The 113106-nt window shown below is 68.1% G+C and carries 107 protein-coding genes and 1 tRNA gene (2 of these 108 cut by a window edge); 42 read left to right on the top strand and 66 right to left on the bottom strand.

From position 1 onward, the window contains the following. The 3 genes from acnA to ACWFRF_RS08445 form a co-directional block, all read left to right on the top strand. On the top strand, window positions 1-1961 hold the 3' portion of the coding sequence (gene acnA, locus ACWFRF_RS08455; RefSeq protein WP_452449320.1) for an aconitate hydratase AcnA. The gene continues 853 nt to the left of window position 1, outside the view; only the last 1961 of its 2814 coding nucleotides appear in the window; its start codon lies beyond the left edge, outside the window; its stop codon occupies window positions 1959-1961. 131 nt (window positions 1962-2092) lie between these two features. Continuing rightward, window positions 2093-2662 (top strand): TetR/AcrR family transcriptional regulator, encoded by a 570-nt coding sequence (locus ACWFRF_RS08450; protein ID WP_358072240.1) that lies wholly within the window; start codon window positions 2093-2095, stop codon window positions 2660-2662. Between the two features lie 17 nt (window positions 2663-2679). Further along, window positions 2680-2755, top strand: a tRNA-OTHER gene (locus ACWFRF_RS08445). Between the two features lie 69 nt (window positions 2756-2824). Here ACWFRF_RS08445 and ACWFRF_RS08440 read toward each other — a convergent pair. Then, the gene (locus ACWFRF_RS08440; RefSeq protein WP_452449319.1) at window positions 2825-3325 is read right to left on the bottom strand and encodes a MarR family winged helix-turn-helix transcriptional regulator; all 501 of its coding nucleotides are present in this window, start codon (window positions 3323-3325) and stop codon (window positions 2825-2827) included. A 65-nt stretch (window positions 3326-3390) separates the two neighbouring features. Here ACWFRF_RS08440 and ACWFRF_RS08435 point away from each other — a divergent pair, with 65 nt between their 5' ends. Continuing rightward, window positions 3391-3885, top strand: a complete 495-nt coding sequence (locus ACWFRF_RS08435; protein WP_378995291.1) for a cupin domain-containing protein — start codon at window positions 3391-3393, stop codon at window positions 3883-3885. Between the two features lie 75 nt (window positions 3886-3960). On the opposite strand, the gene ACWFRF_RS08430 is transcribed toward ACWFRF_RS08435, so the two are convergent. Genes ACWFRF_RS08430 through dpgA form a run of 6 tightly spaced genes read right to left on the bottom strand, consistent with a single transcriptional unit; the run spans window position 3961 to window position 12911 of the window. After that, complete coding sequence (locus tag ACWFRF_RS08430; protein WP_452449318.1) at window positions 3961-7797, bottom strand: type I polyketide synthase; 3837 nt, start codon at window positions 7795-7797, stop codon at window positions 3961-3963. Window positions 7798-7844: 47 nt separating this feature from the next. Then, a complete protein-coding gene (locus ACWFRF_RS08425) occupies window positions 7845-8891 on the bottom strand; it encodes a ketoacyl-ACP synthase III family protein (protein ID WP_387443038.1) in 1047 nt (348 codons plus the stop codon). A gap of 32 nt (window positions 8892-8923) precedes the next feature. Next, complete coding sequence (dpgD, locus tag ACWFRF_RS08420; protein WP_452449317.1) at window positions 8924-9736, bottom strand: enoyl-CoA-hydratase DpgD; 813 nt, start codon at window positions 9734-9736, stop codon at window positions 8924-8926. Then, entirely contained in the window at window positions 9733-11049 is a 1317-nt protein-coding gene (gene dpgC, locus ACWFRF_RS08415) for a (3,5-dihydroxyphenyl)acetyl-CoA 1,2-dioxygenase DpgC (RefSeq protein WP_452449316.1), read from the bottom strand. The genes dpgD and dpgC overlap by 4 nt, the downstream gene beginning before the upstream one ends. Then, window positions 11046-11717 (bottom strand): enoyl-CoA-hydratase DpgB, encoded by a 672-nt coding sequence (gene dpgB, locus ACWFRF_RS08410; protein WP_452449502.1) that lies wholly within the window; start codon window positions 11715-11717, stop codon window positions 11046-11048. The genes dpgC and dpgB overlap by 4 nt, the downstream gene beginning before the upstream one ends. A gap of 48 nt (window positions 11718-11765) precedes the next feature. Then, entirely contained in the window at window positions 11766-12911 is a 1146-nt protein-coding gene (gene dpgA / locus ACWFRF_RS08405) for a 3,5-dihydroxyphenylacetyl-CoA synthase DpgA (protein ID WP_452449315.1), read from the bottom strand. 451 nt (window positions 12912-13362) lie between these two features. Here dpgA and ACWFRF_RS08400 point away from each other — a divergent pair, with 451 nt between their 5' ends. From ACWFRF_RS08400 to ACWFRF_RS08390, 3 genes are read left to right on the top strand one after another with little or no spacing between them, the layout of a single operon-like run. Continuing rightward, window positions 13363-14424, top strand: coding sequence for a hypothetical protein (locus ACWFRF_RS08400; RefSeq protein WP_452449314.1), 1062 nt, complete (start codon window positions 13363-13365; stop codon window positions 14422-14424). Beyond that, window positions 14421-15590, top strand: coding sequence for a sensor histidine kinase (locus tag ACWFRF_RS08395; RefSeq protein ID WP_378995306.1), 1170 nt, complete (start codon window positions 14421-14423; stop codon window positions 15588-15590). The genes ACWFRF_RS08400 and ACWFRF_RS08395 overlap by 4 nt, the downstream gene beginning before the upstream one ends. Continuing rightward, a complete protein-coding gene (locus tag ACWFRF_RS08390; protein ID WP_378995351.1) occupies window positions 15590-16195 on the top strand; it encodes a response regulator in 606 nt (201 codons plus the stop codon). The genes ACWFRF_RS08395 and ACWFRF_RS08390 overlap by 1 nt, the downstream gene beginning before the upstream one ends. Before the next feature lie 83 nt (window positions 16196-16278). Here the strand turns inward: ACWFRF_RS08390 and ACWFRF_RS08385 are convergent, their stop codons facing one another. Then, the gene (locus ACWFRF_RS08385; protein WP_379314671.1) at window positions 16279-17100 is read right to left on the bottom strand and encodes an alpha/beta hydrolase; all 822 of its coding nucleotides are present in this window, start codon (window positions 17098-17100) and stop codon (window positions 16279-16281) included. Between the two features lie 144 nt (window positions 17101-17244). After that, the gene (locus ACWFRF_RS08380) at window positions 17245-19257 is read right to left on the bottom strand and encodes a thiamine pyrophosphate-binding protein (protein WP_452449313.1); all 2013 of its coding nucleotides are present in this window, start codon (window positions 19255-19257) and stop codon (window positions 17245-17247) included. Window positions 19258-19592: 335 nt separating this feature from the next. Here ACWFRF_RS08380 and ACWFRF_RS08375 point away from each other — a divergent pair, with 335 nt between their 5' ends. From ACWFRF_RS08375 to ACWFRF_RS08365, 3 genes are all read left to right on the top strand, one after another. Further along, window positions 19593-20012 carry an acyl-CoA thioesterase gene (locus ACWFRF_RS08375; RefSeq protein ID WP_452449312.1) on the top strand — a complete coding sequence of 140 codons (420 nt, stop codon included), beginning with the start codon at window positions 19593-19595 and terminating at the stop codon, window positions 20010-20012. A gap of 289 nt (window positions 20013-20301) precedes the next feature. Continuing rightward, window positions 20302-20721 (top strand): hypothetical protein, encoded by a 420-nt coding sequence (locus ACWFRF_RS08370; RefSeq protein ID WP_378995314.1) that lies wholly within the window; start codon window positions 20302-20304, stop codon window positions 20719-20721. A 15-nt stretch (window positions 20722-20736) separates the two neighbouring features. Then, a complete protein-coding gene (locus ACWFRF_RS08365) occupies window positions 20737-21696 on the top strand; it encodes a hypothetical protein (protein WP_452449311.1) in 960 nt (319 codons plus the stop codon). 24 nt (window positions 21697-21720) lie between these two features. On the opposite strand, the gene ACWFRF_RS08360 is transcribed toward ACWFRF_RS08365, so the two are convergent. Together ACWFRF_RS08360 and ACWFRF_RS08355 are read right to left on the bottom strand one after the other, a co-directional pair. Further along, entirely contained in the window at window positions 21721-21993 is a 273-nt protein-coding gene (locus ACWFRF_RS08360) for a helix-turn-helix domain-containing protein (protein WP_378995318.1), read from the bottom strand. Window positions 21994-22119: 126 nt separating this feature from the next. Beyond that, on the bottom strand, window positions 22120-23751 hold the full coding sequence (locus ACWFRF_RS08355) for an ABC-F family ATP-binding cassette domain-containing protein (protein ID WP_266290317.1): 1632 nt from the start codon (window positions 23749-23751) through the stop codon (window positions 22120-22122). 123 nt (window positions 23752-23874) lie between these two features. Between ACWFRF_RS08355 and ACWFRF_RS08350 the strand changes: the two genes are divergently transcribed. Beyond that, on the top strand, window positions 23875-24639 hold the full coding sequence (locus tag ACWFRF_RS08350; protein ID WP_449965852.1) for an SDR family oxidoreductase: 765 nt from the start codon (window positions 23875-23877) through the stop codon (window positions 24637-24639). Window positions 24640-24705: 66 nt separating this feature from the next. Here ACWFRF_RS08350 and ACWFRF_RS08345 read toward each other — a convergent pair whose 3' ends face one another. Both ACWFRF_RS08345 and ACWFRF_RS08340 read right to left on the bottom strand, forming a co-directional pair. Beyond that, window positions 24706-27093 (bottom strand): MMPL family transporter, encoded by a 2388-nt coding sequence (locus ACWFRF_RS08345; protein ID WP_452449310.1) that lies wholly within the window; start codon window positions 27091-27093, stop codon window positions 24706-24708. Window positions 27094-27300: 207 nt separating this feature from the next. Next, window positions 27301-28368, bottom strand: coding sequence for a lycopene cyclase family protein (locus ACWFRF_RS08340; RefSeq protein WP_452449309.1), 1068 nt, complete (start codon window positions 28366-28368; stop codon window positions 27301-27303). Window positions 28369-28477: 109 nt separating this feature from the next. On the opposite strand from ACWFRF_RS08340, the gene ku reads away from it, so the two are divergent. Further along, window positions 28478-29380, top strand: a complete 903-nt coding sequence (ku, locus tag ACWFRF_RS08335) for a non-homologous end joining protein Ku (protein WP_449965861.1) — start codon at window positions 28478-28480, stop codon at window positions 29378-29380. Between the two features lie 15 nt (window positions 29381-29395). Beyond that, window positions 29396-29932: a GNAT family N-acetyltransferase gene (locus tag ACWFRF_RS08330; protein WP_378627132.1), complete on the top strand. Its 537-nt coding sequence runs from the start codon at window positions 29396-29398 to the stop codon at window positions 29930-29932. Window positions 29933-30213: 281 nt separating this feature from the next. Here ACWFRF_RS08330 and ACWFRF_RS08325 read toward each other — a convergent pair whose 3' ends face one another. Continuing rightward, window positions 30214-31080: a MetQ/NlpA family ABC transporter substrate-binding protein gene (locus ACWFRF_RS08325; RefSeq protein ID WP_452449308.1), complete on the bottom strand. Its 867-nt coding sequence runs from the start codon at window positions 31078-31080 to the stop codon at window positions 30214-30216. 131 nt (window positions 31081-31211) lie between these two features. On the opposite strand from ACWFRF_RS08325, the gene ACWFRF_RS08320 reads away from it, so the two are divergent. From ACWFRF_RS08320 to ACWFRF_RS08310, 3 genes are read left to right on the top strand one after another with little or no spacing between them, the layout of a single operon-like run. Beyond that, complete coding sequence (locus ACWFRF_RS08320) at window positions 31212-32084, top strand: MetQ/NlpA family ABC transporter substrate-binding protein (protein WP_379315017.1); 873 nt, start codon at window positions 31212-31214, stop codon at window positions 32082-32084. Next, window positions 32081-33094, top strand: coding sequence for a methionine ABC transporter ATP-binding protein (locus ACWFRF_RS08315; protein WP_452449307.1), 1014 nt, complete (start codon window positions 32081-32083; stop codon window positions 33092-33094). The genes ACWFRF_RS08320 and ACWFRF_RS08315 overlap by 4 nt, the downstream gene beginning before the upstream one ends. After that, complete coding sequence (locus ACWFRF_RS08310) at window positions 33094-33756, top strand: methionine ABC transporter permease (RefSeq protein ID WP_452449306.1); 663 nt, start codon at window positions 33094-33096, stop codon at window positions 33754-33756. Before ACWFRF_RS08315 ends, ACWFRF_RS08310 begins: the two co-directional genes overlap by 1 nt. Before the next feature lie 54 nt (window positions 33757-33810). Here ACWFRF_RS08310 and ACWFRF_RS08305 read toward each other — a convergent pair whose 3' ends face one another. The 3 genes from ACWFRF_RS08305 to ACWFRF_RS08295 all read right to left on the bottom strand — a co-directional run bounded on the left by ACWFRF_RS08305 (window position 33811) and on the right by ACWFRF_RS08295 (window position 36544). Then, complete coding sequence (locus ACWFRF_RS08305; protein WP_452449305.1) at window positions 33811-34311, bottom strand: DUF4189 domain-containing protein; 501 nt, start codon at window positions 34309-34311, stop codon at window positions 33811-33813. Window positions 34312-34553: 242 nt separating this feature from the next. Next, on the bottom strand, window positions 34554-35108 hold the full coding sequence (locus ACWFRF_RS08300) for an NADAR family protein (RefSeq protein WP_452449304.1): 555 nt from the start codon (window positions 35106-35108) through the stop codon (window positions 34554-34556). 161 nt (window positions 35109-35269) lie between these two features. Then, complete coding sequence (locus tag ACWFRF_RS08295) at window positions 35270-36544, bottom strand: PucR family transcriptional regulator (RefSeq protein ID WP_452449303.1); 1275 nt, start codon at window positions 36542-36544, stop codon at window positions 35270-35272. Window positions 36545-36703: 159 nt separating this feature from the next. Here ACWFRF_RS08295 and ACWFRF_RS08290 point away from each other — a divergent pair, with 159 nt between their 5' ends. After that, on the top strand, window positions 36704-37327 hold the full coding sequence (locus tag ACWFRF_RS08290) for a TetR/AcrR family transcriptional regulator (protein ID WP_378989114.1): 624 nt from the start codon (window positions 36704-36706) through the stop codon (window positions 37325-37327). A 61-nt stretch (window positions 37328-37388) separates the two neighbouring features. Here the strand turns inward: ACWFRF_RS08290 and ACWFRF_RS08285 are convergent, their stop codons facing one another. The 9 genes from ACWFRF_RS08285 to ACWFRF_RS08245 all read right to left on the bottom strand — a co-directional run bounded on the left by ACWFRF_RS08285 (window position 37389) and on the right by ACWFRF_RS08245 (window position 44974). Further along, complete coding sequence (locus ACWFRF_RS08285; protein ID WP_452449302.1) at window positions 37389-37817, bottom strand: DUF4189 domain-containing protein; 429 nt, start codon at window positions 37815-37817, stop codon at window positions 37389-37391. 204 nt (window positions 37818-38021) lie between these two features. Continuing rightward, window positions 38022-38453 carry a DUF4189 domain-containing protein gene (locus ACWFRF_RS08280; protein ID WP_378989112.1) on the bottom strand — a complete coding sequence of 144 codons (432 nt, stop codon included), beginning with the start codon at window positions 38451-38453 and terminating at the stop codon, window positions 38022-38024. Between the two features lie 170 nt (window positions 38454-38623). Beyond that, window positions 38624-39031 carry a metal-sulfur cluster assembly factor gene (locus ACWFRF_RS08275; RefSeq protein ID WP_378989111.1) on the bottom strand — a complete coding sequence of 136 codons (408 nt, stop codon included), beginning with the start codon at window positions 39029-39031 and terminating at the stop codon, window positions 38624-38626. After that, entirely contained in the window at window positions 39028-39510 is a 483-nt protein-coding gene (sufU, locus tag ACWFRF_RS08270; protein WP_452449301.1) for a Fe-S cluster assembly sulfur transfer protein SufU, read from the bottom strand. The genes ACWFRF_RS08275 and sufU overlap by 4 nt, the downstream gene beginning before the upstream one ends. Before the next feature lie 3 nt (window positions 39511-39513). Next, window positions 39514-40767, bottom strand: a complete 1254-nt coding sequence (locus ACWFRF_RS08265) for a cysteine desulfurase (RefSeq protein WP_452449300.1) — start codon at window positions 40765-40767, stop codon at window positions 39514-39516. 1 nt (window position 40768) lies between these two features. Continuing rightward, the gene (sufC, locus tag ACWFRF_RS08260; protein ID WP_379316869.1) at window positions 40769-41536 is read right to left on the bottom strand and encodes a Fe-S cluster assembly ATPase SufC; all 768 of its coding nucleotides are present in this window, start codon (window positions 41534-41536) and stop codon (window positions 40769-40771) included. Window positions 41537-41568: 32 nt separating this feature from the next. Then, window positions 41569-42747 (bottom strand): Fe-S cluster assembly protein SufD, encoded by a 1179-nt coding sequence (gene sufD, locus ACWFRF_RS08255; protein ID WP_452449299.1) that lies wholly within the window; start codon window positions 42745-42747, stop codon window positions 41569-41571. Next, window positions 42747-44183, bottom strand: a complete 1437-nt coding sequence (gene sufB, locus ACWFRF_RS08250) for a Fe-S cluster assembly protein SufB (protein WP_452449298.1) — start codon at window positions 44181-44183, stop codon at window positions 42747-42749. Before sufB ends, sufD begins: the two co-directional genes overlap by 1 nt. Further along, window positions 44180-44974: a helix-turn-helix transcriptional regulator gene (locus tag ACWFRF_RS08245; RefSeq protein WP_452449297.1), complete on the bottom strand. Its 795-nt coding sequence runs from the start codon at window positions 44972-44974 to the stop codon at window positions 44180-44182. The genes sufB and ACWFRF_RS08245 overlap by 4 nt, the downstream gene beginning before the upstream one ends. A gap of 316 nt (window positions 44975-45290) precedes the next feature. Here ACWFRF_RS08245 and ACWFRF_RS08240 point away from each other — a divergent pair, with 316 nt between their 5' ends. The 5 genes from ACWFRF_RS08240 to ACWFRF_RS08220 all read left to right on the top strand — a co-directional run bounded on the left by ACWFRF_RS08240 (window position 45291) and on the right by ACWFRF_RS08220 (window position 50873). Beyond that, on the top strand, window positions 45291-46250 hold the full coding sequence (locus ACWFRF_RS08240) for a rhomboid family intramembrane serine protease (protein ID WP_452449296.1): 960 nt from the start codon (window positions 45291-45293) through the stop codon (window positions 46248-46250). Between the two features lie 79 nt (window positions 46251-46329). Continuing rightward, entirely contained in the window at window positions 46330-48048 is a 1719-nt protein-coding gene (gene mptB / locus ACWFRF_RS08235) for a polyprenol phosphomannose-dependent alpha 1,6 mannosyltransferase MptB (RefSeq protein ID WP_452449295.1), read from the top strand. A 73-nt stretch (window positions 48049-48121) separates the two neighbouring features. Beyond that, window positions 48122-49054 (top strand): ABC transporter ATP-binding protein, encoded by a 933-nt coding sequence (locus ACWFRF_RS08230; protein WP_378989105.1) that lies wholly within the window; start codon window positions 48122-48124, stop codon window positions 49052-49054. Then, entirely contained in the window at window positions 49051-49833 is a 783-nt protein-coding gene (locus ACWFRF_RS08225) for an ABC transporter permease (protein ID WP_452449294.1), read from the top strand. The genes ACWFRF_RS08230 and ACWFRF_RS08225 overlap by 4 nt, the downstream gene beginning before the upstream one ends. A 68-nt stretch (window positions 49834-49901) precedes the next feature. Continuing rightward, window positions 49902-50873, top strand: a complete 972-nt coding sequence (locus ACWFRF_RS08220; protein ID WP_378989103.1) for a COX15/CtaA family protein — start codon at window positions 49902-49904, stop codon at window positions 50871-50873. 95 nt (window positions 50874-50968) lie between these two features. On the opposite strand, the gene ACWFRF_RS08215 is transcribed toward ACWFRF_RS08220, so the two are convergent. Beyond that, a complete protein-coding gene (locus ACWFRF_RS08215) occupies window positions 50969-51334 on the bottom strand; it encodes a hypothetical protein (RefSeq protein ID WP_378989102.1) in 366 nt (121 codons plus the stop codon). Window positions 51335-51410: 76 nt separating this feature from the next. On the opposite strand from ACWFRF_RS08215, the gene ACWFRF_RS08210 reads away from it, so the two are divergent. Beyond that, window positions 51411-52376: a quinone oxidoreductase family protein gene (locus ACWFRF_RS08210; RefSeq protein ID WP_452449293.1), complete on the top strand. Its 966-nt coding sequence runs from the start codon at window positions 51411-51413 to the stop codon at window positions 52374-52376. 14 nt (window positions 52377-52390) lie between these two features. On the opposite strand, the gene ACWFRF_RS08205 is transcribed toward ACWFRF_RS08210, so the two are convergent. Further along, window positions 52391-53278, bottom strand: a complete 888-nt coding sequence (locus ACWFRF_RS08205) for an oxidoreductase (protein ID WP_452449292.1) — start codon at window positions 53276-53278, stop codon at window positions 52391-52393. Between the two features lie 89 nt (window positions 53279-53367). On the opposite strand from ACWFRF_RS08205, the gene ACWFRF_RS08200 reads away from it, so the two are divergent. Beyond that, window positions 53368-53958: a TetR/AcrR family transcriptional regulator gene (locus ACWFRF_RS08200; RefSeq protein ID WP_452449291.1), complete on the top strand. Its 591-nt coding sequence runs from the start codon at window positions 53368-53370 to the stop codon at window positions 53956-53958. On the opposite strand, the gene ACWFRF_RS08195 is transcribed toward ACWFRF_RS08200, so the two are convergent. Next, on the bottom strand, window positions 53955-54557 hold the full coding sequence (locus tag ACWFRF_RS08195) for a TetR/AcrR family transcriptional regulator (RefSeq protein ID WP_378656032.1): 603 nt from the start codon (window positions 54555-54557) through the stop codon (window positions 53955-53957). The two genes, ACWFRF_RS08200 and ACWFRF_RS08195, sit on opposite strands and share 4 nt — an antisense overlap. 95 nt (window positions 54558-54652) lie before the next feature. Here ACWFRF_RS08195 and ACWFRF_RS08190 point away from each other — a divergent pair, with 95 nt between their 5' ends. Continuing rightward, window positions 54653-56167, top strand: coding sequence for an FAD-dependent monooxygenase (locus ACWFRF_RS08190; RefSeq protein WP_452449290.1), 1515 nt, complete (start codon window positions 54653-54655; stop codon window positions 56165-56167). A gap of 104 nt (window positions 56168-56271) precedes the next feature. On the opposite strand, the gene ACWFRF_RS08185 is transcribed toward ACWFRF_RS08190, so the two are convergent. Beyond that, window positions 56272-57207, bottom strand: a complete 936-nt coding sequence (locus tag ACWFRF_RS08185; RefSeq protein ID WP_379313955.1) for a heme o synthase — start codon at window positions 57205-57207, stop codon at window positions 56272-56274. Window positions 57208-57709: 502 nt separating this feature from the next. On the opposite strand from ACWFRF_RS08185, the gene tkt reads away from it, so the two are divergent. From tkt to pgl, 5 genes are read left to right on the top strand one after another with little or no spacing between them, the layout of a single operon-like run. After that, window positions 57710-59851, top strand: coding sequence for a transketolase (tkt, locus tag ACWFRF_RS08180; RefSeq protein ID WP_452449289.1), 2142 nt, complete (start codon window positions 57710-57712; stop codon window positions 59849-59851). A 4-nt stretch (window positions 59852-59855) separates the two neighbouring features. Next, on the top strand, window positions 59856-60989 hold the full coding sequence (tal, locus tag ACWFRF_RS08175) for a transaldolase (RefSeq protein ID WP_378627090.1): 1134 nt from the start codon (window positions 59856-59858) through the stop codon (window positions 60987-60989). 4 nt (window positions 60990-60993) lie between these two features. After that, on the top strand, window positions 60994-62565 hold the full coding sequence (zwf, locus tag ACWFRF_RS08170; protein ID WP_378989096.1) for a glucose-6-phosphate dehydrogenase: 1572 nt from the start codon (window positions 60994-60996) through the stop codon (window positions 62563-62565). Beyond that, window positions 62562-63470 carry a glucose-6-phosphate dehydrogenase assembly protein OpcA gene (gene opcA, locus ACWFRF_RS08165; RefSeq protein WP_452449500.1) on the top strand — a complete coding sequence of 303 codons (909 nt, stop codon included), beginning with the start codon at window positions 62562-62564 and terminating at the stop codon, window positions 63468-63470. Before zwf ends, opcA begins: the two co-directional genes overlap by 4 nt. Then, window positions 63463-64248, top strand: a complete 786-nt coding sequence (gene pgl / locus ACWFRF_RS08160; protein WP_387442966.1) for a 6-phosphogluconolactonase — start codon at window positions 63463-63465, stop codon at window positions 64246-64248. Before opcA ends, pgl begins: the two co-directional genes overlap by 8 nt. 67 nt (window positions 64249-64315) lie before the next feature. Here the strand turns inward: pgl and ACWFRF_RS08155 are convergent, their stop codons facing one another. The 4 genes from ACWFRF_RS08155 to ACWFRF_RS08140 all read right to left on the bottom strand — a co-directional run bounded on the left by ACWFRF_RS08155 (window position 64316) and on the right by ACWFRF_RS08140 (window position 69644). Then, a complete protein-coding gene (locus tag ACWFRF_RS08155; RefSeq protein WP_452449288.1) occupies window positions 64316-66025 on the bottom strand; it encodes an ABC transporter ATP-binding protein in 1710 nt (569 codons plus the stop codon). Continuing rightward, window positions 66022-67794: an ABC transporter ATP-binding protein gene (locus tag ACWFRF_RS08150; RefSeq protein ID WP_452449287.1), complete on the bottom strand. Its 1773-nt coding sequence runs from the start codon at window positions 67792-67794 to the stop codon at window positions 66022-66024. Before ACWFRF_RS08150 ends, ACWFRF_RS08155 begins: the two co-directional genes overlap by 4 nt. After that, window positions 67791-68756, bottom strand: a complete 966-nt coding sequence (locus ACWFRF_RS08145; RefSeq protein WP_452449286.1) for an alpha/beta hydrolase fold domain-containing protein — start codon at window positions 68754-68756, stop codon at window positions 67791-67793. The genes ACWFRF_RS08150 and ACWFRF_RS08145 overlap by 4 nt, the downstream gene beginning before the upstream one ends. Before the next feature lie 171 nt (window positions 68757-68927). After that, entirely contained in the window at window positions 68928-69644 is a 717-nt protein-coding gene (locus ACWFRF_RS08140; RefSeq protein WP_452449285.1) for a hypothetical protein, read from the bottom strand. A 248-nt stretch (window positions 69645-69892) separates the two neighbouring features. On the opposite strand from ACWFRF_RS08140, the gene ACWFRF_RS08135 reads away from it, so the two are divergent. Next, window positions 69893-72007, top strand: coding sequence for a thiamine pyrophosphate-dependent enzyme (locus tag ACWFRF_RS08135; protein ID WP_452449498.1), 2115 nt, complete (start codon window positions 69893-69895; stop codon window positions 72005-72007). A 4-nt stretch (window positions 72008-72011) separates the two neighbouring features. On the opposite strand, the gene secG is transcribed toward ACWFRF_RS08135, so the two are convergent. Next, complete coding sequence (gene secG / locus ACWFRF_RS08130) at window positions 72012-72245, bottom strand: preprotein translocase subunit SecG (protein ID WP_101468684.1); 234 nt, start codon at window positions 72243-72245, stop codon at window positions 72012-72014. Window positions 72246-72279: 34 nt separating this feature from the next. Beyond that, window positions 72280-73875 (bottom strand): MFS transporter, encoded by a 1596-nt coding sequence (locus tag ACWFRF_RS08125; protein ID WP_452449284.1) that lies wholly within the window; start codon window positions 73873-73875, stop codon window positions 72280-72282. 237 nt (window positions 73876-74112) lie between these two features. Here ACWFRF_RS08125 and ACWFRF_RS08120 point away from each other — a divergent pair, with 237 nt between their 5' ends. Both ACWFRF_RS08120 and ACWFRF_RS08115 read left to right on the top strand, forming a co-directional pair. Next, window positions 74113-74643, top strand: coding sequence for an MmpS family transport accessory protein (locus tag ACWFRF_RS08120; RefSeq protein WP_378627072.1), 531 nt, complete (start codon window positions 74113-74115; stop codon window positions 74641-74643). 71 nt (window positions 74644-74714) lie between these two features. Continuing rightward, window positions 74715-75500, top strand: coding sequence for an META domain-containing protein (locus ACWFRF_RS08115; RefSeq protein ID WP_452449283.1), 786 nt, complete (start codon window positions 74715-74717; stop codon window positions 75498-75500). A gap of 78 nt (window positions 75501-75578) precedes the next feature. Here ACWFRF_RS08115 and tpiA read toward each other — a convergent pair whose 3' ends face one another. From tpiA to uvrC, 7 genes are all read right to left on the bottom strand, one after another. Beyond that, window positions 75579-76367: a triose-phosphate isomerase gene (gene tpiA, locus ACWFRF_RS08110; protein WP_387442950.1), complete on the bottom strand. Its 789-nt coding sequence runs from the start codon at window positions 76365-76367 to the stop codon at window positions 75579-75581. A 3-nt stretch (window positions 76368-76370) separates the two neighbouring features. Further along, window positions 76371-77585 carry a phosphoglycerate kinase gene (locus tag ACWFRF_RS08105; RefSeq protein ID WP_452449282.1) on the bottom strand — a complete coding sequence of 405 codons (1215 nt, stop codon included), beginning with the start codon at window positions 77583-77585 and terminating at the stop codon, window positions 76371-76373. A 5-nt stretch (window positions 77586-77590) separates the two neighbouring features. Next, window positions 77591-78607, bottom strand: coding sequence for a type I glyceraldehyde-3-phosphate dehydrogenase (gene gap, locus ACWFRF_RS08100; RefSeq protein ID WP_056810475.1), 1017 nt, complete (start codon window positions 78605-78607; stop codon window positions 77591-77593). A gap of 216 nt (window positions 78608-78823) precedes the next feature. Further along, window positions 78824-79807 (bottom strand): DNA-binding protein WhiA, encoded by a 984-nt coding sequence (gene whiA, locus ACWFRF_RS08095; protein WP_101467118.1) that lies wholly within the window; start codon window positions 79805-79807, stop codon window positions 78824-78826. Continuing rightward, the gene (locus ACWFRF_RS08090; RefSeq protein ID WP_378989086.1) at window positions 79798-80862 is read right to left on the bottom strand and encodes a gluconeogenesis factor YvcK family protein; all 1065 of its coding nucleotides are present in this window, start codon (window positions 80860-80862) and stop codon (window positions 79798-79800) included. The genes whiA and ACWFRF_RS08090 overlap by 10 nt, the downstream gene beginning before the upstream one ends. Beyond that, the gene (gene rapZ, locus ACWFRF_RS08085; RefSeq protein ID WP_358062678.1) at window positions 80859-81815 is read right to left on the bottom strand and encodes an RNase adapter RapZ; all 957 of its coding nucleotides are present in this window, start codon (window positions 81813-81815) and stop codon (window positions 80859-80861) included. Before rapZ ends, ACWFRF_RS08090 begins: the two co-directional genes overlap by 4 nt. Window positions 81816-81936: 121 nt before the next feature. Further along, a complete protein-coding gene (gene uvrC, locus ACWFRF_RS08080; protein ID WP_378627060.1) occupies window positions 81937-83922 on the bottom strand; it encodes an excinuclease ABC subunit UvrC in 1986 nt (661 codons plus the stop codon). 151 nt (window positions 83923-84073) lie between these two features. Between uvrC and ACWFRF_RS08075 the strand changes: the two genes are divergently transcribed. Beyond that, window positions 84074-84487, top strand: coding sequence for a hypothetical protein (locus ACWFRF_RS08075; protein ID WP_452449281.1), 414 nt, complete (start codon window positions 84074-84076; stop codon window positions 84485-84487). A gap of 84 nt (window positions 84488-84571) precedes the next feature. On the opposite strand, the gene ACWFRF_RS08070 is transcribed toward ACWFRF_RS08075, so the two are convergent. After that, window positions 84572-85264: an HAD family hydrolase gene (locus ACWFRF_RS08070; protein ID WP_379314852.1), complete on the bottom strand. Its 693-nt coding sequence runs from the start codon at window positions 85262-85264 to the stop codon at window positions 84572-84574. Window positions 85265-85430: 166 nt separating this feature from the next. Between ACWFRF_RS08070 and ggt the strand changes: the two genes are divergently transcribed. Next, window positions 85431-87383 carry a gamma-glutamyltransferase gene (gene ggt, locus ACWFRF_RS08065; protein WP_452449280.1) on the top strand — a complete coding sequence of 651 codons (1953 nt, stop codon included), beginning with the start codon at window positions 85431-85433 and terminating at the stop codon, window positions 87381-87383. Window positions 87384-87473: 90 nt separating this feature from the next. Here the strand turns inward: ggt and ACWFRF_RS08060 are convergent, their stop codons facing one another. From ACWFRF_RS08060 to ACWFRF_RS08045, 4 genes are all read right to left on the bottom strand, one after another. After that, window positions 87474-87965 (bottom strand): PH domain-containing protein, encoded by a 492-nt coding sequence (locus ACWFRF_RS08060; RefSeq protein ID WP_452449279.1) that lies wholly within the window; start codon window positions 87963-87965, stop codon window positions 87474-87476. Further along, window positions 87962-88438: a 6,7-dimethyl-8-ribityllumazine synthase gene (ribH, locus tag ACWFRF_RS08055; protein ID WP_378627052.1), complete on the bottom strand. Its 477-nt coding sequence runs from the start codon at window positions 88436-88438 to the stop codon at window positions 87962-87964. Before ribH ends, ACWFRF_RS08060 begins: the two co-directional genes overlap by 4 nt. A gap of 25 nt (window positions 88439-88463) precedes the next feature. Next, window positions 88464-89708, bottom strand: a complete 1245-nt coding sequence (locus ACWFRF_RS08050) for a bifunctional 3,4-dihydroxy-2-butanone-4-phosphate synthase/GTP cyclohydrolase II (protein WP_378627050.1) — start codon at window positions 89706-89708, stop codon at window positions 88464-88466. Window positions 89709-89916: 208 nt separating this feature from the next. Then, complete coding sequence (locus ACWFRF_RS08045; protein WP_452449278.1) at window positions 89917-90540, bottom strand: riboflavin synthase; 624 nt, start codon at window positions 90538-90540, stop codon at window positions 89917-89919. Between the two features lie 549 nt (window positions 90541-91089). Here ACWFRF_RS08045 and ACWFRF_RS08040 point away from each other — a divergent pair. After that, window positions 91090-91560 carry a hypothetical protein gene (locus tag ACWFRF_RS08040; RefSeq protein ID WP_378655995.1) on the top strand — a complete coding sequence of 157 codons (471 nt, stop codon included), beginning with the start codon at window positions 91090-91092 and terminating at the stop codon, window positions 91558-91560. Here the strand turns inward: ACWFRF_RS08040 and rpe are convergent, their stop codons facing one another. Then, window positions 91561-92217, bottom strand: coding sequence for a ribulose-phosphate 3-epimerase (rpe, locus tag ACWFRF_RS08035; protein ID WP_378628313.1), 657 nt, complete (start codon window positions 92215-92217; stop codon window positions 91561-91563). It lies immediately after the preceding gene. Window positions 92218-92370: 153 nt separating this feature from the next. Here rpe and ACWFRF_RS08030 point away from each other — a divergent pair, with 153 nt between their 5' ends. Together ACWFRF_RS08030 and ACWFRF_RS08025 are read left to right on the top strand one after the other, a co-directional pair. Continuing rightward, the gene (locus tag ACWFRF_RS08030) at window positions 92371-92739 is read left to right on the top strand and encodes an anti-sigma factor (protein WP_379318243.1); all 369 of its coding nucleotides are present in this window, start codon (window positions 92371-92373) and stop codon (window positions 92737-92739) included. Further along, entirely contained in the window at window positions 92739-93647 is a 909-nt protein-coding gene (locus ACWFRF_RS08025) for an RNA polymerase sigma factor SigF (RefSeq protein WP_378989079.1), read from the top strand. Before ACWFRF_RS08030 ends, ACWFRF_RS08025 begins: the two co-directional genes overlap by 1 nt. Window positions 93648-93675: 28 nt before the next feature. On the opposite strand, the gene ACWFRF_RS08020 is transcribed toward ACWFRF_RS08025, so the two are convergent. From ACWFRF_RS08020 to ACWFRF_RS07995, 6 genes are all read right to left on the bottom strand, one after another. Further along, complete coding sequence (locus ACWFRF_RS08020; protein WP_378989078.1) at window positions 93676-94020, bottom strand: MmcQ/YjbR family DNA-binding protein; 345 nt, start codon at window positions 94018-94020, stop codon at window positions 93676-93678. Window positions 94021-94112: 92 nt separating this feature from the next. Then, window positions 94113-95471, bottom strand: coding sequence for an RsmB/NOP family class I SAM-dependent RNA methyltransferase (locus ACWFRF_RS08015; RefSeq protein WP_387444445.1), 1359 nt, complete (start codon window positions 95469-95471; stop codon window positions 94113-94115). A gap of 722 nt (window positions 95472-96193) precedes the next feature. Further along, window positions 96194-97117, bottom strand: coding sequence for a methionyl-tRNA formyltransferase (gene fmt / locus ACWFRF_RS08010; RefSeq protein WP_378662499.1), 924 nt, complete (start codon window positions 97115-97117; stop codon window positions 96194-96196). Continuing rightward, window positions 97117-97656: a peptide deformylase gene (def, locus tag ACWFRF_RS08005; protein WP_378989077.1), complete on the bottom strand. Its 540-nt coding sequence runs from the start codon at window positions 97654-97656 to the stop codon at window positions 97117-97119. The genes fmt and def overlap by 1 nt, the downstream gene beginning before the upstream one ends. Before the next feature lie 76 nt (window positions 97657-97732). Further along, window positions 97733-98752, bottom strand: a complete 1020-nt coding sequence (locus ACWFRF_RS08000) for an esterase/lipase family protein (RefSeq protein WP_452449277.1) — start codon at window positions 98750-98752, stop codon at window positions 97733-97735. A 62-nt stretch (window positions 98753-98814) separates the two neighbouring features. Then, complete coding sequence (locus ACWFRF_RS07995) at window positions 98815-99492, bottom strand: PadR family transcriptional regulator (protein ID WP_452449276.1); 678 nt, start codon at window positions 99490-99492, stop codon at window positions 98815-98817. 86 nt (window positions 99493-99578) lie between these two features. Between ACWFRF_RS07995 and ACWFRF_RS07990 the strand changes: the two genes are divergently transcribed. Continuing rightward, entirely contained in the window at window positions 99579-101153 is a 1575-nt protein-coding gene (locus ACWFRF_RS07990) for an HD domain-containing phosphohydrolase (RefSeq protein WP_452449275.1), read from the top strand. A gap of 42 nt (window positions 101154-101195) precedes the next feature. Continuing rightward, window positions 101196-101588, top strand: coding sequence for a nuclear transport factor 2 family protein (locus tag ACWFRF_RS07985; protein ID WP_452449274.1), 393 nt, complete (start codon window positions 101196-101198; stop codon window positions 101586-101588). Between the two features lie 54 nt (window positions 101589-101642). Here the strand turns inward: ACWFRF_RS07985 and ACWFRF_RS07980 are convergent, their stop codons facing one another. Then, window positions 101643-102236: a TetR/AcrR family transcriptional regulator gene (locus ACWFRF_RS07980; RefSeq protein WP_378989072.1), complete on the bottom strand. Its 594-nt coding sequence runs from the start codon at window positions 102234-102236 to the stop codon at window positions 101643-101645. Window positions 102237-102317: 81 nt separating this feature from the next. Between ACWFRF_RS07980 and ACWFRF_RS07975 the strand changes: the two genes are divergently transcribed. Further along, window positions 102318-103163 (top strand): SDR family oxidoreductase, encoded by an 846-nt coding sequence (locus ACWFRF_RS07975; protein ID WP_452449273.1) that lies wholly within the window; start codon window positions 102318-102320, stop codon window positions 103161-103163. A 20-nt stretch (window positions 103164-103183) separates the two neighbouring features. Here the strand turns inward: ACWFRF_RS07975 and ACWFRF_RS07970 are convergent, their stop codons facing one another. The 7 genes from ACWFRF_RS07970 to ACWFRF_RS07940 form a co-directional block, all read right to left on the bottom strand. Continuing rightward, a complete protein-coding gene (locus tag ACWFRF_RS07970) occupies window positions 103184-105505 on the bottom strand; it encodes a primosomal protein N' (RefSeq protein ID WP_452449272.1) in 2322 nt (773 codons plus the stop codon). Between the two features lie 14 nt (window positions 105506-105519). Next, complete coding sequence (gene metK / locus ACWFRF_RS07965; protein WP_101467096.1) at window positions 105520-106731, bottom strand: methionine adenosyltransferase; 1212 nt, start codon at window positions 106729-106731, stop codon at window positions 105520-105522. Between the two features lie 215 nt (window positions 106732-106946). Further along, window positions 106947-108164: a bifunctional phosphopantothenoylcysteine decarboxylase/phosphopantothenate--cysteine ligase CoaBC gene (coaBC, locus tag ACWFRF_RS07960; RefSeq protein WP_378627030.1), complete on the bottom strand. Its 1218-nt coding sequence runs from the start codon at window positions 108162-108164 to the stop codon at window positions 106947-106949. A 28-nt stretch (window positions 108165-108192) separates the two neighbouring features. After that, on the bottom strand, window positions 108193-108471 hold the full coding sequence (gene rpoZ / locus ACWFRF_RS07955) for a DNA-directed RNA polymerase subunit omega (protein WP_056810542.1): 279 nt from the start codon (window positions 108469-108471) through the stop codon (window positions 108193-108195). Between the two features lie 27 nt (window positions 108472-108498). Continuing rightward, complete coding sequence (gmk, locus tag ACWFRF_RS07950; RefSeq protein WP_378989069.1) at window positions 108499-109083, bottom strand: guanylate kinase; 585 nt, start codon at window positions 109081-109083, stop codon at window positions 108499-108501. A gap of 6 nt (window positions 109084-109089) precedes the next feature. Further along, window positions 109090-109410, bottom strand: a complete 321-nt coding sequence (mihF, locus tag ACWFRF_RS07945) for an integration host factor, actinobacterial type (RefSeq protein ID WP_056815410.1) — start codon at window positions 109408-109410, stop codon at window positions 109090-109092. A 348-nt stretch (window positions 109411-109758) separates the two neighbouring features. Beyond that, complete coding sequence (locus tag ACWFRF_RS07940) at window positions 109759-110349, bottom strand: TetR/AcrR family transcriptional regulator (RefSeq protein WP_452449271.1); 591 nt, start codon at window positions 110347-110349, stop codon at window positions 109759-109761. A 30-nt stretch (window positions 110350-110379) separates the two neighbouring features. On the opposite strand from ACWFRF_RS07940, the gene ACWFRF_RS07935 reads away from it, so the two are divergent. Then, window positions 110380-110724 carry a DUF6463 family protein gene (locus tag ACWFRF_RS07935; protein ID WP_452449270.1) on the top strand — a complete coding sequence of 115 codons (345 nt, stop codon included), beginning with the start codon at window positions 110380-110382 and terminating at the stop codon, window positions 110722-110724. A 4-nt stretch (window positions 110725-110728) separates the two neighbouring features. On the opposite strand, the gene ACWFRF_RS07930 is transcribed toward ACWFRF_RS07935, so the two are convergent. From ACWFRF_RS07930 to ACWFRF_RS07920, 3 genes are all read right to left on the bottom strand, one after another. Then, on the bottom strand, window positions 110729-111385 hold the full coding sequence (locus tag ACWFRF_RS07930) for a response regulator transcription factor (protein ID WP_378989066.1): 657 nt from the start codon (window positions 111383-111385) through the stop codon (window positions 110729-110731). Further along, entirely contained in the window at window positions 111376-112500 is a 1125-nt protein-coding gene (locus ACWFRF_RS07925) for a sensor histidine kinase (protein WP_452449269.1), read from the bottom strand. The genes ACWFRF_RS07930 and ACWFRF_RS07925 overlap by 10 nt, the downstream gene beginning before the upstream one ends. Before the next feature lie 106 nt (window positions 112501-112606). Continuing rightward, window positions 112607-113106 carry the 3' portion of a DedA family protein gene (locus ACWFRF_RS07920; RefSeq protein ID WP_452449268.1) on the bottom strand. The gene runs 151 nt beyond the window's last position, so 500 of the gene's 651 nt are visible here — the last part of the coding sequence; the start codon falls outside the window, past its right edge — the gene reads right to left on this strand; the stop codon is at window positions 112607-112609.

The following is a 113106-nucleotide window of genomic DNA, read 5'->3' as shown; positions in this document are numbered from 1 at the left end:
ACGGCAAGGGCGTCTCCGAGGTCCCCCTCGCGAACCGCGCCACCCTGGGCAACATGAGCCCCGAGTTCGGTTCCACCGCCGCGATCTTCCCGATCGACGAAGAGACCATCAACTACCTGCGCCTGACCGGCCGCAGCGACGAGCAGCTCGCGCTCGTCGAGGCGTACGCCAAGGAACAGGGCATGTGGCACGACGCCGAGCGCGAGCCGGTGTACTCGGAGTACCTCGAGCTCGATCTCGGCAGCGTCGTGCCGTCGATCGCGGGCCCGAAGCGTCCCCAGGACCGCATCCTGCTCAGCGACTCCAAGAGCGCGTTCCGCTCCGACATCGTCAACTACGTCGGCGAAGGAGAGCTCACCGCGCTGGACGAGGGCGTCGACGAGTCCTTCCCGGCCTCGGACTCGACCGCTGTGTCCGCCGCCGCCGCCGACGACACCTACACCCCCGCGCACTCGGCGGCCAACGGTGCCAAGGGTCGTCCGTCCAAGCCGATCGAGGTCGTCGGCGAGGACGGCAACAAGTTCGTCCTCGATCACGGCGCGGTGGTCGTCGCGGGTATCACCTCCTGCACCAACACCTCCAACCCGTCGGTCATGCTCGGCGCCGCCCTGCTCGCCCGCAACGCGGTGGAAAAGGGTCTCGCGACCAAGCCGTGGGTGAAGACCAACATGGCGCCGGGTTCGCAGGTCGTCACCGACTACTACGAGAAGGCCGGTCTGTGGCCCTACCTGGAGAAGCTGGGCTTCTTCGTCGGTGGCTACGGCTGCACCACCTGCATCGGTAACACCGGTCCGCTGCCCGAGGCGATCTCGGCCGCGATCAACGACAACGACCTCTCGGTCACCGCGGTGCTCTCGGGTAACCGCAACTTCGAGGGTCGCATCTCCCCCGACGTGAAGATGAACTACCTGGCCTCCCCGCCACTGGTCATCGCGTACGCGCTCGCGGGCACGATGGACTTCGACTTCGAGACCGACGCGCTGGGTCAGGACACCGACGGCAACGATGTCTTCCTGAAGGACATCTGGCCGTCCGCCCAGGAGATCGACGACACCATCAAGACGTCGATCAGCCAGGACATGTTCCGCAACTCCTACGCCACCATCTTCGATGGTGACAAGCGCTGGCAGGGTCTGGCGACCCCGGAGGGCGATACCTTCGCGTGGGACGAGAAGTCGACCTACGTGCGCAAGGCGCCGTACTTCGACGGCATGTCGATGGACCCGTCCCCCGTCACCGACATCTCCGGCGCTCGCGTGCTGGCGCTGCTGGGCGACTCGGTCACCACCGACCACATCTCCCCGGCGGGCCCGATCAAGCCCGGCACTCCGGCCGCGCAGTACCTCGACGCCAACGGTGTGGCCCGCAAGGACTACAACTCGCTGGGCTCGCGTCGCGGTAACCACGAGGTCATGATCCGTGGCACCTTCGCCAACATCCGGCTGCGCAACCAGCTGCTCGACGACGTCTCGGGTGGTTACACCCGCGACTTCACCCAGGACGGTGGCCCGCAGGCGTTCATCTACGACGCCTCGCAGAACTACCAGGCCGCGGGCATCCCGCTGGTCGTGCTCGGCGGCAAGGAATACGGTTCGGGCTCCTCGCGTGACTGGGCCGCCAAGGGCACCAGCCTGCTGGGCGTGAAGGCCGTCATCACCGAGTCGTTCGAGCGCATCCACCGCTCCAACCTGATCGGCATGGGCGTTGTGCCGCTGCAGTTCCCGGCCGGGCAGTCCGCCGCGTCGCTGGGCCTGACCGGCACCGAGACCTTCGACATCGCGGGCATCACCGCCCTCAACGAGGGTGTCACCCCCAAGACCGTCAAGGTCACCGCCACCGCGGAAGACGGCAAGGTCACCGAGTTCGACGCGGTCGTGCGCATCGACACCCCTGGTGAGGCCGACTACTACCGCAACGGCGGCATCCTGCAGTACGTGCTGCGCAACATGATCCGCGGCTAACTGCTCGATCCGGTGGCGTGACATCGTGAGATGTTGCGCCACAAGGGCATTCGTGTGCCCGTGAATAATGCGACAGCCCCCGTCTCGGTTCGCCGGGGCGGGGGTCCGTGTATCCGCTAGTTGGAGGAATCATGCCCAAGGTCAGCGACGACCACCTCGCCGCGCGCCGCAGCCAGATCCTCGACGGTGCACGACGCTGCTTCGCCGAATACGGCTATGACGGCGCCACCGTGCGCCGCCTGGAGGAGGCCATCGGCCTGTCCCGCGGTGCGATCTTCCACCATTTCCGTGACAAGGACGCTCTCTTCTTCGCCCTGGCCAAGGACGACGCCGAACGCATGGCCGAAGTCGCCGCCAACCAGGGCATCGTCCAGGTGATGCGCGATATGCTCGCCCGCCCGGAGGAATTCAACTGGCTGGGCACCCGCCTCGAGATCGCGCGCCGAGTCCGCACCGACCCCGAATTCCGCGCGGGCTGGACCCAGCGTTCGGCCGAACTGACCGCCGCGACGCTGGCCCGCCTGGAGCGCCGCAAGGCCGCCGGAGCCCTGCGCGACGACGTCCCCACCGACGTCCTGCTCGGCTACCTCGACCTGGTTCTCGACGGCCTCATCGCCCGCATCGCTTCGGGCCACACCAACGAAAACCTTTCCGCCGTACTGGATCTCGTCGAAGCCTCGGTGCGGCGCAAGGAATCCTGAGTTAGGCTCGGCGTGGCCATGGAGTAGTTCAGCAGGTAGAACGCCGACTCCACAGGACGGATGTCGCGGGTTCGATTCCCGCCTCCATGGCCACCGAACTTTCCCCGATTGCGCACGGCGGGATCATCACGGGGCGCCCTTTCCCCGGCTGGGATCAGCGGGTCAGCTCGCCCAGCCATCGAGCAGGGTTCGCGAGATCCGGTCCAGGGCGCCACGATCCGCGGGTGTCAACACCGACAGCATCGCCGTCTCGTTTTCGGTGTGCGCCACGACCACCGTGTCGACCAGTACCCGGCCCTGCTCGGTGAGCGCCACCCGCACGGCGCGACGATCCTCGCGGTCGGCGATCCGGACGACCAGGCCCGCGGCTTCGAGCCGGTCGATGCGGCCGGTCATCCCCGCGCGCGACAGCATCAGAGTGTCGGCGAGCACCGACGGGTTGAGCTCGAAGGGCGAGCCCGAACGACGCAGTGCCGCCAGCACATCGAACTCACCGCGCTGCAAACCGTGTGCGGCGAAGACGTTTTCGATCCGAGCCATGGCGATGTTCATCAGCCTGCCGAGCCTGCCGAAGACCGCCATCGCCTCGAGGTCCAGTTCGGGCCGCTCCCGCTGCCACTGCGCCGTGATCGCATCCACCACGTCCGGTTCGCGTTCATCCATGCACACGATTCTATTCGCTGGGATATAGTTCGGTAGCGAATTATCAACCGACGAACGGAATGGTCATGACGAACACCCGCGACATCGCCCTCTGCCTGCCCGAGGATGCCGAGACACTGGGCACCGAGAACGTGCGGATGCGCCTGCTCACCGACGCGAACGCCAGCGACGGCGCGGTGAGCACCCTCGAGGTCACCATGGCGCGGGGTGCCGACGGCGCCGCTCCGCACTTCCACACCCGTTCCGACGAGCTGTTCTATGTCGCCGACGGCGAACTCCAGGTCATGGCGGGCGATCGCATCCTCACCGTCGGCGCGGGCGGCTCGCTGGTCGTCCCACGGCAGATGCCGCACGCCTTCGGCGCCACCCCGGACAGCGGCGCGCGCATCCTCATCGCCCTGATGCCCGGCGTCGAACGCTTCGAGTACTTCCGCCTGCTCGATCGGCTCATCCACGGCACGGCGACCCATGAGGAATTCGTCGCCGCCCAGGAGGAATTCGATAACCACTTCGTCGACGCGCCCGCGTGGTGGGACGAGCGCAACGCCCACCGAGTTTGAGCCGTGGCGCAGAACGCGGCCCCTGCCGCCGTACCGGGCCTGATCGAGGCCTCGGCACGGCGGCAGGACACTGATCTACGCCGTCAGCATCTCCGTCAGATGATCGGCGATCGCGACAACGGTCGGCTGCTGCCAGAAAACGGTGGCCTGCAACTTGTGGCCGAACCGCTTCTCGAGCTTCTTGCGAATGGTCACCGTCATCACCGAATCGAGTCCCTGTTCCAGCAGCGGACGGCGCGGATTCAGATCCGCCGGATCAGGCAAGCGCATCTCGGCGGCGATCGTGCCCGACACCTCCGCCGCGATCAGCTCCCGCACCTGCTCGGTGGTCAGGTTCTCCAGCGACAGCACCGGACCGGACAGCGCCGAGCCTGCCGCTGAATCGTCCTCGGCCGGACGGTCGATGACCGGATACTCCATTCCGGTGACCCGGGCGATCACCGTGCCGTCCGTCGACGCGACCAGCCCGTCCACGACATCGGTGCGCTTCGGATCCAGGGCCACCTCGATGATCACCTCGTCGGCCGGCTCACCGGCACAGCGCACGTCATCGATCTGGACCACCATCCGCAGGACCGGTTCGCCGCCGAACGCGGCGGGCGCGATCGACATCACCGCATCGAGTACCGGAGCCCAGGTGGCGCTGCCGCCTGCCGCGACGCGCACTCGCGCGCGCACCACGTCGGCGCCGAAGAGCAATTCCTCGACACGCCACTCGAACCCGGTTTCGGGCACCCCGACCGCGGCCAGTCGCTGGTGGACCACACCCGGTTCGACCGGGAACATCCGGCGCGCCGCCGGGTCGTCCAGGGCCGTGGGCAGCGGCACCCCGGCTGCGACCGGCACCGCGGATGCCTCGGCGTGGATCAGCCAGGCGGCTTCCTGCTCGGGGTCCTCACCCGGTGTCCGCGAAGCGATCCGCAGCAGCCCACGATCCGGATCGTGCACGACCTGCACCTCACGCTCACCGTCGGTCAGCAGGGGATGGCGCATCGCCACCCCGGCGAGCTCGATCGCGGCGTCACCGAGCGCACCGGCCTGCCGGAAGGTCTCGACCAGCACGGCGGCGGGCACGATCTCGGCGCCGTTGAGCGCGTGGCTACCCGGATAGGGGCGGTTCTCGTCCACCAGCACCGTGTTCCAGATCCGCAGATCGCTGCCCGCGACGGTGCTCGGGGTGCCGAGCAACGTGTGCGAGGCCGCGGCGTGCCCCTGGCCGGGGACCCGACCGGCCACCGAGGGGGCGTGCCACAGCCGACGTCCCTGCCACGCGTAGCCGGGCAGATCCGCCTGCGCCGCGGGCGGCTGCAGGCGGTCCAGGTCGACGAGCAGTCCCCGGCAGTGCACGGTGCCGAGCGCGGCCAGGAAGGCCTGCTGCTCCGGCACGTCGCGACGCAGGGTCGTGCCGACGAACGCGTCGTCGATTCCGCTCTCGCCGAGCGTTTCCCGAATCGAGTGGGCGACGACCGGGTGCGGCGAGATCTCGAGGAAGTCGCGGAATCCGTCGGCCAGCGCGGCTTCGACGGCGCCCGCCAGCCGCACGGGATTTCGCAGGTTCGCGACCCAGTACTCGGCGTCGGCCGCCGGTTCGGCACGCGCGTCGAGCAGCGCGGTCGAGTACATCCGCACCGAATGCGGGCGATAGTCCAGGTCGGCGCCCGCCGCCGCGAGCTCGGCGAGCAGCGGGTCCATGTGCGGACTGTGGAACGCCACATCGGAGGCGACGCGGCGCACCCCGATCCCGTCGTCGGGCCACTGCGCGAGCACCTCCTCGATCGCGCTCGGGTCACCGGAGAGCACACTCGATACTGTCGACGACGCGATCGCGGCGACCAGATCTGTTCTGCCGCCCAGTTTTTCGTCGGCATCCCGCAACGGCATCGTCACCATCGCCATCGCGCCGTTGCCCGCGACCCGGCGCAGCAGGATCGAGCGCCGGCAGATCAGCCGGGCGCCGTCGGCGAGCGGCAGCGCCCCGCTGGCCACGGCGGCGGCGATCTCACCGACGGAGTGGCCGATGATGGCGTCCGGGGTCACCCCGTACGCTCGCCACATCGCGGCCAGACCCGTCTGCATCACGAAGATCATGGTCTGGATCCGGTCGACGCCGTCGATCTCGTCATCGATCAGTACCTGTCGCGGCGAGAAGCCGATCTCGGCCAGGAAGATCGGCTCCACCTCGTCGACCACCGCCGCGAACTCGGGCACAGCGAGCAGCTCGCGTCCCATTCCGCGCCACTGTGAACCGTGTCCGGAGAAGACCCACACCAGGCCCTTACCGAATTCGGCGGCCACGGTTCCCGTCACGACGCCGGGGTCCGGCCGTGCGGCGGCCAGTTCCCGCAGTCGTGCGATCAACTCGTGCTCGTCGCGGGCCACCACGGCCGCGTTGTGGTTCAGGCGCGACCGGTGATGGGACAGGGTGCGGCCGACGGCGTCGAGCGGCACCGCGCCCGCCCGGTCGCTGACCCACTCCGCGAGCCGATCCGCGTACGCGCGCAGGGCGGTATCGGAGGCCGCCGAGAGCGGAAACAGCCGGAGCCCGTCGAGCTCGGTCCGCGGCGGCGCGACCGGTGGCACGGGCGCGGCGGGCGCTTCCTCCAGCACCAGGTGCGCGACGGTGCCGCCGTAGCCGAAGCCCGAGACGCCCGCGCGCCGCGGACTGCTGCCCTCGGACCACGCGGTGTGCTCGGTGGCGAGCCGAATACCCGAAGTGTCCCAGGGGATCTCCGGATTGAGCTCGGTCGACAGCGGCGTGCGCGGGATCTCCGCGTGCCGCAACGCCAGCACCGTCTTGATCACACTGGCCACGCCCGCGGCCCCCTCGAGGTGGCCGATGTTCGATTTCACCGACCCGATCAGGCAGGGGTCGCCGACCGGACGCACCGATCCGTACACCGAGGCGAGCGCCTCGGCCTCCATCGGGTCGCCCAATCTGGTGCCGGTGCCGTGCGCCTCGACGAAATCGACTGTGGCCGGGTCGATTCCGGCGTTGCGGCAGGCCCGCGCCATGACGTGAGCCTGCGCTTCGCCCGACGGCGCCATGATCCCGTTGGTCCGGCCGTCCTGATTCACCGAACTGCCCCGGATGAGCGCGAGCACCTCGTCGCCCGCGCGCTGCGCGCTGTCCAGGCGGCGCAGCACCACGACGCCGCAGCCCTCGCCACGGCCGTAACCGTCGGCCGAGGCGTCGAAGGCCTTGCTGCGGCCGTCGGGGGCGAGCGCGCCCGCCGCGTCGAGGGTGATCGTCTGGCCGGGGGTGACGATCAGGTTCACCCCGCCCACGATCGCCAGATCGCAATCACCGTTGCGCAGGCTCTGGGCGGCCAGGTGCAGCGCCACCAGCGAGGCCGAGCATGCCGTGTCCACCGCGATGCTCGGTCCGCGCAGATCGAACGAGTGCGACAACCGGTTGGCGACAGCGCAGGTCGCCGCGCCGATGCCGGTCCACGCCTCGATGCTGGCCAGGTCCTCCAGCATCAGCGCACCGTAGTCACCCGTGCAGACGCCGACGAACACACCGGTCTCGCTGCCCGCGAGTTCTCGCGGCGCGATCCCGGCCTGTTCGAGCGCATCCCAGGTGACCTCGAGCAGCAACCGCTGCTGCGGGTCCATCAGCGAGGCCTCACGTGGAGAGATGCCGAAGAATTCCGCGTCGAAGCGCTCGATCTCGTCGAGGAAGCTGCCACGGGCCACGGTGTTCTGGATGGCGGTCGCGAATTGTGGTGTGCGGTGCCGATATCGCGACCAGCGCTCCGGCGGTATCTCGCCGTAGGTGTCGCGCCCGGCCGAGAGCAGTTGCCAGAAGTCGGCGGGGGAATCGACGCCGCCGGGGAAGCGACAGCCGATGCCGATCACCGCCACCGGATCGACCGGGGTGTGGGAGGCGTTGCCGGAGACAGGGTGGGACATAGCGTTCTCGTTCCTGGATGCGACGGACGTGGGATCGGGATGGACGGTCACGCGATCCACCCCGGATCACGCAGAACCTTGATGACCGCGGCCGACAGCAGCACGCCGGGCGCCGAGCCGAACAGCAGCATGTACTGACCGGGCCCGAGTTGACCCGTGGTGATCAGATGCTCGAACGACAGGATCTGGTCGCTGGCCGAGCAGTGGCCGATATCGCGCCCGAATTCCCAGGTCGACATCTCCATGGGCAAACCGAGCGGCACCATGCACCGCTGTTCGGTGGCCTCGCGCGAACAGTTCAGGAACGCGACGCGGGCGATGTCGCCGAGCTCGATGCCCGCGTCGGCCAGCGCCTGGCCGACCACCACCGGGATCTGCTCGCGCACCCGCGCCAGGGCCGCGCCCAAGGGCGAATCGGGCGCTGCCGCCACCTTGGCGGTGATCTCCTGCAGCCGGGCGAAGAAGTCGGGCGACTTCCCGAGCGAGACACCGGGCGGGAACATCGGTTCACTGGCCCGGTGGATCTCCTCGGCTTCGGGAATCGAGGTGTGGCACACCGACATCAGCTGGGCGAAGCCGTCGGTCTTGCTCAGCACCACCGCGGAGGCGGCGTCACCGGCGACGAACAGCGCCGACATCTGCCACCGGTCCATCAGCGGGGTGCCGAAATTGTCGGCCGCCACCAACAGCGCGGTACGCCGGTCGGGATCGGCGCGCAGGTAGTCGAATGCCATCGACAGGCCGGCGAACATGCCGTTGCAACCCTGTCGGATCTCCAACGCCGGGATCGGCCCGACGAGATGACGTTGCAGGTAGGGGTGCGGCAGCCAGCCCTCCGGGCCTTGCAGCCAGGTGCTGGCGTACAGCAGGAGATCGAATTCGTCGGCGGCCAGACCGGACCGTTTCACCGCGACTTCCGCGGCGCGCAACGCCATCTCCGGGGCGGGGATCGGACCGGCCACCGCCGCACCGCCGAGCTCGTGGATCTCCGCGGTCTCGGCGGAGTACAAGCCCTGTGCGACAGCCTGTTCGGTGGTGACGGTCGAGGGGAGGAACGAGCCGAGGGCGGCTATGTAGGTATCGGGTGTTCGCATGAAGATCCTCAAGCAATCGAGTCGGTCTGGTCCTACCGTCCGGTCCAGTGCGGTAGACGTTTCTCGGCGAAGGCCAGCGGGCCCTCGGTCGCGTCGGCCGAGTCGGCGCGGACGCGCTCCCACGGGTAGTCGGCCTCGAAGGCGGCGGGCAGTGGCAGATTCGCCGACAGCGCGGCGGATTCCTTGATCGCGCGAATCGACAGGGGCGCGCAGGCGAGCACGTCGGCGGCCCAGCGGTCGACGCACGCGTCCAGTTCGGACTCGTCGACCACCTCGTTGACCACCCCGAGCTCGTAGGCCCGGGTGGCCGACATCGGGCGGCCGGTCAGCAGATGCCCCATCGCGACGCGGTAGGGCACCTGCCGGGGCAGCCGGAAGACCCCGCCCGCGCCCGGGATCAGCCCCAGTTTCACCTCGGGGAGCCCGAATCGGGCGTCGGTCGACGCGATCACGATGTCGCAGGCGAGCGCGAGTTCGAAGCCACCGCCGAGCGCGTACCCGGACACCTTCGCGATGATCGGTTTCGCGAAGGAGAAGCGTTCGGTCAGCCGCGGATACCCCGGCTTTCCCGCGCTGCCGAACGAGGACCGGGTCGGGGCGCCGTCGCCGATCCGCTCGGCCAGTTCCGTCAGGTCCTGCCCGACCGAGAACGCCCGCCGCCCCGCCCCGCTCAGCACGACGGCCCAGATGTCGTCGTCGGCTTCGATGTCGTCCCAGATCTCGGCCAGCTCGGCGTGCATGGCGCGATTCATCGCGTTGAGGACCCGCGGCCGGTTGAGTTCCACGGTCGCGAGATGGCCGTGCTTGCGGTACTCGACGGTGCTCGACGGCGCCACGGTGGTCATCGCGGCGCCTTGCGGTCGAACCGCTCGGTCTTGGCCATGACGTCCGGGGAGTACAGCCGCAACGCCTGGTGCAGCGCGAATTCCGCCAGATAGCGGCGGAACACGTCCTGTGGTTCCTCGGCGACGACCAGCATGTGCTTGTTGGCGACCACGGCGGGCGAGGCGAGTCTGGCTGCGGCCTTGCCGATTTCGAGGTCCATGTCGGCCGGTTCGGCGACGGTGTCGATCAGCGACCGCGCCTCCGGTTCGGTCGCCCAGATCTTGCGGCCCCACAGGATCACCTCCCGCGAGAGCCGGAAGTTCGCCGATCGTCCCAGGCGCAGGTTCGCGACGCCCGGGATGATGCCCTCCTGCGCGGCGGGCAGGCTGACGTAGCTGTCGGTCGCCGCGATGACCCGATCGAAGACCATGAGCAGCTGTGCTCCGCCCCCGATCGCGAACGAATCGACGGCCGCGACCCAGGGTTTGGTGACCGGGACGGCGGGCCAGCGCGCCGCGTCCTCGGTGTGTCCGCGCAGGATCTTCGCGATGTAGCCGGTCTCGCGTCCGAGCAGGAAGTCGAGGAAGGAGATCTTGCCCTGGTGCAGGTGGGCGAGATTGATGCCCGCGCTGAAGACTCGGCGACCGCGATAGCGCGGATGGTCCATCACGCCGCCGCGGACCACGCCGACCCGGGTCTCGGGGTCGAGCAGTACCAGGTCGACCGCGGTTTCCATATCGGCGACGTGCTGGTTGTCCTCGGCGTTGAGGCACTCGGTGTTGGTGATCGTGATCGTCGAGGTGCTGCCGCTGCGCTCGAGGCGCGCGGCAGGCAGTGTGATCGAGCCGGTGGCGCGGAAGTCGGCGAGCAGGTCGAGGGCGGCCTCGGTGGGCGCGCGCATCGCGTCGAGCAGGTGATTGCCGAGGACCGGGTCCGCGAACACGGCCTGGAAGAAGATGCCCTGATCGATCTCCCAGCCCTCTTTCGCCGGCTGCGCCACCGCGGCGTCGGCGTGCACCTGCGCGGTGGTCGGGAGCAGGCCGGGATACAGCACAGTCACGGCCGCGGCGAGCGCGCTCAGCCGAAGACCTCGCCGCAGGTCATCGGTGGCCGTTCCGTAGACGACAGCGAGGTGCCGTCGCAGGAACTGCCGACGCAGGCGGCGCAGCACGTGGTGCGCGGCCGCGGCCGCGGCGGCCGCCGTCTCGTCCCGGTCGGGAACCGGTCCGAGCGACTCCAGCAAGGCCGCGTGTTCGGTTGCCGCAGCGCGCAATTCGGCCATGTCGTAGTCGAGCTGACCCACGATCGTGCGCGGGGTGATGACGGTGGTCACGATGCCGCCCGTTCACGTCGCAGAGCGCGGTCCGAGGCGGCCAGATGCGCGCCGAGCGCGTCTTCGAACCGGGTGCTCGGCGCGTCGAGCAGCAACCTGCGCCGGATCGCGATCTCGATTCCCGAGACCGCGCCGAACAGCGCGGCGCCCGCGGCGATCGAGTCGGCATCGGCGCCGGGTTCGATCACGGCGTCCACCAGGCCACAGTCTCTGGCCCGCTCGGCCGACAGCGCCCTGCCGAGTACCGCCAATTCCCGGGCCGGACCACCGCCGGCCTGACCGGCCAGCCGGTAGACCGCCATCGCGGGCCACACCCCGCCGTCACTCGCCGCCAGCTCGAAGACCGTGCCCGCCGCCATGATCCGGTAGTCGGCCACGAGCAGGAGCTCCGCGGCGGGCCCGTACGCGTCGCCGTCGACGAGGGCGATGACCGGCGCGGGGACCTGCTCGAGGCGGCGCAGCGCGCCTTCCCATTTGTTCACGTCGCCGACGCTGACCGGGCCCGGCCAGGCGAATCGCGCACCCGGTGCCGCACCGCCGATGCGCAGGACCACCGCGCACTCTCCCCCGGCCGCGGACGCGTCCTCGGCCCGCACCACTGCCGCGAGCACGCTCGCGGTCAGTTCCGGTGCGAGCGCACCGTCGGCTGCCACTTCGGTGGTGATCATCTCAGTCACGAATTGCCTTTCCACAGGATGGTTTTCGCCCTTCGGCGCTCAGAACCGCAGCAGCGCGGTCTCGATCTGCGATCCCGGACCCATCGTCATGAGGACGCAGTAGTCGCCGGGCGCCACGCGCCCCTCGGCCAGCAGCCGCTCATAGGAGAACAGAAACGATCCGCTCGACAGATTCCCGAAATCGCGCATGACGCTCACGGTGTGGCGCAGGTCGTGTGTGGTCAGACCCAGGTTGATCTTCACCGCGTCGATCACCTTCTTGCCGCCGGAGTGCACGATCCACTGGGCGATGTCCTTGCGCCGGAGCCCGGCGTCGCCGAGTAGTTCGTCGACGACCCGCTCGACGTGGGCGCCGACCTCGTAGGGAACCTCTTTGTCGAGATAGAAGCTGAACTTGCCGGCATCGTCGTCCCAGTCGTAGCGCATCGCGTCCACCGCCCGCGTGATCATGTAGCTGGCGCGCCCGATCAGTTGTGGCGCACCGGATCGCGTGTCCGTGCCGGCGCCTACGTAGGATTCGCCGGTGCTGATCGCGAGGGCGGCGGCGCCGTCGCCGAACAGGCTGTTCACCACGGCGGTCCGCATCGTTCCGTCGAAAACATAAGCCGCCGAACATGCTTCGGAGCAGGCGAGGACCGCCAGCCTGCCCGGGTTGGCGACCGACCAGGAGGCCACCGCGGTCAGGCCGTTGAGCCCCGCGTTGCACCCCATCCCGACGACGTCGAGGCGCCCGGTGCTCGGCGCGAGACCGAGCTCGTTTATCAGCAGGGCGCTGAAACCCGGGGTGAGAAATCCGGTTGTCGTCACCGCCACCAGGTAATCCACGTCCCGCGGCTGTCTGCCGATCTCGGCCAGGCATCGCCGAATCGCCGCCGCACCGGTGTCCACGCCGTGCCGTCGATGCTTGCGCAGCAGGTCACCTTGCGACTCGGACCGGAACTGTCCCGCGTCGTCGACCGGCGGCAGGGTGAGATAGCGGTGCTCGATCCCGCCGTTGAGGAAGACACCGCGGATCTTCGGGTCGTCGATGGCCAGCAGATCGACCAGCTCGCGCTGGCTGTACCGCGTGGGCGGATTCGCCGACGCCACCCCGAGCAGGCGCGGTGTCGTCGATGTGGTGCCGGATTCGGTGTCGCGATCGGCGCCGTGCACGCGTCGCGCGAACAGATGCTCGATGGTTGTCATGATCGAGGTCCAATCTTGTGCGATAGACACCGCAAAGCCGCGAATGACGGCCTATCGCAGTTGCAGTCGAGCGAGAAACAACAGTGCTTGAAGCACGCATCGACGGTGATGTGCGCGTGGTGTGGCGGCGATCGCCCGAACCTGCCCCCGCAAGGTTCCGGTCCCGGTATCTATGCCCCCGCGACCCGATGTTCAGCCCAAACCTACTGTCGCCCAATGGATTTCACCAGGCCCCAATTTCTTGGGGGATGAATTCGTTACCAGGTGACCGCCGCCCCGATGCATGGCCGATTCCCACAATCCCGCACGGTCTCGAACCACGGCTAGAGATAGATGTGGACATTCGTCGATGACGAATGTCATCGGTGAACGTCTACATTGGTTTCTGGCGGGCGGTCGCGGCTCGCGGAACAGTCATGGGGTGGTAGCGGTGATACTGGAACGTGCGCCCTTGTCGAACGCGACCCGGCCCGATCGGACCGGCGCCGCCCTCGGCGTGCTGCGTGGGCTGTCGGCGCGGATTCCCCGCGACGCCGTGGACATCGCCGCGGCGGGCACTGTGGTGGCCGCGCTCGCGCTCGGCACCCTGACGCTGATCGCGACCGTCACCACCGACACCGGGCATCGACCCGACCTCGCCGCGACCGCCGCTCTGCTCGCGGTGAGCCTGTCGCTCTACCTCCGCCACCTCGCCTTCGCTGTCCGCGACGCCGTCCCACCGGCCGCGCCCATCACCTCGGCATTGCTGGCCGTGCTGGTCGTCGGGGCGGCGCCGGTCCTCGGTGTCGCATGGCTGAACACCGTGCACATCGTGGCGGTGGTCGTCGCGCTGACGCTGCGACCCGTGCTCGCCCTGCCGATCGCGGTGGTGCTGATCGCCGCCGTCGCGCCGTCGGCGGCACTGCTCGGCGCGACCGAGCAGGAGGCGATCTGGTTGTTGGTCACGACCGCGATGCGGGTGGTCGCGGTCTACACGCTGGTCTGGATGGTCGTCGCGTTGCGCCGGCTACGCAGTGCCGGTGCGGCGCTCGCCGAACAGGCCGTCGCCCGCGAACGACTGCGAATCGACCGCACGGTCACTCGAACCGTCCATACCGCACTGGTGGCGATCACCGAGTCCGCCGATCGCGCGGCGAGTTCCGCCGCGCGGAGCGACCATGTGTCGGCGCACGCCGAACTCGGCGAGCTCGTCGCCACCTCGCGCAGCGGCCTCGCCCAGGCGCGGCAACTGATCCGCAGTGTCCAGCAGACCGACTTTCGCCGTGAGCTCGCTTCCACTACAACACTTCTCGCCGCAGCGGGCGTGGTTGCCCGCATCGACCTGCCCGCCGAAGGACCACCGGCACAGTACGAGGAACCACTGCGCGCCGAACTGCGCCACCTCCTGGCGCGGCTCCTGCGCGACGGGCCGACCGAACCGGTGCTGATCACTGTTCGCCAGGTGGGGGCTCGCTGGCAGCTCGACTGCGCTATCGAGCCCAGAACTGCCACCACGGCAGGAGAACTCGGATGACCGAGGTGTCACGCCCGCTCCTCGGACCCTGGCTGGCGACCGCGCAGACCGCGCGGTTCCTCCTGGTCGGGACCACCTGCGCTACCGGTGCGCTGGCGCCCGCACGGGCGACCTTCGCCGGAACCGAGCAGGCAGGCCCGGCCTCGCTGTGGTGGATACTGGCGGTCGCCGTGGTCGCCGTGCACCTGTACCACGCCTTCGGCACGGTCGGCGCGGACCGCGAGCCCGGTAGCGCCGACGACCCTCGCCCGCGCGGCTGGCCCATGACCTTCACGCTGCTGAGTGGTCTCGTGTACCTACCGATGGTCTGGTCACCGACGGCGTGGGGCATCAGCCAGGTGTTCTTCGTCGCCTCGGCCGCACTGCTAGTACGCGGCCTGCCGCGCGTACTCCTCTGCGCGGCCCCGATCGCCGTCACCGCGGTCGGCACGCTGTTCGCCGCCGACCGCATCGCGTCGCGTCACCCGGTGGCGGCCGCCATCGAGGTGGTGGTCGTGTTCACTGCCATCGCCGGGTGCCTCGTCGGCGTGGCCCTGCTGGTCCGCGCCGTAGCCCAACTCGAACGCACCCGCACCGATCTCGCCGAGCAGGCCGCGGGCCGAGAACGCCTTCGAGTCTCGCGCGACCTGCACGATCTCCTCGGGCAGAGCCTGTCGGCCGTCTCGCTCAAGGGCGACCTGGCCGCGGCCTTGCTGCCCAGCGATCCGGGCGCGGCACGATCGGAAATCGACGGCATCGCCGCACTCGCCCGCGAGACCCTGCAGGCGATGCGACGGGTCACCCTCGGCGAGCACACCATCTCCCTGCGCACGGAAGCCGCCGGGGCCACCGCCCTGCTCTCGGCCGCCGGGATCGACACCCACCATCACATCGATCTTCCGCCGCTGGCGCCCGAGGTCGACGACGCGTTCGCGTGGGCCACTCGCGAAGGCATCACCAATGTGCTGCGGCACAGCACCGCCCGCACGTGCTGGATCGAAGCCGGTCGGCGGGACGGCACGCTGTTCTTGGAGATCGTCAACGACGGGGCGCACCGCAAGCCGGGTTCCGGGAACGGCCTGTCCGGACTGGCGGAGCGGACGGCGGCGTTGTCGGGTACCGTGTCGGCGCGACACAGCAAGGACGGCCTGTTTCACTTGCGCGTCGAGATCCCAGGGGGGACATGATGATTCGCGTGCTCGTCGCCGAGGACATGCACATGATCCGGGGCGCGCTGGTGGCGCTGCTGTCCCGTGAGGAAGACATGGACGTGGTATCGGAACTGGACCGTGGCGACCATGTCATCGACGAGATCCTGCGCACGCGCCCGGATGTCGCGTTGCTCGACATCGACATGCCGGGCCTGGACGGACTCAGCGTCGCCAAGCTCATTCACGAACAGGTACCCGAAACCCAGGTGCTGATCCTGACCGGACTCAGTCAGCCGGGCTACCTGCTGCGCGCCCTGCACGCGCAGGTGCGCGGTTTCGTCGTCAAGGACGCACCGGCGCAGACGCTGGCCGACAGTATCCGCAAGGTCGTCGCCGGCGAGCGGGTGATCGACACCGACCTGGTCGCCGCGGCCCTCGAGACCGGTACCAGTCCGCTCACCACCCGTGAGGCCGATGTGATCCGGGCGGCCGAGACCGGGATCAGCACCGACGAGATCGCCACCACGCTGTTCCTGTCACCGGCGACGGTGCGCAACTACTTGTCGAACGCGATCACCAAGATCGGTGGGCGCAACCGCATCGACGCGATCCGCATCGCCCGCAATGCCGGCTGGCTGTGAGCTCGACCGGTCGCGACAGCACCTGGCCGGGACGCCGGAAAACCCGACGGCACAGTGCCGTCGGGTTTCGGCGCTTCGCTGGTTCAGCGGGCGGCCGCGGTGATGGTCGCGACCACCTCGTCCGGATGTGACACCGGCGACGCGTGCGAGGACTTCACTTCACTGACCTGAGCTTTCGCGCGATCGGCCTGGAAGCGCTGCGCCGCAGGCGGCAGGATCTGATCCTCGGTCGAGATCAGGTACCACGACGGAGTCGACGCCCACGACGGGTCCCCGCTCGGCTCGGCCTGCGCGGCCGCGGAGGTAGGCCGCTGACGCGCGGCGAGCTGCGCCGCGACATCGGCGCTGACGTCCTGAGCGAAGACCTCGCCGAACTGTTCGGGTTTCAGCGTGACCTCGGCCCCGGTGTCGGTGGGCTTGATCTGCAACGCCGGACCGATCTTGCTGCCCGGGTATTTCGCGGGATCCGAGAGTGCTTGTACCGGTTCGCCTTTCGCCGGAGCGAAGCCCGCGATGAACACCGCGGACTTGACCTCCGGACGGTGCATATTGCTGATCACGGCACCGCCGTAGGAATGCCCGACCAGCACGACCGGCCCGGTGACATTCGCGATCGCCGAGGTGACGGCGGCCGCGTCCGAACTCGGTCCACGCAACGGATTCTCCGGCTGGACCACCTGGTAGCCCTGCGCCCGTAGTTTGCCCGCGACCGTGTCCCAGCTGGAACTGTCGGAGAACGAGCCGTGCACCAGCACGATGGTCGGCTTCGCCACGGCGGCAGCGGCGGTCGTAGTGGGCGCCGGCGCGTCGGCCGATTCGGTGTCGCTGCCGCACGCGGCAGTCGCGAACACCGCGGTCGCGGCCAGCAGTGTCATGACATTTCGGAGCCGGACAAGCTTGTGCATAGCGTTCCATTCTCGTAGGCGTCGGTCTCTCGACTGAGAATCGCAGCCCGCTCCGATGGCAGGTAGATACCGATGTGGACGGCGACCGATGGCAAATGTCACGGTCGCCGTCCACTCGGCAGCACAATCAGCTGACCCCGGGGATCACGGAGGGCCGATATCGCGCAGCTTCTCTACGTATTCCGCGTCGGCACTCGACCTTTCGGCCAGCAGGACATCCACCGCGGGCGGCAGCGCCGGGGGCAGGGCAGGGGTGGTGCGAATATCGAGGACATAGGGCTTGCCGTCCGCGACGGCCCGGAATCCGCGTTCGATCGCGCGCTGCAGCTTGCGGCCGTCGTCGACCACCTTTCCGTCGATGCCGAAGGTCTTGGCGATGTCGACGAAATCCTGCTCGGGTTCGCCCAGGCTCAGGTAGGTCGCCGGATTGGTCGGCCGCCAGCCGTAGACGCGTTCGATCAGCCCGAGCCCGATCACCAGCGACGAATACTGCGCGTCGTTGACGACGATGTACAGCACCGGCAGATCGAATTTGGCGCTGGTCCACCAGGAATTGGTGTGGAACAGCGCCGAACCGTCGCCGATGACATTGACGATGTAGCGCTCCTCCCGCACGGCGAGGGAGAATCCGATCGACGCGGGCAACGAGAATCCCAGCGAACCACCCGAGGTGCAGAAGTAGGCGTCCGGCGAATCGTACTGAACCACCTTCTGCAAGCTGCTGGCGATCGAGAACGCTTCGTTGAGTACGGTGATCGGCCGATCGAGCGTCTTCTGCACTTCCGCCAGCGCGAACGCCACCTGCTGACCGGGAATCGGCACAGGGGCGTCGACGACAGCGGTCTTCGATTCTTCCGAAACCACCGAGTCGACGGTCTCGAGTTCGGCAACCGCCGCCGAATCGAGCAACTGGAATTGGTCGGCGTCGGCCGAGAACGCGGCGTCGCGTTGCGCGCCGAGCCGCAGAATGTTCGCATTGCGCGCTTGCGCCGACGCGAGGTCGAAGTGCGGGCTCGCGGCGATACCGGAAATGATCGGTGGCAGCGTCTTCTTGATGTCACCGAGGACACCGACCTCGGTGAAGTAGTTCTTGCCGATCTGCCACGAATCATTGTGCAGCGCCACCTGAACCAGGTCCGCGGGCAGGATCGGGCCCTTGTCCCACCGGAAGATCGAGATCTGGGCGTGGGAGTTCACCCCGATCAGGAAGATGGTGTCGTAGCCCCGCAACTGCATGTGGATGCCGTCTTGGATGGGTGCCAGTTCACCCTGCCAGTGCGGCAGGTCGTTCGGATAGTTCATCCGGCTCGCCTGGAACTCCGAGTACACGGCCGCGCCGAGCAGGTTCGCGAGACCTTCGATCTCCGGCCACGCGCCGGCCTCGCCGACGCCGTCGCCGACCAGCAGCACCGGATTGTTCGCGTTGGCGAGAGTCTCGACGGCCGCAGCGATCCCGGCCTCGTCGCCGGTCACCGCGTGCGCGATCCGAGTGGAGCGGGCCGGTTCCTGCAAGGTCGGCTGCTCGATCAGGAAATCCCACGGCACCGAGACGAACACGGGCCGGAACGGCGGCGTGAACAATTCTTTGAACGCACGCTGCATGACGAGCGGAATCTCGTCCGCGCTGCGGATCTCGTGTGCCCACTTCGTGTACTGGCCCGCGGTTCGGACCAGATCCGACCCCAGCAGCGGCTCCTGGATCAGCAGATCGCTGTGCTGCTGGCCGCACAGGACGAGGACCGGAATATTCGAGGTGTACGCGTCGAAAAGGTTTCCGACGATATTGGCGGCGCCAGGGGTGATGTGGACCAGTGCGACGCCGGGCCTGCCCGACGCGCGGGCATAACCCATCGCGGCGCCCATCGCGATGTTCTCGTGCAGGGTCGGGATGTACTCGACACCGTTCTCCGGAATGGTGGTGGCGTCGATCAGCGGGATTTCCTGGGTGCCGGGAACACCGAAGATGTACTCGATGCCGGCGTCGCGAATGTAGTCGAAGATGACATCGCGCCCTAGTTTGGGTGAACTCATTGCAGTCCTGTCATACGGTCGAGATCGGGAGATGTTCTCGGTGCCGGTCGCAGCCTGGCGATGCCCATTTCGCCCTGTTCTGGCAGCAAAAAAGCCCTGACCGAAAGGCCGGGCTGATGGGGTCATCGAGAGTGCGCTGCGAGGGGCCGAGAAGCGGGGGTCACCGGCGTAAGCGCCGTAGAAAGCCCAACCTGGCCGGAACTTCGTTGTCTCACAACCATTTTGAGCACGCGAATGCCCGCTGGCTCAATGATGACCCAGCGCGCGGGCGCCGTCAATGGCAAGCGCGAATCCGATCGAACAACCTGGTAGAGCCCGCGCGCGTCGTGAAATTTCCGGTCGGCGCGGCGACGATCGCGATGGGCGTAAGGCCACGGCAGCCATACCGGACCGCTCGGAATGTGTCCGAGATTGCACACACACCGGGAACAAGCACGCGCGAGCCGCCGGTTATACACCGTATGACGTTCTCCGTACCGGTCCTCGTCCGCGGCTACGAGCTCGACACCCAGGGCCATCTCAATCACGCCGTCTATCACCAGTACGGCGAGCACGCCCGGTGGGAGCTGCTGCGCGCGGCGGGCATCCCGCAGGACAAGTTCATCGCCAGCGGCGTCGGTGCGGTGGTGCTCGAGTCGACCATCAAGTACAAGCGCGAACTGCGCGGTGGCGACGAGGTCACCGTGACTTGCGCGTTCGACTGGAAGGAAGGCGAGAAGGTCTTCCGCTTCCACCACCAGATCATCAAGCTCGACGGAACCGTCGCCGCGGAGATCACCGTCGTGGCGGGCGCGATGGACCTGACAGCCCGCCGGCTCGTCGCGAACCCGGCCGAACATTTCCGCGAGCTCGCCGAGAATCCCGAACTGCTCGGCCTCTAGCGACCACACACGGCGCGGCAGGCACCCTCCAGCACGGACCCGGGGGACGCCTGCCGCGCCGTTGCCATCTGCGTTTGCTGCCGGATTGCCGGTGAGAACACGCTTGCAACATCCGAGTTGTCCGAAATTCTTTCCCGGCAAGGCGATCACGCGCCGCTCGGCGGTTTGCCCGGCACTCCGCAAATCTCGCGAACCGGCTCGGCGGACCACCTGTTCACGTTATGATCCGAAGCACCTTTTGGGGTTCTGGCAAATCGCGAGCAGACGAGAAAGATCGGAGTGAGTGCCCATGACCGACGCCATCCACCTCCCCGCTACCGCGTCGTCCCGAGATCGGGGCCCCGCCTTGCGCGGATTGCTGGTGGCCGAGTCCGAGCGCGACATCTCGGTGCGCGTCGACGGTGGAACCTGGACATTCGACCGCAACGACGTCGTGCGACTCACCGAAGACCGCGTGGGCGCGGGTGAACGTCAGGTACGGGTCGATATCCGTCCCGGCGCCACCGCCGACTTCACCCGACGGATGCGCGTCGATCTGGTCGACCGGCCGATCACCCTCGCACCGGAACCGTCGGAGGCACTGGGCGACGAGCAGCTGGCCCGCGCCACCCGCAGCTGGGCGACGAAATTGCGCATCGCCGAACGAGGTGGTGTCACCGGGGCGACCTTCACCTTCCGCGACGGCATCAACTGCGACAGCCTCGACTGAAACGGCGCGCAAGTGATGGAAGGCGCTACCGACGCCGTGCTCATCGTCTCCGAAGCCGACGACCTGCACGCCGATGCGCTGGCGTCGACCCTGCGAGAACACCACGGGCTCGATCCGATCCGGCTCGACCTGCGCGACTTCCCCACTGAGACAGGGAGTTTCCGGCTCGACAAAGCGGGCACCAACCGCGCGATGTCCCATGTCCACGGGCTCGACGACGTCCGTGCGGTGTGGTGGCGCAGGCCGCACCCGTGCCGGGTGCCCACCGGCGTTCGCGCGGCCGACGACGCGTTCCGCCAGGCCGAGTGTGACGGATTCCTGCAGGGCATGCTGTGGTCGATCCCGGCGTACTGGGTCAACGATCCGGCCGCCGAGCGCACCGCGAGCCGCAAGATCGTCCAGCTCGAAACCGCGCAGCGGGCGGGTTTCACGATCCCGGAAACGCTGGTCACCAACGACCCGGACGAGGCGCGCAGTTTCGTCGAATCCCGGTGCGGGCCAGTGGTGTACAAGCGCACCGGCACGGGCCGTGGCGAATTCTCGGAGACCAGGATCATCACCAGGCCCGAGCTGAACAAGCTCGAGTCGATCCGGTCGACGCCGACCACGTTCCAGGATTACGTGGAGGCCAGCTGCGATCTTCGGGTCGTCTGGGTCGACGGCGTCGAGTGGAGTGTGCGCATCGACTCCCAGGCGGGAGTCGGACGCATCGATTCCCGGCTCGACACCTCGGTCGCGTTCGCACCGGATCGGCTACCGGCGTCGGTCAGCAAGTCCCTCGCGACCCTGATGGGCGCGCTCGGACTCAGCTTCGGCGTGGTCGATCTGCGCCTCGGCAACGACGGCGAGTACTACTTCCTCGAGGTCAACCCGCAGGGACAGTTCGCCTACCTCGAGATCAAGACCGGGCTGCCACTGTTCGCCAGCCTGGCCAATCTGCTGGTCCGTGGCGACGGAGCCGTCGCAGGCTGGTAGCGACACCGTCGCGTGGCGCGCGATTCAGTCGGCCGGATTCTTGCGCCGATTGGCGCCGCCGCGCCCACGCAGTTCTACATGTGACTCGACCAGCACATTGTGGATGAAGCCGTACGAGCGGCCGGTGGACCTGGCCAGGGTGCGAATGGACGCGCCCGCCTCGTACTGCTTCTTCAGCTGGGTCTGCAGCCGGTCGCGGGACTTGCCCGTCACCCGGGTGCCCTTACCCAGGGCTGACTTGCCGATCGTCGATTTACCCTTGGCCGACCTAGCGGCCTGTCTGGCACTGTCGCTCATGGCTTCCTCCGAGTCGCCGAGCACTTCTTCCAGGCTAGACACTCCGCACTCGGTGATCAACGAAAACAGTGATCAAACTCACGCGATCCCGGCGAGTTCCGCCACGACACAGCCTTTCACCACGGATCAGGCGAGGTCGATCAGCTCCGCGTACTCCGCGGACCAGTGGTCCTCGGTGCCGTCGGGCAGCAGGATGACCCGCTCCGGGTTGAGCGCCTCGGCCGCGCCCGGGTCGTGCGTCACCAGCACCACAGCACCCGCGTAGGTGCGCAGCGCCTCGAGGACCTGCTCGCGCGAGACCGGGTCGAGGTTGTTGGTCGGCTCGTCGAGCAGCAGCACGTTCGCCGCCGAGGACACCAGCCCGGCCAGGGCCAGACGCGTCTTCTCACCGCCGGACAGCGTGCCCGCCGGCTGGTCGAGCTGCGGACCGGTGAACATGAACGCACCGAGCAGGCTGCGCAGCTCCTGCTCCCCCGCGTCCGGAGAGGCGTGGCGGATGTTCTCCCACACCGAGGCCTGGTCGTCGAGGGTGTCGTGCTCCTGGGCGAAGTAGCCGACCTTGAGCCCACGGCCCTGCTCGACGCCGCCCGCGGTCGGCGTCTCGACACCGGCGAGCAGTTTCAGCATGGTCGTCTTACCGGCGCCGTTGAGCCCGAGCACCACCACGCGGCTGCCCTTGTCGACGGCGAAGTTCACGCCGGTGAAGATTTCCAGGGAACCGTAGAGCTTGGTCAGGTCCTTCACCATCAGCGGCGTCTTGCTGCAGGCCGCGGGCTCGGGGAACCTGATACGGGCGACCTTGTCGCTCACGCGCACGTCGTCGAGCTCGTTGATCAAGCGTTCGGCGCGACGCACCATCTGGTGTGCCGCAGCGGCTTTGGTGGCCTTCGCGCCGAGCTTGGCAGCCTGCTGACGCAGCGCGCCCGCCTTCTTCTCGGCGTTGGCGCGCTCGCGGACGCGGCGCTGCTCGTCGGTGGCACGGGCGTCGAGGTACTTCTTCCAGCCCATGTTGTAGACGTCGGGCTCACCGCGCACGGCGTCGAGGAACCACACCTTGTTGACCACGTCGCCGAGCAGTTCCACGTCGTGGCTGATCACGATCAGGCCGCCGTCGTGGTTCTGCAGGAACCCGCGCAGCCAGGTGATGGAGTCGGCGTCGAGGTGGTTGGTCGGTTCGTCGAGCAGCAGGATGCGGTCGGAGCGCCCACCCGAGCCGTCGGAGGCGGAGAACAGGATGCGGGCCAGCTCGATGCGGCGGCGCTGACCACCGGAGAGGGTGCGCAGCTGCTGATCGAGGACGCGATCGGGCAGGCCGAGGCTGTTGCAGATGCGGGCCGCCTCGCTCTCGGCGACGTAGCCGCCGAGCGAGGAGAACTGGTCCTCGAGGCGCCCGTACCGGCGAATCGCCTTGTCGCGAGCGGCATCGTCGGCCACCTCGGCCATCTCGACCTGGGCCTTCTCCATGTCGCGCAGCAGCACGTCGAGCCCGCGCGCCGAGAGCACCCGGTCTTTGGCGATCACATCGAGATCGCCTTCCTTCGGGTCCTGCGGCAGATAGCCGATGTCGGTGGAGCGCGTGATCTTTCCGGCGTACGGCTCGCCCTCGCCCGCGAGGATGCGCAGGGTGGTGGTCTTACCCGCACCGTTGCGACCGACCAGTCCGATCCGGTCGCCGGACTGCACCCGCAGCGCCGGCCCAGGAGCCGAGAGCAGGGTACGGACTCCGGCCCGGACCTCCAGGTCGGTCGCCGTGATCACAGAGTTCTCCTCAGAGTAAGACAAACGGGAAGGGCATATCGGCAAGAACCACTTATTTTACCGTCGACGCTTCCGGAAGCCGAACCCGGCGCTGCCCGATGTGAGCGTGGTTACTCTCGTGCCATGACTACCGATCTCCTTGGCCGGACCGCTCTCGTCACCGGAGCCAGTCGCGGCATCGGCCTCGCGACTGCGGCCGAACTGATGCGCCGGGGCGCGAACGTGCTGATCACCGCGCGTAAACCCGAACCACTGGAGGCCGCGGCCACCGAGCTGCGCGCGCTGGGCCACAAGGGTCAGGTGAGCTATCTCGCCGGCAACGCGGGCGATGCCGACGCACGCGCGGAAGCTGTGGCCAGAGCCGTCACCGAGTACGGCTCGCTCGACATCCTGATCAACAACACCGGCATCAACCCCGTCTACGGTCCGCTGATGGACGCCGATCTGGGTGGCGTCAGCAAGATCTTCGATGTGAACGTGGTGGCGTCGCTGGGCTATGTGCAGCAGGCCTACCGCGCGTGGATGGCCGAGCACGGTGGTGCGGTGGTGAACGTGGCCAGCGTGGCGGGCATCCGGTCGTCGGGGGTGATCTCGGCCTACGGCGCGTCGAAGGCGGCGCTGATCCGGCTCACCGAGGAGCTGGCCTGGCAGCTGGGCCCGAAGATCCGCGTCAACGCGGTGGCGCCGGGCGTGGTCAAGACCAAGTTCGCCGATGCGCTGTACTCCGACGACGAGGAGCGTGCCGCGAGCGTGTATCCGCTGAAGCGACTCGGCGAGCCCGAGGACGTGGCCCGGCTGATCGCATTCCTGGTGTCCGACGAGGCAGCGTGGATCACCGGTGATTGTGTGCGGGTCGACGGCGGGTTCCTGTCCACCGGCGGCATCTGAACCCACCACCTCTGAAACTCGCAGGGGCGGGCGGCGGTTCGGCGTGCCCGCCCCTGCGACGTCTCGTCAGTCCGAGGTCTCGCGACTGCCCGTCGAGACCGGAATGCTCTCCTGCGCCCGCGCGTTCTCCCGCGTACCGTCCTCGGCCCGCGCCGGGTCGGCACGCTCGGCCTCAGCTCGGGCCGCCTGCGCCCGCGCCGCCTCCGCCCGCGCGAGTGGATCCACGACGACGACCTCCTCCGACCTGGCGGCGAGCGGATCACGCACCACCACTTCACGTTTCGACCGAGCCGAGCCGCCCTCGTCCAGGCCCCACCGATCGTGGAGTCGACGCAGGAATTCCGGTGCGTACCAGTTCGCGTCGCCGAGCACCTTCATCGCGGCGGGCAGCAGGAACCCGCGCACGAGGGTGGCGTCGACGATCACGGCCAGCGGCAGGCCGATGCCGAAGGACTTCATGAAGGTGATGTCGGAGGCGAGGAAGCCGAGGAACACCAGGGAGATGAGAATCGCCGCGGCGGTGACGATTCGACCGACCCGTTCCAGGCCGAGCGCGACCGCGGTCTCGTTCTTGCCGGTCCGGTCGTATTCCTCCCGGATCCGCGACAGCAGGAACACCTGGTAGTCCATCGCGAGCCCGAAGGCGGCGGCGAACAGCATCACCGGGACGGTTGCCGACAGGTCTCCGGTGACGGTGAAACCGAGCACCCCGGACAGATGGCCGTCCTGGAAGATCCACACCAGCGCACCGAAGGTCGCCGTCAAACTCAGCGCGCTGAGGATCACCGCCAGCACCGGCAGCACCACGCTGCCGGTGAGTGCGAACAGCACGATCAGCATCATGATCACCACGAAGCCGAGCGCCCACGGCAGTGCGTTCTCGATCGCGGCGACCGAGTCGGTATTGGCGGCGGCCACGCCACCGACCAGCAACTCGCTCGGTGTCCGCACCGCGCGCACCTGCTCGACCAGGTGCGCCAGGGCGTCGCTGTCACCGGTGGTCGGCACGATCGACAGGTAGACCGCCTTCTCGACCCGGAAGCGCGCGTTGGCCGCGGTGGGTTCGAGGAGCAACCCGCCCTGGGTGTAGCTGCCGGTGGCGGTGTCGACGCGGCGGACGTTGTCCAGGTCGGACATGTCACGCGCGATGGTGTCGAGTCCCGCCGCGCTGTAAGCGCTGTCGGGCAGCACGGCGACGAGGGTGTGCTGGTCGCTCTCGCCGAAGTCGCGCGCCACGATCTCGGTGACCTGACGGGAGTTCATCGATTCCGGCAGTGTTCGTTCGTCCGGGAATCCGAGTTTCACGCCGAGGAACGGCGCACCGAGCAGGAGCAGCAGCGCGGTGACGGCAAGTCCGATCGAGATCGGCTTGCGCATCACGGCCGTGGCCAGCTTGTGCCAGGCGCCTTCACCCGGCGCGGGACGCGGCGCGCGCAGGAACCACCAGCCGAGCTGCCCCTTGTCGATGCGGGTGCCGATCAGCAGCAACGCGGCGGGCAGCGCGGTGAGCGACACCAGCGCGGCCAGTGCCGCGACGACGATGCCCGCGTAGCCCATCGACCGGATCGCCAGCAGCGGGAAGAACAGCAACCCGGCCAGCGCCACCGCGACGGTGAGCGCGGAGAACGCGACGGTGCGGCCCGCGGTGCGCAGGGTGGTGGCCACCGCGCCCGCCGGCGTGCGGCCCTCGGCCAGTTCGTCGCGGTAGCGGCTGACGATCAGCAGGCTGTAGTCGATGGCCAGACCGAGGCCGAGCAGCGTCGCCACATTGGTCGCGGTGACGGCCAGCGGTGTGAACAGGGTGAGCAACCACAGCGCGCCCATGGTGGTGAGCACGGTGCCGATCGCGACGAGCAGCGGCAGGCTCGCGGCGACCAGGCCGCCGAAGACGAACAGCAGCGCGATCAGGGTGAGCGGGAACGCGATGGCCTCGCCCTTGGCGATATCGGTCTTGCTCTGCTGCACCGTCTCGTGCATGAGCATGGCGAATCCGCCTGCCCTGACCTGCAACGATCCTTGTTTGCCCGTCAACTCTTCGGAGATGGCGGTGACGCGTTGGTCGATCTCGCGTTCGCTGCCGAGCACACTGGCGACGATCAGACCCTGCTTGCCGTCGACACTGCGCAGCGCGGGCTGGTGGGAGGTCCAGTACGACATCACCTCGGTGACACCGGCCCGTTCCTGCAGGTTGGCGACCAATGCCGTTGCCGCCGCGGTGGATTCGGGGTCCTCGACCGAGGACTCGGTTTCCACCAGCAGCAGCAGGTTCGGCGGCGCCTGCCCGAACTCGGTGCCCAACACCTCCAGCGCGCGACTGGATTCGCTCCCGGAGTCGGTGTATCCGCCGCCCTCCACCCGCTCGAACAGCGTCGCGCCCAGTGCACCGAGCACCACTGCGAGCACCGCGAAAACGCCGAGCACCCAGCGACTGCGTCGCCTGGTGAATTCGAACACCGGATTGTCCCCTAACTCGTCACACCATCGCGCGAGGCGCATATCGACGTGCGGGGGCTCGGAGTAGTTCCGGCCGTCCCGCCTCGTCGGCCCGATCCTGTTGGCGGGTCGGCGCGTTCGCGTGGCGATCGTAGCAACTTCGTGGCGGCACCGCCGGGCCTCTGGCACACCCTTGTTCGTCCGGTCGGCGCCGGGTCTCGGCGTCGGCTACCGACGAGCCGCGCCGACGACCGAGGTCACGACAGTGCGGCGCAGATTCGGCGGAAGATCGGCGAACAGCGCGCGCATCGCGGCGAGAGTGCCACCGAGGTCATCGAGGCCGGACAGATAGCAACGTTGCAGGTGCGCGGGCAAACCGAAGAACGTCTCGAAGAAGACCGGGACCTCGCGCGGCGGCAGAGCCAGCACCGCGCGCAATCCCGCGCGGCGCAAGGCCGCCACGGCCCGCGCGCTGGGCGTCCACACCGCGCCACCCGCGACAACGGTGTCGGCGGCGGCGAGAGCGGCGGCGACGCTGTATCCGGTCGCGGGGTGGGTCAACCCACCGGCCGCACCGAATCTGCCGCGCCCCGGCATGCCGCCCTGTACCGGAAATCGCACCCGTTCAACGGGTTCGGCCCCGGTGAGCGCGATCCCCCGCACCCGCAACCGATGTTCGAGTCGGCGTCGCAACACGTCCGGCGCGAGCGCGGGTCGCCCGGCGAGGCAGGTCTCCTCGAACAGCACGGTGTCGGCGCTCAGCGGTATCGCGTACAGAAACGACGGTGGCTCGTCGGTATCGGCCCCGTTATCGGCCCGCCAGTCCATGAACAGAGTCGGCTCGAGTCCCGTACGGTCCACGACCACCCCATAGGCGGTCTGCTCGGCGCGACGCGGCGACCGGGCCAACCCCCGCGCGTCGACCACCTGCCCGGTACGGGTCAGCCCACCCGCCGTCCGCACCGAGCGTGTGTTCACCTCCACCGCGCGGTCCGCGATCACGGTCGCGCCGTGCAGCGTCAACGACGACTGCAGCGCCGCCGTATCGAACACCTGATAGGTGCGATCGATCCGATGCTCGCGCACTGCCCACGCCGTCGGCTCGTCGATCGCCGCCGCGACCACGCCGGCATCGAGCCACCCGGGCAATTCATCGACCCACGCCGCATAGGTCGGCGTCCATACCCGATCCGGGCGTGGATCGATCACAGTGACGTCGCGCCCGGCCGCCAGCGCACGATGGGCAACGGCCCGGCCCGCCGGCCCGATCCCGCACACGATCACCTCGACACCCACTCGGCAATTGGATCAGACGCAACGATTTCAAGCACCGCCGGATCACAGGCGGGCACCTTTTCGAGATCGCTTGCTCGCCCCGGCGCGACATTTCGACCATGATGGGTGGATGAGATCGATCTGGAAGGGCTCGATCGCTTTCGGGCTGGTCAATGTCCCGGTCAAGGTCTATACCGCGACCGAGGACCATGACATTCGGTTCCACCAGGTCCACGCCAAGGACGGGGGCCGGATCAAATATGACCGGGTCTGTCAGGTGTGTGGCAAATCTGTGCAGTACTCCGATATCGACAAGGCCTATACCTCGCCGGACGGTGAGCAGGTGGTACTGACCGACGCCGATTTCTCGAAACTGCCCGCGGCGGAGAAACACGAGATTCCCGTGCTGGAATTCGTGCCGTCCGATCAGATCGACCCGGTGCTGTTCGACAAGAGCTATTACCTCGAACCGGATTCCACGACGCCGAAGGCCTATCAGTTGCTGGCGGCGACCCTCGAACGCATCGACAAGACCGCGCTGGTCCATTTCACACTGCGCCAGAAGACCCGGCTGGCCGCCTTGCGCGTGCGTGACGGTGTGCTGGTCCTGCAGACGCTGCTGTGGCCCGACGAAGTGCGGGCGGTCGAATTCCCGTCGCTGGACGACGCACCCGCCCCGCGCCCGCAAGAACTGAAGATGGCCGAAACCCTCGTCGAGTCGATGTCAGGAGATTTCGACCCGTCCGAATACACCGACGAATACCAGATCGAATTGCAGAAGCTGCTCGACGAGGCGATCGCCAGCGGCACCGGCAAGGTCGAGCCCGCCGCCGAGACAGCGCCCGCCGAACAGGCGGATGCCGAAGTCGTGGATCTGGTCGCCGCGCTGCAACGCAGTCTCGAGACCAGCGGGCGCCGGGAAGCCGCCCCGGAGAAGAAACCCGCGAAAAAGGCCGCCAAGAAAGCCGCACCGCGCAAAGCCGCCGCGAGCAAATCCACCGCGTCCAAGACCGCGGCCCGCAAAGGCGCGTAGGGCACACTGGCGGCTATGGACACCGCCATCGCTGTCGTGCCGATGGGTTTGGGACACCTGCGTCAAGTCCTCGACCTCGGCCATCAGGTTTTCGACACCACCATCAAGCCGTACACGTCGTGGTCGCTCACGGCCGTCGCCGAGCACCTCGACAGCCCCGACAACGCCTGCTGGGTGGCCCTGGATTCCGACCGGGTGGTCGGGTTCGTCCTCGGGTCGATGGAGTTCGAGCATCGCGACGACTGGGCGTATCTGGAATGGATCGCGGTAGCCCCCGATATGCAGGGCCACGGGATCGCGCGGCGGCTGGTGAACGTGTGCTCGGAGGCGTTGTTCGCCCGCGGCGCCCGCCATATCGTCACCGATGTCGAGGACCGCAACAGTGCCTCGGCCGCGCTGATGACCAGCAGCGGATTCGTACCCGCCGCGACCGTCACCCTGCTGGTGCGGCCCAACCCCGCTGCCCCCGACGACGACGCCGCCCTGCCGCCGATCACCAAACGCGATCTCGTCCGCCGCGGCAGACTGTCGGTCGAGCACCCGCTGCGCTGACCCGCTGCCGGAGCGCCTCGAGCGCATCAACCCTGGTCGGGCCTATTCTCGGCGGGTGGCTCCTACGCCGCGAGACGAGCACGACGGCGCCGAGCTGACTGTGGTGGCCGAGATGTGGTCGCCCGCGTGCACCGTGATCCGCACCCCTGCACCTGGAGACCACCGTGCCGGGGGTGTTCGCCGCGGGAGACGTGCGCGCTCTCAACGGGCACCGTGTGGCCGGCGCCGTCGGCGAGGGTTCGATGGCCGTGATGCTGGTGCACAAGTTCCTGCGTGACCGACTACTTGCGGAACTTCGTTTCCAGCTCGCGCAGCGTGGCTTGCAGATCGGCGGCGTCGTTGGTCTTGAAGATTCCCGCGTAGCCCGTCTCCGCCTGGACCGCGGCCACCACCTCCGGATCATGGTAGAGCTGAGCGAGTTTCAGGTAGGTGGGGTTGTCCTTGTCGGCCGCCCGCGCGGCGAAGACGTTGATGTACTGCTTCAACTCCGGGCGTTCCGGGTCGTCGGTGTAGATGACCTGCTGCTGGGTCAGGCCGGCGGGCCCGGCGAACGTGTCGTCGACGAACGCCGCGTCGACGCTCTCCAACGACTGCGCGGTGAGCGTCGGATCGATCGTGGTGAGCCGCACCTTCGAAGCGCCGGTGTCGACGTCGTCGATCGTGGAGTCCCAACTCGCGCCACCCTTCAGCACGATCAACCCCGCCGCCGACAGCCCGAGCAGGGGGCGGACCTGTTGCGCCGGATTGTTGCTGAGCGTGATCTGCCCGCCCCGCGGTATCTCGGCGACCGAGGTGTGCTTCGTGGAGTACAGGGTGAGCGGGAAGATCTCGGTCGCGCCGATCGGCACGATCGTGTCGTTGTTGGCCACGTTGTAGTTGGCCAGGTACCGCACGTGCTGGAATTTGTTGAGGTCGACCTGTTTCTGCGCCAGCGCCGGATTGGGCTGCTTGTAGTCGGTGAAGTTCACGTACTCGACGGTGATGCCCTGCTCGGCCGCCTTGCGTTTGTACACCTCCCAGTGCGGTTGTGCGATGTCGTTCACACCGATCCGCACCACGCCGTCCGGGTGGTCTTGCCCACAGCTCACCGCCCCCGTTGCCAGCGCGACCAGGACCGGAATCGCCAGCAGACGGCGCAGGATTCGCATTGTCCGCAATTTAGACGGGCGTCCCAGTGTTTGCGAGGATTTCGCTCATGGCAAGTCAAACCGTTGTCGGCGGGTAGGGCCGACAGCTTGGATGGCCGAGTTCATCTTCTGCTAGCAATTCGGGAGTACAAGTGAAATTCCGTCGGACACTGGCGATCCCAGTGCTGATAGCAACCGCGGCCCTCACCCTGACCGCGTGCGGTTCCGATGACGACGCGTCGGGCACGGTTGTGCGGATCGGCACCACCGACAAGGACAAGGCTTTCGAGGTCTTCGAACAGAAGGCCAAGGAGCAGGGCATCACGCTGAAGGTCACCAATTTCTCCGATTACAAGCAGCCGAATACGGCGCTGTCGCAGAAACAGATCGACCTCAATCTGTTCCAGCATCTGCAGTTCCTCGGCCAATACAACGTGGCGAGCTCGGACACGCTCACCCCGATCGGCTCGACGTATATTGTCCCGCTGGGCCTTTACTCGAAGAAGCACAAGGCTCTCGCCGATATCCCGGCCGGTGGTGAGATCGCGATCCCCAACGATCCGACTAACCAGGCGCGTGCGCTGTTCGTGCTCCAGGCCGCCGGCTTGCTGAAGATCACCGGTACCTCGGTCCAGCCGACGCCCGCCGACATCGACAAGGCCGCGTCCAAGGTGCGGGTGACTCCCGTCGATGCCGCCCAGACCGCGTTGTCGTTGCCCTCGGTCGACGGCTCGGTGATCAACAACACCTTCCTCGACCGATCGGGCGTCGACCCGAAATCGGCGCTGTACAAGGATGATCCGAAGAATCCGGCCGCCGAGCCGTACATCAATGTGATCGTCAGCCGCGCCGAGGACAAGACGAATCCGACGTATCTGAAGCTGGTCGAGATCTGGAAGGACCCGGCCGTGGCCACCGCGCACGCCGAAACCACCAAGGGCACCGCGGTCGCGGTGAACCGTCCCGGCGCCGAGCTCGAGCAGATCCTGGACCGGGTGCAGCAGGGCATCCGCACGGCCAAGTGAGTGCCGGCCCAGCCGCCGTCGAATTCCGTTCCGTCACGAAGATCTTCGGCAGCGGCGACGCTCGGCACACCGCACTAGACGGTATCGACCTGCGGATCGAACCGGGTGAGATCTTCGGCGTCATCGGCTACTCCGGAGCGGGCAAGTCCACGCTGGTCCGGCTGATCAACGCGCTCGACAAGCCGACTTCGGGCACCGTCACGATTTCCGGCACCCCGACCACCGGGGTGCCGGAGTCGGCGGTGCGCAGGCTGCGTCGCGATATCGGCATGGTGTTCCAGCAGTTCAACCTGTTCCGCTCCCGCACCGCCGCGGGCAATATCGAGTACCCACTGAAAGTGGCGGGCTGGAAACGGGCCGAACGCAAGGCCCGCGTCGCCGAACTGCTCGACTTCGTCGGGCTCACCGACAAGGCGCGCGCCTACCCTGATCAGCTCTCGGGCGGGCAGAAGCAGCGGGTCGGGATCGCCAGGGCATTGGCGACCTCGCCCTCGCTGTTGCTCGCCGACGAGGCCACCTCCGCGCTGGACCCGGAGACCACGGGCGAGGTGCTGCGATTGCTGAAGAAGATCAATGCCGAACTCGGGGTGACCATCGTGGTGATCACCCACGAGATGGATGTGATCCGCGCGGTCGCCGACCGGGTCGCGGTGCTCGCCGAGGGCCGGATCGTCGAATTGGCCTCCACCTTCGATGTTTTCGCCGCGCCGCAGGCCGCGCCGACACGGTCGTTCGTGGCGACCGTGCTGCACAACCGGCCCGACGCGACCGAGCTGGATCGGTTGCGCGAGCTCCACGGCGGCCGGTTGGTCACCGTCGACATCGACGACCACAGCGGTCTCGGGGCGGCGCTGGCCGCCGCTACCGCCGCCGACGTGCGCTTCGAGATCGTCTACGGCGGGGTGAGCACGTTGCAGGACAAGACATTCGGCAGTGTCACCCTGGCGCTGCACGGGCCCGATGCCGCGCTGGATCGCGTTGTCGCCGACCTGGAACGGAAGGCGGGCTGATGGAGACCAACTGGGAGAAGCTGCGGCCCACGCTGTTCGAGGCGATCGGGACCACCGTCTATCTGGTCGGCGTGACGTTCGTCGTCGCGGGGCTGATCGGGCTGGTGCTCGGGACCGCGCTGTACACGACCCGCAAAGGTGGCCTGCTGGCGAACGGGCCGATCTACTTCGTGCTGAATGTGATCGTCAATGTGGTGCGCCCTATTCCGTTCATCATCCTGCTGGCCGCGCTCGGCCCGGTCACGCTGGAGGTGGTGGGCACCACGATCGGCGCCGAGGCGGCGTTGTTCGTGATGATCGTCGCGGCCTCGTTCGGGATCGCGCGGATCGTGGAACAGAACCTGGTGACGGTCGACCCGGGTGTGATCGAGGCCGCGCGTGCGGTCGGTGCGGGACCGCTGCGGATCATTCTCACGCTGATCGTTCCGGAAGCGTTGGGGCCGTTGATTCTCGGCTACACCTTCGTGGTGATCTCGATCGTCGATATCTCGGCGATGGCGGGCACTGTCGGCGGTGGCGGGCTCGGCGATTTCGCCATTGTCTACGGGTATCAGCAATTCCAGTGGCAGGTCACCATCGTGGCGGTGCTGATCATCATCGCCGGTGTACAGGGAGTGCAGTTCTTCGGCAATTGGCTGGCCAGGAAAGTACTGCGCCGCTGAATCCAGCAGGGGCACGAACCTATTCGGTCCGTGCCCCTGCTGCTTCGCGTTTCGCTACACGTTCGCCGTGCACGCGGACAGGATGACACTCGCCGCACGCGGCGACGCCGAACCCGGATCCGGGAACGGGGCCGCACTGATACCGAGCACATCCACCGCGGAGCGCTCGGCCGCGTCCAGGGAGTGATCCCACGACCAGCCGAAGCGGTAGTCCGCGCCTTGAGCCACCGCGCCGCACGCATTGCGGAATTCGACGACGACCTGGCAGTCGCGCACGCCGCACTCATCGAGCGCGGCCCGGCTCGCCGCAGCCCAGCTGCCGTAGTTCACCGCCGAGGCCACCACGGCACGACCCGACGACAACGCCAGCGCCCCGTACAGGTCACCCGACGTGGTTTCGAATCCACCGTCGCGCGATACCGCCGTGTACCCCGGAGCCTCGGCGATCGCCACACCACTCTCCCCCGCGGCCGCGGGCCCGGCGTTCACCACGGTGAACGCCGCCACCGCGGACAGCGCGGCCACACCAAGGGCATATTTGCCCACAACAGACATCAGAGATTCTCCCCGTCGAAATACCGACTCCGCGCCTCGAAGCCGAACCAATCATGAACGGCCGCCGACTTCCCCGGAAATAGCTTTCCGGCATCGCCGCGACACCATTCAGCGAACCTGTCATAGCGCCGAGACATTTCCGGCCACAACACTTCTCGCTTGTCGAAACGCCCGATTCCTCCCGAACCGTTCGTCTGCCACAGACTAACAACGCCCACCGACAAGTAGCGATGGACCGCTATCTACCGGCGAACCAACTCGTCCCGCGCCCGCATCAACGCGAACCCGAGCAGATTGAGTCCCTTCCACCGCACGGGATCCAGCGCACCCGAATCATCGGCGGCCATCCCGATCCCCCAGATCCGGTCCACCGGGCTGGCTTCGACGAGCACCCGCGCGCCGGTACCGACCAGATATTCCCGCAGCGCGGCATCCTGCCCGAACTTGGCCACGCTCCCCGCGACCACGATGTCGAATCGCGTTCGCTCCCAGATATCTTCGTCGAAGTCACGGATCTGCCTGCCGAGCTTCTTCGCCTGGCTCGGATGGCCGACCTCGAGGATCTTCGCCGCGGTAGCCGCGTCCTCGAACAGCATCGCCTTGCGCCACATCATGTAGTGCTCGGCACTGGCGAATTCCACACCGTCGACAACGAATGTCGCCGGCCACCACTGGCTCAGGCTGCTCGAGCCGATCGTCCCGTCACGACGTGGGCTGTGCCCCCAGAACGCCAGGTACTTCGGCGACGCGCCCTGCTCGATCGCTCGACACAACTGCTCTACCGACTCGGCGGTCATCACCCCTCCTAGTTTTGGTCTATATAACCATAGAACGAAACCAGGTTCACTGCATTTCTCGATGAGCCGTCCGGTGTTCGCTTGGCGGACTGCGGGATCGGCGGTCGAAGGCCCCGGCATCGCGACAACTCAGGGTCGCGGCGCCGGGGACCGAGGTGGGTTCAGGCCGAGCGGACGCCGTCCAGGTCGGAGTAGGGGTGGGGGGCGGGGCGCCGGGGAATTCGGGCTTCGGTGACGGCGGGGCCGGTGTGGAAGCTGCGGGCGATCATCGAGGAACGCAGTTGCCACAGGCCCGAGGACTGGGCCGGGTCGAGGCCGGTGAGTTGAGCTACCCGGCGCAGGCGGTAGTCGACGGTGTTGGTGTGGATGTGCAGCAGCCGGGCGGTGCGCTGGCGGTTCATGTTGTTGGCGATGTGCACGCGCAGGGTTTCGTAGAGCTCAGGGTGGTTGTCGAGGGGGGCGAGGAGTTCACCGAGCCGGGCGCGACCGGGGCCGGGGCGGGTGAGCTGGTACTCCAGGGCCAGGTCGCCGAAGCGGTAGAGGCCGGGGGCGCTGTCGAGACGCTCCACCATGTCCAGGAGTTCGTGGGCACGCTGGGCCGCATCGGGGATCTCCTCCGTGGCCGCGGGCACCAGAGCCGCGGTGATGTCGACATGCGCGGCCCGCGACAGCGCTTCGACCAGTGCGTCGAGTTGCTCGCCGACCAGCAGATCGGCGGGGATCAGCAGCGTGCCGCCGTCGACCGACAGCAGCGACAGCACCTGCTCACCGCACCGATGCGCCAACGCCGTTTGTACCCTGCGCAGCTTGCGCCGGGCCACCACCGCACCGTTCACGCGCGGGTCGCGCTCGTCGGGGTGCGCCCCGATCGAGAGAGCGAGCACCGAATACGCGTCGGAGACGGTGATGCCGACCTCGCGGGCCATGGTGACGGTCGACTGACCGGCCAGCAGTGCCGAGGTGAGGGTGTGCACCGCCGTGTGATGTTCGCCCACGGCCTCGCGGTGCTCACGGATGTAGGAGCGAGTCACCGTGGTACACAACAGGTCCGAGATCTCGACCACCCGGCGGAAGCCGTGGATCAGACTCGCCCGATCGACATCGGCCACCCCGTCGTAGACCGCGTCGAAGGAGAGCCGGAAGCCCTCGTGGAAAGCGTGCAGGATCGTGTCGATCGGCACGCCTTCGCGCGCCCAGCCCGCCGCCGCCACCGCGAGCCGGTTCAGCTTCACCTCCTCGTCGCGGCCGTCCAGCATGCCGCCGACGATTTCCAGGCACATCCGGGTGACCGAGGTGACGTCGCCGGCGATCACATCGCCGGGTAGCGTCCGGCAAGTCGCGACATTGTCGACGAAGTGACCGACCAACCGGCTGGTCATCGTCCGGACATCGCGCAGGGGCTGCCACAGGGCCGTCTCGTCCAGTGGGATCGTCATCGTCGACTCCTCCTTCTTCTACACCCCGGCGCCGCCGGTAGTGGTTGTGCTTCCGTCATGTCGGCCGATGTGCTGGCCTACACTGCGGTTTCTCTGTGATCATGACTGTAGGGTGAGCAACCGCTCACCTTCTACTCTTCTTTCTGCCGAGGTCAATAGATGCCCCCGCAAGCCGATAAGCAGCGCAAACGCCCCAAGCAGGACCGGGCGAAGGAGACGAGAGCACGCATTCTCACGGTGGCCGCTCATCTTTTCGGCACCCGCGGTATCGGCAATACCTCGACCAACCGGATCGCGACCGAAGCGGGCATGAGCATCGGCACGCTGTACCGCTATTTCAACGACCGCGACGAGATCGTCAAAGAGCTCAACGACAGCCTGTTTCTGCAGGTAGAAGAGCGCTACAGCCAGCTGCTCACCGCCAGTTCCGGCCAGTCCCCCCGCGATGCCGTGATAGGTCTGATCCGCTCCGCCGTCGACATCCTCGTCGCGAACGGGCCGCTCGTCCGTGCCCTGGTCGCCGATCTGCAGTTCTACGGCAGCGGTATCCCCGAATTCGAACCCCGGCTGCGGATGCTCATCAAGCTCTACATCATCCAGTTCATGGGCCCGATCAAGCACGTCGACATCGACGTGATGGCCTTCGTCGTACTCAACGCGGGCTTCGCCACCGCGTTGCGTTCGGTCGAACTCGACGACGCCGAGCTCGACGCCATCATCGCCGGGACCGCCGACATGATCAGCGCCTGGATCGACTCGGTTGCCGTAGTCGAAAACGCTTAGTACACAACAGCACAGGGCCCGGATCCTGGGTGAGGATCCGGGCCCGTTCGCTCCGTGATGGTCAGCGCGCGTTCGCCGTGCAGATGACGTCGACGATCTTGGCGCCACTGAGGTTCGCCGAACCGGTGTTGGCCAGGATCGCGGTGGGCGTCACCGTCGACAGCTGCTCGTACGCGACACGCTCAGCCTCTGCCCGATTGGCGCCGATCGCCCATGCGAAGGCGTCATCGCTCTGTACGAGCGCGCCGCAACCGTTGGCCCAGGTGACGAGGACCTCGCAGTCGGCGTAGTGGCAATCAGCCAGCGCAACAGCTTCGGCCGACGGCGCATCAGCTTCGTCGGCACTGGTGCCGTAGATCAGTTCACCTTTGCTCACCGCGATCGACGCCCACTGGTTACCCGACGCGGTCGCCGAACCGGCACCCAGGACCGACCCGGCCGCAAGACCGAGCGCCGCCACGGCGAAGCCGGCCTTACCCATGAAACTCATTCGAAAGATCTCCTCTTGAAACTGTCCCGGAAGTCCGGAACCTTCAAGATCATCATCGAACAACCGTTGATAGCCAACCGCACGGTGAAATTTCACATCCGGGCCGTCAGCACATGAATCCGGGCCCGCGTGCTCCGTGTCCGGGGCGAAGACGATGCAAGCCCGGACCGTTGCGCGGTCCGGGCTCGACAATCACCGTGACGATCAGCTCGCGTTGGCGGTACAGACCGTTTCGATCACATGACCGCCGGCCAGCTGCGATGAACCAACGTTGACGAGCAGGCTCTGCGGAGTGCCCTCGGTCAACGCGAGGTAGGCCTCCCGCTCCGCGTCGGCGCGGGTCGGGCCCTTGCCCCAGGCGATGAAGTCATCGTTCTCCACCAGGGCCGCGCAGCCGTTGACCCACACGGCCTCCACCAGGCAACCATCCGCGGCGCACTGTTCCAGTGCGGCAGCCTCGGCCTCAGCGCGCGTGGGATAGCCGACCGAACGACCGTAGTTCGCCCAGTCGCCGTCCGCGGCCATCGCGCCCCACTGGTCGGGGCCGACGGCATTCGCCGAACCGGCGCCCAGCACCGCGCCGGCCGCAAGGCCGAGCGCCGCCACGGCGAGGCCGGCCTTACTCATGAAACTCATTCGAAAGATCTCCTCTTGACACTGTTCCGGCTAGCCCAGAACCTTCAAGATCATCACTGATCGCCCGGTGACAACCAACCAGAACGGGAATCATCACACCGAGACCGGTCGACACATAACCGCAAAAAGGGCCCGGATCCAGCCAGGATCCGGGCCCGAAAAGCGTAGTGCTACACCGTGAAGCCGAGGGCGCGCAGCTGTTCGCGGCCGTCGTCGGTGATCTTGTCCGGGCCCCACGGGGGCATCCAGACCCAGTTGATCTTCAGATCCTCGACCATACCGCTGCGCACCAGGGCGTTGCGGGACTGGTCCTCGATGACGTCGGTCAGCGGACAGGCCGCCGAGGTGAGCGTCATGTCGAGGGTGCAGACGTTCTCCCCGTCGACCGACAGGCCGTAGACCAGGCCGAGGTCGACGACATTGATGCCGAGTTCGGGGTCGACGACGTCACGCATCGCCTCCTCTAGGTCCTCGAGGTGCTGAATCTGTTCGGCCGTCAACTCGACTTCGGCGGGTTTGTCGACCTCGACTGCCTGCGCGACGTCCGGGGTCTGTGCGGTATCGGTGCTCTCACTCATGTGGCAGACTCCCCATTTCCCATCGGTGCCTTGGTTTCCTCGGCCGAACTGATCTGCACGACAGCGTCTTTGAACGCCATCCACCCGAGCAGCGCGCACTTGACCCGCGCCGGGTACTTGCTCACACCGGCGAGGGCGATGCCGTCGCCGATCATGTCCTCGTCGCCTTCGACGGTGCCGCGGCTGGAGATCATCTCGCTGAACGAGTCGACCACCTTCAGCGCCTGCTGCACCGGCAGCCCGATCACCTGATCGGTGAGGATCGAGGTGGCGGCCTGGCTGATCGAGCAGCCCTGGCCGTCGTAGGAGACGTCGGCGACCTCACCGGCGACGTCGATCTGCACGCGCATCGTCACTTCGTCACCGCAGGTCGGGTTCACGTGGTGCACCTGCGCACCGAACGGTTCCCGCAGCCCGCGGTGGTGCGGGTGCTTGTAGTGGTCCAGGATCACTTCCTGGTACATCTGTTCCATACGCATGATCTAGGCAACTCCGAAGAAGGTCTTGGCCTTCCGCACGGCCGCAACCAGCGCGTCGACCTCATCGAGGGTGTTGTAGACCGCGAACGAGGCACGCGCGGTGGCGGCGACACCGAACTTGCGGTGCAGCGGCCAGGCGCAGTGGTGCCCGACCCGGATGGCCACACCCTGGTCGTCGAGGATCTGGCCCACATCGTGGGCGTGGATCCCGTCGACCACGAACGACACCGCGCCACCGCGGTCCACGTTCTCGATCGGCCCGACGATGCGCACGCCCTCGATCCCGGACAGACCGTCGAGCGCGGCACCGGTGAGGCCGTGCTCGTGCGCGGCGACCGCGTCCATGCCGAGGTCCTCGAGATAGCGCACCGCGGCGGCCAATCCGACGACCTGCGAGGTCATCGGCGTGCCCGCCTCGAAGCGCTGCGGCGGCGGCGCGTAGGTGGTCTTCTCCATGGTGACGGTCTCGATCATCGACCCACCGGTGATGAACGGCGGCGTCTCCTCGAGCAGCGCGCGTCGGCCGTACAGTCCGCCGACACCCATGGGGCCGAGCATCTTGTGGCCGGAGAACGCGGCGAAATCGACCCCGAGCTCGTGGAAGTCCACCGCCATGTGCGGCACCGACTGGCAGGCGTCGAGCACGACGAGCGCGCCGACTGCCTTTGCCCGGCGGACCAATTCGTCCACCGGAGCCACCGCGCCGGTCACGTTCGACTGATGGCTGAACGCGAGAACCTTTGTCGCGGAAGACAGTTCGAGCGAATCCAGGTCGATGCGGCCGTCATCGGTGATGCCGTACCACTTCACGGTGGCACCGGTCCGACGCGCGAGCTCCTGCCACGGAACGAGATTCGCGTGGTGTTCGAGCTCGGTGATGACGATCTCGTCGCCGGGGCCCACCTTGTAGGGGAACCGGTCGTCACCGAACGCGTTGGCCACCAGGTTCAGCGACTCGGTCGCGTTCTTGGTGAACACGATCTCGCCGGTGTCGGCGCCGACGAAGCGGGCGATGTCGGCGCGCGCCTCCTCGTAGGAGTCGGTCGCCTCCTCCGCCAGCTGGTGGGCACCGCGGTGCACCGCCGAATTCCGGGTGAGCAGGAACTCGCGCTCGGCGTCCAGCACCTGCAGCGGACGCTGCGAGGTGGCACCGGAGTCCAGGTACACCAACGGTTTCCCGTCCCGCACCGTGCGGTGCAGGATGGGGAAGTCGGCCCGGATCCGGGCCACGTCGAGGGCTGGCACCGTCGCGGTCATGTCAGGCTCCAGCGGTCGCGGACGTGAAGCGCTCGTAGCCGTTCGCGTCGAGTTCCTCGGCCAGCTCGGAGCCACCTTCGGCGACGATCTTGCCGTTGACGAACACGTGCACGAAGTCGGGCTTGATGTAGCGCAGGATGCGGGTGTAGTGCGTGATCAGCAGCACGCCGCCCTCTTCGCGCTCCTTGTAGCGGTTGACGCCCTCGGAGACGATGCGCAGCGCGTCGACATCCAGACCCGAGTCGGTCTCGTCGAGGATCGCGATCTTCGGCTTGAGCAGGCCCAGCTGCAGGACCTCGTGACGCTTCTTCTCGCCACCGGAGAAGCCTTCGTTCACCGAGCGGTCGGCGAAGGCCGAGTCGATGTCGAGTTCCTTCATCGACTCCTTCACCTCCTTGACCCAGGTGCGCAGCTTGGGGGCCTCGCCGCGCACGGCGGTGGCGGCGGTGCGCAGGAAGTTCGACATCGAGACGCCGGGGACCTCGACGGGGTACTGCATGGCCAGGAACAGGCCCGCGCGGGCGCGCTCGTCGACCGACATGTCGAGAACGTTCTCGCCGTCGAGGGTGATGGTGCCCTGGGTGACGGTGTACTTCGGGTGGCCCGCGATCACGTAGGACAGCGTGGACTTGCCCGAGCCGTTGGGGCCCATGATGGCGTGCGTCTCGCCGGACTTCACCGTCAGGTCGACGCCGTTGAGGATCTGCTTCGACTCACCCTCGGGGGTGGTGATCTCGGCGTGCAGGTCCTTGATTTCCAAAGTTGTCATCGAATTGAAGTCCTTCGTGGGAAGTAGGTGAGTCAGATACCGACAGTGGCGAGTTCGGCCTCGATGGCCGCCTCGAGCCGCTCCCGGACCTCGGGGACCGTGACCTTCTGGATGATCTCGAAGAAGAAGCCACGCACCACCAGGCGGCGGGCGACGTCTTCGGGAATGCCGCGAGCGCGCAGGTAGAACAGCTGCTCGTCGTCGAAACGGCCGGTGGCACTCGCGTGTCCGGCACCGGCGATCTCGCCGGTCTCGATCTCCAGGTTCGGCACCGAGTCGGCGCGCGCGCCGTCGGTGAGCACCAGGTTGCGGTTCGCCTCGTAGGTGTCGGTGCCCTCGGCGGCCGCGCGGATCAGCACGTCGCCGATCCAGACCGTGCGAGCGTCACCCTTGGGCGAGGCCGGATCACCCTGCAGCGCACCCTTGTACAGCACATTGGACTTGCAGTTGGGCTCGGCGTGATCGACCAGCAGTCGCTGCTCGAAGTGCTGACCGGCATCGGCGAAGTACAGGCCGAACAGCTCGGCCTCGCCACCGGGACCGGCGTAGCGCACGGTGCCCGACAGGCGAACCAGGTCGCCACCGAGGGTCGCCGACACGTGGCGCAGGTTCGCGTCACGGCCCAGCTTCAGGTGATGCGCGGTGACGTGCACGGCGTCTTCGTCCCATTCCTGGACCGCGACGACGGTGAGCTTGGCGCTGTCACCGAGCACGAATTCGACGTTCTCGGCGTAGGTTCCGCCGCCGCGCTGGTCGATGACCACGGTGGCGACGGCGAAGTTGTCCAGGCGCACCTGCAGGTGACCGTAGGCGGTCTTGCCCTCACCGGGACCGGTGATGGTGACGGTGACCGGGTCCGACACTTCGGTTTCCGGGCCGACGGTGATCACGGTCGCCTCGGAGAAACCCGAATAGGCCTGGGCGGCAACACGATCAGCGGGAGTACCGGCCTGGCCGAGACGAGAGTCGGTGCGGCCCACCGTTTCCACCGTGACACCGGCGACTTCACTCACCTCGACGGTAGCCTGACCGTCGGCGACAGCGGTGCCGTCGTGCAGGCCGCGCAGACGGCGCAGCGGGGTGAACCGCCACGCCTCGTCGCGACCCGACGGGACCTCGAATGCGTTCACGTCGAACGAGGTGAAGACCTCGCCCTTGTTGACCGCGGCGCCCGCGCCAGGATTCTGGATCGGCGTCTCGAGCGTCGACATCAGCCCACGGCCCCTTCCATCTGCAGCTCGATGAGCCGGTTCAGTTCCAATGCGTACTCCATCGGCAATTCCTTGGCGATCGGCTCCACGAAGCCGCGCACGATCATCGCCATCGCCTCGTCCTCGGTGAGGCCGCGGCTCATCAGGTAGAACAGCTGCTCCTCGGAGACCTTGGAGACGGTCGCCTCGTGACCCATCGTCACGTCGTCCTCGCGGATGTCGACGTAGGGGTAGGTGTCGGAGCGGCTGATCGTGTCGACCAGCAGCGCGTCACACTTCACGGTCGACTTGGAACCGTTGGCGCCCTTGTTGATCTGGACCAGACCGCGGTACGACGCGCGACCGCCACCACGCGCCACCGACTTCGACACGATGGTCGAGGAGGTGTGCGGGGCCAGGTGCAGCATCTTGGCGCCGGTGTCCTGGTGCTGGCCGGGGCCCGCGAACGCGACCGAGAGCACCTCGCCGTGCGCGTGCTCGCCGGTCATCCAGACCGCCGGGTACTTCATGGTCACCTTGGAGCCGATGTTGCCGTCGACCCACTCCATGGTGGCGCCGGCTTCGGCCTTGGCCCGCTTGGTGACCAGGTTGAACACGTTGTTCGACCAGTTCTGGATGGTCGTGTAGCGGCAGCGGCCGCCCTTCTTCACGATGATCTCGACGACCGCGGAGTGCAGCGAGTCGGACTTGTAGATCGGTGCTGTACAACCCTCGACGTAGTGGACGTAGGCGTCCTCGTCGACGATGATCAGCGTCCGCTCGAACTGGCCCATGTTCTCGGTGTTGATCCGGAAGTAGGCCTGCAGCGGGATGTCGACGTGCACGCCCGGCGGCACGTAGATGAACGAGCCACCCGACCAGACGGCGGTGTTGAGCGCGGAGAACTTGTTGTCACCGGCGGGGATCACCGAACCGAAGTACTTGTGGAAGATCTCCGGGTGCTCCTTCAACGCCGTGTCGGTGTCGAGGAAGATGACGCCCTGCTTCTCCAGGTCCTCGCGGATGGAGTGGTAGACGACCTCGGACTCGTACTGCGCGGCGACACCGGAGACCAGACGCTGCTTCTCCGCTTCCGGGATGCCCAGCTTGTCGTAGGTGTTCTTGATGTCCTCGGGCAGGTCTTCCCAGCTCTCGGCCTGCTTCTCGCTCGAGCGCACGAAGTACTTGATGTTGTCGAAGTCGATGCCGTCGAGGTTGGAACCCCAGTTCGGCATGGGCTTGCGGTCGAAGATACGCAGCGCCTTGAGGCGCACGTCGAGCATCCACTCCTCTTCGCTCTTCTTGGCCGAGATGTCGCGAACGACAGCCTCCGACAGGCCACGTTGAGCACTGGCGCCTGCCACATCGGAGTCGGACCAGCCGTAACCGTAGGTGCCCAGCGAGGCGATGGTTTCGTCCTGGGTGAGCGGTTGCACCTGGTCGGTCGAGGTCGTCATTCGGCACTCCTTCCGGAGTCGTTCGTTCGTCCCGCCGCGGGCTGTGCGGCGGATGGGATCTTCGGCACCGCGACCAGCGGTACGTGGGTGGTGCAGGCGCAATCGCCGTTGGCGATCGTCGCAAGGCGCTGCACGTGGGTACCGAGCAGGTCGCGGAAAGCGTCCAATTCGGCCGCGCACAACTGCGGGAACTCCTCGGCGACATGGGCCACCGGGCAGTGGTGCTGACAGATCTGCACACCGGCGCCGACCTGACGGGTGGTGGCGGCGAAACCGGCGTCGGCGAACGCTTCCGCGATCTCCTCGACCTTGGCCTCGATCACCGGTGCGGTGTGGTCGGCGACGGGTTCGATGCCGTCGACGATCACGCGAACCCGCTTGCGCGCGAATTCGGCGATCGCGGCGTCACCACCGATCTCGCCGAGCTGGCGAATCGCCGCCCCGGCCAGATCGTCGTAGGCGTGGCCGAGATTGCCCCGGCCCGCCGCGGTGAGCTGGTATTGCTTGGCCGGCCGACCGCGCCCCTTCTGCTGCCACGGCGCCGAGCGGCTCGCCCGAGCCTGGCCCGCGTCGATGAGCGCGTCGAGGTGCCTGCGCACCCCGGCGGGCGCGAGACCGAGTTCGGTGCCGATCGCCGTCGCGGTGATCGGCCCCTGCTCGAGCAGCAACTGGACGATGGCCGCCCTGGTCTGCCCTTCGTGCGCGGTCGCCGCGGGGACAGCCGACGACCGAGCGCCGGTCGTCTTACGACCGTCACTTTCCACGTCTGTCCGCAAACCCACGGTTTTCACAACACCAGTGTGGCGGAATTGCTTCCCTAAATCTAATAAGGGTCACCTGACAAAGGGTGCCCTGACCTGCGATGAAGATCATCGGGGCGCTCCCCCGCCCGATAAAACCCCAGGTGCGGCCCCTGCGGACCGATCCCGGCCGCTCGGCCGGGTGACCCATCGCACAGGTCGGCAACCGCGACCACCCGGCGCCCAGCAACACCGCACCCGGTGCCGAACGGTCCGCCCGGCACGCTCGCACGGCGTTGCTCGCAGGAGATATTCGCACCACAACGCGGCGAGCGACGGTCCGGGTGCGCGGCGGCGAACCCGGCGTGTGCAGGGGGCGGTCTGGCACGATGGCAGGGTGTCGAACCCGCTCACACCCACGTGTGTCCGTCATCCTGATCGGCCTACCGGACTCGCGTGTACGCGATGCGGGCGGCCCGCCTGTCCGGACTGCCTGCGTCCGGCGGCGGTCGGGCAGCACTGCGTGGACTGTGTCCGGCAGGGGCAGCAGGACGTGCGACCGGTGCGGACCGTCGGCGGCGCGCGCGAGGGCGGCGCGGTTCCATACGTGACCTACGGGTTGATCGCGGTCAATGTGCTGGTCTATGTGCTCACCGCGGCGCAGGCCGGTAGCCCGATGTACAACTACCGCGGGTCGTCGGTGTTCCGGGAGTTCGTCCTGGTGCCGCTGCTGGTTGCCGACGGCGAGTGGTGGCGGCTGCTCGGGTCGGGGTTCCTGCATTACGGCGCGATCCATCTGCTGGTCAACATGTTCGCCCTGTATGTCGTGGGGCGCGACCTCGAGCAGGTGCTGGGCAGGATCAGGTACGGCTGCGTCTATCTGGTCTCGCTGCTGGGTGGGTCGGCGGCGGTGATGGCGCTGTCGGATTCGGTGACGGCGACGGCCGGCGCCTCCGGTGCGGTGTACGGCCTGTTCGGCGCTGTCACGGTGACACTGATCCGGTTGCGGCAGAGCCCGACCCCGATGCTGGTGGTCATCGGCGTGAACGTGCTGATCAGCTTCTCGATCCCGGGAATCTCGCTGTGGGGTCACCTCGGCGGTCTGGCCGCGGGCACGTTGAGCGCGCTCGGCATCCTGTTCGTACCCGGCTGGCTGTCGGCCCGCGATCAGCGATCCGCGCAGCGCATCGGCTGGGCCGCGCTCGGTGCGGTAGCGCTGATCTGCGTGGGCGTGATCGTCGCCGCCGCGCTCTCGTTGCGCGCGGACCCGGCCTTCGTCGGACCACCGGCCGTGACCGCGCCGACCCCCGTCGAAGCACCCAGGTAGTCCGCCGCGACCGGCGCACCCCCGGTGCGTGAACGACTGACGAACCCTGTCGGGTCCCCGCACACTAGGCTCTGACTTCGTGGCGGTACTGGAGGGCGCGGCGCGCAAGACACTGGCGGTCGGGCGGCGAGCTCTCGGGCTCGACGTGTCGGCGCCCGATCACACCGTCGCGGTGCTGCATCGCGACGAGACCGAGGTCCCCGGGCTCGACAAGAGCGAACGCGCGCAACTGGACCGGATCCGGCTGATGGGCGCGACCGGCGCGGTACTGATGGCGATCGCGGCGCTGGGCATCGGCGCCCAACCCGTGCACCAGAATCCGGTCTCGGGTGTGCGGGTGCTCGGCATCTTCGCGCGAGCGCACACCGGATCGCTGGCGATGTGCATGTTCGGCACCGCGCTGGTGATCGGTGCGTGGTTGCTGCTCGGACGCTTCGCGATCGGCGGACTCGCGGGTTCGCCACTGCACCGGCTGAGCCGCTCGCAACTGGACCGCACGCTGCTGCTGTGGATCATTCCGCTGTCCGTGGCGCCGCCGATGTTCAGCAACGATGTCTATTCCTATCTGGCACAGAGCGAGATCGCCGCCCGCGGCATCGACCCCTATTCCGAAGGCCCCGTCGCCGGGCTCGGAATCGACAATGTGCTCACCAACAATGTGCCGACGATCTGGCGCGATACGCCCGCGCCGTACGGTCCGCTGTTCCTCTGGATCGGTCGCGGTATCGCGGAGCTCACCGGGGACAACATCATCGCCGGAGTATGGGTACACCGGTTGCTGGCGCTGGCCGGAGTGGCGCTGATCGTGTGGGCGCTGCCGCGGTTGTCGGTGCGCTGCGGGGTGGCGCCGGTGAGTGCGTTGTGGCTCGGCGCGGCCAATCCGCTGGTGCTGTTCCACCTGGTCGGCGGCGTGCACAACGACGCGCTGATGCTCGGGCTGATGCTGGCCGGGGTGGAGCTCATGCTGCGCGCGATCTACGGCGAAGGAGGCAGACCCGACCGGCTGACGGCCATGAATCTGCCACCCTTCGACGCCCGGGCCTACGGGCTGCTGATCGGTGGCGCGGTGGTGATCACGCTCTCGTCGTCGATCAAGCTCACCTCCATCATCGCGCTCGGCTTCGTCGGCATGGCACTGGCCAGACGCTGGGGCGGCACGCTCACCGCCGTCGTCAAGGCCGCGGCTCTGCTGGGCGTCATCGCCGTGGCGACAACGCTTCTCATCGGTTTCGCCAGCGGGCTCGGCTTCGGCTGGGTCAATACCCTCAGCGTCGCCAATGCCGTCCGGAGCTGGATGTCGCTGCCGACCATCATCGGGATCGTCACCGGTTTCGGCGGTGTGCTGCTCGGGTTGGGCGACCACACCACCGCGCTGCTGTCGATCACCCGGCCCATCGCCGCGGTGGTCGCGGGCTACGTGACAGTCCGCATGCTCGTCGCCACCGGTATGGGCCGGCTCCATCCCGTCGGCGCGCTCGGCGTCTCACTCGCGGCCATTGTGCTGCTGTTCCCGGTGGTCCAGCCCTGGTACCTGCTCTGGGCGATCGTGCCGCTGGCGGCCTGGGCCACCCAGCCGGTGTTCCGCGTGCCCGCCGTCGCCTTCTCGGCGGTGGTCTCTATGCTGGTGATGCCGCGTGGTGCGGAATTCCAGGTCTTCCAGATCATCGGCGCCGCGCTCGCCGCCGTGGTGTGCTTCGCGTTGTTCTTCGCGCTCACCCGGCACACGCTGCCGTGGCGGGCGCAGCCGGGGGTGTCGGCTCCGTCACAGGAGGGCACGGCTTACCGTGTGACAACGTGAGGGAGCGCAGCGAGCGAACCAAGGGCACAGCACCTTTTGGCGCGACGGAGCCGAGCGTCAGCGAGGCGCAGTTGTGACAACACGCCTTGGACCCGCCGTTAGCGTCGACGGTGTGGTCAAGCGCTATGGCGAGACCACAGCGGTAGACGGTCTCCGGTTCGATGTAGAGCCCGCCCAGGTGTTCGCGCTGCTGGGGCCCAACGGCGCGGGCAAGACCACCACCGTCGAGATGTGCGAGGGCTTCGTGCGCCCGGACGCGGGCACGGTCCGCGTCCTCGGCCTGGACCCGATCGCCGACTCCGAGCAGTTGCGTCCGCGCATCGGCGTGATGCTGCAGGGCGGCGGCGCCTACCCCGGCGCCCGCGCGGGCGAGATGCTCGACCTGGTCGCGTCCTACTCCGCCGATCCGATCGATCCCGACTGGCTGCTGTCGACGCTGGGCCTGCGCGACAATCGCCGCACTCCCTATCGCCGCCTGTCGGGTGGTCAGCAGCAGCGTCTGGCGCTCGCGTGCGCGCTGGTCGGCAAGCCCGAGATCGTGTTCCTCGACGAACCCACCGCCGGTCTGGACGCGCAGGCTCGGCTGATCGTCTGGGAACTCATCGACGCCCTGCGCCGCGACGGCGTGAGCGTCGTGCTCACCACGCACATGATGGACGAGGCCGAGCAGCTCGCCGACCAGCTCGTCATCATCGATCACGGGCAGATCGTCGCCCAGGGCACGCCCGCCGAGGTCACCGCCCACGGCGCGGCGGGCCAGCTGAGATTCTGCGCCCCACCGAAACTCGATCTGAACCTGCTCACCTCGGCTCTCCCGGAAGGCTTCTCGCCGCGCGAGACCACACCGGGCACCTACCTCGTCGAGGGCGAGATCAACCCGCAGGTGCTGGCCACCGTCACCGCCTGGTGCGCCAGGATGGACGTGCTGGCCACCGACATCCGCATCGACCAGCGTCGCCTCGAAGACGTCTTCCTCGAACTGACCGGACGGGACCTGCGCGGATGAGCGAGACCACCAGCCATTTCCTGCCCGGCACCTTCACCCCCGATCCGCGGCCGGCCTCGCGCGCGACGATGCTCACCGCGCAGACCGGGCTCGAGCTGAAACTGTTGTTGCGCAACGGCGAACAGCTGCTGCTCACCATGTTCATCCCGATCACCCTGCTCGTCGGGCTCACCCTGCTGCCGTTCGGCGACCTGGGCGAGCACCGGGTCGACCGGATCGTGCCGATGGTGATGATGACCGCGGTGATGTCGACCGCGTTCACCGGCCAGGCCATCGCGGTCGGCTTCGACCGCCGCTACGGCGCCCTCAAACGGCTCGGCGCGACACCGCTGCCCCGCTGGGGCGTGATCGCCGGCAAGTGCGCCGCCGTGCTCATCGTGGTGGTGCTGCAGGCGATGCTGCTCGGCGCGATCGGTGTGGCGCTGGGCTGGCGGCCCGGGATCGGCGGACTCGCCCTCGGCGCGTTGGTGATCGCCCTCGGCACGGCCACCTTCGCGGCGATGGGCTTGCTGCTGGGCGGGACGCTCAAGGCCGAGGTCGTGCTGGCGCTGGCCAATATCCTGTGGTTCATCATGCTCGGCATCGCCAGCCTGGTCCTCGTCGGCGACACCCTGCCCACCGCCCTGACCGTGATCGCGCGGCTCATCCCGTCCGGGGCGCTGGCTTTCGCGCTGGACACGGCGCTGACGGGGTCGATCGACTGGTTCGCAGTGGCGGTGCTCGCGGCGTGGGGCGTGGTGTGCGGATGGCTGGCGACCCGGCTGTTCCGGTTCCACTGACGTGACCAACGACGCACTGTAGTAGCCCTGGTATCAGCGTCGAAATCCTGGCCGGTACCATTCCTGACGTGCTGTATCGCGCCTTCGTTGGCCTCGTCGACCGGCTGCCGCTCCCCTCGCTGCGGGTGCAGCGGCTCATCGCCATCGCGGTGATCCTGAGCCAGGCGGGAATCTCGGTAACCGGCGCGATCGTGCGCGTCACCGCCTCCGGCCTCGGCTGCCCGACCTGGCCGCAGTGCTTCCCCGGCAGCTTCACCCCCATCGGGGTATCGGAGGTGCCCGTCCTGCACCAGACCGTGGAGTTCGGCAACCGGCTGCTCACCTTCGCGGTGACGCTGTGCGCCGGGCTGATCGTGCTGGCCGTCATCCGGGCACGGCGGCGCAGGGAAGTCCTGACCTATGCCTGGCTGATGCCCGGCGGCACGGTCGTGCAGGCGATCATCGGCGGTATCACCGTGCGCACCGGCTTGCTGTGGTGGACCGTCGCCGTGCACCTTCTCGTCTCGATGGTGATGGTCTGGCTGGCGGTGGTGCTGTACGCGAAGATCTGCGAACCCGACGACGGCATCGAGACCGTCCAGGTACCCGCTCCCCTGCGCTGGCTCACCGCGCTGTCCGGCGTGGCACTCGCGGGTGTGCTGATCGCGGGCACGCTGGTCACCGCGGCCGGGCCCCATGCCGGCGACAAGAGCATCGAGCGGCAGGTCGAGCGACTGGAAGTCGAGATCGTCACCCTGGTGCACCTGCATTCGCAGTTGATGATCGGATATCTCGCGCTGCTCATCGGACTCACGTTCGGGCTCTTCGCCGTAGGGATCACCCCCGCGATCCGCAAGCGGCTGTTCGTCCTGCTCGCGATCGTCCTCGCCCAGGGGCTGGTCGGCGTCGTGCAGTACTTCACCGATGTGCCCGCCGCGCTCGTCGCCATCCACGTCGGCGGGGCAGCGGCGTGCACCGCAGCGACCGCCGCACTGTGGGCGTCGCTGCGAACGCGGGAAAAGGTCGACGCTCCCGCGGTGGCGCAGGCTTCCGTGCACTGACCGAGCGCGCCGAAACAACCCACGACACAACGAGAACGGCCCGCGATCGAGTATTCGATCGCGGGCCGTTCGATGCTCGTGGTACGGCGCGGAGATCAGGCGCCCGCGAACAACTTCCAGTTGCGCGCCTTCGGGAATTTGGTCTGATGGGCGACCCAGCCGGCCATCTTGGCCCAGTGCGATGGAGCGGGGGTGACGATCGAGCCCAGCTCGCGGCTCCACTCGTCGGTCTCGGCGAGGCCGTCGACGCGCTCCACGAGCGCCTTCGCGGTCGCCATGTCGCCGACCACCCGGTCGCCGAGGATGCCGTCGGCGCCGACCAGGGTGATCCGCACGCCCTGCTTGCCGATGTACTGCAGCACGGCCGTTCCCGAACCACCGTGCTGGGCGAGGAACTTCACGATGGACTTCTCGACCTCGGCCGGCACCTTCACGGCCTCGGGGGCGGCGGTTGTACTCATGAACCGCAGTTTACCGGCAGGTAGTTTCCAGTCCAGCCTCGAGTGGCCTGGAACACGGGGTGTAGAAAGAGGACTCATGCGCGCGATTCAGGTTTCCGAGCACGGTGGTCCCGAGGTCCTGCAGTACGTCGAACTGACAGACCCGCAGGCCGGGCCCGGTCAGCTGCTGGTCGAGACCCAGGGTGTGGGCGTCAACTACATCGACATCTACTTCCGCACGGGCCAGTATCCGCAGGCGACGCCCTACATCCCCGGCTCCGAGGGCACGGGCAGCGTGGTGGCGATCGGTTCGGATGTCACCGAGTTCGCCGTCGGTGACCGCGTCGCTTGGGCGTCGGCGCCCGGCAGCTACGCGGACCTGGTCGCCGTCGACGAGGCCGTGGCGGTGAAGGTGCCCGACGACGTCGAACCGGCCGTGGCGGCCGCCGCCCTCCTGCAGGGCATGACCGCCCATTACCTCACCGAATCGGTGTTCTCGCCCGAACCCGGCGACCCGGTTCTCATCCACGCGGGCGCGGGCGGAGTCGGTCTGCTGCTCACTCAGATGGCCGTCGCGAAGGGCGCCCGGGTCATCACCACGGTCTCCACCGACGCCAAGGAAAAGCTGTCCCGCGAAGCGGGTGCCACCGACGTCCTGCGCTACGGTGACGACCTGGCCGCCCGCGTCCGCGACCTCACCGACGGCATCGGCGTAGCCGCGGTCTACGACGGTGTCGGGGCCAGCACCTTCGAAGCGAGCCTGGCCGCCCTCCGAATCCGCGGCACCCTCGCCCTGTTCGGCGCGGCCAGCGGCGCGGTCCCGCCCTTCGACCCGCAACGCCTCAACCCCGCCGGTTCGCTCTGGCTGACCCGCCCGTCCCTGGGCGCCTATACCCGCGATCGCACCGAATTCCTGTGGCGTGCCACCGATGTCTTCGACTGGATCGCCGCGGGAACCCTGAATCTCCGCATCGGCGCCACCTATCCGCTGGCCGACGCGGCCCAGGCTCACCGCGATCTCGCGGCGCGCAAGACCACCGGCTCGATCGTGCTGCTGCCGTAGCCCCGACTGTCCACTCACCCGAGGAAGCGGACACCGGTCAGTTCCTGGGAAGCTTCCCAGAGTCGCCGAGCGCTCTCGCGGTCCATCGAGCGAGAGCTGGAGCGCACCCGCCCCGGATAGCCGCCGATCTCGAAAAGTCCTGAGGGTCCGTAGTATTCACTCCTCTGCGCGGCCGGATCGGTCGCGGCACGCAGAGTCGGGAGCGCCCCCATGGCGGGGGTGCGCCCGAACAGGCGGGCGACGGCGAGATTCGGCAGACGGAAGACCGCCGGGGAGTACCGGAACACCTCGGTGCTCGCGCCGCCGGGATGAGCGGCCAGTGCGCAGGCCGACGTTCCCGCGAGCCGGCGATCGAGCTCATAGGTGAACAGCAGATTCGCCAATTTCGATACGGCATAAGCATTTCCAGCCGACCTCGCAGGGTCGTCGAGATCGATTCGCCCGAAGCGGTGGCCGATGCTGCTGACGGTCACCACCCGCCCGGCCTCGGCTGCGACGAGGTGATCCAGCAGCAGTCCGGTGAGCGCGAAGTGGCCGAGATGGTTGATCCCGAACTGGCTCTCGAATCCGTCCTCGGTCGTGCCGGACAGCCCGGTGACACCGGCATTGTTGATCAGCAGATCGACGCGGTCGTAGCGGCTGCGCACCGTCTCGGACGCGGCACGGACCGACGCGAGAGACGCCAGGTCGAGAGCAACCGTGTCGACCTTCGCTCCGGGTGCCCGTCTCGCGATGCGCTCAGCAGCGTCGGCCGCCTTACCGGAATCGCGACAGGCGAGCACCACGGTGGCGCCTCGCGCGGCGAGGGCTCGTGCGGTTTCGAAGCCGAGTCCGGTATTGGCGCCGGTGACGACCGCGATTCGCCTGGCCAGGTCGGGGATGTCGGCTTCGGACCACTTCATGACGGCTCCTAACATGAACGATGCATTCACATTACAGTGAACCAGTCGTTCATGTTATTGGCAAGGCACTCGAGAAGGATGGCACCGAGATGACCGACCGACCCCTGCGCGCGGACGCGCGGCGCAATCGCGAGGCGATCGCCGCCGCCGCACGCGAACTCGTCATCCGCGAAGGGCCGGGCATCGGCATGGACGAGATCGCCACGGCAGCGGGTGTCGCCACCGGCACGCTGTATCGGCACTTCCCGACCAAGCAGGATCTGATCGCGAGCATCGTGGCCGATCTGGCCGAGGGCATCGACCGGTCGCTGAACTCGGCGCTCGCCAGAGCCGAGGACGGGACCAGCTCGGCCATCGACGAGGTGATCGCACTACTGCGCCACGTGATGATCGACATGCGGCAGGAACGCCTGCTCCGATTCGCCGTCGCCGGGGTGGCCGAGGACTCACTCCGCGAGATCCAGGCGCGCGGGCGTGCCGCCGTCGAGCAGCTGGTCGCCGCCGCGCACCGCAACGATTCGCTCTACCCGGACGTCACCGCGGACGACGTGGTCCTCTTGCTGTCCACCGCGCCGACCGACGCCATGTCCGAGGTGGAGCAGTCGCGCTGGTTGACGCTGGCTCGCCGAGCACTCACACCGAACCCGGCCCCCGGAGTTCGGAACTCGGCGCGCAGCTAATAGTCGCGGCCGGTCAGACCGCGGTAGACGAAACGGGTGATCGACTCGATCGCCTCCTCGTCGGTGAGGGTCACCGAGCCGTCTTCGACCATGCGCAACATTCCGTCGACCGCGGCGAACATCATCGCCAGGCTGGCATCGACCGTTCCCGGCAGGCGTAGCCCCCGTTCCGGGAAGTCCGCTACGTGGTCGGCGATGTCGGTGCGTTGTTCGGCACCGAAGCCCGCGATGATCCGGGCGAAATCCGGGCTGACCTGCGCCGCCTGGCCCATCGCGCGCAGGACCGAGGCGTGTTCGCGGGCGAAGGTCCAGTAGCCGCGCACGTGGTAGCGGACCGCCGCCGGGTCGGTGAAGTCGCCGTTGTGCTCCGGGTCGGCCGCTCGCTCGTCGCTTGCCACCGCCATATCGCGCAGAAGTGCTTGCAGCAGTTCCTCTTTGCTCGCGAAGTGGTTGTAGAACGAGCCGGCCGCGCGGCCCGCGGCGGTGGTGATGTCGGTGATCTTCGCGTTCAGGTAGCCGTGTTCAGCGAAGACCTGCCGGGCGGCGTCCTTGAGCGCCTGCTCGGTCTCCGCGGATTTCTCGCGCCTGCTGCCCACCACCGGACATCACCTCCTTGACAAGCACGGTACCAACACTGAAACTGAATTCATATTCACTGAATATCGGTTCAGTTCTTGTCGCAGGAGGCATTTCCATGTCAGAACAGGTACTCATCGCGGGCGCGGGCCCGACCGGTCTCACCCTCGCCCTCGACCTCGCACGGCGCGGCGTGGACGTCCGGCTCGTCGACCGGGCCGATTCGCCGTTCCAGGGGTCGCGCGGCGACGGCATCCAACCGCGCACCCTGGAGGTGTTCGACGACCTCGGCGTCATCGACGCGGTACTGGCCGCCGGGCGCGAGGTCCCGGTGATGCGCGCCTACTTCGCGGGGACCTTCGTCGGCGAGCGCCGCATGGCCGAGCTGGTCGAGCCGACCCCGGATGTGCCGTATCCGAACACCTGGGTGCTCGGCCAGTCCGACACCGAGGCGATCCTGCGGGCGCGGCTCGCCGAGCTCGGGGTGACGGTCGAATTCGCCACGGCGCTGGTCGAATTCACCCAGGACGACGCCGGCGTCACCGCGACGCTGCAACGCGGCGACACATCGGAGACGGTGCGCGCGAGCTATCTGGTCGGTGCCGACGGTGGCGCGAGCACGGTGCGCAAGCGCCTCGGGATCGCGTTCGAGGGCAGCACCGACGAGTCGATCAAGATGCTGCTCGGCGATGTCCGCGCCGACTCCCTCGACCACGAGTACGGCTATTGGTTCGCCGCCGCGGCCGACCAGCCGATGACCGGGTTCGCCCTGTCCCCGCTACCGGGCGCGCGGCGCTTTCAGTTCGCCGCCCCGCTGACCGACGACCGCTTCCCCGATCTGGCCACCCTGCAGGATCTCGCCGACCGCCACGGCCCCGAGACAGGCCTGGTGCTGCACGATCTGTCCTGGATCACGGTGTGGCGCCCCAATATTCGACTCGCCGAACGCTTCCGCGACGGCCGGGTGTTCCTCGCGGGCGATGCCGCCCACGTCCATCCGCCCACCGGCGGCCAAGGCCTGAACACCGGCGTTCAGGATGCCTACAACCTGGGCTGGAAACTGGCCGCTGCCCTCGGTGGCGTCCCGGCCCCGCTCGACACCTACGAACCCGAACGTCGCACGGTCGCGGCCCGGATTCTCGGCCTGAGCACCGAACTCCTCGACAAACTCGTCGACGGCGACGAGGACGCGATGCACCGCGGCCCCGAAACCCGCCAGCTCGCCATCACCTATCGCTGCTCCGCCGACGACGGCCCCCTCGTGGCGGGCGACCGCGCGCCGGACGCCACACTGCACGACGAAACCGGCCGCCCGATCCGCCTGTTCGACGTCTTCCGAGGCCCCCACGCAACCCTGCTCCGCTTCGCCCCGACCAACGACTCACTCGACATCGAGCTCCCCGCCTTCGCGGCAGGCGCGAAGGCCACATCCGACTCTCCAGCGACACCGATCGACGGATCCGGCGTTCTCACGGTCGAGATACGCCGCGTCGACGCCCCGTCCGAGTCATCCGCCCGACCGGCGTCTGTGACACTTGTCGACACCGACGGACACGCCTTCACCGCCTTTTCGGCGACGGCGGGCACCGCCATCCTGATCCGACCCGACGGCCACCTCGCCCATCGCTGGTGAGCTCCGGGGTCGTCCACTCCCCTGATCCGGCGAGGCCGCTACCAGACCAGGTCCGGACATAACAGTGGCCGGGCATCGCTGCCCGGCCACTGTTCGAGAATGCCTTACAGCCCGACGAGGCTACCGATCGTGTCCCACCCGAGCACCGAGTCGACGGCCAGACCACAGAACACCACCGCGAGGTAGTTGTTCGACTGCAGGAACAGCTTCAGCGGCTTCACCGACTCGCCACGGCGCACCCCGGCGTAGAGCTGATGCGCCATCAGCAGGAACCAGGCACCGGCCACCAGGGCGACCGCCGCGTAGATGACACCGGTCGCGGGCACCAACGCCATCGTCGCGAGCACCGTCAACCAGGTGTAGATCACGATCTGCTTGGTCACCACCTGCTCGGTCGCGACCACCGGCAGCATCGGCACGCCGGCCGCGCGGTAGTCCTCCTTGTAGCGCATGGCCAGCGCCCAGGTGTGCGGCGGCGTCCAGAAGAAGATCACCGCGAACAGCACCACCGCGGGCCAGCCGATATCGCCGGTCACCGCCGACCAGCCCACCAGCGCGGGCATGCAGCCGGCCGCGCCGCCCCACACCACGTTCTGCGAGGTCCGGCGCTTGAGGCCCTTGGTGTAGACGAAAACGTAGAACAGGATCGTCGCGACGACCAGCAACCCGCTGAGCAGGTTGGCCTGCCACCACAGCCAGGCGAAGGAGATCGCGCCGAGCACGACACCGAAGACGAACGCGTGCGAGGTGGGCACCGCCTCGCGGGCCAGCGGGCGGCGCGCGGTCCGCTTCATCACCTTGTCGATATCGGCGTCGGCCACACAGTTGAGAGTGTTGGCACTGGCGGCGCCCATCCAGCCACCGAACAGGGTGACCAGGATCAGCCGGATGTCCACCGTGCCGCGGTCGGCCAGCAACATCGTCGGAATGGTGGCAACGAGCAGCAGCTCGATGACGCGTGGTTTGGTGAGCGCGATGTAGGCAAGGGGCTTACGCACAATCCGCGCGGCGAGACTGTCGCCCGCGAGGCGGTCGGCCAGCGCCGTCGACGAAGTTCCGTGCGCACCGCTACTACCCGGCTCGTGACCGATCCGCACTGTTTCTCCTCGCACGCTGTGCTTCGCTTCGCATCCGGTAATGGAACGAGCAGCGCGCGGCTGCGGCGCGGCCACTACTACAGAGGATGGTAGACCCACTCACCTGCCGCTCCGCGCCAGACCCCCGCCACCGTGGGCGCGGTCACTCCGCCCCACGAGCCCGCATCCCGGGCCCACGCGGCGGTGAACCCGCGTCGACGCGCAGGTGAACGGCATCGCGACGGGCTCGGCCCACGCGGCGGCGATGGTCTACACCGCACACCGCCGACTCAGTGCGATCCGAACTAGACTCAACGCCAGGGTTCGCGCCAACCGCTGTAGCAGCACCACTAGGGTATTCCTGTACATCGGTACGCATCCCGGCCGCGTGCGACCCGCTGTCGAACATCATCGCCGCTGCCAAGCTATCGCCGTCGACGAAACCTAGGTCAGGAGAACCACGGTCGTGCCAGTCACAGACGACATTCGCGCCCTCACTCAGCGGAACTACCCCAGCGACTGGACGGACCTCGACACCTTGGCCGTCGACACCGCCCGGGTACTCGCTGCCGACGCCGTGCAGAAGGCGGGCAACGGGCACCCCGGTACCGCGATGAGCCTCGCGCCGGTGGCCTACACCCTGTTCCAGCGCACGATGCGCCACAACCCCGCGGAGCCGCGCTGGGTCGGTCGCGACCGGTTCGTGCTGTCCTGTGGGCATTCCAGCCTCACCCTCTACATCGAGCTCTACCTGGCCGGTTTCGGACTGGAGCTGACCGACCTCGAGCAGCTGCGCCAGTGGGGCTCGCTCACCCCGGGCCACCCCGAGTTCCGCCACACCGACGGCGTCGAGATCACCACCGGCCCGCTGGGTCAGGGTCTGGCCTCGGCGGTCGGCATGGCGATGGCCGCGCGGCGTGAACGCGGGCTGTTCGATCCGGACGCCCCCGAGGGCACCAGCCCGTTCGACCACTTCATCTACACCATCGCCTCCGACGGCGACCTGCAGGAGGGCGTCACCGCGGAGGCTTCCTCGATCGCGGGCACCCAGCAGCTGGGCAACCTCGTGGTGATCTACGACGACAACGAGATCTCCATCGAGGACGACACCGACATCGCCTTCACCGAAGACGTGGCCAAGCGGTACGAGGCCTACGGCTGGCAGGTGCAGATCGTCGAGGGCGGCGAAGACGTGGTGGCCATCGAGAAGGCGCTGGCCGCGGCGAAGGCCGAGACCAGCAAGCCCTCGATCATCATCCTGCGCACCATCATCGGCTTCCCTGCCCCGAACAAGATGAACACCGGTGGCGCGCACGGCGCCGCGCTCGGCCCCGACGAGGTCGCCGCGGTGAAGAAGGCGCTCGGCTTCGACCCGGAGAAGTCCTTCGAGGTCGCCCCGGCTGTCATCGAGCACACCCGCAAGGCACTGGCCCGCGGCGCCGAGGCACAGGCCGAGTGGCAGCAGGGCTTCGACCAGTGGGCCGAGGCCAACCCGTCGAACAAGGAACTCTTCGATCGTCTGCAGACCCGGTCGCTGCCCAAGGGCTGGACCGAGGCGCTGCCGAGCTTCGAGGTCGATCCCAAGGGCATGGCCACCCGCAAGGCGTCGGGCAAGTTCCTCGCCGCGGTCGCCGACGAGCTGCCCGAGCTGTGGGGCGGTTCGGCCGACCTGGCCGAGTCCAACAACACCACGATGCCCGGCCAGGCGAGCTTCGGGCCCGAGTCGATCTCCACCGGCGCGTGGAAGGCCAACCCCTACGGGCGCACCCTGCACTTCGGCATCCGTGAGCACGCGATGGGCTCGATCCTCAACGGCATCGCGCTGCACGGCCCGACCCGTCCCTACGGCGGCACCTTCCTCGTGTTCAGCGACTACATGCGCCCGGCTGTCCGCCTGGCCGCACTGATGCGGGTGCCCGCCATCTACGTGTGGACCCACGACTCCATCGGCCTCGGCGAGGACGGCCCGACCCACCAGCCGGTCGAGCACCTGGCAGCGCTGCGCGCCATCCCCGGCCTCAACGTCGTTCGCCCCGCGGACGCCAACGAGACCGTCCACGCCTGGCGCACCGTGCTCGAGCGTGACTCCGACGAGCACACCTCGCACTTCCCGGTGTACGAGTCGCCGCAGCAGGACGGTCCGTCCGCGCTGGCACTCACCCGTCAGGATGTGCCGACCCTGGAGGGCACCAGCTACGAGGGTGTCAAGAAGGGCGGCTACGTGTTGGTCGAGGCGTCCACCGGCACACCGGAAGTGATCCTCATCGGCACCGGCTCCGAGGTCCACCTCGCGGTCGCCGCGCGCACTACGCTGGAAGAGCAGGGCATCCCGACCCGCGTGGTCTCGATGCCGTGTGTGGAGTGGTTCGACGTGCAGGATCAGGGATACCGCGACGAGGTGCTGCCCCCGTCGGTGCGGGCCAGGGTCGCGGTCGAGGCCGGTATCGCGATGCCGTGGCACCGATTCGTCGGTGACGCGGGTGAGGTCGTCGGCATCGACCACTTCGGCGCGTCGGCCGATTACAAGACTCTGTACCGCGAATTCGGTATCACCCCCGATGCCGTCGTCCGCGCGGCACTGCGTTCCACCGACAAGGTGAAGGGGTAAGACCATGGCACAGAACGAGAATCTCGCCGCGCTCTCGGCCGCGGGCGTCTCGGTGTGGCTCGACGATCTCTCGCGCGAACGCATCCAGTCCGGCAATCTCGCCGACCTGGTCGCGACCCGCAGCGTCGTCGGTGTCACCACCAACCCGAGCATCTTCCAGGCTGCGATGAGCGTGGGCCACGCCTACGACGCGCAGCTGAAAGACCTTGCGGCCCAAGGCGCCGACGCCGACGCGGCGATCCGCACGATGACCACCGACGATGTGCGCGCCGCCTGCGACGTGCTCGCGCCGGTGTTCGAGGCGACCGGCGGCGTGGACGGGCGGGTGTCGATCGAGGTCGATCCCCGGTTCGCCTTCGACGCCGACAAGACCGTCGCCCAGGCGATCGAGCTGTGGAAGATCGTCGACCGCAAGAACCTGTTCATCAAGATCCCGGCCACCGAGGCCGGTCTGCCCGCCATCACCTCGGTGATCACCGAGGGCATCAGCGTGAACGTGACGCTGATCTTCTCGGTGCCGCGCTACCGCGCGGTGATGGGCGCCTACCTCGACGGTCTGCGCAACGCCAAGATCGGTGGCCACGACCTGGCCAAGATCCACTCGGTGGCATCGTTCTTCGTCTCCCGCGTGGACACCGAGATCGACAAGCGCCTCGAGGCGATCGGCACCCCGGAGGCCCTCGCCCTGCGTGGCAAGGCCGGTGTGGCCAACGCGCGTCTGGCGTACGCCGAGTACCAGGACGTGTTCGACGGTGGCGCGCACACCTCCACCTACAACCACCTGGCCGCACAGGGCGGCAACCGGCAGCGGCCGCTGTGGGCGTCGACCGGGGTGAAGAACCCGGATTACCCCGACACCCTCTACGTCACCGAACTCGTCGGCCCGAACACGGTCAACACGCTGCCGGAGAAGACGCTGCAGGCGTTCGCCGATCACGGTGAGGTGCTGGGCGACACGCTCAGCGGCCGTGGCGCCGAGGGCGCTCAGGTCTTCGCCGATCTGGCAGCGGTGGGTATCGATCTCGACGATGTGTTCGCGCTGCTCGAGCGCGAAGGCGTCGAGAAGTTCGAGAGCGCGTGGGGCGAGCTGATCGAGGCCACCACCGGCCAGCTCGACATCGCGGCGGAGGGCAACTAGCACGATGGCCGGCACAGCATCGACGGATCAGGCGGCGGGGCTGTGGCACAACCCGCTGCGCGACGAACGCGACAAACGGGTCCCCTTCATCGCGGGCCCGTGCAGCATGGTGATCTTCGGTGTCACCGGAGATCTGTCCCGCAAGAAGCTGATGCCGGCCATCTATGACCTGGCGAACCAGGGGCTGTTGCCCCCTGGTTTCGCCCTGGTCGGCTTCGCCCGGCGCAACTACGCCGACGAAGATTTCGCCTCGGTGGTACTCGAGGCCGTGAAGAAGCACGCGCGCACCCCTTTCCGCCAGGAGGTCTGGGACCATCTGGCGGAGGGGCTGCGCTTCGTGCAGGGCAGTTTCGACGACGACGCGGCCTTCGCGACGCTCGCCGACACGTTGCGCGATCTCGACGAAACCCGCGGCACCGGCGGCAATTACGCTTTCTACCTGTCGATTCCGCCGAACATGTTCCCCGTGGTCCTCGATCAGCTCTCCGAGCACCACCTGGCTCAGGCCAAGCCGGACCCAGACGGGTACACCCCGTGGCGGCGCGTGGTGATCGAGAAGCCGTTCGGCCACGACCTGACCAGCGCCAAGGAACTCAACGCCCTGGTCAACCGGGTTTTCCCGGAAGAGCAGGTCTTCCGCATCGACCACTACCTCGGCAAGGAAACGGTCCAGAACATCCTGGCGCTGCGTTTCGCCAACGAGTTGTTCGAGCCGATCTGGAACGCCAACTATGTCGACAGCGTGCAGATCACCATGGCCGAGGACATCGGATTGGGTGGTCGCGCAGGCTATTACGACGGGATCGGCGCCGCGCGTGACGTCATCCAGAACCACCTGTTGCAGTTGCTCGCGCTGACCGCGATGGAGGAGCCGACCTCCTTCGAGCCGATGCAGCTCACCACCGAGAAGATCAAGGCCCTCTCGGCCACCAAACTCGTTGCGCCGCTGGACGAGACGACCGCGCGCGGGCAGTACACCGAAGGCTGGCAGGGCAGCGAACACGTCGTCGGCCTGCATCAGGAGGAGGGCTTCGATCCGCAGTCACGGACCGAGACCTACGCCGCGCTCACCCTGCACGTGGAGAACCGGCGCTGGGCGGGTGTGCCGTTCTATCTGCGCACCGGAAAACGCCTGGGCCGCCGGGTGACCGAGATCGCGGTGGTGTTCAAGCGGGCGCCGCACCTGCCCTTCGACCAGACCATGACCGAGGAGCTCGGTCAGAACGCCCTGGTCATCCGGGTGCAGCCGGACGAGGGCATCACCTTGCGCTTCGGCTCCAAGGTCCCCGGCTCCGGCATGGAAGTGCGCGATGTGAACATGGACTTCAGCTACGGCGAGGCGTTCACCGAGTCCTCCCCCGAAGCCTACGAACGGCTAATCCTCGACGTGCTGCTCGGCGTGCCGTCGCTGTTCCCGGTCAATGCGGAGGTCGAATTGTCCTGGCGCATCCTCGATCCCGTGCTCGCGCACTGGGCCGCGGGCGGCAAACCCGAACCCTACGAGGCCGGGACCTGGGGTCCCAGCTCGGCCGATGAGATGCTCGCGCGCAGCGGGCGGGAATGGCGGCGTCCGTGATCGTCGACATGCCCGACACCAACACCGTCGATGTCGGTAAGCGGATGGTCCAGTTACGCGAGACCAACGGCGTGATCACCCAGGGCCGGGTGCTCACCCTGGTGGTGTGCACCCTGGACTCCTCGGAGGCCGAGGACGCTATCGACGCCGCCAACGACGCCAGCCGCGAACATCCGTGCCGGGTCATCGTATTGGCGCGTGGCGACCGCGACGCTGAAACCCGCCTCGACGCCCAGATCCGCGTCGGTGGCGACGCCGGTGCGGCCGAGGTGATCGTGCTGCGCCTGCAGGGCGCGCTGGTGAACCACGAGAGCAGCGTCGTCACCCCGTTCCTGCTGCCCGACACCCCCGTGGTGGCGTGGTGGCCGCGTGGCGCGCCGGAGTACCCGTCGATGGACTCGGTGGGCAAGCTGGCCAAGCGCCGCATCACCGACGCCACCTACGCCCGCGATCCGCAGGCCGCGATCAAGAAGCGCCGCTTCTCCTACGCCACCGGTGATACCGATCTGGCGTGGAGCCGCATCACCTACTGGCGGGCGCTGCTGGCCGCGGCGCTGGACGAGCCGCCGTTCGAACCGGTCACCTCGGTGACCGTGTCGGGCCTGGCCTCCGAACCCGCGCTCGACACCCTGGCCGGTTGGCTGGCCTCGCGTCTGCACTGCCCGGTGATCCGCAAGACCGGGGAGCTGAAGGTGGAAATCCAGCGCGCCACCGATTCGATCGCCATCGAACGCCCGCAACTAGGAAGGACGGCCACGCTGACCCGCACCGGCGAACCCGACCAGCGGATCGCGCTGGCACGCCGGGAAACTCGCGATTGCCTCGCCGAAGAACTGCGCCGGCTCGACGCCGACGAGATCTACGCCGAGGCGCTCGCCGGAATCGAGAAGGTGACCTATGAGTGACCACATAGACGTGCACGACGACCTCGGTGCCGAATTCCCCGCCAACACGATCGAGATCCACGACGACGCCGAGTTGCTCGCCGACGCGGCCGCCGAACGCTTCGTCGACGTGATCGTCTCCGCCCAGGCCGAACGCGGCCACGCCTCGGTCTCGCTCACCGGCGGCAGCGACGGCATCCGCCTGCTCCAACGCGTCCGCCAGGCCCCCGGCGACATCGACTGGTCCGCCCTCTATGTCTACTGGGGCGACGAGCGTTTCGTCCCCGCGGGCGACAAGGACCGCAATGAACTCCAGGCCCGCGAGGCGCTGCTGGACTTCGTCGCGCTGAACCCGGCGCATGTGTTCCCGATCGGCCCCTCCGACGGTCCCTACAGCACCCCGGAGGAAGCCGCGGCCGCCTACGCCCAGGTCGTGCACACCGAACTCGACGAACGCGGCGAGTTCGACCTCACGGTCCTCGGCATGGGGCCCGAAGGCCACATCGACTCCCTGTTCCCGCACTCACCCGCAGTGCAGGAAACCACGGATTACGTTGTCGCCGTGCACAACTGCCCGAAACCCCCGCCGACCAGAGTCACCATGACCCTGCCCGCGATCCACCGCTCCCGCCACGTGATGCTCGTGGTCAGCGGCGAAGGCAAGGCCGCCGCAGTGGCTGCCGCCGTCAACGGCGCCTCCCCCGACGACATCCCGTCAGCCGGCGCGGTCGGCATCGAATCGACCACCTGGGTGATCGATGAGGCCGCCGCAACAGGCTTGCTGCTCGACGACGAATAAGCCACTGACGAAGCCCGGGCCCGATGATCGGGCCTGGGCTTCGTCGTGTCGGGTGAGGCTCGCCGAGTCAGGTGACCGGGGTGAGGGAGCTTGTCCAGAAGTCGCCGTAGCGGCCTGCTCGGTGGAGGAGTTCGTCGTGGGTGCCGTCTTCGGCGATGTGGGCGTGGTCGAGGAAGATGATGCGGTCGGCGCGGCGGACGGTGCGCAGGCGATGGGCCACCATGACCACGGTTCGCCCTGCCATCAGGCGTTCGATGCCCTCGTGGACCGCGGCCTCGTTCAGGGGGTCGAGGGCGGAGGTCACTTCGTCGAGCAACACGATCGGGGCGTCTTTCAGGAGGGCTCGGGCGATCGAAACACGTTGACGCTCACCGCCGGACAGGAGGGTGCCCCCTTCGCCGACGTTCGTTGCCCAGCCGCCGGGGAGTCGGTCGATCACCTCGTCGAGGCGGGCCGCGGTGGCGGCGGTTCGCACCTCGTCGTCGGTGGCGTCGGGGCGGCCGAGGCGGATGTTGTCCTCGATCGTCCCGTCGAACAGGTAGACGTCCTGGAAGACGATGGCGAACTGGGCCATCAGTGTTTCGGTGCTGATGGAGCGCACGTCGACGCCGCCGATACGGACGGTGCCCGCGTCGACATCGTAGAAGCGGGCGATCAGTTGCAGGAGAGTGGTTTTGCCCGCGCCGGACGGTCCGACCACGGCCAGCCGTTGTCCGCGGGGAATCGTCAGCGAGACCTCGTCGAGCACCGTGCGGGTGCCGTGCCGGAAGGTGACGGCGTCGAAGGTCAGGTCATGAGCCTGCGGTTCCAGGGGCGTACCGGGTTCCGGCAAGGTTTCGGTCCGCAGCAGTGCCTCGAGGCGCACCAGTTCGGATCGGGCACCGCGCAGCTGGCCGCCGAGATCAGCGAGGGACAGCAGCGGGTCGGCGCACCGAGCGGCCAGGATCAGGATCGCCAGGAACTCCGCCGCACCGATGTCTCCACCGAGGGCGAGATACGTGCCGAGGGCGAGCAAACCGGTGAACACCGCTTGTACCGCGAGCGAGAGGCCGAGAATTCCGGGCAGCGCCGTGAAGGCTCGGCGGCGCGAGGTGCGCGCGACTTCCTGGAGCGAATCGTCGAGCAGGTCGAACCGTTCCGCGGTCCGCCCTCCGGCTCGCAGAACAGGCTGGGCCTGCAGATATTCGATCACCCGTTGCGCGGCGTCGTGGTCGCGTTCGTGTCGCTGCGCGTCACCGACCTGCATCGCCCGCCCCGACCAGACCTGGATCGCCGCCACGATCGGCACCGCGGCGGCCGCGGCCAACCCCAGCTGCCAAGTGAACGCGAACATCACGACGATGATCGTCAGCGGCGCCACAGCCGCCGAGATGAGCGGCGCCAGCAGGTGTGCGAGCACGCTCAACGCCTGCAGCACACCGCGACTGGCGAGCACCGACACCTCACCCACCCGACCGGCCGTGTACCAACCGATGGGCAGTCGGGCCAGGTGGTCGCCGAGTCGGTGGTACACCCCGCGCAGCAGCGTGGTGCCGACGCGGAATCCGGACAGGTCACTGCGGTAGCGCAGGACGGCATAGAGGGCGACGGCACCACCCAGTGCGATCAGCCACGGTCGGGCAGCGGCGGGGTCGTCACCGAACAGCGCCCGCAGGACCGGAACCAGCAGCGCATAGGACAGGCCCTCGGCGACCGCGGTGACCGTCATCAGCGCGATCGTGCGCCGAACCGGACCTGCGTAGTCGGCTCCGAGCACGCGCAACAGCAGGCGAATCATCGTGGGTCTCCCTGTAGTTCCGCGGTCACCGTTCGGTGCGCGTGCCAGAAGTCGGCGAATTTTCCCGGTCGGGCAAGCAGATCCGCGGGTCTGCCCTGTTCGACGATCGTGCCGTTGTCGAGCATCACGACGGTGTCGGCGTCGGCGATCGTTTCCAGCCGGTGGGCGATGACCAGAATGGTCCGGTCACGTCCCAGCGATGCCAGCGCCTGCCGGACGGCCTGCTCGGTCTGCGGGTCGGCGAATGCGGTCGCTTCATCGAGGACCAGGACCGGAGTATCGGCGAGCAGGGCACGAGCCAGCGAAATCCGCTGTGCCTCACCGCCGGACAAGACCGCATCGTCGCCGATCACCGTGTCGTAGCCGTGCGGCAGTTCGAGGACGCGGTCGTGGATGTTCGCCAGGCGGGCCGCGCGCACCACGGCGTTACGGTCGGCACGGGGAACGGCGAGGGCGATATTGTCCGCGACCGAGGCTCGCAGCAGCCGCACGTCCTGGAAGACGAACGAGACCGTCCGATAGAGCTCACGGCTACCGAGTTCGCGCAGGTCGACGCCGCCGAGGGAGACCGTGCCGTGGGTCGGGTCGAAGAACCGCGGCAGTAGCTGGACCAGGGTGGATTTGCCGCTGCCCGACGGTCCGACGAGTGCGGTGACAGTGCCGGGCTCCAGTACCAGGTCGATCCCGCGCAGCACTTCGTGTTCGGCGTCGTAGCCGAACCGGACGTCCGCCCACCGCACGCGATGCCCCTGCGGCATCCTCGGTCGGGTCGGCTCGGGCAGCGGCGCCTCGTCGAGTACGTCGCGTATCCGGCCTACCGCGCGCCGCGCGGCCTGGAGGTCGTCGAAACCGTGTCCGAGCGCCGCCACGGGGGCGGTGAGCCCGATACCGAGCAGCAGGAACGGCAACAGATCAGCCGGGGCCATTCCACCGTTCGTGATCAGCACCGTGCCGCCCAGCAGCACCACCAGCAGCACGAACGGCGGCGACAGCGCCACCTGCATGCCCGCCGCGATGCCCGCCAGGCCACGCACCATCCGCAGGAAGATGTCGGCGAAATCCTCCGTGGCGGTGCGGAATCGGCGATGGGCGCGTGCGGACCCGCCGAAGGCCTTCACCACCGCGATGCCCTGCACGAACTCGACGACCGAGCCGGCGATACCACCCATGGCAGTGTCGAAATCCTGCTGTTCGCGCAGCCGGGTGGGGGTCATCATCAAGGGGACGAGCGCGATCGCCAGCACCACCGGAATCAGGGTGATGAGCGTGAGCCGCCAGTCGACGGCGAACAGGTAGATCAGCGAGACCGACGGCACCACGAACGCCGACACCAGTTCGCCGGGCGCGTGCGCGATGAACGGGTGCACCGCGCTCACGTCGTCGCCGACGATCTTCGCCAGCTCACCGGTACGTCGCCGCGCGAACCAGCCGATCGGCACCCGCCCCAGCTGATCGGCCAGTTGCCGCCGCAACGACAGCTGGACGCGATCGTCGAGGAGGTGCCCGACCGCCGAAGAGGCTGCGGTACACAGTAATCGGACGAGCAGACCCGCCGTACCGGCCAGCACGACGAGCCACACGCGATCGTGGTCGACCTCGCCGGGTGACAACAGGATTCGGCCCAGTTCGACTACGGCCAGCAACGGAGCCAGCCCCGCCACGGCCCCGACGACCTGCAGGATCGCCACCGCGCCGAAACTGCCGAGATACGGGCGAAGCAAGTTGATGAGACTCGTTGCCCGGGTGGATTGTTCACTGACGGTGGTCATCGACGCGCTCCAGAACGCACAGCCAGGTGGCTTCGCAGATGGTCGAGGATCTCCGCGCGGGCGGGTTCGGCGGCGGGGATCAGCCCCCGCATGCTCAGGAAACCGTGTGTCGCTTCGGGATAGCGGGTCAGCCTTACCTCGACACCCGCCTGCCGCAGACGATCGGCGTAGGCGGGCGATTGATCTTCCAGCGGATCGAGACCGGCGGACTGGATGAGGGTGGGGGCGCACCCGGCGAGGTCGTCGTGGAACATCGGCGATATCTGTCGCGCGTCGAATCCCTCGGGGAGCGCGATGCGTTGCACCGCACGGCAGTTCGCGGGGGTCGCGGTAGGGCTGTCCGCATTCTCGGTGAACGAGGGATAGTCGAAGACCCCGTCGGTCCAATCGAGTTGGGGATTGATCAGTACCTGCGTCCGCAGGTCAGGAGTGTCGAAGGCGGTCAGCGCCGCGAGAGCGGCACCCGCGCTACTACCGAGCAGCGCGAGCCGGGTACCGTCCGCACCCCACTCCCCCGCCCGCGCGACAAGAAGCGGTACCGCGTCGCGGGCGTCCTCGACAGCGGCGGGAATCGGATGCTCGGGCGCCAGCCGGTAGTCCACCGAGGCGACCACCGCCGGACACTCGGCAGCCAGGTGACTCAGCAGCCAATCGTCCTGCTCAGGAACCCCTGTGATGAACCCACCGCCGTGAAACGCGACGATCAACGGCAACCCCGAACCCCCGTGCACCGGCCGGTGCACGCGAACACGCAGCGTGCGACCGGCCAGTTCGAGCGTGTGATCGGTGCCGAGCGCGCCCCGATCCGACCGGCCGGTGATGAACGTCCCGACAGCCGACCGACGCAACTTCTCCTGCGCCCCACGCCCCTCGACGACCTCCGCCGGGGTGATCGAATCCCAATCCGGCTCACCCTTCAGTGCGGCCAACACCCGCATCCGAACAGGAATTCTGCCTCGCATGATCTGCCTCCTGGCGCTCACTCACCGCCGCCTCCCGGCGGCGTAGAGCTACCCTGGCAGCCGCGACCACCACTGCGCTTTCGGAAACATGCGGTCACCGTCTCGAACAGGTGCCGCCGCAGCCTTTGCGCATTCGCGCGATCACCGATGTGCGGGGCCCATCGCCGGCTGTCAGCCCAAGACCGCGCGTGGATCCGGAAGGTACATACCGGCTTTGCCGCGCACGGTACTCCACATCGCGAATCCCATCACCGGAGTGTTCTGGGCGATCATCATCTGCCGGTTGCTCAGATCGATAACCGCGGGTACCACGACGGTGCCGAAGCTCATCGCCTTGTTGGTGACGGCGCCGAAGCTGGCCGGGTGTACACGATCGGATATCAGCGCGGCGACGGCGCATGCGCCACCCTTCACCGCGAAGGCGCTCGGGCGCCGAATCGAGCGGGCGAATTCATCTACCTGCCTGGTGAATCCGGCGACGGTGGCGGGTGAGATCTCGCCCGCGTGGCCGACGCACACGGCCAGTTCGATCGGATTCAGCGAGCTCCTGATGACCGCACCGACGCCGATCAGCGACAGCACCGGGCCGACCCAATTCCGGCTCACCTGGAGCCCGCCCATCGTCATATGGTGAGCGACCGCCGCCAGATAGGTCTGCACCGCCGCGCTCTCCTGCGGTCCGCCCTGCGGCGGAGCTTGCTGTGGCGCAGCGTAATTCGCCTGCGGCGCACCGTATTGGGCAGGCGGTTGCTGATATTGCGGTTGCGGCGGCGGAAAACTCGGCTGCCCGTACGGCTGCTGCGGATACGGCTGCTGCGGCGGCGCCCCGAAAGGCCCCGGCTGCTGCGGATACCCCCACGGACCGCCCGGCCCACCTGACGTCGTCATAGCCCCTCCTTCACCGTCCCACCTGAACACCGGACACTACCGGCTGCCCGAACCACCCCAGCACTCCAGCTACGACTATCCCGGTTGCGGGATTCTTCCCCTGTCGGGTTCTCCCTGGATCCGGCCGGGCAGGCGCTAGCATCGGGTTCTTGGCATGCCGACGGTTCGGACGTCGACTCGACTGCGGGCGAGGAGTTGTTGCGGTGGCGCTGGGTTCGCTTGACCTGGATGGGGCGTTTCGGGCCGCGATGGATGGTCTCGTCGTGTCCGATCGGATCGACGCGGTCGGGAGCATCGATGCCGCGTTCGGGGTGGAGTTGTTCGAATCCCAAGCTGCCAGTAGGCATCTCGATCTGGCGGCTCGGCGGTTGGGGGCCGCTCGGCAGGGTTTCTACAGCATCGGGTCTTCGGGACATGAGGGAAACGCGGCGGTGGCGGCCGCGCTGCGCGTCGATGATCCGGCGTTGTTGCACTATCGGTCGGCAGCGTTCTTCGCGCAGCGATGCAAGCAGATTCCGGGGCTGGATCCGATTCGGGATGTGCTGCTGGGGGTTGTCGCGGCGGCCGCCGATCCGATTTCCGGTGGTCGGCACAAGGTGATCGGCAGCGCGGCGGCGTCGATCATTCCGCAGACCTCGACCATCGCCTCACATCTGCCGCGAGCCGTGGGGCTGGCATTCGCGTTGGATCGTGCTGCGAAGCAAGGGATTTCGTGCCGATGGCCTGCCGATGCGGTGGTGGTATGCAGTTTCGGGGACGCGTCGGCCAATCATTCGACGGCGGTCGGGGCGGTCAACGCCGCCCTGCATGCCGCCCATCAGGGTGTGCCGATGCCGCTCGTGTTCGTCTGCGAGGACAACGGGCTCGGCATCAGTGTGCCCACCGCACCGGACTGGATCGAGCGCGCCTACGGTCCACGGCCGGGTCTCACCTACTTCGCCGCCGACGGCTGCGATCTACCCGATGTTCTCGGTGCCGCCGAAGACGCGGTGAATCTGGCACGAACCTGGCGGGTGCCGGTCTTCCTGCACCTGCGCACCGTCCGGCTCGGTGGACATGCCGGGTCCGATGTCGAGGCCGCCTACCGTGGTCCGGCCGATATCGCCGCTGACCTGGCCCGAGATCCCCTCCTCGGCACCGCCCGCTATCTGATCGCGGCGGGTGCCGCTGACGCCGGTGACCTGCTCGAGCGCTACGAGCGGATCGGTGCCCGCGTGCGGGAGACCGCCGACGAGGTGGTTCACGAGGCTCGGCTCGATTCCGCGGCGGCTGTGATCGCGCCCCTCGCGCCGATTCACCCCACCGCGATCCGCGAGGACGTCACCCGCCCTGGTCCGTCGACTCCTGCGCCCGACACCCGGATGACGTTGGCGCAAGCGATCAACCACACACTCGGCGAACTCCTCACCAGAGACTCCGATGTGCTGGTGTTCGGCGAGGACGTCGGTCGCAAAGGCGGCGTCTACGGGGTCACGAAGGGCCTCAGAAAGCGCTTCGGAGCACGCCGGGTCTTCGACACCCTCCTCGACGAACAGTCCGTCCTCGGCACCGCGCTCGGTACCGGGTTGGCAGGCTTCATCCCGATCCCCGAGGTCCAGTATCTGGCCTACGTCCACAATGCGGCCGATCAGATCCGCGGCGAAGCGGCCACCCTCCAATTCTTCTCGAACGGGCAGTACCGAAATCCGATGGTGGTACGCATCGCCGGCCTCGCCTACCAAAAGGGCTTCGGCGGCCACTTCCACAACGACAATTCCTTGGCGGCACTGCGCGATATCCCCGGCGTTGTCGTCGCGGTGCCCGCGCGCGCCGACGACGCGGCAAACATGCTGCGCACCTGCGTCTCAGCGGCCCGAGTCGACGGCCGGGTCTGTGTGTTCGTCGAACCGATTGCGCTGTACCACACGAAAGATCTCCATCCAGGCGACGAGGCCTGGCTGGCCTCCCCTGCCACCGACCACATTCCGATCGGCACAGCACGCACCTACGGCGACGGCACCGACCTCACCATCGTCACCTTCGGCAACGGCGTCCCGATGAGCCTGCGCACCGCGAATCGCCTTGCCGCCCAAGGAATCCACACGCGAGTACTCGACCTCCGCTGGCTCGATCCCCTACCGGTCGCCGACCTGCTCCACCACGCCGAAGCCACCGGCCGTGTGCTGGTCGCCGACGAGACCCGGCGCAGCGGAGGAGTCTCCGAGTCAGTTTTCGCGACGCTTGTCGACGCCGGTTACCAGGGCGCGCTCGCGCGGGTCACCAGTGCGGACAGCTTCATCCCGCTGGGACCGGCCGCGGACACAGTCCTGCTCGGTGAATCAGCGATCGAAGCAGCGGCCCGACGAATCGTGTCGTCGAGCTGACGCGTCAGGCGAACTTGATCTCGAGGCCGATGCCGAGGATCGCGATGAACCAGACGATGCCGACGAAGATGGTGATGCGGTCGAGGTTCTTCTCGACGACGGTGGAGCCGGACAGGCTCGACTGGACGCCGCCACCGAAGAGGCTGGACAAGCCGCCACCCTTGGCGCGGTGCAGCAGCACCAGCAGCACCAACAGCAAGCTGGTGATCACAAGGAGGATATCGAGGAACAGCGACATGGGGTTCATCCTAGGTGGTGTGGGATCGACTGGTCTAACCAGGCTCGACTGCGACCAGGTGTGAGACCGTGTGGGGGCCTGCGGAGTACTGGGCGACGGTCTCTTCGATTTCCCGGTCACGGGCGGTCAGGCGCACCTGATGCTGGTGCATGTGCTCGGCCCAGGACCGCACGACGAAGGCTTCGACGAACCGGTCGACGGTGCCGACGTCGCGGTAGAGCCGCCATTCCATCGCGCCCGTGCGCTGCCTCGATCGCCCGACCAGCGCCATCGAGTCGGTGAAGGCGGCGACGTCGGCGGGCGGCACGTCGTAGCCGCGCATCACCAGGACGGGGCCGTCCTCGGGTTCGGGCTCGACGACGAGTTGCGGTTCGGGCCAGAACGCCGCCGGGGAGAGGTCGATCTCCTCGACGTTGTGCCGGATCGGCCACCACAGGGTGCTCACGGCACAGCACGCCAGCAGCCCGGCCGCGATCAACAGTGCCGTCACTGCCCCGTAGGCACCGGCGACCAGGCCCCAGAGCAGGGAACCGATGGCCTGCCCACCCATGAACACCAGCATGTACACCGACAGCCCACGGGCGCGCACCCAGGCGGGCAGTAGCAACTGCATGGTCGAGTTCAGCGTCGCCATCGCCAGCAACCACGCGAGACCGGATCCCACCAGCAACACGAGCACCACCACCACGTGGTGGACCAGTGCGGTCGCGATCGCACCCATACCGAACAGGACCGCCGCGAGCGCGAGCCGCTGGGTGGGGGTGAACAGGACCCGCAGGCGTGACAATCCGAGCGCGCCACACACCGCGCCGAGCCCGAGCGCGCCGAGCAGCAGACCGTAGCCGGAGGACGACAGGCCGAGTCGGTCGTGGGCGATCACCGGCAGCAGCGACCACACCGCGCTGGCGGGAGCGATGAACAGGATCGCGCGGAACAGCACCCGTCGGATCGCGGGCGCGGCTCGGATGAATCGCGTGCCCGCCTGCAATGCGGCGAGGGGCCGTTCGCTGGGCAGCGGACTCGTTCGCGTCGGCCACTTCGACACCAGCAGCACCGCGACGATGCCGACGAACGACACCGTGTTGAACCCGAACACCACGGTCGGCCCGGCGATCGAGACGATCACGCCCGCCACCGCGGGCCCGACGGCTCGGCCGATATTGACGCTCATGCTGCCCAGCGCCGCCGCCGAGGTGATCTGGTCGCGGGGCACCAGCTCGGGCTGTACCGCTTGCCACGCGGGCGCGGTGAGCGCCTGCCCACAGCCGAGCAGGAACAGCAGGCTGAGCAGGACCGCGGGGGTGGTGTGGCCGGTGGCGGTGAAGACGGTGAGGGTGAGCGAGGCGACCGCCATCCCGGTCTGCGCGCCGATCAGCAGCCTGCGCCGGTCGACCAGGTCGGCCAGTACGCCGGACGGGATCGACAGCAACATCACCGGCAGGGCGAGCGCGGTCTGCACGAACGACACCAGTGCCGCGGCGTTCGGTTGATCCACGAGGATCCACTGCGCGCCGACCGTCTGCATCCACGTGCCCAGATTCGACACGAGCTGGGCGATCCACAGCGCCCGGAACACCGGTGAACGCAACGGAGCCCAGGTCGAGATCCGCTCCGCCGCCACTGTGCCCACCGGTCGAGCATATCCCTGGCGACCGCCGATCCCCGGCCAGCACTCCGTGCAGGCACAGCGGGACGACGGCGGCGACGGCTTTCGCGACAGATCCCCGTGATCGGTCAGAAATACTGTGGTGCAAGACAATAGAAGAGCGAATCTTCGCTGCGGTGTTATCTTCTGGTCGCTTTCGAGCGATCAGTACAGAGCTCCCGTTTCGTTCGGCGGGCCTGCACGACACGGAGGAAAATTCGCATGACTGTCCCACCCGGCCATCCGCAGCAGCCTTATGGCCAGCAACCGCCGCCTTACGGTCAGCAGCCCTCGGGTGGCTACCCGCAGCAAGGTGGCTACCCGCCCCAGGGTGGTTACCCGCAGCCGCCGCGCAAGAAGAAGGTGTGGCCATGGGTGCTCGGCGGGGTGCTGGTGGTCCTGCTGCTGGTCGTCGGCGGATGTGTCGCGCTCGTCGGCACGGTCGCCAACGAGATCGAGAACGAGGTGAGCCGGGAGGTCACCGTCTCCTATCAGGCCGGCGGAACCGGTACCTCCACGGTCATCTACACCGATGGCAGCCTGGACGTGGTCACCGAATCCGATACCGCGCTGCCGTGGTCCAAGGACGTGACGATCACCGGGCTGGTGAAGTTCGTGTCGCTGAGCGTCATGTCGGGCATCGACGGCGGAACGGTGTCCTGCAAGATCACGGTCGGCGGAAAGGTGATCGCCGAGGATCAGGCCACCGGTCAGCTCGCCAGCGCCAGCTGCACGGGCGACGCGGGCAAGTAGTTCCGCGCCGGATCGCGACCCGCCCCGAGCATCGACGAGCGATGCCCGGGGCGGTCCGTACCATCGGCTCCATGCGGATATCACCTCGTCCTCTGGCCGCCTTGCTCGCCCTGGTCGGCCTGGTGGCGGCCGGGTGCGGTTCGACCGGAACGGAACCGGTGGACGACACTGCCACGCCGATGGGCCACACCTATGTCTCCACCGAGGTCGTCGGCGACGAGATCCCGGGCGGCGGTCCGATGACGCTCGGCTTCACCGACGGACGGATCTCCGCGAACTCGGGCTGCAACTCCGCGGGCGGCACCGTCGACCTGAGCAACCACATCCTGCACACCTCGCCACTGGCGAGCACCCTGATGGCATGTCCCGGCGACCGCGAACGCGCCGACGCCTGGCAGAGCGACTTCCTCGAATCCGACCCCACCTGGCGCCTCGACGGTGATCGGCTGACGCTGACGGGCAAGTCCGTCACCATCCATCTCACCGACAAGAAGGTCGTGACTCCCGACAAGCCGCTGACCGGCACCGCGTGGGTGGTCACCACCATGCTCACCCCGGACGCGCAGATCCGCTCGACCACGCTCGACGAGGTGAGCCCGAATCTCACCATCGGTGACGGCGGCACCGTCAACGGCTCGGCGGGCTGCAACCGGATCACCGGCACCGCGGGCGTCGGCCCCGGCGACGCGGTGAATTTCGCCGTCGCCACCACCAAGATGATGTGTGCGCCGGAGGTGATGGAGGTCGAGCAGAACGTGCTGCGCGCGCTGGACGGCCGAACCAGCGCCACTATCGACGCCGACACCCTCACCCTGCGCAACGACAACGGCTACGGCCTCATCCTGCACGCGCGGTAGCCGCCCGCGTTCACGAGAAGCGAAGGGCCGGAAACCACTCGGTTTCCGGCCCTTCGGTATTCGGTGTTCGGTGCCCGATCAGGGCAGCGGACCCCCCGCGGCGATCGCCGACAAGGTGGCGAACTCGTCACCCTTGAGCGAAGCACCGCCGACCAGCGCGCCGTCGATATCGGTCTGCCGGATCAGCTCGCCGATGTTCTTGGCGTTCACCGAGCCTCCGTAGAGCACGCGCACGCCGGCGGCGACCTCCGGGGAAGCCAGCTTCTCCAGCTCGCCGCGGATCGCGCCGCAGACTTCCTGCGCGTCGGCCGCCGAGGCGACCTTGCCGGTGCCGATGGCCCAGACCGGCTCGTAGGCGATGACGACCTGCGAAATCTGTTCCGCCGTCAAGCCTTTGAGCGAACCACGCAGCTGCTCGAGGTTGTACTCGACGTGCGTGCCCGCCTCGCGGACGCCGAGACCCTCGCCGATGCAGACGATCGGGGTGATCTCGTTCTTCAGCGCCTGCTTGGTCTTGGCCAGCACGGTCGCGTCGTCCTCGAGGTGGTACTGACGACGCTCCGAGTGCCCGACGACCACGAAGGTGCAGCCGAGCTTGGCCAGCATGGACCCGCTGATCTCGCCGGTGTAGGCACCGGAGTCGTGCGCCGAGACATCCTGGGCGCCGTAGGTGATCAGGAGCTTGTCGCCGTCGACGATCGACTGCACACTGCGCAGATCGGTGAACGGCGGGATCACCGTCACGTCGACCTTCGCGAAGTACTTCTCGGGCAGCGCGAACGCCACCTTCTGCACCAGCGAGATGGCCTCGAGGTGGTTGAGGTTCATCTTCCAGTTGCCCGCGATGAGCGGTTTACGTGCTGCCATCGCTCAGCCCTCCAACACCGAAATACCGGGCAGCTCTTTGCCTTCCAGGTATTCCAGGGAAGCGCCGCCACCGGTGGAGATGTGGGAGAAGCCGTCATCGGGCAGACCGAGCGCACGCACGGCGGCCGCCGAGTCGCCGCCACCGACGACCGTGAACGCACCCTTGGAGGTAGCGGTGACGATGGCTTCGGCGACACCACGGGTACCCGCGGCGAACTTCTCGAACTCGAACACGCCCATCGGGCCGTTCCAGAACACCGTCTCGGCCTCGGTCAGCAGTGCTGCGAATCGCGACACCGACTCGGGGCCGATGTCCAGGCCGAGCCAGCCGTCGGGGATCTCGGTCGATGCGACGGTCTCGGTGTCGGCGTCGGCCGCGAACTTGTCGGCCACCACGATGTCGACCGGCAGGTGCAGCACGTCGCCGAAGCGCTCGAGCAGATCCTTGCAGGTGTCGATCATCTCGGCCTGCAGCAGCGAGCCGCCGACCGGAAGACCTTGCGCGGCAAGGAAGGTGAAGCACATGCCGCCGCCGATCACCAGGGTGTCGACCTTGGGGGCCAGCGCCTCGATCACCGCGAGCTTGTCGGAGACCTTGGAGCCACCGAGCACCACCGCGTACGGGCGGGCCGGGTCCTTGGTGAGCTTCTGCAGCACCTCGACCTCGGCCGCGACCAGCGTGCCCGCGTAGTGCGGGAGCTGCTGGGCCACGTCGTAGACCGACGCCTGCTTGCGGTGCACCACGCCGAAACCGTCGGAGACGAACGCACCGTCGTCGCCGACCAGCTCGACGAACGCCGCAGCGAGCTTGGCCCGCTCCGACTCGTCCTTGCTGGTCTCGCGCGGATCGAAGCGCACGTTCTCCAGCAGCAGCACGTCGCCGTCGGTGAGGCCCTCCGAGCGCGAGAGCGCGTCGTAGCCCACCACGTCACCGGCCAGCTGGACATTGCGACCCAGCAGCTCGGCCAGTTTCGCCGCCACGGGGGCGAGCGAGAACTTGGCATCGGGCTCACCCTTGGGGCGGCCCAGGTGTGCCATCACGACCACCTTGGCGCCGGCCTCGACCAGCGCCTGAATCGTGGGCACCGAGGCGATGATGCGGCCCGGGTCGGTGATCTGACCGTTGTCGTCGAGGGGAACGTTCAGGTCGGAGCGCACGAGCACGCCCCGACCCTCGACACCCTCGGTCAGGAGATCCTGCAGTGTCTGAACAGTCATCGCGGTCAGAGCGACTTGCCGACGAGATCGACCAGGTTGGCCAGCCGATTCGAGTAGCCCCACTCGTTGTCGTACCAGGAGACGACCTTGACCTGGTTGTCGATGACCTTGGTCAGCGGCGCGTCGTAGATCGACGAGTGCGGGTCGGTGACGATGTCACTGGACACGATCGGGTCCTCGTTGTACTTGAGGATGCCCTTCATCGGGCCCTCGGCGGCGGCCTTCATCGCGGCGTTGATCTCTTCGATGGTGGCCGGCTTCGCCAGGGTGGCGGTGAGGTCGGTGACCGAGCCCGTCGGAACCGGAACGCGCAGCGCGTAGCCGTCGAGCTTGCCCTGCAGCTCGGGCAGCACCAGGCCGATGGCCTTGGCGGCACCGGTGCCGGTGGGCACGATGTTCAGGGCAGCGGCGCGGGCGCGACGCAGGTCCTTGTGCGGCGCGTCCTGCAGGTTCTGATCCTGGGTGTAGGCGTGAATGGTGGTCATCAGGCCGTTCACGATGCCGAACGAGTCGTTGAGCACCTTGGCGATCGGGCCGAGGCAGTTCGTGGTGCACGACGCGTTGGAGATGATGTTCTGGCTGCCGTCGTACTTGTCGTCGTTGACGCCCATCACGATGGTGATGTCGTCGCCGGTGGCAGGCGCGGAGATGATGACCTTCTTGGCGCCGGCGGACAGGTGGCCCTTGGCCTTCTCCGCGGCGGTGAAGATGCCGGTCGACTCGACGACCACGTCGACGTTCAGGTCGGCCCACGGCAGTGCCGAGGGGCCTTCCTTGATCGCGAGCGCCTTGATGCGCTGCTCGCCGACCACGATGGTGTCGCCCTCGACGGAGACGTCCTGCGGCAGACGACCCAGGATCGAGTCGTACTTCAGCAGGGTGGCGAGGGTGTTGATGTCGGTGAGGTCGTTGACCGCGACGATCTCGATATCGGTCTCGCCGACGGCCTTCAGCGCCTCCACCGCACGGAAGAAATTACGTCCGATACGACCGAAGCCGTTGATACCTACCCGGACAGTCACGTTATCGCTCCTCAGCTTTCAAGCGGATTCATTCCGACGGTAACCACAGTAGTAGCCGCGCCAGCCTTCACGACAGCCACCTGTGAGTTGTGAGCTCCCCGGCCTCAGGCCTGCGGAGACCCCAGAATAGAGGGCAGAGCGGTCATGTATGACCGCTCTGCACTAATCGTCGGATTCGCCACACCTTTCGGCGTGTGGAGTCTGTTGCTGTTCCTACTACGCGTCGTCGAGCAGTTCCGCTGTCACCGCGGACTCGGTATCGGGGATGCCGAGATCCTTGGCGCGCCGGTCGGCCATCGACAGCAATCGCCGGATCCGGCCCGCGACAGCATCTTTGGTCATCGGCGGATCGGCCAGCTGACCGAGTTCCTCCAGGGAGGCCTGCCGATGCTGCACCCGCAGCCTGCCCGCCGCGGCAAGATGCTCGGGAACATCGTCGGCGAGGATCTCGAGCGCCCGTTCGACCCGAGCCGCCGCCGCGACGGCCGCGCGCGCCGAGCGACGCAGGTTCGCGTCGTCGAAGTTGGCGAGCCGGTTGGCGGTGGCCCGCACCTCGCGGCGCATCCGACGTTCTTCCCAGGTGAGCCTGGTGTCCTGCGCACCCATCCGGGTGAGCAGGGCGCCGATCGCCTCGCCGTCACGCACCACGACCCGGTCCGTGCCGCGCACTTCCCGCGCCTTGGCGGTGATGCCGAGCCTGCGCGCCGCGCCGACCAGTGCCAATGCCGCCTCCGGACCGGGGCAACTCACCTCGAGCGCCGAGGAACGACCCGGCTCGGTGAGCGAGCCGTGCGCGAGAAACGCGCCACGCCATGCCGCTTCGGCGTCACCGATGCTGCCGCCGACCACCTGCGCGGGCAGCCCGCGCACGGGGCGGCCGCGCACATCGAGCAATCCGGTCTGGCGCGCCAGCGCCTCGCCTTCCTTCGACACGCGCACCACGTAGCGGGAAGTCTTGCGTAGCCCACCCGCGCCGAGCACATGCACATCGGAGCCGTATCCGTACAGCTCGAAAATCTCTCTGCGCAGTCGCCGGGCGATGGACCCCATGTCCACCTCGGCTTCCACGATCACCCTGCCCCCCACGATGTGCAGACCGCCCGCAAACCGCAGCAACGCCGACAGCTCCGCTTTACGCGAGCTGACCTGCGACACCACGAGCCTGCTCAGCTCGTCCTTCACCTCGGCTGTCATCGCCACGAGACGCGCTCCTTTCCCACCGACCCCGAACGCTCATCTGGAACACTGTGCACATCTGAGGCACCGTGCCGTCTCTCGAATCGAAGCCCAGTCAGTTGCGGCCGCGGCGACCGGACCAGCTGATCCAGTGCGGCGGCAAGTTTTCCGGGATGATGCCGATCCGTTCCCGGCTCGGCGACATCGCAGAACGTTACCCGTGCCCGCAACTGTTCGGCGGCTCTTGCCACATGTTCCCGTTGCCGCCCCTCCGGCACCGACGCCGAGTCGACGAGCACATCGTCGACCGCGAAATCCGGTGCGTGCTGGGACAATACATGCAGATGACGCTCCGCGGAAAAGCCGGCTGTCTCGCCGGGCTCCGCCGCCAGATTCAGCACGAGTACCTTGCGTGCCCGCGTGCGCACCAGCGCCGCGTGCAGTTGCGGCACCAGGACATGCGGAATGACGCTGGTGAACCACGAACCCGGTCCCAGCACAACGACATCCGCGTCGTCGATCGCCGAGGTCGCCTCGGGGCTGGCGGGCGGATCGGACGGAATCAGCCGCACCCGCCGGACCTTACCCGGCGTGGTCGCCACCGCAACCTGACCGCGCACGCACCGGCCGATCCGCGGGTCCGACTCCAGGCCCGATACTTCGGCCTCGATGTCGAGCGGAATCGGCGACATCGGCAGCACCCGGCCGGTGATCCGCAGCAGCCTGCCCACCTCGTCGAGCGCGGCCACCGGATCACCGAGGATGTCGGTGAGTCCGGCCAGGATCAGATTGCCCACCGAGTGCCCGGCGAGCGCGCCGGTGCCGCCGAAGCGGTGCTGCACCGTCGTGGTCCACACCCCGTCGGCGTCATCGGACAGCGCTGCCAGGGCCATCCGCAGATCACCCGGCGGCAGCATGCCCAGCTCGGCGCGCAGCCGACCGGAGGACCCGCCGTCGTCGGCGACGGTGACGACGGCGGTGATCCGCCTCGTCAGCCTGCGCACGGCCGTCAATGTCGCGTACAGCCCATGCCCGCCGCCCAGCGCGACGACGGCTGGGTCGGCTTCGATTCCACTCATTCGCGCCCCAGATCCCGGTGGACGACGCGCACGACGTCCACCGCCACGTGCCCGGTGTCGGCGCCGATGCGCTCACCCAGTGCCTCGGCGATAGCGACGCTGCGATGTTTGCCGCCGGTGCACCCGACTGCCACGGTCATGTATCGCTTCCCCTCTTGGCGGTATCCGGTCGTCGTCAGGTCGACCAGGTGTTTGCCGGTCTGCAGGTAGTCCCGCGCACCCGGCCTGGACAGCACGTAGTCGCTGACCACCGACTCCTGTCCTGTGTGTTCCCGCAATTCCGGAATCCAATGCGGGTTGGGCAGGAATCGCACGTCCAACACCATGTCGGCGTCGAGGGGAACACCGTACTTGAAGCCGAAGGACTGCACAGTCAGTTGCAGTGCGGCTGGCGCGCCCGCGCCGTATGCCTCCTCCAGCTTGCGGTGCAGCTGGTGGATCGAGAGCTCGGTGGTGTCGATGACGAGGTCGGCGGCCCCCTTGACCGGGGCCAGCCTGGCTCGTTCGGCGGTCAGACCGGCCGAGAGCGTCCCGTCGGGGCTGTCGCTCTGCAGCGGATGACGGCGCCGGGCGAAGCCGAACCGCCGGATCAGCACGTCGTCGGAGGCCTCGAGGAACAGCACTCTGGTGCGGATGCCGGCGCCGCGCAACTGCTCGGTGACACCGGAGAGCTCGCCGGTGAAGAACCGGCTGCGCACGTCCATGACCAGCGCGAGCCGCCGGATCGGCGGGTCGGCCGCGGCGCCCAGCTCGATCATTCGCCCGATCAGCTCGGGCGGTAGGTTGTCGGTCACGTACCAGCCGAGGTCCTCCAGCACGCGCGCGGCAGTGCCGCGGCCCGCGCCGGACAAGCCGGTCACGATGACCACTTCTACTGGTTGCTGTGTGTCGGTGACCGTCCCGGACTGCCCGGGTGCCGCCCCCGCATTGTTATTCGATTCGACGCGTGTCATGTCCTACCGGATCCGTTTCTGGGTGCCTTTCGATCATCCCGCACCGGTTCGGGTATCGGGCGCAGACACACAACGTACGGCACACGCAATGTTGCGTCCTGCGATACCGGCCGTCGGCGGGTTACGGACTGTTGAGTGCCGCGAGCACCGCTTTCGCCGTCGAGACCCCGATTCCGGGCACCGAGGTGATCTCCTCGACAGTCGCGTCCTTGATTCTGGCGACCGAGCCGAAGTGGGTGACCAAGGCGGTTCGCCTCGTCTCGCCGAGGCCCGGCACCGAATCCAGCGCCGACGCCGTCATCCGGCGTGAGCGTTTGCTGCGGTGGAAGGTGATGGCGAAGCGGTGGGCTTCGTCGCGCACGCGTTGCAGCAGGAACAGCGCCTCGCTGTTACGCGGCATGATCACCGGGTCGGCTTCGCCGGGCACCCAGACCTCTTCGAGGCGTTTGGCCAGACCGATCACCGCGACATCGGTGATGCCGAGTTCGTCGAGGACCTCGGCGGCGGCGGCGACCTGGGGTGCGCCGCCGTCGACGACGTAGAGGTTTGGCGGGTAGGCGAAGCGGCGCGGTCGGCCGGTGGTGGGGTCGATGCCGGGGCGTGAGGCGGGTTCGTCGACCTCGTCGGGTTCGATCTCCACGGGTTGTTCGCGGTCGCGGGCGAGCCGGGCGAAGCGGCGGCGGGTCACCTCGGCGATGCTGCCGACATCGTCGGAGCGGCCGTCGCCCGCGGCTTCCTTGATCGCGTAGTGGCGGTAGTCGGACTTGCGGGCCAGGCCGTCTTCGAAGACCACCAGCGAGGCGACGACGTCGGTGCCCTGCACGTGGCTGATGTCGACGCATTCGATCCGCAGCGGGGCGCTGTCGAGTTCGAGTGCATCCTGAATGTCTTGCAGCGCTTGCGATCTTGACGTGAGGTCACCGGCCCGGCGGAGCTTGTGCTGAGCCAGCGCCTCGGCGGCGTTGCGCTGCACCGTCTCGGCGAGAGCCTTCTTGTCGCCGCGCTGCGGGATGCGCAACGAGACCGCGGAGCCGCGCATCTTGCTGAGCCACTCCCCGATCTCCTCGGCGTCGGCGGGCAGTTCGGGGACCAGCACTTCCCGTGGGACGACGATGGCGGCGTCACCGTTCTGGTCCGCCATGGCGGCCTGCTCGCCGTAGAACTGGGTGAGGAACTGTTCCACCAGGGCAGCCATCTCGGTTCCCGATTCCGCGACATCGAGCGCGTCGCCGGATTTGTCGACGACCCAGCCGCGCTGGCCGCGGACGCGTCCGTCGCGGACGTGAAAGATCTGGACCGCGGCTTCCAATTCGTCGGTGGCGAAGGCGATCACATCGGCGTCGGTGCCGGTGCCGAGCACCACGGCCTGCTTTTCGAGGGCGCGGCGCAGTGCCTGCACGTCGTCGCGCAAGCGGGCGGCGTTCTCGAAGTCGAGGTCTTCGGCGGCCTCGTGCATGCGGCGTTCGAGTGCGCGCACCATCTTGTCGGTCTTGCCGGACAGGAAGTCGCAGAAGTCCTCGACGATCTGGCGGTGCTCGTCGGCGCTGACCCGGCCCACGCACGGCGCGGAACACTTGTCGATATAGCCGAGCAGGCACGGACGCCCGATCTGGCTGTGCCGCTTGAAGACTCCGTTGGAGCAGGTTCGCGCGGGGAACACCCGCAGCAACAGGTCGAGGGTCTCGCGAATCGCCCAGGCGTGCGCGTAAGGACCGAAGTAGCGCACGCCCTTCTTGCGCGCGCCCCGGTAGACGAACAGTCGCGGATACTCCTCGTTGAGGGTCACCGCGAGCACCGGATAGGTCTTGTCGTCGCGGTATCGGACGTTGAATCGCGGATCGAATTCCTTGATCCAGTTGTACTCGAGCTGCAGCGCCTCCACCTCGGTGGACACCACCGTCCACTCGACAGCGGCCGCCGTGGTGACCATCTGCTTGGTGCGCGGATGCAACGAGTACACATCGGCGAAGTAGGAGTTCAGCCGACTGCGCAGACTCTTCGCCTTACCCACATAGATGACCCGCCCGTGCACGTCCCGGAACTTGTACACACCGGGTTCGACGGGAATCGTGCCCGGCGCGGGCCGGTACGTCGCGGGATCTGCCACCCATCCAGCCTAGCGAGGGGCCCCGACAGGTCCGCACCGCCGAGGTGTCAACTGGCGCAGCAGCCCTACGGACGAGCGAGGTCGCTGGGGTGAGCTGTGCGCCTGCCTGTGTAGCGTGAGTGCTCGGATTATGTGCCCGAAAGGACGTCCGATGAGCAATGCCGCCGCCCTGCCGCAAACCGGTGACGACCTGTACGACGACGAGGTGTCCCCGCACGGAGTCATGCCGGGGACGGTGCGCGGAGCGCGGCTGATCGCCGCGGTCGCCACCGCCGTCGGTGTAGTGCTGATCGCGATCACGGTGGCGCTGGGCGGCTCGCTCGGCGCGCTGCTCGCCGGGTATCTGCCGTCCTTCGCGCTGGTTCCGCTGGTGCTGTTGTTCCGGCAGGGCGGTGACCTGGTGCGCAAGGCGGCGATCGGGGTCGCGGTGCTGGCGTGCCTGGTGTCGTCGACGGGCATTCTCACCGGGCTGCCGCCGGGTGTGGTCGGCGTCGTCGCCAATGGCGCGGTCGCGTCGATGCTCCTTCGGCCTTCTGCCCGGAGCTGGTTCACCCGCCAACGCTGACCTGCGCCTCGGCGGGGTCGCCCGACTGCGCGCATCCGTCGGCCGTCGGGCGGGACTGTCTGCCGGCGATCCGGCCACAGGCGGTTAGTCGGCGGTTCGGATGCCGTGTTCAGCGAGGGCGTCGATGAGCGCGCGCGGGCGGTCGGGGGTGGGTAGCGGGTCGACGAGGGCGAAGCGGGCGCCGAGGGTGGTGGCGCCGCCGTCTGCCTCGGCGCTGTCGCCGATCATGAGGACGCGGTCGGGGGTGACGCCGAGGCGGTCGGTGGCGTCGCGGAAGATCTGCGGGTTCGGTTTGATGGCACCTATCTCGAAGGACAGCGTCATCGAGCCGATGAGGTCGGTCCAGCCGTGTTTCGCGAAGGCGGGGCGGATGTCGTAGGCGATATTGCTGACGATGCCGATCGGGATTCCCTGGGCAGCAAGCGATTCCAGGACGGTGCCCGTGTCGGGATAGGGGGTCCAGGCGAGCGGGTCGGTGAGGCGTTCGTAGAGCCGGATCGCCTGCGCCTCGGGAACATCGGAGCCACGCAGCACCTCCAGGTAGGCATACCGGTGCAGGGCGGGGTCGAGATCGCGGTTGTCCCAGGCGTGTTGGCCCACCGCGTCGAAGGTCATGAACTGTTCGACCGGCGCGGTCATCCGGCGCATCACTTCGGCTTTCGCCGCCACGTCGAACGGCGTCCCGTCGTCTCCGACCAGTTCGTGAGCCCAGGTCCGGTCGTCCTCCAGGCGGAAGACCGTGCCGGAGAAGTCGAACAGCACCGCGTCGATGTCCATGGCAGCCAGGGTAGCGAGACGAAGACAGTGCGCCCGGCGGAAATCGGCCGGGTAACCCAGGATTCGTGTGCCGGCCATCCGGCCGTCGCGGCTGGACAGGGGCACACGGCGAGCCCCCGGCGGAAAAAGATCGAATCGCGTCGTACCGCCGGGTTACCCTGGCTGGATGACGCCAAGGCGACGGACGTGGATCGGGGCCACGACGGCCGCAGTGCTCGCGGTGGGGGTACTGGCCGGATGTTCGACAGACGAGAAAACGGCCGCGGAATGCACGAGCACGCCCAACGGCACTCCTGTGTCCGCGGCGCCCGCCACCGGCACCGGGGCGCCGACCTCGCAGAATCTCAGCACCAACCCTGAGATCGCGTCGGGCTATCGCTCGGATATGACCGCGGTGCGCACCAGCACCTACGCGGTGTCGACCGCCAACCCGATCGCCACCGAGGCCGCGTGCCGGGTACTGCGGGCGGGTGGCACCGCGGCCGACGCCCTGGTCACCGCACAGGCAGTACTCGGTCTGGTCGAGCCACAGGCTTCCGGCATCGGCGGCGGCGCCTTCCTGGTGCACTACGACGCGAAGTCGCGCACGGTCGATACCTACGACGGCCGCGAGACCGCTCCTGCCGCGGCGACCGAGAACTATCTGCGCTGGGTCAGCGACACCGACCGCACCGAACCCGCACCGAATACCCGGGCCAGCGGTCGCTCCATCGGCGTGCCCGGAGTGCTGCGGATGCTCGAACTCGCACATTCCGAACACGGGATGAGCGCTTGGAAGGAACTGTTCGATCCCGCGATCAGCTTGTCCGACAACGGTTTCGAGATCAGTCCGCGGCTGGCAGGCCAGATCGCCGAATCCGCGAAAGACCTGGCCGCCGACGAGGCCGCGCGTGACTACTTCCTCGAAGCCGATGGCTCGCCCAAGAAGTCGGGCACCCTCATCACCAATCCGGCACTGGCGAAAACGCTCTCGGCGATCGCGACCGACGGCGCGAAGGCCTTCTACAGCGGCGCCATCGCCCAGGACATCGTCGAGGCGGCGGGCAGCACGGCGGGCGGCCGTACCCCCAGCGCGCTGACCACCACCGACCTGGCGAATTACGAGGCAAAGAAGCGCACGGCGCTGTGCACCGGGTACCGCAAGTACGAATTGTGCGGCATGCCCGCGCCGTCCTCGGGCGGCAGCACCGTCGCGGCGACGCTGGGCATTCTCGCCAATTTCGATCTCCCCGCGCTGCGGCCACAGGAGCTCGACGCCAACGGCGGGCGGCCCGACGAGCAGGCCGTGCACCTGATCTCCGAAGCGGAGCGACTGGCCTACGCCGATCGCAACAAGTACGTCGCCGACCCGGATTTCGTTCCGCTGCCGGGCAATTCGGCGCTCTCGCTCGTGCACCCGCAGTACCTCAAGGAACGGTCGACGCTGATCGACCCGCAGCGCAGCATGGGTACCGCCAAGCCCGGCAACCTCGGGCCGGTCCCCCTCGGCAACGGTCCACAGCCGCCCGAACACGGCACCAGCCACATCTCCGTCATCGACAAGTACGGCAACGCCGCCGCCATGACCACGACGGTCGAATCGGCGTTCGGGTCTTTCCATCTCGTCGACGGGTTCGTGCTCAACAATCAGCTCACCGACTTCGCCGCCGACCCGGTCGACCCCGACGGGACACCCGTGGCCAACCGGCTCCAGCCCAACAAGCGCCCGCGCAGTTCGATGGCCCCGACCCTGGTGTTCGATCGTGACGATCAGGGCGACCGTGGCGAACTGAAGCTCGTCACGGGTTCACCCGGTGGTTCGGTGATCATCCAGTTCGTCGTGAAAACGCTGGTCAATGCGTTGGATTGGGGTCTCGACCCGCAACAGGCGGTCTCCGGGGTGTCGTTCGGCGCGGGCAATACGCCGGTCACCGGCGTCGGCGGTGAGCACCCGGATATCAATGCGACCGACAACGGCGACCACGATCCCCTGGTCGAGAAGCTGCGGGCAATGGGCCATCAGGTGTCGGTGGCACCGCAGTCCAGCGGGCTCAGCGCCCTGCAGCACAACGGCAAGGACGGCTGGATCGGCGGTGCGGATCCGCGCCGCGAGGGAGCGGTCCTCGGCGATACCCGCTGATGCGCTGGTCTGTGCGTCACTACTCGGTGGCGCACAGACAGCAGCGTTGCCGGCAATCAGTCGGCTTCAGGTGCCGACCGCTCAGCGAAGTCAGTCCCGCGGGGCGTAGCGGGCGCCGAGTTCGCGGACGCGCTCGATGGCGTCGGCGGCGTGGGTCTTGTCGTTGGAACGGATCGCCAGCATCGGGACGTAATCGTCGTCGGCCAGTTCGAGGCGGGCCCATGCCTTGCGGTCCGGGAAGGACACGCCACGGATGTAGGCCCACGGGTACACCTGCTCGCCCAGGATATTGCGCACCCCGACACCCTGGCTGCCCGCGCGCACTCGCGGACGGGTGAGCATCAGTACCGCGCCCGCCCCGACCACCCCGATCAGGATCATCGCGACCTGATCGGCGACCCGGAAGTTCACCCCGGTCGACCCGGTGCGCAGCAGCAGCCCACCCGCGGTGAACGCGACGAGGATGACGATCGCGACCACGATGGCGGTGCGGGTCGCCCGGCGCGGACGCACCTGGAACTCCCAGCCCGCGTCGGGCTGGGGAGCGTTACGACGCCAGGTCCGCACCACCGGCACGGTCACACCGATCGCAGTGCGCGCAAGGTGAGCGCGGCGTCGAGAGCGGCGGCGCAGGCCTGTTCGCCCTTGTCCTCCGCCGAACCGGGCAGCCCGGCCCGATCGCGCGCCTGCTCCTCGTCGTTCGTCGTGAGCACACCGTTGGTGACGGGGGTGGCCGCATCGAGCGACACCCGGGTCAGCCCGGCCGTCACCGCATCGCACACGTACTCGAAATGCGGTGTGCCACCACGGATCACGACGCCCAGAGCCACCACGGCGTCGTGCGTGCGCGCCAGCTCCTGCGCGACGACCGGCAGCTCCATCGCACCGGCGCAGCGCACCACGGTCACATGTTCGACGCCGGCTTCCTTGGCCACCCGTTCGGCATTCGCCACGAGGGTGTCGCAGATCTCGGTGTGCCACCGCGAGGCGACGATGCCGAGTTTGACGTCTTTGGCCTGCGCCAGTGCGAAGCTCGGGACACCTGTACCGCTCATCGTTGCCGCCTTTCGTACGAAATGATCACTGCGCGGTTTCGCCGAGGTCGAGATCGTCGAGGCCGACCAGGTCGTGGCCCATCCGATCCCGCTTGGTGCGCAGATAGTGCAGGTTCTCGGCATTGGCGCGCAACGGCATCGGGACGCGCTCGGTGATCGCGAGACCGTAGCCGTCGAGGCCGACCCGCTTGGCCGGATTGTTGGTGAGCAGGCGCATCGAGCGGATGCCGAGATCGACCAGGATCTGCGCGCCGGTGCCGTAGTCACGGGCGTCGGCGGGCAGACCGAGATCGAGGTTGGCGTCGACGGTGTCGCGACCGGTGTCCTGCAACTGGTAGGCCTGCAGCTTGTGCATCAGGCCGATGCCACGGCCCTCGTGCCCGCGCATGTAGAGGACGACGCCGCGCCCCTCCTGATCGACCATCTCCAGTGCCGCGTCGAGCTGCGGGCCGCAATCGCAGCGCAGCGAGCCGAAGACGTCACCGGTCAGGCATTCCGAGTGCACCCGCACCAGTACGTCCTCGCCGTCACCGATGTCGCCGCGCACCAGCGCGACGTGTTCGGCATCGTCAAAGATGCTCTGGTAGCCCACGGCCTTGAAATCGCCGTGAGCGGTCGGAATACGGGCCTCGGCCACCCGCACGACATGCTTCTCGTGCTTGCGCCGCCAGGCGATCATGTCGGCGATCGAGATCATCGCCAGGTTGTGCTCGTCGGCGAATACGCGCAGCTCGTCGGTACGGGCCATGTGCCCGTCGTCCTTCTGGCTGACGATCTCGCAGATCACGCCCGCGGGACGCAACCCGGCCATCCGGGCCAGATCGACCGCGGCCTCGGTGTGGCCGGGCCTGCGCAGCACGCCGCCGTCCTTGGCGCGCAGCGGCACCACATGGCCGGGGCGGGTGAACTCGTCGGCCTTGGCCTGCGCGCTGGCCAGCAGGCGCATGGTGACGGCCCGGTCGGCGCCGGAGATGCCGGTGGTGATGCCCTCGCGCGCATCCACCGAGACGGTGTAGGCGGTGCCGTGCTTGTCCTGGTTCATCGCGTACGCCGGCGGCAGGCCGAGCCGGTCGCAGTCATCGGCGGTCAACGGCACGCAGATGTAGCCGGAGGTGTAGCGGATCATGAACGCGACCAGCTCCGGGGTGGCCTTCTCGGCCGCGAAGATGAGATCGCCTTCGTTCTCCCGGTCCTCGTCGTCGATGACGACAACAGCCTTGCCGGCCGCGATATCGGCGACCGCGCGCTCGATGCTGTCCAACCTGGTCACGTCTGCTTGCTCCGTATATTTGGCGGCCGGGGCCGCGGGTTTCTCGGCCCGGTGGGCCTCGATCTTCCCTCCCGGCGGGCACTCCTTCGTCGCACCCGCTGGTCGGTCCAGATCGAGGCGGCCGAGAAACTGCCCTGGGGGATGGCAATGACTTCCTACATTACGGCGTGGCCTCGGGGTGTTCGGTGAGGCCCGGCGCCGATCGGTGTCAGCCTCGCAGGGCGAGGCGTTCCACGTACTTGGCGATGACGTCCACCTCGAGGTTCACAGTGGCGCCGACGGGGGCGGTGCCGAGGACGGTCAGGGCGAGGGTGGTCGGGATCAGGGAGACCTCGAACCAGTCACGGGATCCGTCGGCGTTCGGCTCGTCGTCGATGCCGAGCGCGGAGACGGTGAGGGAAACGCCGTCGACGGTGATCGAGCCCTTCTCCACCACATAGCGCGCGATGGAATCCGGCAGCGAGATCCGCACGACCTCCCAGTTCTCCGACGGGGTGCGCCGCAGCACGGCGCCGGTGCCGTCGACGTGGCCCTGCACGAGGTGGCCGCCGAGGCGGCTGTTCAATGCGGCCGCGCGCTCGAGGTTGACCGGCGATCCGGGGACCAAGCCGCCGATGCTCGAGCGCTTCAACGTCTCGTCCATGACGTCGACGGTGAAGCTGTCGCCGTCGATCACGTCGACGACGGTGAGGCAGACGCCGTTGACAGCGATCGAATCGCCGTGCCCGGCATCGGAAGTCACCAGCTTGCCGCGGATCGTCAATCGGGCGGCGTCGGTCAGCGCCTCGGTGGCCACGATCTCGCCGAGCTCCTCGACGATCCCTGTGAACATGCCTGACTCCCTTGTCGCGTCATCCGTACCCGTTGGGCCCAACAGCAGGTGAGTGGCCGCTATTCCCGCGAGGCCACCCAGCTCGTCGCACAGCCTAGTAGCGCGGCCCGTGAGCCCGGGTCGGGGGCCGAACCCGACCGCGCGCAGCCCTTGATCACCGAAAGCGATCGATAGCGCATCGTTGGGGTCGCAACCGTGTATCGACATGACGCAACGCCGCCGTTAATCAATACGGCGGTCGGCGTTCAATCCAATTTTCGGCGAACCGATCCCCGGCATTCATCAGGCTGCCTTAGCCTGGCATTACCCGCCACTACGAACTGGAAACACGGTGAGTGTAATGCTTGCGCCCGCCGCACCGCTGACGCAATATTGTTACGTCAACGATTCCTGCTGTTCAGCCAGATGTCGGGCCCTGGAACTGCAGGTTCTCCCGACATCATCGCCCGGAGCACAGCGGCTACCGGGAGTTCGCCCCAGGGATAGTCCACCACTCCAGGAAGACAACACTGTGGGTCACAACAGGTTCGCTATATGTGGGGGTGCCGCGTGAGCACATTGATCGATTCGACGCTGGAAATGCGCTGCGTGCGTTATCGGCGAGAACTGCACCTACCGGCCAAGATCGATTTCGATTCCCGCCGCATTCTGCTCCAGATCGGCGCGCACTACGGCGCGGTCACCATGCCCGGCGATCTGGGCGAGCGCGTCCAGGCCCGACTGCGCGAGGCCGCGATCGCGGGTCCGGTGGTCGATCATCCCCGCGCGCGGCGCTGGACGTTCCTCACCGGCCCCTGCCGCCCGGACTCCGTCACCGCGACGGCGTCGGCCGAACTGTTCCGTCTGTACGCGACCGTCGCCTGCGCGGGCAGCCAGATCGTGCTGCCCTCCCCCGACGACGAGCGCACCGGCTACCGCACCTGGGTGCAGGAACCCGAGTCCGGCGACCAGCGGCCGCCGGTGCAGGCCGTCATCGACGCGGCGCGGGCGCTGGGCACCCGCAAGCTCCGCGCCCTGTAGTTACGGCAGCCAGGCCGAGGTGGCCAGGTTGCGCAGCTTCTGCACGGCAGCGCCCGGGTCGGCCGTGTTGTAGACGGCCGACCCGGCCACGAAGCAATCGATGCCGGCCGCGGCCGCCTGCTCGATGGTGTCGTCGTTGATGCCGCCGTCGATTTCGACGACCAGGTGCAGTTCGCCCGAATCGACCAGATTGCGCACGATCCGCGCCTTCTCCAGCACGCCGGGGATGAACGACTGCCCGCCGAAACCGGGTTCCACGCTCATCACCAGCAGGGTGTCGAATTCGCGCAGGATTTCCAGGTACGGCTCGATCGGGGTGTTCGGCTTCACCGACAGCCCGGCCCGCCCGCCCGCGGCGCGGATATCGCGCGCCACCGCGATCGGATCATCGGTCGCCTCGGCGTGAATGGTCACGTTGTAGGCGCCCGCCTCGGCGTAGCTCGGGGCCCAGCGGCCCGGATCGTCGATCATCAGGTGGCAATCGAACGGGATATCGGTCGCCTTCAGCAGGCTCTGCACGATCGGCAGACCCAGCGTGAGGTTCGGTACGAAGTGCCCGTCCATGACGTCGACGTGAAGCCAATCGCATCCTTCGACCGCGGCGGCCTCGGCGGCCAGATTCGCGAAGTCCGCGGACAGGATTGACGGGGCGATCATCGGCTGGGACGGACGGGAGAACGTCGGAGTGGACACAGCGCGCCAGTGTAGCGACGGCGATGGTGATTGCCCTGCCGGGATATGGGTAGCCTTCTCAGGGTGACCAATTTTTCGGCGGAACATGGGCCTTTCGGCGCCCCGGTGGAGATTCGTGTGGCAGCACAGCTGACGCAGCTGCCAATCGTGCGCGGACTGGCCGAAACACTGGTGCTACTCAGTGATTTCACCCTCGACGAGGTAGCCGACGTGCGCCTGGCCGTGGATGAGGTGTGCTCGACGATCATCGCGATCGCGGGCCCGGATACGCTGCTCACCTGCGAATTCCTCGTCGGTGACTTCGAACTCCAGGTGCGCGTCGACGGTGTCGCTGCGGCGCAGGGCATGCCGGATCAGCGCAGCTTCGGGTGGCATGTGCTGCGCACGCTCTGCGACGAGGTCATCGCCGAACAGCAGGATTTCGACGCAGGCGTGTCCGGGTACCCGACGACGGTCCGATTCCGCAGGGTCCGGGGGAAGGCATAGTGCACGGCGAGGACAACCAGCCCGACCAGCACGATCTCAGCGAACCCGACAAAACCGACTCCCCTGCCGCGGAATCGGAGAACGCCGCGGAACCGGACAAGGAAGCCCTCGAGCAGGACAGTATCGAGGAGGAGACCGAAACTCCGGAACCGGTGTCGGGGTACGACGACGTCAGCGCCCTGTTCGAGCGTCTCGCGGCGACCGAGCCGGGCAGTGTCGCACACGCGGTCGCGCGCGATGCGCTGATCAACCGCTGCATTCCGCTGGCCGATCACATCGCCCGCAAATTCAGCGGGCGCGGCGAGCCGTTCGACGATCTGTCGCAGGTGGCGCGCGTCGGTCTGGTGCACGCGGTGGACCGGTTCGACCTGAGCCGTGGCTCGAACTTCCTGTCCTTTGCGGTGCCGACGATCATGGGCGAGGTCCGGCGATACTTCCGGGACAACACCTGGGCGATGCGAGTCCCGCGGCGCGTCAAGGAAACCCACCTGCGGATCGGCGCGGCCGTGGATCAGCTCTCGCAGCGACTGGGCCGCTCCCCCACCGCCAAGGAGATCGCCGCCGAACTCGATGTCGACCCCGACGAGGTCACCCAGGCCGTCATCGCGGGCAATGCCTATCAGCCGACGTCGATCGACGCGGCCTCGATCGGGCGCGACAGCGACGCGTCGCTGCTCGACACGCTCGGCGAGGAAGAGTCGCAGTTCGACCGGGTCGAGGAGTACATCGCGGTGCGGCCACTGCTGGCGGGCCTGCCCGAACGGGAGCGCCGCATCCTGACCATGCGATTCTTCGAGTCGATGACGCAGACACAGATCGCGTCGCAGCTGGGGATCTCGCAGATGCACGTGTCCCGGATTCTCGCGAAAACCCTGGCGCGCCTGCGCGAATTGTCCGAACGGGACTGACTCGGGGACAGGACAACGGCGTCCTCTCCTATGCACCCTGCCTCGCGCGCCGCAGCTTCGCGGGTGCGCGCAGCCACCAGGCACTGTCGAGTAGCTCGGCGAGCTGCTGTGGGTCGACCACGTCGAGGTCGATGAGGATGTACGGGTACCCGTCATAGTGCGGGGTCGTGTAGAAAGCTGGGTCGCCGGAAGCCAGCAGCGCTTCCTTCTCCGTGGGCTCACAGAGCAGCACGAGGCCGCCTTCGGCCTCATCACGCAGTCGAGCGAAGCTCTTGCCGCCGACATTCAGGCCGGGACTGCGCCACCAGGTGCCTTCCGCCACACCCGGTAGTGCCGTCGCCATCGCGACCACCTGATCCCATGTCATCGCCATACGCCGATTCTCCGCTCGGCGCTCGCTCCTCGCTTGGACGAATGGAACGGCGCCGCCCCCGTGCGGGGGACGGCGCCGTCGTACTGTCGCGGCTACTTCTTGCGCAACGTCGCCAGGAACATGGCGTCGGTGCCGTGGCGATGCGGCCACAGCTGCGCGGAGGGGCCGTCACCGAGATCGGTGACACCGGGCAGGAACTCGCGGCTGTCGAGTTCCTCGGCGCCGCTGCGGCGGACGAAATCGGCGACCACCGATACTGTTTCGGCGAGGTGCGGTGAGCAGGTCGAATACACGACGACACCACCAGGGCGCACCAGATCCCATGCGGCGGTGAGGAGTTCACGCTGCAGTGTCACCAGCTCCGCCACGTCGGCCGGAGTGCGGCGCCAGCGCGCCTCGGGGCGGCGACGCAGGGCGCCCAGGCCCGTGCACGGCGCGTCGACGAGGACGCGGTCGTAGCCGGGGGTCAGGCCACTGTCGCGACCGTCCGCGACATGCACGGTGACGGGCAGATTCCGGGTGGATTTGCGAACCAGTTCGGCACGGTGCTCGGCCGGTTCGACAGCGTCGACGGTGAACAGGTCGATCGCGGCGAGCGCGCCGAGCAAGGCCGCCTTACCGCCGGGACCTGCGCAGAGATCGAGCCAGCGACCCTTGTCGGGGCCCTCCAGCGGCGCACGCGTGAGAGCGAGCGCGACCAGCTGGCTGCCCTCGTCCTGGACGGAGGCGATGCCGTCACGGACCGGTTCCAGCAGACCGGGATCGCCGCCGTCGAGATACACCGCGTACGGGGACCAGCGGCCCTCCTCACCGCCGGTGACCAGCGCCAGCTCTTCCGAGGTGATCTCGCCGGGCCGGGCGACCAGGTGCACGACCGGGCGTTCGTCATCGGCTTTCAGGAGTGCGTCCAGCTCACCCGCCTGCGCGCCGAGCGCGTCGGCGAAGGACTGGGCGATCCATTTCGGATGCGCGTGCTCGAAGGCCAGTTTGCCGACCGGGTCGGCGGGGGCCAGCTCGGCGATCCACTCCTCGGCGGTCTTCTCCCCCGCTCGCCGCAGCACCGCGTTGACGAAACCGGCACGGCCCTGGCCGAATTCGGCACTGGCCAGGTCGACGGAGGTGTCGACGGCGGCGTGCGCGCTGGTACGGGTCCGCAGTAGCTGGTAGACGCCGAGGCGCAGGATGTCGAGGATGGGGCCGTCGATCTCGTCGACCGGGCGGCCCGCGCATGCCGAGATCACCGCGTCGAGCTGCCCCTGCGAACGGCTGGCGCCGTAGGTGAGCTCGGTCGCGAACGCGGCGTCGCGCCCGCTGATCTTGCGCTCGCGCAACAGTTTCGGCAGCGCGAGGTTGGCATAGGCGTCGCGCTCACGCACGGCCCGCAGCACATCGAGGGCGACTTCGCGCGCGGGATCCACGGGCTCGCCGCGGCGCTTGCGCGGACTGGGCACACTGGGATCGGGACGCTCGGGACGACGCTGAGCGGGCGCTTTGCCCGCCGGCGCACCAGCATCCCGGTTGCCCGCACCACGGCCACGCGAGTCTCCTACGCGCGCACCACGATCGGGACGTGAGGCGCCACGGTCGGACAGTCCCGCACCGGAACGTGCCGCGTTGCCACGGTCACCGCGCTGGTCAGCCGAGTCACGGCCCTGAGCCCGGTCGTTCGCGCCGCCGAAGCCAGGGCGGTCGTCGGCACGACGAGGTGCCTCGGAGCGCGGGGCGTCGTCGCGTCGAGCGCCCGCGTCACGTCCTTGCGCCCGGTCACTCGCGCCGCGACCGAAACCGGGGCGGTCGTCTTCGCGGCGGGGCGCGCCGGAGCGCGGAGCATCGTCGCGTCGATTGCCCGCGTCGCGACCCTGCGCGCCGCGAGCGAAACCAGGGCGGTCGTCTTCGCGGCGGGGCGCGCCGGATCGGGCGCCCCCGGGGCGGTCGTCGCGGCGGGGGCGGTCGGAGCGATCCGTCCAGCGGTCGCCGTCCGCGCGCGGGGTGGTGGTGCCCTTCGCGGCGCGGGCGGCCCAGCCGCCGTCGACGTTCTTGCCGGTGATCTTGCGGTCGTCGCGGGGGCTACCGCCGCGCGGCTCGCCAGACTTTCCGGTGGGTTTGCGATCCTCGCGGGGGCTCACGCCCTTCGCGGCGTCGGCTTCACGGCGACGGCGGCGGTCCGAGGCACTCATCCGATCACCGTGCCGGGCGCGAGGCGGGCGCCGCGCGCCCAGTCCAGGGCGTTCATCATCTTCTTGCCGGGCGGCTGGACCTGACCCAGGCGGACCGCTGTGGTCGATGTTCCGACGAAGACGCCGGATTTGCGCACCTCGATCTCGCGTTCGGGCAAGGTTTCCTCCACCATTTCCACCGGGCCGAGTTTGAGGCGCAGCCCGTTCACCTCGGTCCACGCGCCGGGCGCCGGGGTGACGGCGCGAATGTGGCGGTGGATGGCGAGCGCGGGTTCGTCGAACCCGATCCGCCCGGCTTCCACGGTCACCTTCGGTGCGTAGGTCACGCCGTCATGGGATTGCGGAATCGCTTGCAGCGAACCGTCTTCCACGCCGTCCAGGGTTTTCTCGAGCAGCACGGCACCCGCTTCGGCGAGCCGGGCCAGCAGTTCGCCCGCGGTGTCGGTGAGCCCGATCTTCTCGGTCATCACCCCGTACACCGGGCCCGTATCGAGGCCTGCTTCGATCAGGAACGTCGACGCGCCGGTCATGTCATCACCGGCGTCGATGGCCGCCTGTACGGGAGCCGCCCCGCGCCAGGCGGGAAGCAGCGAGAAGTGCAGGTTGATCCAGCCGTGGGCGGGGATGTCGAGCACCTGCTGGGGCAGCAGCGCACCGTAGGCGACGACCGGGCAGCAGTCCGGTGCGAGCTCGGTGAGCGCGGCGACGAACTCGGGCTCGGACGGCTTGCGTGGCGTGAACACCGGAATGCCGTGTTCGTCGGCGAGCTGCCCGACCGGCGAGCGCAGGAGCTTGCGACCACGGCCCGCGACCGCGTCGGGCCGCGTGACGACCGCCACGACCTCGTGACCTTCGCTCTCGATCAACCGGCGCAACGACGGCACAGCGGGCTCGGGCGTGCCCGCGAAAACTACGCGCATCAGCGGCCACCGCCGACGCCGCTGGATTCGCGCACGGTGATCCCGCCACGGAACCAGTCGGATTCGCGGATGGTACGCATCGCGTCCTTGCGGTCGGCCGGTTCGAGCCGGTTGATGAACAGCACGCCATCGAGGTGGTCGTACTCGTGCTGTACGCAGCGCGCGAGCAGACCGTCGGCTTCGAATTCGACCGGCGCACCGGTGACGTCGACCCCGCTGACCCGCACGCGCGCCGCCCGGCGCACGTCGTACCGCACGCCGGGGATCGACAGGCAGCCCTCGGGACCGACCTGTTCGTCGGCCCCGAGGGCCGACCACTCCGGATTCACCACATGCCCCGCGGCATCGCCGGTGTCGTAGACGAACACCCGCAGCCCGACACCGATCTGCGGTGCGGCCATCCCGACCCCACCGTCGTCGTGCATGGTCTCGGTGAGATCGGCGACCAACGTGGCGAGGTCGGGACCGAACTCGGTGACCGCGTCGGCACGAGAACGCAGGATCGGGTCGCCGAACAGGCGAACGGGCTGAATGGTCACGGCGGCTCCCGGGGAGGACGAATTGCGGTCGTCCCAGTCTAGTGACCCCGCGAGGTACTTCCGTCCCGCCCGGCTGTCAGGAGTTGCCCGCGATGATCACCTCGGGGATGCCGGTGCCGAGCGGGACGGGCGCGCAGACCGGTGCGGGTGCCCGGGCCGGGTCGAGGACGCGCTGGAGCAACTGCTGCACGAAGGGGTCGTAGACCAGGTGGAAGTGCCCGGTCAGGTCGTCGGCGCACAGGTCCTGCAGGACGAGGTTCTCGGCGCCCGCACCGCGCAGCGCGATGTTCGAGAACGGCTGGATCATCTCGTCGACCCGGCTGCCGACGGTGACGTACCGGACACCGGCCACGGTGTCGCCGCCCGCGTTGAGCTCCACCATGAGTGGTTCGCCCTGGGCCTGCTGGACCGCAGCGGTCGAGGTGACCTTCGCGAAGACATCCATCATGCCGGGAACGGCCTGGCCCACCGGGACCAGTCCGTACATGACCCCGCCGTAACTGGGTGAGGCCAGGCCGACCCAGGTCCCGACCTTCGGCGCGCCCCCGAGCTTGTTGACATAGAACCGGCTGACGTTCGCCCCCTGCGAGAACCCGACCAGATCGACCTTGGTCGCCTTGGTCGCGACGAGGACATCGTCGACGAACTGGGCGAGCTGGGCGAAACTGATGCGCATGTCCTCGGTGCCGTAGGTGTCGGCGCCCGGCGCTCCGCCGTAGTTCAGCGCGAAGACGCAATAGCCGGCCGACACCAGCTGCGGCCCGATTCCCGCCCAGTCGGAGTACGCACTCGAGTCGGTGCCGTGTACCAACACGATCGGCCGCGGGTGCTCAGCGGTGGGCGTACACCCGAAGTTGTTGAGCCCCACCGGAACCGAGTTCGGGTTGGCCTTGATGTAATGGGCGGCGTCCAGGTGATCGGACTGCGCCGGACCCGCTTGCATCGGAATGACAGCGGGCCGATAGCCCGCCGGTTCAGCGGCGGCGATCGGTGCGAAGGACACACCGATCACCGCCGCGCAGGCGAGTGCCGTGACCGACACCGCGCCGCGCAATCGTGATGTTCCCCAACCCCACAACGTTCCCAGTTGTTCCATACCCCAAACATTTACTCCATGGGACCGACAACCGCACGCCGGGCAGGGCGGTCACGACGCCCTCACTTCTCGGGGGTTGCATCGCCCTCGGAGGCGACATCGTCCTCGGCGAGGATTCGATACAGCGCCCGGCGGGTCTCGGCGAGCACCTCGGCCGCCTTCGCCGCCTGCTGTGCCGTGCCGACCTGGGCCACCTGACCGACCGCGCCCATCACCTGTCCGACCAGTCCGCGCAGGTCCAGCGCCTGGGTGCCGACGTCCTGCTTGACCTCGGCCCACGGGTCGCCGAGATCCTCACGATGGGCCTCGACATAGGCCTTGCCCTCGTCGGTGAGCTGGGCGGTCTTACGACCGGCCACCTTCTCGATGAGCACCAGACCCTCATCCTCGAGCTGGGCCAATGCCGGGTAGATGGACCCCGGACTGGGGCGCCAGACATCGTCGCTGCGGTCGCGGATCTGCTGGATCAATTCGTAGCCGTGCATCGGGCGCTCGACGAGCAGCAGCAGCACCGCGGCCCGCACGTCACCGCGCCTGCCACGCCCGCCGCGGCCGCGACCGCGACCGAAACCAGGACCGAAGCCCGGTCCGAAACCTGGGCCGAAGCCCGGTCCGAAGTCGGGGCCGTGGCCATGGCGCCCGCCGTGGCGGAACTGCTGGCGGTCGGGACCGAATTCCCGGGGGCCCGGTCCGCGACCGCGCCGGAAGTGTCCGAATTCTCGTTGTTCTTGGTTCTGCATGACAGCCTCCTCAGGCTCTCTCGTTGTTCTTGACACTATCGACGATATATCGGCAATGCATCGAGCGCAAGGAGTAATCTGAATTCGTGACGGACCCGTCCCGGCCCCTTCGGCTCGCCGAACTCGTCGCCTCGCTGTCACTGGCCACCGACCTCGGGCTCGGCCAGCCGCAGGAACATGTCCTGCGCCAGACCGTTCTCGCTGTCCGGCTCGCCGAGGCCGCGGGGTTGTCCGAGGCCGATCGCGCCGCGGTGTATTACGTCTCGCTGCTGGCGTGGGTCGGCTGCGTCGCCGACTCCCCCGAGATGGCGCGCTGGTTCGGTGACGACCTGCGGATCCGGGCCGACAGCTACAACATCGACAAAACCGGGTTGCCGATGATGGCCTTCCTGCTCGGGCACCTCGCCGAAGGCGGGTCCTCGCTGCGGCGGATCTCGATGACCGGCCGGTTCCTCGCGGGCGGGGTGCGCGACACGATGGACTCGTTCCTCACCCACTGCCGCACCGCGGCCGATATCGCCGACCGCCTCGGCCTGCCGGACGCCGTCCGGGCAGCGCTGCCACAAGCCTTCGAACGATGGGACGGCCACGGCGTACCCGGCGGATTGCGGGGCGAGGCGATCATTCCGGTGATGCGTGTCGTGCACATCGCCGACGACGCCGAGGTCCATACCCGGGTGGGCGGTGTCGACGCGGCGGTCCGAATGCTGCTGTCGCGCAGTGGCACCGAGTTCGATCCCGAACTGGTGGGCCTGTGCGCCCGGGGCGACGGCGCGCTGCTGGACGGACTCGACCGGGTCGACGCCTGGCAGCAGGTGATCGACGGCTGCGCGGCGCTCGACCGGCCGATCGCGGACGACGAACTCACCGACGTCCTCACCGTCTTCGCCGACTACGCCGACGCGAAAGCAACCTGGTTTCTCGGTCATTCGCGGGCCGTGGCCGACTTGGCCGCCGCCGCGGCCCGCGAGTACGGCCTGCCCGCCGACCAGGCGGTGACCGTGCGGCGGGCAGCCCTGGTGTGTCGCCTCGGCACCATCGGTGTCTCGACGGGCATCTGGAACAAACTGGGTCCACTGACCGCCTCCGAACGCGAACGGGTGCGGATGGTTCCGTATCTGACCGAGCGAGTGCTGGCGCGCAGCCCGCACCTGGCCGCGCTCGGCGGACCGGCTTCGATGGTGTACGAACGGCTGGACGGGTCCGGCTATCCGCGCGGGCTCACCGGCTCGATGCTGCCGCCCACCGCGCGAATTCTGGCCGCCGCCCAGATGTTTCGCGCACTCGGCGAGCAGCGACCGCACCGACCCGCCATCGAGCCGGACGAGCGAGCCAGGATTCTGCGCGCCGAGGTGACAGCGGGGCGACTCGACGGCGACGCCGTTGCCGCCGTACTGGCCGCGGCCCAGGGCCGAAGACCACGCAAGCGCGCGCAGATCGCCGGGCTCACCGCCCGCGAGCTCGACGTCCTCGCCCTGCTGGTGCGCGGCCGGTCGACCCGAGAGATCGCCCAGGCCCTCGGCATCAGCCCACGCACGGCGGGCAGCCACGTCGAGCACATCTACACAAAAATCGGTGTCCACAGCCGTGGTTCGGCCGCGGTGTTCGCGATGCGCCACGGCCTACTGCCCGACGAGGATCAATCGGCAAAGATCGGGTGATCACCCGATGTTCGACATCGGCGCAGGTCGCAGACTTTTCCCATGACTACTTCGACCCACACCCCGCAGACGGCCTCCTCGGTCGCCGACCTGTTTCTCGCCGCGCTGATCCGGCGCGACTTCGCCGCGATGGCGTCCTACCTCGCTCCCGAGGTCACGCTGCGCGGTCTGATCCCACCCGGCCCGTTCACCGCGGTGGGTCCCGATCCGACGATCGCGCGCTTCCGCGGCTGGTTCGGCGGTCCCGACGACTTCGCCGTCGTCGACTCCGGCCGCGAACACATCGGCGACAAGCTCGCGATGCACTGGCTGGTCCGCATGCGCCCGGCCAACGGTACGACTCGTGTCGCCGACCAGCGCGTTTTCCTGACCACCACCGATAACGCGATCACCACCATCGACTTGCTGTGCTCGGGTTGGCAGCCCACCGATTGACCTCCGGCCACGGGCAGAACCGCGCTGACGAACGACCCCGAGCCGGCGCAGGTGCTATCCGGACTCCTGCGCCAGCTCGTCGATCCATCGTTCCAGCCGGGCACCTTCGGTGACCATCAGTTGCGGGTCACGGAAGGTGTTGGTCAGCAACGAGATCCCCTGGTACGCGGCCACGAAGGCAACGGCGAGCTCGGCGGCGTCGGCGCGACCGAGGGCGGCGAACTGTTCGCGTGCCCACTCCACGAGCAGCCCGATCACGCGTGCGGGCTGCCCCCCGAAGGCGTCCTCGCGCTTGTCGAGTTCGGCGGCGAGTGAACCGGTCGGACAGCCGAAACGCGCCGCCATCTCACGTTGTTCGACCCAGCTGCGAACCATGGCCTTCAGCTTCTCGGCGGGTCCCGGCAGTTCGGCGAGTTCGGTGACGACGCCGGACAGCACCTGCGCGTGCAACTCGATGACCGCAGCGATGAACTGGTCCTTGGTCTTGAAGTAGTAGTAGACGTTGCCGACCGGCACGTCGGCCTCACGCGCGATATCGGCGATCGTCGTCTTCTCGATGCCCTGCTCGTAGAACACGCGCATCGCCGCTTGCACCAGGCGTTCCCGCTTCCCGATCTTCGGGCTGAGCTGCGCGTCCGATTTAGTCATACAACTAACTATAGACAGAGCGCGGCCGGTGGGATACATTCGTGTCCAGCAAGTCAGTCAGCTAACTAACTAAGGATTCAGATGATCGTCGTCACCGGAGCAACCGGCAATATCGGCAGCACCCTGGTCGGACTACTCGTCGACGCGGGAGCACAGGTCAGGGCGGTATCCCGCGGCACACGCCCCGTCGACCTGCCGACAGGTGTCGAGCACACGGTCGCCGACCTGGGCGATCTCGACAGCCTCTCCCCCGCGCTACACGGCGCTGACGCGCTGTTCCTGCTGATCACCGGCGAGCAACTGATGACCGGCCCCGAGCCGGCCCTGCTGCTGAAAACCGCCGCGGACGCCGGCATCCGCCGGGTCGTCTTCGTCTCCTCGCAGGGCGCGGTCACCCGCCCACAGTCCGACGGCTACGCACGGACCATCGCGTTCGAACAGGCCCTCGCCGAATCCGGCCTGGAGTGGACGGCCCTGCGCCCCGGCGCGTTCTTCTCCAACACCTTCGCGTGGATCGAACCGGTACGCACCCAGCGAGTCATCCCCGCACCGTTCGGCGATATCGGCCTGCCGGCGGTAGACCCCGCCGACATCGCCGCCGTCGCCGCCGTGGCACTGCGTGAAGACGGCCATCACGGCCGCGCCTACACCCTCACCGGACCCGCCGTGATCACCCCACGCGACCAAGCCGCGGCGGTGGCCGAAGCGATCGACGCCCCGATCACCTTCCTCGAACTCACCGTGGACGAGGCCAAGCAGAACATGCTGCGCTTCATGCCCGAGCCGGTCGCCGACCACACCCTCACCATCCTCGGCATGCCCACAGCGGAAGAACTGCAGGTCAGCACTGATATCGAGGATGTACTCGGTCGACCGGCCACCACCTACGCGCAGTGGGCGAGGCGCCATCGGGCGATGTACGCCTGACCGGACCGCGGGGACCCTCGTCAGCCGATATCGACCGGGTCGATCTGCACGCGCAAGGGCGCGTCGGAGCGGTGCGAACTGCGGACGGCTTGGGCCGCGGTGAGGGCGCGCGCCAAGGGAGCGCCGTCCGAGCGTGCCACCCGCAGCAGCATCCGTTCGACCTCGGCGGGAGAATCGCCGCCGGAGAACGGTTTACGGGCCGTCGGCGGCAGCGGTACCGGGCCGAGGATCTCGGTACCGTCGGGAAGCGTGGTGGCGTCGAGCAATTCCGCGATCGAGGCGGTGGTGCCGTCGATGGCGGCGAGCCGGACCGCAGGCGGAAAACCGACCTCGGCGCGAGCCTCCAGTTCGGCGGCGGCATGGTTGACAGGATCCCACCGGACCAGCGCCTGGACGGTGGCGAGGGACGGCTCGGCCATGACGATGACCTGGCCACGGGGGCGGACCAGGGCGGCCGCACCCATCCACCGGCGCAGGGTGTCCTCGCTCGCGCGCAGGTCGGCGCGACCGAGCAGCGCCCAGCCGTCGAGCAACAGCGCGACGCCGTAGCCACCGCGAACGAGGGGTTCCGCACCGACGGTGGCGACGACCACCTGGGCGCCGGGTTCGACCGTGTCGAGCACTTCCCCACCGCCCGAAGCACGAATCGGGACGCCCGAGAACGCACGTCCGAGCTCTTCGGCGGTGCGGGCCGCGCCGATCACCGTGGCCCGCAGCGCTCGCGCACCGCAGGCCTGGCAGCGGAACGCGGCTTCGGTGATGCCGCACCACTTGCACTGCGGACTCGCCGCTTCACCATTGCCCGAATGCGGTAGTGCCAACGGTCCGTTGCAGTGCCGGCAGCGCGCGGGAGTACGGCATTTCGCACAGGCCAGCGATGGAACATAACCTCGCCGCGGCACCTGGACCAGCACCGCCACGTTCTCCTTGATCGCGGAGCGCGCGGCCGCGAACGCGACGCCGGGCATTCGCACCGAGCGGGCCAGCGCGTCGCGCTCCAGGGCGTAGTCACTGTCGCCCGGCGCACTGATCCTGGGCGTCACCTCACGCAGCACCTGACGTTCGGCGAGAAGGTCATGAGCCCAACCGGTTTCGACCACCGCCTGGATCTCCGCGGTCCGCGCGAAACCGGCCGCGACGAACGCGGCCCCCGTCTCGTGCGCCCGGAGCATCGCCACTTCGCGAGCATGCGGATACGGCGAACGGGGTTCGGCGTAGGTGTCGTCACCGTCGTCCCAGAGGGCGATCAGCCCGAGATCGCTCGCGGGCGCGAAAACCGCGGCCCGAGTCCCCACCACGATCCGCGCCTGCCCCCGCAACACCGCCAGCCACCGCCGATACCGCGCCGCGGGGCCCAGCCCCGCCGACAGTCCGACAGCCGAATCACCCACCAGCGCAACACATTCGGCGAGCAATCGATCGAGGTCGCGCTGATCGGGCACCATCAACACCGCACTGCGACCAGCGGCCACCACCGTCGCCGCCAACTCCGCCAGCCGGGCCGCCCAGTCCTCCCCCGGCAACGCCTGCCACGCCGCCCGCACACCCTTACCCTGTGCCAGCGCGCCGACGAACCCCATGCCGTGCGCATACCGGCCCCAGGCCGACGCGTCGACCTCGCTGCGCGCTTCCGCCGCGGCGCTCGACGTCTGCTCGACCTGGACCTTCGCTGCCTTGTCGCCCGCAGCCCCGCCGAATTCCGCGACCGAATCGCCGCCGCCGCCCGAACCCGCCGCCGCCGAGCCGCCCGAACCGGTGGAGCCATCCACACCGGTGGCACTGTCCGCGTCAGTCGAGCGCGAAAGATGCTCACCATCAACAGCTTCCGGTGCCGAGCCGGCCACGGCGCCCGCGCCTTGCTCATCGGCGAGGGCCGGGTCTTCCGGCGACGACGTCGGATCGTCGGCGATATCGACAACTCCAGCCGCCGAACGCGTCGACTTCTTCACGGCATCGGACTTCTTCGCACCGCCGGTTTCGGTACGGGCGTGGCGCGGAGGGATGGCAAGACGCAGGACATCAGCGCGAGTTCCCGCGTAGCGGGCGGCGACGGCGGTGGCCAGGCGCAGAATTTCCGGGGTGAGGACGCGTTCGGCGGAGACCACTCGTTCGAGCGGCATCATCTTGCCGTTGTGATCGCTGCGCGGGAGACGTTCGAGCAGATATCCGTCGACGAGGCGGCCTGCGAAACGCACGCGCACGCGCACGCCGGGCTGCGCGATCTCGTCCAGTTCAGCAGGGACGAGGTAGTCGAAGTCGCGGTCGAGGTGGGCAGGCGAAAGCAGCGGGAGCACCCTCGCGATGGGGTGTCCCGCTGCTGTCGATGTTTCGCCCGCTGACACGCGGTCCGTGGGTATTACAGGCCGACGGCCGCGCGCAGCTTGTCGGCGCGGTCCGTGTGCTCCCAGGGCAGGTCGACATCGGTGCGGCCGAAGTGCCCGTAGGCGGCGGTCGGCGCGTAGATCGGGCGCAGCAGGTCGAGATCGCGGATGATCGCGCCCGGACGCAGGTCGAAGACCTCGGAGATGGCGGTGGAGATGCGGGTCGGGTCGACCTTCTCGGTGCCGAAGGTCTCGACGAACAGACCGACCGGGGCCGACTTGCCGATCGCGTACGCGACCTGCACCTCGACACGGTCCGCCAGACCGGCGGCCACGACGTTCTTGGCGACCCAGCGCATGGCGTAGGCGGCCGAGCGATCGACCTTCGACGGATCCTTGCCGGAGAACGCGCCACCACCGTGGCGGGCCATACCGCCGTAGGTGTCGACGATGATCTTGCGGCCGGTCAGGCCCGCGTCACCCATCGGGCCGCCGAGGACGAACTTGCCGGTGGGGTTCACCAGCAGGCGGATGTCGGAGGTGTCGAGGCTGGGCAGGTTCAGGTCGCCGATGACGGCGTCGACGACCTTCTCGCGGATATCGGGTGCCAGGAGGTTGTCCAGGTCGATATCGGCGGCGTGCTGGGTGGAGATGACCACCGTGTCGAGGCGAACCGGGCGGTCGCCGTCGTATTCGATGGTGACCTGGGTCTTGCCGTCGGGACGCAGGTAGGGCAGCACGCCCGACTTGCGGACCTCGGTGAGCTTGCGCGAGAGCCGGTGCGCGAGCGCGATCGGCAGCGGCATCAGCTCGGGCGTGTCGGTCGTTGCGTAGCCGAACATCAGGCCCTGGTCGCCGGCGCCCTGGCGCTCGATCGCGTCGTCGGAACCGCCGACGCGCGCCTCGTGCGAGGTGTCGACACCCTGGGCGATATCGGGCGACTGGGCACCGATCGCGATGTTGACCCCGCAGGAGTTGCCGTCGAATCCCTTTGCGGAGGAGTCGTATCCGATCTCGAGGACCTTCTCGCGCACGATCCGCGGAATGTCTGCGTAAGCGGAGGTGGTGACCTCGCCCGCGACATGGACCTGCCCGGTGGTGACCATGGTTTCCACCGCGACCCGGCTGCTCGGGTCCTCCGCGAGCAAGGCGTCGAGGATGGAATCGCTGATCGCGTCACAGATCTTGTCCGGATGCCCCTCGGTCACGGACTCACTGGTGAAAAGCCGACTGCCTGTCGTACGCACAGTTATTCCCTCTCCCTCAACGGGTTACTCGTTCGGCTTGTGACGGTAACTTCTCGGTGTTACCGCGCAACCCTTCTCATCAAGACTATTCCAAACCACCGACATGGTGGCGAGTAAGTACCAAGCCACGCCGCGAACACCCGCACGGGCGGTAGACTGCACGACCCTCGTTGCCGCGCAACCGTTTTCGCGCGAAATCAACGCGAACGCCCCGGTCAGCGCAGCAGCGGAACCAGCGCGTCGAGCACCCGGCTGGCCAGCAGCGCCTTCGAACCGTGATCGAGAGCAGCCTCGGTGCCGTCGGCACCGAGCAACCAGCCGTCGTTGGTGTCGACCTCGAACGCCTTGCCCTCGCCGACCGCGTTGACCACGAGCAGATCGCAGCCCTTGCGGGCCAGTTTCGCGCGGGCGTGGGTGAGCACGTCACCGTTGTCGTCACCGGTCTCGGCGGCGAAGCCCACGATCGCGGTACCGGCGAGCCGTCCCTCGGTGCGGGCGTCGACCAAGCCGGCGAGGATGTCCTCGTTCTTGGTCAGCGGGATCACATCGGGTTCGTCGGCACCCTTCTTGATCTTCGCCGCGGCCACGTGGGTCGGACGGAAATCGGCGACCGCGGCCGCCATGATCACCGCGTCGGCGCCGAGCGCGTGCTTGTCGACCGCGGTCTTGAGCTGGTCGGCGGTGGTGATGTGGACGAGTTCGACCGCGGCGGGCGGTGCCAGCTCGATCGTGTTGCCCGCGATCAGCGTCACCTGGGCACCGCGCTGAGCCGCGACCCGGGCCAGGGCGTAGCCCTGCTTGCCGGAGCTGCGGTTGCCGAGGAAGCGCACCGGGTCGAGGGGTTCCCTCGTGCCACCGGCGGTGATCACCACGCGGCGACCGGTCAGGTCGCGCGGCAGCGCGTCGGCACGTTCGAGCAGCAGCGAGGCCAGACCGAAGATCTCCTCCGGCTCGGGCAGCCGTCCCGGACCCGTATCGGTCCCGGTAAGCCGGCCCGACGCGGGTTCCATCACGTTGGCGCCGTGCGCGCGCAGCGTCGCGACATTGGCCACCGTCGCCGGATGCTCCCACATCTCGGTGTGCATCGCGGGCGCGAACAGCACCGGACATCGAGCCGTCAGCAAGGTGGCGGTGAGCAGATCGTCGGCGCGCCCCTGTGCAGCGCGCGCCATCAGATCCGCGGTGGCGGGGGCGATGACGACGAGATCGGCCTCCTGGCCGATCCGGACATGCGGCACCTCGGGCACGTCGGCGAACACCGTGGTGTGCACCGGCTGACCGGACAGCGCCTCGAAGGTCGCCTTACCGATGAACTGGAGAGCCGACTCGGTGGGAATCACCCGCACCTGGTGTCCGGTCTCGGTGAAACGGCGAACGAGGGCACACGCCTTGTAGGCGGCGATGCCCCCGCCGACCCCGACGACGATCCGCATGGTCTTTACGCCTCCGGACTAGAGATTGTCACTCGCCCTCGGTGTGTTCGAGCAGGTCGGAGTGGATTTCGCGCATGGCGACCGACAGCGGCTTCTCCTGCAGACCCGGCTCGACGAGCGGGCCGACGTACTCGAGAATGCCGTCACCGAGCTGGTTGTAGTAATCGTTGATCTGACGGGCGCGCTTGGCCGCGTAGATCACCAGGGCGTACTTGGAGGACGTGCGCTCGAGCAGCTCGTCGATCGGGGGGTTGGTGAGGCCGATCGGAGTGTCGTACGCGGGTACTGCGGTGATGTCCGTGCTCACTAGGGGTGACTCCTGCGGGTTAGTGGGTCAAGAACTCGAATTTGTGCTAACGAACAACGATACCAACTGCTCACACGCGGTCGTTACCTCGCTGTTCACGATGACCGTGTCGAACTCGTCACAGGCCGCCAATTCGACCCGAGCCGTCGCGAGCCTGCGCTCGATCACCTCGGGCGTCTCGGTGCCGCGCGAACGCAACCGCGAGACCAGTTCTTCCCAGCTGGGCGGCGCGAGAAACACCAGCAGTGCTTCCGGCATCGCCTGCCGGACCGACCGTGCACCGGCCAGGTCGACTTCGATCAGTACTGAAAGTCCGCTCGCCAGCGCTTCTCGCACCGGGGCGGCGGGGGTGCCCGATCGCTGCAGCCCCCCATGGATGTCTGCCCATTCGAGCAGTTCGTCCGCCGCGATCATGGCGTCGAACTCGACTCGGGAAACGAAGCGGTAATCGAGACCGTCGACCTCGCCGGGACGGGGGTCCCTGGTGGTGGCCGACACACTGAAAACCAGTTCGGGCAGGCGTTCCCGCACGCACCGAACGACCGTGGACTTACCCACGGCCGAGGGGCCGACCAGTACTACCAGCCGGCCCTTCCGCGTGTTTTTGTCCACCAGACTTTAGGCGTCGAAGTCGAAGCGGGTGAGCAGCGCTGCGCGCTGCCGGGCACCGAGACCACGGAGACGACGCGTAGGCGCGATCTCCAGCTCGGTCATGATCTCCGCCGCCTTGACCTTGCCCACCTTCGGCAGAGCCTCGAGCAGCGCAGAAACCTTCATCTTGCCGAGAATCTCATCGGACTCGGCATCGGTGAGGACCTGCTTCAGGTTCGTTCCACCGCGCTTCAGGCGCTCCTTGAGCTCTGCCCGAGCGCGGCGAGCGGCAGCCGCCTTCTCCAGAGCAGCGGCGCGCTGCTCATCAGTCAGCTGGGGAAGGGCCACGGGTTCCTCCGTCTCATCGTTCATTGCCAGATCTACCGCCGGTTACCCGGACGGTCTGTGCGACCGTACCCACGGTGCGCGCCGATTGCGAACCCGACCCCCAGGTCAGGGCAGGATTACGCATGCCGTATGGCGCGCGCGGACCCGATGCGGTGACGGCTGATTCCCACGTCTCGATCGTACAGTCGAATCGCTGAAATACACCCTCACCTGCGGTTATACCGATATGGGCGATGATAGCCACCGGGTAGCGTGAGTGCCGGGTGCCGCCCTGGCAAACCCGGTGGCGCGCGACCAGCGGGTTTCCTGAAAAAGCCCGCGTGTCGCCCGATTTCGCACAGCGTGTCGTCACGATCGGGTCCGAAACTGGTCGAGAACCGCACCCGATGCGGTCGCTACGACGTCGTCGATCCAGTCCGGAATCGGGGCGGCACGGGCGATGTAATCACGGACCAGACCGTACGGAATCGCCTTCACCGCGGCGCCCGCGATGGCCAGCGAGCGGTCGTCGGCGACCCCGAATTCGGTCACCACGGCAGTCAGCAGCGCAGCGTTCATCTCGTCGTTGACACCGGCGATCGCGGCCCGCAGATCCTCGGCGCCGACCTCGAGCAGTTCGTCGCGATGAAACATCTTCATCGCCCGCGCCTCGGTCGGGTGCGCGCGACAGTAGCGCGGCAGAAACGTGGCCGCGGCCAGCAGCGGCGCGGGGCCGGCCAGTGCCGTGATGAAGCCCTCGTGGAATCGGCGGATCGACCGCAGCCACAGGCGGGCGAGCAGTTCGTCACGTGAGGCGAAACGCACATAGATCGACCCGGCGTGCACGCCGGCGGCCCTGGTGATCGCCGTGACGGTGGGCCGGGTGATGGCGGGGTCGGCGAGCAGGTCGCGCGCCGCGTCGAGCACCTGCTCATCGGTGAAAAGGCGGGGTCTTGCCACCGGATCAGCCTAGTGGCACAGTTTATGAATATGGATTCAAGAACAAGATTTCCCCTCGCCGGAACCCTCCTGACATTCATCGGCACGGTGCACACCGCGCTCGGCATCGCTGTGTTCGCCGCCGGCGATCAGGACGTCGAGCTCACCTTCTGGTTCACCGAGTTCGGCGTGGTCAGCATCGGTTTCGGCCTCGCGATGATCGCGCTGGAGCGCGCACTGGGGTACGTGCCCGGCACGGTGCTGCTCGTGCTCGGCGTCGCGACGGTGTTCGGACTCGCGTTCATGCCGCTGTCGGGGTTCATCACGGTGCTGCTGCCGCTCGGTGCCGGCGTCTTCGGCTGGTGGCGCGCCAGGAACGCGCGGGCCACGGCCTGAGCGGTCAGCCCTGCGCCGCACCCGCCCGCAGGTGTTGCAGGATGGCGAGTACCCGCCGGTTGTGCGCCTCACCGACCGGCAGATCCAGCTTGGTGAAGATCGCGTTGATGTGTTTCTCGACGGCGCTGCGGGTGACGTAGAGCTGTCCGCAGATCGCCGCGTTGCTCAGACCCTGCGCCATGAGTTCGAGTACCTCACGTTCGCGCTCGGTGAGCCGATGCAGTGGCGAGTCGGCACGATTGTGCAGCAGGAGCTGGCGCACCACCTCCGGGTCGAAGGCTGTGCCGCCCGCACCCACCCGCTCGACGGCGTCGAGGAACGAGCCGATCGCGGCGACCCGGTCCTTGAGCAGGTAGCCGATGCCGCCGGTGCCGGTGAGGAACTCCGCCGCGTGCCTGCGCTCGACGTACTGCGACAGCACCAGGACGGCGACGCCCGGCTGGTCGCGACGGATTTCCAGGGCCGCTCTGATCCCCTCGTCGACGTGGTCGGGCGGCATCCGCACGTCAGCGATGACCAGATCGGGCGGGCGCACTCGCACGGCGGCGAGCAGTTCGGTCCCGGTGCCGACGGAGTCCACGATCTCGTGTCCCTCCGCGGTGAGCAGCTGGGCCAGGCTCTCGCGCAGCAGCGCGGAGTCCTCGGCCAGGGTTATCCGCACGGAACCTCCACGGTGATGATCGTCGGGCCGCCGGGCGGGCTGGCCACCGTCATGGTGCCGTCCAGCGCGGTGACGCGGGTGGCGATGCCGGTCAGGCCGTGTCCGGTGGGGTCGGCGCCGCCCTGTCCGTCGTCGTGTACCCGCAGGCGCACGATCGATCCCACCCGCTGGACGCCGACCTCGACGGCCGAGGCGCCGGAATGCTTGATGGCGTTGGTGATCGCCTCGCTGGCGGTGAAGTAACAGGCCGACTCGACCGGGCGGCGTGCGCGTTCGTCGAGGTCGACGGTCAGGCGAGTCGGAATCGGGGTGCGGTCGGCGAGGGCTTCGAGGGCGGCGCGCAGGCCGTCGCGGGCGAGCATGGCCGGGTAGATCCGCCAGGAGACCTCGCGCAGTTCGTCGAGGATGTGCCCGGTTTCGGCGATCGCACGCCGGCGCAGGTCGGCGCGCCCGTCCTCGTCGGCCGCCCGGTCCATCCGGCCGAGCAGGATCGACAACGCGACCACCCGCTGCTGCACACCGTCGTGCAGATCGCGCTCGATCCGGCGCCGTTCGTCGTCGATCACCTCGACCATCTCGGCGCGGGTGGTGGTGAGCTGGGCGACCCGCTGGGTCAGTTCGTGCTGTCCGGGGCGCGTGCTCCGGCGCAGGCACCAGGCCTCGGCGCGCACCACCCCGAGCAGACCCTGGACGGCGAGGAAGCAGAGCACCGCGCCGGGAAGAACCAGCACGGTGACCGTCGCCCAGGTGACCTGTCCCGGTTCGGTCGCGTCGATGATCGGTACCGCGGCGCCGGTGGCAGCGCCGTAGACCACGGCCACCGCGACCACGACGCCCAGCACCGACAGCGCCAGCACCAGCGCGCCGAGCACCCCGACGAGCGCGCGGACCGCCAGATACCCCGCCGCCCGCGTCCCGCTCGGAGCACCACTCGACCGCACTTCGAGCAACCGGGTGAGGCGCCGCTGCTCGACCTGAGCGATCCAATCGGTGAGGCCCGGCGAGATCGGCGCGGCAAGCACGCCGAGCAGATCGAGAGGCACGGTGAGCACGCCGAGCAGATATCCCGCGACCGCGGCGGCGACGCGTGCGGATCGCGCCGCAGAGGTGCTCATCGGCCAATTCTCGCGTGCCGCGCCCACTCCGGCCATCCGGGCCCCGCCCCTGTCGATGTCCGACCGGCAACCACTCCGGACGCGCGGTCAGCCCACGCCGTGACACTCATCGGCCGATGCTCGGCTGTACCTGCCGCTGCCGCACGCGCCGGACGACGAAGACGGCCGTGGCCACGAGCACGGCGGCGATCACGGCCTTCTGCACGATGCCGGCGTAGGTCTCGACGACGTGCCAGTTCTCGCCGAGGAAGTAGCCCGCGAACACGAAGACCGCGTTCCACAGCAGGCTGCCCGCCGTGGTCAGCAGCATGAAGCGACCGAGCGGCATGCGTTCGACACCGGCGGGTATCGAGATCAGGCTGCGGAAGATCGGGATCATCCGGCCGCAGAAGACCGCCTTGTCGCCGTGGCGGGCGAACCAGTCCTCGGTGCGGTCCAGGTCGGACAGGCGGGCCAGGGGTAGCCGGTCGACGATGCGGCGCAGGCGGTCGCGGCCGAGGGCGGCGCCGAGGCCGTAGAGGGCGAGCGCGCCGACGACCGAGCCGAGGGTGGTCCACAGCAAGACCTCAGCGATGCTGAACCGGCCGCGACTGGCGGTGAAGCCGG

This window comes from Nocardia sp. NPDC055165 (assembly GCF_053606985.1).
Note: the sequence above shows the minus strand (reverse complement) of the source record. Positions and strands in the feature narration are given on the sequence as shown.

Excerpts from the sequence above, each read along its gene's own strand:
- ACWFRF_RS08450 (WP_358072240.1), top strand. The coding sequence starts at position 2,093 with ATGCCCAAGGTCAGCGACGACCACCTCGCCGCGCGCCGCAGCCAGATC.
- ACWFRF_RS08440 (WP_452449319.1), bottom strand. The coding sequence starts at position 3,325 with ATGGATGAACGCGAACCGGACGTGGTGGATGCGATCACGGCGCAGTGG.
- ACWFRF_RS08435 (WP_378995291.1), top strand. The coding sequence starts at position 3,391 with ATGACGAACACCCGCGACATCGCCCTCTGCCTGCCCGAGGATGCCGAG.
- ACWFRF_RS08430 (WP_452449318.1), bottom strand. The coding sequence starts at position 7,797 with ATGTCCCACCCTGTCTCCGGCAACGCCTCCCACACCCCGGTCGATCCG.
- ACWFRF_RS08425 (WP_387443038.1), bottom strand. The coding sequence starts at position 8,891 with ATGCGAACACCCGATACCTACATAGCCGCCCTCGGCTCGTTCCTCCCC.
- dpgD (WP_452449317.1), bottom strand. The coding sequence starts at position 9,736 with ATGACCACCGTGGCGCCGTCGAGCACCGTCGAGTACCGCAAGCACGGC.
- dpgB (WP_452449502.1), bottom strand. The coding sequence starts at position 11,717 with ATGATCACCACCGAAGTGGCAGCCGACGGTGCGCTCGCACCGGAACTG.
- dpgA (WP_452449315.1), bottom strand. The coding sequence starts at position 12,911 with ATGACAACCATCGAGCATCTGTTCGCGCGACGCGTGCACGGCGCCGAT.
- ACWFRF_RS08395 (WP_378995306.1), top strand. The coding sequence starts at position 14,421 with ATGACCGAGGTGTCACGCCCGCTCCTCGGACCCTGGCTGGCGACCGCG.
- ACWFRF_RS08390 (WP_378995351.1), top strand. The coding sequence starts at position 15,590 with ATGATTCGCGTGCTCGTCGCCGAGGACATGCACATGATCCGGGGCGCG.
- ACWFRF_RS08385 (WP_379314671.1), bottom strand. The coding sequence starts at position 17,100 with ATGCACAAGCTTGTCCGGCTCCGAAATGTCATGACACTGCTGGCCGCG.
- ACWFRF_RS08380 (WP_452449313.1), bottom strand. The coding sequence starts at position 19,257 with ATGACCCCATCAGCCCGGCCTTTCGGTCAGGGCTTTTTTGCTGCCAGA.
- ACWFRF_RS08375 (WP_452449312.1), top strand. The coding sequence starts at position 19,593 with ATGACGTTCTCCGTACCGGTCCTCGTCCGCGGCTACGAGCTCGACACC.
- ACWFRF_RS08370 (WP_378995314.1), top strand. The coding sequence starts at position 20,302 with ATGACCGACGCCATCCACCTCCCCGCTACCGCGTCGTCCCGAGATCGG.
- ACWFRF_RS08365 (WP_452449311.1), top strand. The coding sequence starts at position 20,737 with ATGGAAGGCGCTACCGACGCCGTGCTCATCGTCTCCGAAGCCGACGAC.
- ACWFRF_RS08360 (WP_378995318.1), bottom strand. The coding sequence starts at position 21,993 with ATGAGCGACAGTGCCAGACAGGCCGCTAGGTCGGCCAAGGGTAAATCG.
- ACWFRF_RS08350 (WP_449965852.1), top strand. The coding sequence starts at position 23,875 with ATGACTACCGATCTCCTTGGCCGGACCGCTCTCGTCACCGGAGCCAGT.
- ku (WP_449965861.1), top strand. The coding sequence starts at position 28,478 with ATGAGATCGATCTGGAAGGGCTCGATCGCTTTCGGGCTGGTCAATGTC.
- ACWFRF_RS08330 (WP_378627132.1), top strand. The coding sequence starts at position 29,396 with ATGGACACCGCCATCGCTGTCGTGCCGATGGGTTTGGGACACCTGCGT.
- ACWFRF_RS08325 (WP_452449308.1), bottom strand. The coding sequence starts at position 31,080 with ATGCGAATCCTGCGCCGTCTGCTGGCGATTCCGGTCCTGGTCGCGCTG.
- ACWFRF_RS08310 (WP_452449306.1), top strand. The coding sequence starts at position 33,094 with ATGGAGACCAACTGGGAGAAGCTGCGGCCCACGCTGTTCGAGGCGATC.
- ACWFRF_RS08305 (WP_452449305.1), bottom strand. The coding sequence starts at position 34,311 with ATGTCTGTTGTGGGCAAATATGCCCTTGGTGTGGCCGCGCTGTCCGCG.
- ACWFRF_RS08300 (WP_452449304.1), bottom strand. The coding sequence starts at position 35,108 with ATGACCGCCGAGTCGGTAGAGCAGTTGTGTCGAGCGATCGAGCAGGGC.
- ACWFRF_RS08295 (WP_452449303.1), bottom strand. The coding sequence starts at position 36,544 with ATGACGATCCCACTGGACGAGACGGCCCTGTGGCAGCCCCTGCGCGAT.
- ACWFRF_RS08290 (WP_378989114.1), top strand. The coding sequence starts at position 36,704 with ATGCCCCCGCAAGCCGATAAGCAGCGCAAACGCCCCAAGCAGGACCGG.
- ACWFRF_RS08285 (WP_452449302.1), bottom strand. The coding sequence starts at position 37,817 with ATGAGTTTCATGGGTAAGGCCGGCTTCGCCGTGGCGGCGCTCGGTCTT.
- ACWFRF_RS08280 (WP_378989112.1), bottom strand. The coding sequence starts at position 38,453 with ATGAGTTTCATGAGTAAGGCCGGCCTCGCCGTGGCGGCGCTCGGCCTT.
- ACWFRF_RS08275 (WP_378989111.1), bottom strand. The coding sequence starts at position 39,031 with ATGAGTGAGAGCACCGATACCGCACAGACCCCGGACGTCGCGCAGGCA.
- sufU (WP_452449301.1), bottom strand. The coding sequence starts at position 39,510 with ATGCGTATGGAACAGATGTACCAGGAAGTGATCCTGGACCACTACAAG.
- ACWFRF_RS08265 (WP_452449300.1), bottom strand. The coding sequence starts at position 40,767 with ATGACCGCGACGGTGCCAGCCCTCGACGTGGCCCGGATCCGGGCCGAC.
- sufC (WP_379316869.1), bottom strand. The coding sequence starts at position 41,536 with ATGACAACTTTGGAAATCAAGGACCTGCACGCCGAGATCACCACCCCC.
- sufD (WP_452449299.1), bottom strand. The coding sequence starts at position 42,747 with ATGTCGACGCTCGAGACGCCGATCCAGAATCCTGGCGCGGGCGCCGCG.
- sufB (WP_452449298.1), bottom strand. The coding sequence starts at position 44,183 with ATGACGACCTCGACCGACCAGGTGCAACCGCTCACCCAGGACGAAACC.
- ACWFRF_RS08225 (WP_452449294.1), top strand. The coding sequence starts at position 49,051 with ATGAGCGAGACCACCAGCCATTTCCTGCCCGGCACCTTCACCCCCGAT.
- ACWFRF_RS08215 (WP_378989102.1), bottom strand. The coding sequence starts at position 51,334 with ATGAGTACAACCGCCGCCCCCGAGGCCGTGAAGGTGCCGGCCGAGGTC.
- ACWFRF_RS08210 (WP_452449293.1), top strand. The coding sequence starts at position 51,411 with ATGCGCGCGATTCAGGTTTCCGAGCACGGTGGTCCCGAGGTCCTGCAG.
- ACWFRF_RS08205 (WP_452449292.1), bottom strand. The coding sequence starts at position 53,278 with ATGAAGTGGTCCGAAGCCGACATCCCCGACCTGGCCAGGCGAATCGCG.
- ACWFRF_RS08200 (WP_452449291.1), top strand. The coding sequence starts at position 53,368 with ATGACCGACCGACCCCTGCGCGCGGACGCGCGGCGCAATCGCGAGGCG.
- ACWFRF_RS08190 (WP_452449290.1), top strand. The coding sequence starts at position 54,653 with ATGTCAGAACAGGTACTCATCGCGGGCGCGGGCCCGACCGGTCTCACC.
- tal (WP_378627090.1), top strand. The coding sequence starts at position 59,856 with ATGGCACAGAACGAGAATCTCGCCGCGCTCTCGGCCGCGGGCGTCTCG.
- zwf (WP_378989096.1), top strand. The coding sequence starts at position 60,994 with ATGGCCGGCACAGCATCGACGGATCAGGCGGCGGGGCTGTGGCACAAC.
- pgl (WP_387442966.1), top strand. The coding sequence starts at position 63,463 with ATGAGTGACCACATAGACGTGCACGACGACCTCGGTGCCGAATTCCCC.
- ACWFRF_RS08155 (WP_452449288.1), bottom strand. The coding sequence starts at position 66,025 with ATGATTCGCCTGCTGTTGCGCGTGCTCGGAGCCGACTACGCAGGTCCG.
- ACWFRF_RS08150 (WP_452449287.1), bottom strand. The coding sequence starts at position 67,794 with ATGACCACCGTCAGTGAACAATCCACCCGGGCAACGAGTCTCATCAAC.
- ACWFRF_RS08145 (WP_452449286.1), bottom strand. The coding sequence starts at position 68,756 with ATGCGAGGCAGAATTCCTGTTCGGATGCGGGTGTTGGCCGCACTGAAG.
- ACWFRF_RS08140 (WP_452449285.1), bottom strand. The coding sequence starts at position 69,644 with ATGACGACGTCAGGTGGGCCGGGCGGTCCGTGGGGGTATCCGCAGCAG.
- ACWFRF_RS08135 (WP_452449498.1), top strand. The coding sequence starts at position 69,893 with ATGGATGGTCTCGTCGTGTCCGATCGGATCGACGCGGTCGGGAGCATC.
- secG (WP_101468684.1), bottom strand. The coding sequence starts at position 72,245 with ATGTCGCTGTTCCTCGATATCCTCCTTGTGATCACCAGCTTGCTGTTG.
- ACWFRF_RS08120 (WP_378627072.1), top strand. The coding sequence starts at position 74,113 with ATGACTGTCCCACCCGGCCATCCGCAGCAGCCTTATGGCCAGCAACCG.
- ACWFRF_RS08115 (WP_452449283.1), top strand. The coding sequence starts at position 74,715 with ATGCGGATATCACCTCGTCCTCTGGCCGCCTTGCTCGCCCTGGTCGGC.
- tpiA (WP_387442950.1), bottom strand. The coding sequence starts at position 76,367 with ATGGCAGCACGTAAACCGCTCATCGCGGGCAACTGGAAGATGAACCTC.
- ACWFRF_RS08105 (WP_452449282.1), bottom strand. The coding sequence starts at position 77,585 with ATGACTGTTCAGACACTGCAGGATCTCCTGACCGAGGGTGTCGAGGGT.
- ACWFRF_RS08090 (WP_378989086.1), bottom strand. The coding sequence starts at position 80,862 with ATGAGTGGAATCGAAGCCGACCCAGCCGTCGTCGCGCTGGGCGGCGGG.
- rapZ (WP_358062678.1), bottom strand. The coding sequence starts at position 81,815 with ATGACACGCGTCGAATCGAATAACAATGCGGGGGCGGCACCCGGGCAG.
- ACWFRF_RS08075 (WP_452449281.1), top strand. The coding sequence starts at position 84,074 with ATGAGCAATGCCGCCGCCCTGCCGCAAACCGGTGACGACCTGTACGAC.
- ACWFRF_RS08070 (WP_379314852.1), bottom strand. The coding sequence starts at position 85,264 with ATGGACATCGACGCGGTGCTGTTCGACTTCTCCGGCACGGTCTTCCGC.
- ggt (WP_452449280.1), top strand. The coding sequence starts at position 85,431 with ATGACGCCAAGGCGACGGACGTGGATCGGGGCCACGACGGCCGCAGTG.
- ribH (WP_378627052.1), bottom strand. The coding sequence starts at position 88,438 with ATGAGCGGTACAGGTGTCCCGAGCTTCGCACTGGCGCAGGCCAAAGAC.
- ACWFRF_RS08045 (WP_452449278.1), bottom strand. The coding sequence starts at position 90,540 with ATGTTCACAGGGATCGTCGAGGAGCTCGGCGAGATCGTGGCCACCGAG.
- rpe (WP_378628313.1), bottom strand. The coding sequence starts at position 92,217 with ATGATCGCCCCGTCAATCCTGTCCGCGGACTTCGCGAATCTGGCCGCC.
- ACWFRF_RS08020 (WP_378989078.1), bottom strand. The coding sequence starts at position 94,020 with ATGGCGATGACATGGGATCAGGTGGTCGCGATGGCGACGGCACTACCG.
- fmt (WP_378662499.1), bottom strand. The coding sequence starts at position 97,117 with ATGCGCGTAGTTTTCGCGGGCACGCCCGAGCCCGCTGTGCCGTCGTTG.
- ACWFRF_RS08000 (WP_452449277.1), bottom strand. The coding sequence starts at position 98,752 with ATGGAACAACTGGGAACGTTGTGGGGTTGGGGAACATCACGATTGCGC.
- ACWFRF_RS07995 (WP_452449276.1), bottom strand. The coding sequence starts at position 99,492 with ATGCAGAACCAAGAACAACGAGAATTCGGACACTTCCGGCGCGGTCGC.
- ACWFRF_RS07985 (WP_452449274.1), top strand. The coding sequence starts at position 101,196 with ATGACTACTTCGACCCACACCCCGCAGACGGCCTCCTCGGTCGCCGAC.
- ACWFRF_RS07980 (WP_378989072.1), bottom strand. The coding sequence starts at position 102,236 with ATGACTAAATCGGACGCGCAGCTCAGCCCGAAGATCGGGAAGCGGGAA.
- ACWFRF_RS07975 (WP_452449273.1), top strand. The coding sequence starts at position 102,318 with ATGATCGTCGTCACCGGAGCAACCGGCAATATCGGCAGCACCCTGGTC.
- coaBC (WP_378627030.1), bottom strand. The coding sequence starts at position 108,164 with ATGCGGATCGTCGTCGGGGTCGGCGGGGGCATCGCCGCCTACAAGGCG.
- ACWFRF_RS07935 (WP_452449270.1), top strand. The coding sequence starts at position 110,380 with ATGGATTCAAGAACAAGATTTCCCCTCGCCGGAACCCTCCTGACATTC.
- ACWFRF_RS07925 (WP_452449269.1), bottom strand. The coding sequence starts at position 112,500 with ATGAGCACCTCTGCGGCGCGATCCGCACGCGTCGCCGCCGCGGTCGCG.